The sequence below is a fragment of the Afipia broomeae ATCC 49717 genome (assembly GCF_000314675.2).
Classification (GTDB): Bacteria; Pseudomonadota; Alphaproteobacteria; order Rhizobiales; family Xanthobacteraceae; genus Afipia; species Afipia broomeae.
Window position 1 is genome coordinate 842,020 of sequence record NZ_KB375284.1, and the last position, 111,077, is coordinate 953,096.

General features: G+C 62.5%; 105 protein-coding genes (2 of these 105 only partly in view). 41 read left to right on the plus strand and 64 right to left on the minus strand.

The window, feature by feature from the left end:
- Window positions 1-7 carry the 5' end (the start) of a succinate dehydrogenase, cytochrome b556 subunit gene (sdhC, locus tag HMPREF9695_RS23695; RefSeq protein ID WP_024921145.1) on the minus strand. It extends 389 nt beyond the left edge of the window, so only the first 7 of its 396 coding nucleotides appear in the window; it begins with the start codon at window positions 5-7; its stop codon lies beyond the left edge, outside the window.
- A 276-nt stretch (window positions 8-283) separates the two neighbouring features.
- On the opposite strand from sdhC, the gene HMPREF9695_RS23700 reads away from it, so the two are divergent.
- A complete protein-coding gene (locus HMPREF9695_RS23700) occupies window positions 284-1,144 on the plus strand; it encodes a sulfite exporter TauE/SafE family protein (RefSeq protein WP_006023454.1) in 861 nt (286 codons plus the stop codon).
- Window positions 1,145-1,250: 106 nt separating this feature from the next.
- On the opposite strand, the gene HMPREF9695_RS25365 is transcribed toward HMPREF9695_RS23700, so the two are convergent.
- Both HMPREF9695_RS25365 and HMPREF9695_RS23710 read right to left on the minus strand, forming a co-directional pair.
- Entirely contained in the window at window positions 1,251-1,757 is a 507-nt protein-coding gene (locus HMPREF9695_RS25365) for a GNAT family N-acetyltransferase (RefSeq protein WP_006023455.1), read from the minus strand.
- The gene (locus HMPREF9695_RS23710; RefSeq protein ID WP_006023456.1) at window positions 1,754-3,280 is read right to left on the minus strand and encodes a malonate--CoA ligase; all 1,527 of its coding nucleotides are present in this window, start codon (window positions 3,278-3,280) and stop codon (window positions 1,754-1,756) included. Before HMPREF9695_RS23710 ends, HMPREF9695_RS25365 begins: the two co-directional genes overlap by 4 nt.
- Before the next feature lie 80 nt (window positions 3,281-3,360).
- On the opposite strand from HMPREF9695_RS23710, the gene HMPREF9695_RS23715 reads away from it, so the two are divergent.
- The 8 genes from HMPREF9695_RS23715 to HMPREF9695_RS23750 all read left to right on the plus strand — a co-directional run bounded on the left by HMPREF9695_RS23715 (window position 3,361) and on the right by HMPREF9695_RS23750 (window position 12,884).
- Window positions 3,361-4,116, plus strand: coding sequence for an SDR family oxidoreductase (locus HMPREF9695_RS23715; RefSeq protein ID WP_006023457.1), 756 nt, complete (start codon window positions 3,361-3,363; stop codon window positions 4,114-4,116).
- A gap of 341 nt (window positions 4,117-4,457) precedes the next feature.
- Window positions 4,458-5,042, plus strand: a complete 585-nt coding sequence (locus tag HMPREF9695_RS23720) for a fasciclin domain-containing protein (RefSeq protein ID WP_006023458.1) — start codon at window positions 4,458-4,460, stop codon at window positions 5,040-5,042.
- A 328-nt stretch (window positions 5,043-5,370) separates the two neighbouring features.
- A complete protein-coding gene (locus HMPREF9695_RS23725; RefSeq protein WP_006023459.1) occupies window positions 5,371-5,934 on the plus strand; it encodes a fasciclin domain-containing protein in 564 nt (187 codons plus the stop codon).
- Between the two features lie 153 nt (window positions 5,935-6,087).
- Complete coding sequence (locus HMPREF9695_RS23730; protein WP_006023460.1) at window positions 6,088-6,342, plus strand: hypothetical protein; 255 nt, start codon at window positions 6,088-6,090, stop codon at window positions 6,340-6,342.
- 138 nt (window positions 6,343-6,480) lie between these two features.
- The gene (locus HMPREF9695_RS23735) at window positions 6,481-7,116 is read left to right on the plus strand and encodes a cytochrome b/b6 domain-containing protein (protein ID WP_006023461.1); all 636 of its coding nucleotides are present in this window, start codon (window positions 6,481-6,483) and stop codon (window positions 7,114-7,116) included.
- A 61-nt stretch (window positions 7,117-7,177) separates the two neighbouring features.
- Complete coding sequence (locus HMPREF9695_RS23740) at window positions 7,178-7,963, plus strand: molybdopterin-dependent oxidoreductase (RefSeq protein WP_006023462.1); 786 nt, start codon at window positions 7,178-7,180, stop codon at window positions 7,961-7,963.
- A gap of 349 nt (window positions 7,964-8,312) precedes the next feature.
- On the plus strand, window positions 8,313-9,515 hold the full coding sequence (locus tag HMPREF9695_RS23745; RefSeq protein ID WP_006023463.1) for an efflux RND transporter periplasmic adaptor subunit: 1,203 nt from the start codon (window positions 8,313-8,315) through the stop codon (window positions 9,513-9,515).
- Between the two features lie 180 nt (window positions 9,516-9,695).
- On the plus strand, window positions 9,696-12,884 hold the full coding sequence (locus HMPREF9695_RS23750) for an efflux RND transporter permease subunit (RefSeq protein WP_006023464.1): 3,189 nt from the start codon (window positions 9,696-9,698) through the stop codon (window positions 12,882-12,884).
- Between the two features lie 117 nt (window positions 12,885-13,001).
- Here the strand turns inward: HMPREF9695_RS23750 and HMPREF9695_RS23755 are convergent, their stop codons facing one another.
- Window positions 13,002-14,183, minus strand: coding sequence for a YbfB/YjiJ family MFS transporter (locus HMPREF9695_RS23755; RefSeq protein WP_006023465.1), 1,182 nt, complete (start codon window positions 14,181-14,183; stop codon window positions 13,002-13,004).
- Window positions 14,184-14,333: 150 nt separating this feature from the next.
- Between HMPREF9695_RS23755 and leuB the strand changes: the two genes are divergently transcribed.
- A complete protein-coding gene (gene leuB / locus HMPREF9695_RS23760; protein ID WP_006023466.1) occupies window positions 14,334-15,446 on the plus strand; it encodes a 3-isopropylmalate dehydrogenase in 1,113 nt (370 codons plus the stop codon).
- Window positions 15,447-15,448: 2 nt separating this feature from the next.
- Here the strand turns inward: leuB and HMPREF9695_RS23765 are convergent, their stop codons facing one another.
- From HMPREF9695_RS23765 to HMPREF9695_RS23780, 4 genes are all read right to left on the minus strand, one after another.
- Window positions 15,449-17,416: a caspase family protein gene (locus HMPREF9695_RS23765; RefSeq protein WP_244434470.1), complete on the minus strand. Its 1,968-nt coding sequence runs from the start codon at window positions 17,414-17,416 to the stop codon at window positions 15,449-15,451.
- A 246-nt stretch (window positions 17,417-17,662) separates the two neighbouring features.
- The gene (locus HMPREF9695_RS23770; RefSeq protein ID WP_006023468.1) at window positions 17,663-18,040 is read right to left on the minus strand and encodes a hypothetical protein; all 378 of its coding nucleotides are present in this window, start codon (window positions 18,038-18,040) and stop codon (window positions 17,663-17,665) included.
- 136 nt (window positions 18,041-18,176) lie between these two features.
- Window positions 18,177-18,911 (minus strand): hypothetical protein, encoded by a 735-nt coding sequence (locus HMPREF9695_RS23775; RefSeq protein WP_006023469.1) that lies wholly within the window; start codon window positions 18,909-18,911, stop codon window positions 18,177-18,179.
- Window positions 18,912-18,950: 39 nt separating this feature from the next.
- Window positions 18,951-19,766 (minus strand): hypothetical protein, encoded by an 816-nt coding sequence (locus HMPREF9695_RS23780; protein WP_006023470.1) that lies wholly within the window; start codon window positions 19,764-19,766, stop codon window positions 18,951-18,953.
- Window positions 19,767-19,974: 208 nt separating this feature from the next.
- Between HMPREF9695_RS23780 and HMPREF9695_RS23785 the strand changes: the two genes are divergently transcribed.
- Together HMPREF9695_RS23785 and HMPREF9695_RS23790 are read left to right on the plus strand one after the other, a co-directional pair.
- A complete protein-coding gene (locus HMPREF9695_RS23785) occupies window positions 19,975-21,009 on the plus strand; it encodes an aspartate-semialdehyde dehydrogenase (protein WP_006023471.1) in 1,035 nt (344 codons plus the stop codon).
- Window positions 21,010-21,049: 40 nt separating this feature from the next.
- A complete protein-coding gene (locus HMPREF9695_RS23790) occupies window positions 21,050-21,634 on the plus strand; it encodes a TIGR00645 family protein (RefSeq protein WP_006023472.1) in 585 nt (194 codons plus the stop codon).
- Between the two features lie 17 nt (window positions 21,635-21,651).
- On the opposite strand, the gene HMPREF9695_RS23795 is transcribed toward HMPREF9695_RS23790, so the two are convergent.
- Window positions 21,652-22,305: a carbonic anhydrase gene (locus HMPREF9695_RS23795; RefSeq protein ID WP_006023473.1), complete on the minus strand. Its 654-nt coding sequence runs from the start codon at window positions 22,303-22,305 to the stop codon at window positions 21,652-21,654.
- A gap of 263 nt (window positions 22,306-22,568) precedes the next feature.
- Between HMPREF9695_RS23795 and HMPREF9695_RS23800 the strand changes: the two genes are divergently transcribed.
- On the plus strand, window positions 22,569-23,450 hold the full coding sequence (locus HMPREF9695_RS23800) for an HpcH/HpaI aldolase/citrate lyase family protein (protein WP_006023474.1): 882 nt from the start codon (window positions 22,569-22,571) through the stop codon (window positions 23,448-23,450).
- Window positions 23,451-23,577: 127 nt separating this feature from the next.
- On the opposite strand, the gene leuD is transcribed toward HMPREF9695_RS23800, so the two are convergent.
- Entirely contained in the window at window positions 23,578-24,183 is a 606-nt protein-coding gene (gene leuD / locus HMPREF9695_RS23805; protein WP_006023475.1) for a 3-isopropylmalate dehydratase small subunit, read from the minus strand.
- Between the two features lie 86 nt (window positions 24,184-24,269).
- Here leuD and HMPREF9695_RS23810 point away from each other — a divergent pair, with 86 nt between their 5' ends.
- Window positions 24,270-24,509 carry a hypothetical protein gene (locus tag HMPREF9695_RS23810; protein ID WP_006023476.1) on the plus strand — a complete coding sequence of 80 codons (240 nt, stop codon included), beginning with the start codon at window positions 24,270-24,272 and terminating at the stop codon, window positions 24,507-24,509.
- Here the strand turns inward: HMPREF9695_RS23810 and HMPREF9695_RS23815 are convergent.
- On the minus strand, window positions 24,502-24,900 hold the full coding sequence (locus HMPREF9695_RS23815) for a metallopeptidase family protein (protein ID WP_006023477.1): 399 nt from the start codon (window positions 24,898-24,900) through the stop codon (window positions 24,502-24,504). The genes HMPREF9695_RS23810 and HMPREF9695_RS23815 overlap by 8 nt on opposite strands.
- 176 nt (window positions 24,901-25,076) lie before the next feature.
- Between HMPREF9695_RS23815 and HMPREF9695_RS23820 the strand changes: the two genes are divergently transcribed.
- The 3 genes from HMPREF9695_RS23820 (at window position 25,077) to HMPREF9695_RS23830 (ending at window position 26,519) form a co-directional block, all read left to right on the plus strand.
- Window positions 25,077-25,382, plus strand: a complete 306-nt coding sequence (locus tag HMPREF9695_RS23820; RefSeq protein ID WP_006023478.1) for a hypothetical protein — start codon at window positions 25,077-25,079, stop codon at window positions 25,380-25,382.
- A 245-nt stretch (window positions 25,383-25,627) separates the two neighbouring features.
- Window positions 25,628-25,897 carry a hypothetical protein gene (locus HMPREF9695_RS23825; RefSeq protein WP_006023479.1) on the plus strand — a complete coding sequence of 90 codons (270 nt, stop codon included), beginning with the start codon at window positions 25,628-25,630 and terminating at the stop codon, window positions 25,895-25,897.
- Window positions 25,898-26,114: 217 nt separating this feature from the next.
- Window positions 26,115-26,519: a hypothetical protein gene (locus HMPREF9695_RS23830; protein WP_006023480.1), complete on the plus strand. Its 405-nt coding sequence runs from the start codon at window positions 26,115-26,117 to the stop codon at window positions 26,517-26,519.
- 79 nt (window positions 26,520-26,598) lie between these two features.
- Here the strand turns inward: HMPREF9695_RS23830 and leuC are convergent, their stop codons facing one another.
- Entirely contained in the window at window positions 26,599-28,011 is a 1,413-nt protein-coding gene (gene leuC / locus HMPREF9695_RS23835; protein ID WP_006023481.1) for a 3-isopropylmalate dehydratase large subunit, read from the minus strand.
- 127 nt (window positions 28,012-28,138) lie between these two features.
- Between leuC and HMPREF9695_RS23840 the strand changes: the two genes are divergently transcribed.
- Window positions 28,139-28,552 carry a VOC family protein gene (locus HMPREF9695_RS23840; RefSeq protein ID WP_006023482.1) on the plus strand — a complete coding sequence of 138 codons (414 nt, stop codon included), beginning with the start codon at window positions 28,139-28,141 and terminating at the stop codon, window positions 28,550-28,552.
- 79 nt (window positions 28,553-28,631) lie between these two features.
- Here the strand turns inward: HMPREF9695_RS23840 and rplS are convergent, their stop codons facing one another.
- From rplS to ffh, 5 genes are all read right to left on the minus strand, one after another.
- Entirely contained in the window at window positions 28,632-29,015 is a 384-nt protein-coding gene (rplS, locus tag HMPREF9695_RS23845; RefSeq protein ID WP_006023483.1) for a 50S ribosomal protein L19, read from the minus strand.
- A gap of 102 nt (window positions 29,016-29,117) precedes the next feature.
- A complete protein-coding gene (gene trmD, locus HMPREF9695_RS23850) occupies window positions 29,118-29,858 on the minus strand; it encodes a tRNA (guanosine(37)-N1)-methyltransferase TrmD (RefSeq protein ID WP_006023484.1) in 741 nt (246 codons plus the stop codon).
- A gap of 16 nt (window positions 29,859-29,874) precedes the next feature.
- Window positions 29,875-30,408, minus strand: coding sequence for a ribosome maturation factor RimM (gene rimM / locus HMPREF9695_RS23855; RefSeq protein WP_006023485.1), 534 nt, complete (start codon window positions 30,406-30,408; stop codon window positions 29,875-29,877).
- An 8-nt stretch (window positions 30,409-30,416) separates the two neighbouring features.
- Window positions 30,417-30,749 carry a 30S ribosomal protein S16 gene (gene rpsP / locus HMPREF9695_RS23860; protein ID WP_006023486.1) on the minus strand — a complete coding sequence of 111 codons (333 nt, stop codon included), beginning with the start codon at window positions 30,747-30,749 and terminating at the stop codon, window positions 30,417-30,419.
- Window positions 30,750-30,793: 44 nt separating this feature from the next.
- Window positions 30,794-32,323, minus strand: a complete 1,530-nt coding sequence (gene ffh, locus HMPREF9695_RS23865) for a signal recognition particle protein (RefSeq protein ID WP_006023487.1) — start codon at window positions 32,321-32,323, stop codon at window positions 30,794-30,796.
- A 269-nt stretch (window positions 32,324-32,592) separates the two neighbouring features.
- On the opposite strand from ffh, the gene HMPREF9695_RS23870 reads away from it, so the two are divergent.
- Window positions 32,593-33,651, plus strand: coding sequence for an MBL fold metallo-hydrolase (locus HMPREF9695_RS23870; protein WP_006023488.1), 1,059 nt, complete (start codon window positions 32,593-32,595; stop codon window positions 33,649-33,651).
- 6 nt (window positions 33,652-33,657) lie between these two features.
- Here HMPREF9695_RS23870 and HMPREF9695_RS23875 read toward each other — a convergent pair whose 3' ends face one another.
- Both HMPREF9695_RS23875 and HMPREF9695_RS26050 read right to left on the minus strand, forming a co-directional pair.
- Window positions 33,658-34,359 (minus strand): SIMPL domain-containing protein, encoded by a 702-nt coding sequence (locus tag HMPREF9695_RS23875; protein WP_006023489.1) that lies wholly within the window; start codon window positions 34,357-34,359, stop codon window positions 33,658-33,660.
- 35 nt (window positions 34,360-34,394) lie between these two features.
- Window positions 34,395-35,216 carry a GyrI-like domain-containing protein gene (locus HMPREF9695_RS26050; protein WP_006023490.1) on the minus strand — a complete coding sequence of 274 codons (822 nt, stop codon included), beginning with the start codon at window positions 35,214-35,216 and terminating at the stop codon, window positions 34,395-34,397.
- 164 nt (window positions 35,217-35,380) lie between these two features.
- Here HMPREF9695_RS26050 and dapF point away from each other — a divergent pair, with 164 nt between their 5' ends.
- The 11 genes from dapF (at window position 35,381) to HMPREF9695_RS23935 (ending at window position 45,590) form a co-directional block, all read left to right on the plus strand.
- Window positions 35,381-36,253, plus strand: a complete 873-nt coding sequence (dapF, locus tag HMPREF9695_RS23885) for a diaminopimelate epimerase (RefSeq protein ID WP_006023491.1) — start codon at window positions 35,381-35,383, stop codon at window positions 36,251-36,253.
- A gap of 2 nt (window positions 36,254-36,255) precedes the next feature.
- Window positions 36,256-37,506 (plus strand): tRNA (N(6)-L-threonylcarbamoyladenosine(37)-C(2))-methylthiotransferase MtaB, encoded by a 1,251-nt coding sequence (mtaB, locus tag HMPREF9695_RS23890; RefSeq protein WP_006023492.1) that lies wholly within the window; start codon window positions 36,256-36,258, stop codon window positions 37,504-37,506.
- Window positions 37,507-37,667: 161 nt separating this feature from the next.
- Window positions 37,668-38,645: a signal peptide peptidase SppA gene (gene sppA / locus HMPREF9695_RS23895; RefSeq protein ID WP_006023493.1), complete on the plus strand. Its 978-nt coding sequence runs from the start codon at window positions 37,668-37,670 to the stop codon at window positions 38,643-38,645.
- Between the two features lie 172 nt (window positions 38,646-38,817).
- A complete protein-coding gene (locus HMPREF9695_RS23900; RefSeq protein WP_006023494.1) occupies window positions 38,818-39,126 on the plus strand; it encodes an integration host factor subunit beta in 309 nt (102 codons plus the stop codon).
- 153 nt (window positions 39,127-39,279) lie between these two features.
- The gene (locus HMPREF9695_RS23905) at window positions 39,280-39,687 is read left to right on the plus strand and encodes a LapA family protein (RefSeq protein ID WP_006023495.1); all 408 of its coding nucleotides are present in this window, start codon (window positions 39,280-39,282) and stop codon (window positions 39,685-39,687) included.
- Between the two features lie 68 nt (window positions 39,688-39,755).
- Window positions 39,756-40,436: a phosphoribosylanthranilate isomerase gene (locus HMPREF9695_RS23910; protein WP_006023496.1), complete on the plus strand. Its 681-nt coding sequence runs from the start codon at window positions 39,756-39,758 to the stop codon at window positions 40,434-40,436.
- Window positions 40,433-41,650 carry a tryptophan synthase subunit beta gene (gene trpB / locus HMPREF9695_RS23915; RefSeq protein ID WP_006023497.1) on the plus strand — a complete coding sequence of 406 codons (1,218 nt, stop codon included), beginning with the start codon at window positions 40,433-40,435 and terminating at the stop codon, window positions 41,648-41,650. The genes HMPREF9695_RS23910 and trpB overlap by 4 nt, the downstream gene beginning before the upstream one ends.
- A complete protein-coding gene (trpA, locus tag HMPREF9695_RS23920; RefSeq protein WP_006023498.1) occupies window positions 41,647-42,483 on the plus strand; it encodes a tryptophan synthase subunit alpha in 837 nt (278 codons plus the stop codon). Before trpB ends, trpA begins: the two co-directional genes overlap by 4 nt.
- A gap of 91 nt (window positions 42,484-42,574) precedes the next feature.
- Window positions 42,575-43,492, plus strand: coding sequence for an acetyl-CoA carboxylase, carboxyltransferase subunit beta (gene accD / locus HMPREF9695_RS23925; RefSeq protein WP_006023499.1), 918 nt, complete (start codon window positions 42,575-42,577; stop codon window positions 43,490-43,492).
- Between the two features lie 98 nt (window positions 43,493-43,590).
- Window positions 43,591-44,835 (plus strand): bifunctional folylpolyglutamate synthase/dihydrofolate synthase, encoded by a 1,245-nt coding sequence (locus HMPREF9695_RS23930; RefSeq protein WP_245258817.1) that lies wholly within the window; start codon window positions 43,591-43,593, stop codon window positions 44,833-44,835.
- Between the two features lie 14 nt (window positions 44,836-44,849).
- A complete protein-coding gene (locus HMPREF9695_RS23935; RefSeq protein ID WP_006023501.1) occupies window positions 44,850-45,590 on the plus strand; it encodes a metallophosphoesterase family protein in 741 nt (246 codons plus the stop codon).
- Between the two features lie 63 nt (window positions 45,591-45,653).
- On the opposite strand, the gene trxA is transcribed toward HMPREF9695_RS23935, so the two are convergent.
- The 11 genes from trxA to ubiE form a co-directional block, all read right to left on the minus strand.
- Complete coding sequence (trxA, locus tag HMPREF9695_RS23940) at window positions 45,654-45,974, minus strand: thioredoxin (protein WP_006023502.1); 321 nt, start codon at window positions 45,972-45,974, stop codon at window positions 45,654-45,656.
- A gap of 203 nt (window positions 45,975-46,177) precedes the next feature.
- Window positions 46,178-49,693 (minus strand): double-strand break repair helicase AddA, encoded by a 3,516-nt coding sequence (addA, locus tag HMPREF9695_RS23945; RefSeq protein ID WP_006023503.1) that lies wholly within the window; start codon window positions 49,691-49,693, stop codon window positions 46,178-46,180.
- A complete protein-coding gene (gene addB / locus HMPREF9695_RS23950; protein WP_006023504.1) occupies window positions 49,690-52,830 on the minus strand; it encodes a double-strand break repair protein AddB in 3,141 nt (1,046 codons plus the stop codon). The genes addA and addB overlap by 4 nt, the downstream gene beginning before the upstream one ends.
- Window positions 52,831-52,900: 70 nt before the next feature.
- The gene (locus tag HMPREF9695_RS23955) at window positions 52,901-53,623 is read right to left on the minus strand and encodes a nucleotidyltransferase family protein (RefSeq protein ID WP_006023505.1); all 723 of its coding nucleotides are present in this window, start codon (window positions 53,621-53,623) and stop codon (window positions 52,901-52,903) included.
- Window positions 53,624-53,801: 178 nt separating this feature from the next.
- Window positions 53,802-54,125: a hypothetical protein gene (locus HMPREF9695_RS23960; protein WP_006023506.1), complete on the minus strand. Its 324-nt coding sequence runs from the start codon at window positions 54,123-54,125 to the stop codon at window positions 53,802-53,804.
- A 138-nt stretch (window positions 54,126-54,263) separates the two neighbouring features.
- On the minus strand, window positions 54,264-55,787 hold the full coding sequence (locus tag HMPREF9695_RS23965; protein ID WP_006023507.1) for a bifunctional tRNA (adenosine(37)-N6)-threonylcarbamoyltransferase complex ATPase subunit type 1 TsaE/phosphotransferase: 1,524 nt from the start codon (window positions 55,785-55,787) through the stop codon (window positions 54,264-54,266).
- Window positions 55,784-58,312, minus strand: a complete 2,529-nt coding sequence (locus tag HMPREF9695_RS23970; RefSeq protein ID WP_006023508.1) for a PAS domain-containing sensor histidine kinase — start codon at window positions 58,310-58,312, stop codon at window positions 55,784-55,786. The genes HMPREF9695_RS23965 and HMPREF9695_RS23970 overlap by 4 nt, the downstream gene beginning before the upstream one ends.
- A 153-nt stretch (window positions 58,313-58,465) precedes the next feature.
- Window positions 58,466-58,924, minus strand: coding sequence for a dUTP diphosphatase (gene dut, locus HMPREF9695_RS23975; protein ID WP_006023509.1), 459 nt, complete (start codon window positions 58,922-58,924; stop codon window positions 58,466-58,468).
- Entirely contained in the window at window positions 58,921-60,345 is a 1,425-nt protein-coding gene (coaBC, locus tag HMPREF9695_RS23980; RefSeq protein ID WP_006023510.1) for a bifunctional phosphopantothenoylcysteine decarboxylase/phosphopantothenate--cysteine ligase CoaBC, read from the minus strand. Before coaBC ends, dut begins: the two co-directional genes overlap by 4 nt.
- Window positions 60,346-60,420: 75 nt before the next feature.
- On the minus strand, window positions 60,421-61,992 hold the full coding sequence (gene ubiB, locus HMPREF9695_RS23985; protein WP_006023511.1) for a 2-polyprenylphenol 6-hydroxylase: 1,572 nt from the start codon (window positions 61,990-61,992) through the stop codon (window positions 60,421-60,423).
- Window positions 61,989-62,750 carry a bifunctional demethylmenaquinone methyltransferase/2-methoxy-6-polyprenyl-1,4-benzoquinol methylase UbiE gene (gene ubiE, locus HMPREF9695_RS23990; RefSeq protein WP_006023512.1) on the minus strand — a complete coding sequence of 254 codons (762 nt, stop codon included), beginning with the start codon at window positions 62,748-62,750 and terminating at the stop codon, window positions 61,989-61,991. The genes ubiB and ubiE overlap by 4 nt, the downstream gene beginning before the upstream one ends.
- 137 nt (window positions 62,751-62,887) lie before the next feature.
- On the opposite strand from ubiE, the gene HMPREF9695_RS23995 reads away from it, so the two are divergent.
- Window positions 62,888-63,268 (plus strand): glyoxalase superfamily protein, encoded by a 381-nt coding sequence (locus HMPREF9695_RS23995; protein ID WP_006023513.1) that lies wholly within the window; start codon window positions 62,888-62,890, stop codon window positions 63,266-63,268.
- A gap of 9 nt (window positions 63,269-63,277) precedes the next feature.
- Window positions 63,278-64,159, plus strand: coding sequence for a bifunctional DNA-formamidopyrimidine glycosylase/DNA-(apurinic or apyrimidinic site) lyase (gene mutM / locus HMPREF9695_RS24000; protein ID WP_006023514.1), 882 nt, complete (start codon window positions 63,278-63,280; stop codon window positions 64,157-64,159).
- A 163-nt stretch (window positions 64,160-64,322) separates the two neighbouring features.
- Here mutM and HMPREF9695_RS24005 read toward each other — a convergent pair whose 3' ends face one another.
- On the minus strand, window positions 64,323-65,708 hold the full coding sequence (locus HMPREF9695_RS24005) for a peptidoglycan-binding domain-containing protein (RefSeq protein ID WP_006023515.1): 1,386 nt from the start codon (window positions 65,706-65,708) through the stop codon (window positions 64,323-64,325).
- Window positions 65,709-65,887: 179 nt separating this feature from the next.
- Here HMPREF9695_RS24005 and HMPREF9695_RS24010 point away from each other — a divergent pair, with 179 nt between their 5' ends.
- Window positions 65,888-66,688: a HesA/MoeB/ThiF family protein gene (locus tag HMPREF9695_RS24010; RefSeq protein ID WP_006023516.1), complete on the plus strand. Its 801-nt coding sequence runs from the start codon at window positions 65,888-65,890 to the stop codon at window positions 66,686-66,688.
- A 132-nt stretch (window positions 66,689-66,820) separates the two neighbouring features.
- Here the strand turns inward: HMPREF9695_RS24010 and HMPREF9695_RS24015 are convergent, their stop codons facing one another.
- Window positions 66,821-67,825, minus strand: a complete 1,005-nt coding sequence (locus tag HMPREF9695_RS24015; protein ID WP_006023517.1) for a 2-hydroxyacid dehydrogenase — start codon at window positions 67,823-67,825, stop codon at window positions 66,821-66,823.
- 317 nt (window positions 67,826-68,142) lie between these two features.
- On the opposite strand from HMPREF9695_RS24015, the gene HMPREF9695_RS24020 reads away from it, so the two are divergent.
- The gene (locus HMPREF9695_RS24020) at window positions 68,143-68,676 is read left to right on the plus strand and encodes an SH3 domain-containing protein (RefSeq protein WP_006023518.1); all 534 of its coding nucleotides are present in this window, start codon (window positions 68,143-68,145) and stop codon (window positions 68,674-68,676) included.
- A gap of 63 nt (window positions 68,677-68,739) precedes the next feature.
- Here the strand turns inward: HMPREF9695_RS24020 and irrA are convergent, their stop codons facing one another.
- A complete protein-coding gene (gene irrA, locus HMPREF9695_RS24025; protein WP_006023519.1) occupies window positions 68,740-69,222 on the minus strand; it encodes an iron response transcriptional regulator IrrA in 483 nt (160 codons plus the stop codon).
- 232 nt (window positions 69,223-69,454) lie between these two features.
- On the opposite strand from irrA, the gene fabA reads away from it, so the two are divergent.
- From fabA to fabV, 3 genes are all read left to right on the plus strand, one after another.
- Complete coding sequence (fabA, locus tag HMPREF9695_RS24030; RefSeq protein ID WP_024921187.1) at window positions 69,455-69,985, plus strand: 3-hydroxyacyl-[acyl-carrier-protein] dehydratase FabA; 531 nt, start codon at window positions 69,455-69,457, stop codon at window positions 69,983-69,985.
- Window positions 69,986-70,096: 111 nt separating this feature from the next.
- Window positions 70,097-71,320, plus strand: coding sequence for a beta-ketoacyl-ACP synthase I (gene fabB, locus HMPREF9695_RS24035; RefSeq protein ID WP_006023521.1), 1,224 nt, complete (start codon window positions 70,097-70,099; stop codon window positions 71,318-71,320).
- Between the two features lie 72 nt (window positions 71,321-71,392).
- Window positions 71,393-72,565 carry an enoyl-ACP reductase FabV gene (gene fabV, locus HMPREF9695_RS24040; RefSeq protein WP_006023522.1) on the plus strand — a complete coding sequence of 391 codons (1,173 nt, stop codon included), beginning with the start codon at window positions 71,393-71,395 and terminating at the stop codon, window positions 72,563-72,565.
- Between the two features lie 18 nt (window positions 72,566-72,583).
- On the opposite strand, the gene HMPREF9695_RS24045 is transcribed toward fabV, so the two are convergent.
- The 11 genes from HMPREF9695_RS24045 to rimP all read right to left on the minus strand — a co-directional run bounded on the left by HMPREF9695_RS24045 (window position 72,584) and on the right by rimP (window position 87,011).
- On the minus strand, window positions 72,584-73,180 hold the full coding sequence (locus tag HMPREF9695_RS24045) for a glutathione S-transferase family protein (protein WP_006023523.1): 597 nt from the start codon (window positions 73,178-73,180) through the stop codon (window positions 72,584-72,586).
- A 129-nt stretch (window positions 73,181-73,309) separates the two neighbouring features.
- Window positions 73,310-75,520, minus strand: coding sequence for a catalase/peroxidase HPI (katG, locus tag HMPREF9695_RS24050; protein WP_006023524.1), 2,211 nt, complete (start codon window positions 75,518-75,520; stop codon window positions 73,310-73,312).
- A 324-nt stretch (window positions 75,521-75,844) separates the two neighbouring features.
- The gene (locus HMPREF9695_RS24055; RefSeq protein ID WP_006023525.1) at window positions 75,845-76,600 is read right to left on the minus strand and encodes a superoxide dismutase; all 756 of its coding nucleotides are present in this window, start codon (window positions 76,598-76,600) and stop codon (window positions 75,845-75,847) included.
- Window positions 76,601-76,760: 160 nt separating this feature from the next.
- Window positions 76,761-78,905, minus strand: coding sequence for a polyribonucleotide nucleotidyltransferase (pnp, locus tag HMPREF9695_RS24060; RefSeq protein ID WP_006023526.1), 2,145 nt, complete (start codon window positions 78,903-78,905; stop codon window positions 76,761-76,763).
- Between the two features lie 301 nt (window positions 78,906-79,206).
- Window positions 79,207-79,476, minus strand: coding sequence for a 30S ribosomal protein S15 (rpsO, locus tag HMPREF9695_RS24065; RefSeq protein WP_006023527.1), 270 nt, complete (start codon window positions 79,474-79,476; stop codon window positions 79,207-79,209).
- A gap of 2 nt (window positions 79,477-79,478) precedes the next feature.
- On the minus strand, window positions 79,479-80,588 hold the full coding sequence (truB, locus tag HMPREF9695_RS24070; RefSeq protein ID WP_006023528.1) for a tRNA pseudouridine(55) synthase TruB: 1,110 nt from the start codon (window positions 80,586-80,588) through the stop codon (window positions 79,479-79,481).
- The gene (gene rbfA, locus HMPREF9695_RS24075; RefSeq protein ID WP_006023529.1) at window positions 80,588-81,013 is read right to left on the minus strand and encodes a 30S ribosome-binding factor RbfA; all 426 of its coding nucleotides are present in this window, start codon (window positions 81,011-81,013) and stop codon (window positions 80,588-80,590) included. The genes truB and rbfA overlap by 1 nt, the downstream gene beginning before the upstream one ends.
- A gap of 197 nt (window positions 81,014-81,210) precedes the next feature.
- The gene (infB, locus tag HMPREF9695_RS24080; protein ID WP_006023530.1) at window positions 81,211-83,823 is read right to left on the minus strand and encodes a translation initiation factor IF-2; all 2,613 of its coding nucleotides are present in this window, start codon (window positions 83,821-83,823) and stop codon (window positions 81,211-81,213) included.
- A gap of 53 nt (window positions 83,824-83,876) precedes the next feature.
- Entirely contained in the window at window positions 83,877-84,560 is a 684-nt protein-coding gene (locus HMPREF9695_RS24085; protein WP_006023531.1) for an RNA-binding protein, read from the minus strand.
- Between the two features lie 60 nt (window positions 84,561-84,620).
- On the minus strand, window positions 84,621-86,231 hold the full coding sequence (gene nusA / locus HMPREF9695_RS24090; protein WP_006023532.1) for a transcription termination factor NusA: 1,611 nt from the start codon (window positions 86,229-86,231) through the stop codon (window positions 84,621-84,623).
- Between the two features lie 3 nt (window positions 86,232-86,234).
- Window positions 86,235-87,011: a ribosome maturation factor RimP gene (rimP, locus tag HMPREF9695_RS24095; protein WP_041713453.1), complete on the minus strand. Its 777-nt coding sequence runs from the start codon at window positions 87,009-87,011 to the stop codon at window positions 86,235-86,237.
- Between the two features lie 409 nt (window positions 87,012-87,420).
- On the opposite strand from rimP, the gene HMPREF9695_RS24100 reads away from it, so the two are divergent.
- The gene (locus HMPREF9695_RS24100; RefSeq protein WP_006023534.1) at window positions 87,421-88,509 is read left to right on the plus strand and encodes a DUF2336 domain-containing protein; all 1,089 of its coding nucleotides are present in this window, start codon (window positions 87,421-87,423) and stop codon (window positions 88,507-88,509) included.
- Here HMPREF9695_RS24100 and HMPREF9695_RS24105 read toward each other — a convergent pair.
- The 15 genes from HMPREF9695_RS24105 to murJ form a co-directional block, all read right to left on the minus strand.
- Window positions 88,506-89,234 (minus strand): tRNA (guanine(46)-N(7))-methyltransferase TrmB, encoded by a 729-nt coding sequence (locus tag HMPREF9695_RS24105; protein ID WP_051055062.1) that lies wholly within the window; start codon window positions 89,232-89,234, stop codon window positions 88,506-88,508. The two genes, HMPREF9695_RS24100 and HMPREF9695_RS24105, sit on opposite strands and share 4 nt — an antisense overlap.
- Before the next feature lie 114 nt (window positions 89,235-89,348).
- The gene (locus HMPREF9695_RS24110) at window positions 89,349-89,765 is read right to left on the minus strand and encodes a helix-turn-helix domain-containing protein (protein ID WP_006023536.1); all 417 of its coding nucleotides are present in this window, start codon (window positions 89,763-89,765) and stop codon (window positions 89,349-89,351) included.
- A gap of 232 nt (window positions 89,766-89,997) precedes the next feature.
- Entirely contained in the window at window positions 89,998-91,599 is a 1,602-nt protein-coding gene (gene lnt / locus HMPREF9695_RS24115) for an apolipoprotein N-acyltransferase (RefSeq protein WP_006023538.1), read from the minus strand.
- Window positions 91,596-92,729 (minus strand): hemolysin family protein, encoded by a 1,134-nt coding sequence (locus HMPREF9695_RS24120; RefSeq protein WP_006023539.1) that lies wholly within the window; start codon window positions 92,727-92,729, stop codon window positions 91,596-91,598. The genes lnt and HMPREF9695_RS24120 overlap by 4 nt, the downstream gene beginning before the upstream one ends.
- Window positions 92,730-93,233 carry an rRNA maturation RNase YbeY gene (gene ybeY / locus HMPREF9695_RS24125; protein ID WP_006023540.1) on the minus strand — a complete coding sequence of 168 codons (504 nt, stop codon included), beginning with the start codon at window positions 93,231-93,233 and terminating at the stop codon, window positions 92,730-92,732.
- Window positions 93,234-93,284: 51 nt separating this feature from the next.
- The gene (locus HMPREF9695_RS24130) at window positions 93,285-94,337 is read right to left on the minus strand and encodes a PhoH family protein (protein WP_006023541.1); all 1,053 of its coding nucleotides are present in this window, start codon (window positions 94,335-94,337) and stop codon (window positions 93,285-93,287) included.
- Window positions 94,338-94,341: 4 nt separating this feature from the next.
- Complete coding sequence (gene miaB, locus HMPREF9695_RS24135) at window positions 94,342-95,769, minus strand: tRNA (N6-isopentenyl adenosine(37)-C2)-methylthiotransferase MiaB (protein ID WP_006023542.1); 1,428 nt, start codon at window positions 95,767-95,769, stop codon at window positions 94,342-94,344.
- Window positions 95,770-96,027: 258 nt separating this feature from the next.
- On the minus strand, window positions 96,028-96,726 hold the full coding sequence (locus HMPREF9695_RS24140; RefSeq protein WP_006023543.1) for an HAD family hydrolase: 699 nt from the start codon (window positions 96,724-96,726) through the stop codon (window positions 96,028-96,030).
- A complete protein-coding gene (locus tag HMPREF9695_RS24145) occupies window positions 96,723-97,187 on the minus strand; it encodes a Fur family transcriptional regulator (protein ID WP_006023544.1) in 465 nt (154 codons plus the stop codon). Before HMPREF9695_RS24145 ends, HMPREF9695_RS24140 begins: the two co-directional genes overlap by 4 nt.
- A gap of 48 nt (window positions 97,188-97,235) precedes the next feature.
- A complete protein-coding gene (gene rimI, locus HMPREF9695_RS24150) occupies window positions 97,236-97,742 on the minus strand; it encodes a ribosomal protein S18-alanine N-acetyltransferase (RefSeq protein ID WP_006023545.1) in 507 nt (168 codons plus the stop codon).
- 2 nt (window positions 97,743-97,744) lie between these two features.
- Window positions 97,745-98,434 carry a tRNA (adenosine(37)-N6)-threonylcarbamoyltransferase complex dimerization subunit type 1 TsaB gene (gene tsaB / locus HMPREF9695_RS24155; RefSeq protein ID WP_006023546.1) on the minus strand — a complete coding sequence of 230 codons (690 nt, stop codon included), beginning with the start codon at window positions 98,432-98,434 and terminating at the stop codon, window positions 97,745-97,747.
- A 106-nt stretch (window positions 98,435-98,540) separates the two neighbouring features.
- On the minus strand, window positions 98,541-99,107 hold the full coding sequence (locus HMPREF9695_RS24160) for a NifU family protein (RefSeq protein WP_006023547.1): 567 nt from the start codon (window positions 99,105-99,107) through the stop codon (window positions 98,541-98,543).
- A gap of 225 nt (window positions 99,108-99,332) precedes the next feature.
- A complete protein-coding gene (locus tag HMPREF9695_RS24165; RefSeq protein ID WP_006023548.1) occupies window positions 99,333-99,827 on the minus strand; it encodes a universal stress protein in 495 nt (164 codons plus the stop codon).
- Between the two features lie 209 nt (window positions 99,828-100,036).
- Window positions 100,037-101,074 (minus strand): tryptophan--tRNA ligase, encoded by a 1,038-nt coding sequence (trpS, locus tag HMPREF9695_RS24170; RefSeq protein ID WP_006023549.1) that lies wholly within the window; start codon window positions 101,072-101,074, stop codon window positions 100,037-100,039.
- Between the two features lie 65 nt (window positions 101,075-101,139).
- The gene (gene murJ, locus HMPREF9695_RS24175; protein WP_006023550.1) at window positions 101,140-102,696 is read right to left on the minus strand and encodes a murein biosynthesis integral membrane protein MurJ; all 1,557 of its coding nucleotides are present in this window, start codon (window positions 102,694-102,696) and stop codon (window positions 101,140-101,142) included.
- 150 nt (window positions 102,697-102,846) lie between these two features.
- Here murJ and HMPREF9695_RS24180 point away from each other — a divergent pair, with 150 nt between their 5' ends.
- Both HMPREF9695_RS24180 and HMPREF9695_RS24185 read left to right on the plus strand, forming a co-directional pair.
- The gene (locus tag HMPREF9695_RS24180) at window positions 102,847-103,848 is read left to right on the plus strand and encodes an adenosine kinase (RefSeq protein WP_006023551.1); all 1,002 of its coding nucleotides are present in this window, start codon (window positions 102,847-102,849) and stop codon (window positions 103,846-103,848) included.
- 196 nt (window positions 103,849-104,044) lie between these two features.
- Window positions 104,045-104,374: a hypothetical protein gene (locus HMPREF9695_RS24185; RefSeq protein ID WP_006023552.1), complete on the plus strand. Its 330-nt coding sequence runs from the start codon at window positions 104,045-104,047 to the stop codon at window positions 104,372-104,374.
- 3 nt (window positions 104,375-104,377) lie between these two features.
- Here the strand turns inward: HMPREF9695_RS24185 and HMPREF9695_RS24190 are convergent, their stop codons facing one another.
- Together HMPREF9695_RS24190 and HMPREF9695_RS24195 are read right to left on the minus strand one after the other, a co-directional pair.
- On the minus strand, window positions 104,378-106,597 hold the full coding sequence (locus HMPREF9695_RS24190; RefSeq protein ID WP_006023553.1) for an SLC26A/SulP transporter family protein: 2,220 nt from the start codon (window positions 106,595-106,597) through the stop codon (window positions 104,378-104,380).
- Between the two features lie 188 nt (window positions 106,598-106,785).
- On the minus strand, window positions 106,786-107,577 hold the full coding sequence (locus HMPREF9695_RS24195) for an enoyl-CoA hydratase/isomerase (protein ID WP_006023554.1): 792 nt from the start codon (window positions 107,575-107,577) through the stop codon (window positions 106,786-106,788).
- 250 nt (window positions 107,578-107,827) lie between these two features.
- Here HMPREF9695_RS24195 and HMPREF9695_RS24200 point away from each other — a divergent pair, with 250 nt between their 5' ends.
- Window positions 107,828-108,607: an SDR family NAD(P)-dependent oxidoreductase gene (locus HMPREF9695_RS24200; RefSeq protein WP_006023555.1), complete on the plus strand. Its 780-nt coding sequence runs from the start codon at window positions 107,828-107,830 to the stop codon at window positions 108,605-108,607.
- Window positions 108,608-108,610: 3 nt separating this feature from the next.
- Here HMPREF9695_RS24200 and HMPREF9695_RS24205 read toward each other — a convergent pair whose 3' ends face one another.
- From HMPREF9695_RS24205 to HMPREF9695_RS24215, 3 genes are all read right to left on the minus strand, one after another.
- On the minus strand, window positions 108,611-109,528 hold the full coding sequence (locus tag HMPREF9695_RS24205) for a pirin family protein (RefSeq protein ID WP_006023556.1): 918 nt from the start codon (window positions 109,526-109,528) through the stop codon (window positions 108,611-108,613).
- A gap of 30 nt (window positions 109,529-109,558) precedes the next feature.
- On the minus strand, window positions 109,559-110,935 hold the full coding sequence (locus HMPREF9695_RS24210; protein ID WP_006023557.1) for a malonyl-CoA decarboxylase: 1,377 nt from the start codon (window positions 110,933-110,935) through the stop codon (window positions 109,559-109,561).
- 127 nt (window positions 110,936-111,062) lie between these two features.
- A protein-coding gene (locus HMPREF9695_RS24215; RefSeq protein WP_006023558.1) for an MmgE/PrpD family protein crosses the window boundary here: on the minus strand, window positions 111,063-111,077 show its 3' end. Its footprint extends 1,353 nt past the window's final position; the window shows 15 of its 1,368 coding nt (coding positions 1,354-1,368); its start codon lies off the right edge, out of view; its stop codon occupies window positions 111,063-111,065.

Sequence of the window (111,077 nt, forward strand, 5' to 3'; positions counted from 1 at the left end):
GTGCCATGCGCGACTTTAACGGTTTGCGGCACAAGGAAGTGCCGTCTTTTTATGCGGGGACCGGGTTCTTAGAGGGCTTCTATTTACGGAGAAGGTGGAACGAGCGCAACGCAGAATCGATCAAGCTATGAATCGCAAAACATTGTTTGGTATGAGCTTTAGCCCTTCTGGTATACCTGTTTTTCGTATACCAGAGGTATCGGCCGTCTTATCTGAAGCATGATTCACCTTCTGTCATGCAGCGGGTAAAGAGCCCTCACATCCCGTCACGCGAGATCGCTGCATGATCGCCGGCCTCAATACCTCCCAACTGCTTGAACTTGTTCTGTTGCTGGTGGTGACCGGTGCGCTTGCCGGGTTCCTCGCCGGAATCTTCGGCATCGGCGGCGGCGCGGTGCTGGTTCCGGTTCTGTACGAATGCTTCCGGATCGCGGGCGTGCCGCTGGATGCACGGATGCCGCTCTGCATCGGCACGTCACTCGCCATCATCATCCCGACGTCGATCCGCTCATGGCAGGCCCACCACAAGCGGGGCAGTGTCGACATGGACATCCTTGTGAAATGGGCGGTGCCGGTCCTGCTCGGCGTCATGCTGGGTAGCGTGATCGCGCGCTATGCGCCGGAGAAGCTGTTCAAGTATGTGTTCGTCGGCGTCGCCTGGTCCGCGGCGGCGCGGCTGCTGCTCGGCAAGGAGAACTGGCGGCTGGGGGAGGAAATGCCGAAAGGCATTTTCATGCGCGCCTACGGCTTCTTCATCGGCCTGCTCTCGACGCTGATGGGAATCGGCGGCGGATTGTTTTCGAACCTGCTGATGACGTTCTACGGCCGCCCGATCCATCAGGCGATCGGCACGTCGGCGGGCCTTGCGGTGCTGATCTCGATTCCCGGCGCGATCGGCTACATCTATGCAGGATGGCCCGCGGCAGCGCGCTTTCCCGAAGTGGCGGCGTTACAACTGCCGTTTGCGATCGGATACATCTCGCTGATCGGCGCATTGCTGGTGATGCCGACAAGCCTTCTGGTCGCGCCGCTCGGCGTGCGCGTGGCGCATTTCATGACCAAGCGAAAACTCGAAGTCGCGTTCGGGATCTATCTGCTGGTAGTCAGCTCGCGCTTCGTGATTAGCCTTGCGACGGGCTACTGACGGATCGTCGCCAGATCGATTCCATTTTCCGTTCGTCCCCGCGCAGGCGGGACCCAGGGCAAAGAACTGGATTCCCGCTTTCGCGGGAATGAGCGGAGAGGGAACGTTACGCGGGGCGCGCTAGCTCGCGCTTCATGTAGAACTTCCGGTCATCCTCATCGATGATGCGGAAGCCCAGACGTTCATAGAGTTTCAAGGCGCGATTGCTGCGCACCACGGCGAGTGTCATCGGCTGACGCGCGCGCGTCGCCTGATCGATCAGATCGGTAATCAGCCGGGTGCCGACGCCGCGTCCCCGGAACGGAGCGTCGACGAAAATCTGCTCCAGATGGAGCGTGGAGTCCTGCACCGCGATCTGAATCCAGCCGACGTCACACCCATCGAGCGTGACGACCTGCACCTGATCCGCCTCCCAGAGATGACGCAGGTTTTCCTCCTGCCGCGTCACGTCGAGCTTCAAATCCCGGATGATGTTGGCCATCGCGGAGAGATAAAGCTTGACGCAAAAGGCGAAGTCCTCGCTGCGGGCCGGACGAAGCACGATCGGCATGATGGCATCAGCCCTTATGATGTGGCGTGCGGCGGCCCGGACCATGTTCTGCAAACGTGTCATTTTTTGTAGATTTCTGAATAGGTGTCGCGCAGCACGTTCTTCTGCACCTTGCCCATGGTGTTGCGCGGCAGGTCTTCGACGAAGATCACGCGTTTGGGCATCTTGAACTTCGCCAGCCGTCCGTCGAGCGCGTGCAGCACCCTGGCTTCATCGAGTGGCGTTTTCTTGTCGCCGACCACGACCGCGGTGACGCCTTCGCCGAAATCGGCATGTGGCACGCCGATCACAGCCGACTCGGTGACGCCGGGAATGGCGTCGATCTCGTTCTCGACTTCCTTCGGATAGACATTGAAGCCGCCGGAGATCACCAGATCCTTGCCGCGTCCGATGATGTGGACGTAGCCGCGATCGTCGATCTTGCCGAGATCGCCGGTGATGAAGAAGCCGTCGGCGCGGAATTCCGCCTTGGTCTTGTCCGGCATCCGCCAGTAGCCCTTGAACACGTTCGGACCCTTGACCTCGATCATGCCGATTTCTTCGCGCGCGAGTTCTTGTCCGGTTTCCGGATTGGTCACGCGCACCGAGACACCCGGCAGCGGAAAGCCGACTGCACCCGGCACGCGCTCGCCGTCGTAGGGGTTCGATGTGTTCATGTTGGTTTCGGTCATGCCGTAGCGCTCGAGCACCGCATGGCCGGTGCGCGCCGACCATTCGCGATGGGTCTCCGCCAGCAGCGGCGCCGAGCCCGAAATGAACAGCCGCATGTGCGATGTGGAGTCTTTCGTCAGGTTCGGCGATTGCAGCAGCCGGGTGTAGAAGGTCGGCACGCCCATCAGCACGGTGGCGCGCCGCATGAGCTTAATAATCAGTTCGGGATCGAGCTTCGGCAGGAAGATCATCGATGCGCGCGCGAACAGCGTGACATTGCTCGCCACGAACAGGCCATGCGTATGATAGATCGGCAGCGCGTGGATCAGCACGTCGTCCTGCGTGAAGCGCCAGTAGTCGACAAGGCTGTGCGAGTTCGACGCCAGATTATCGTGGGTCAGCATCGCGCCCTTGGAGCGGCCGGTGGTGCCCGAGGTGTAGAGAATGGCGGCGAGGTCATCGCCGGCGCGCACGACGGTCGCGAAATCGGATGCGGCCTTTGCCGCGCCATCGCTCAGCGAGCCCTTGCCGTCGGCATCGAGCGTCTCAACTGTCGCGCCGGATTTGGCGGCAAGCTTGCCGATGCCGTCGGCCTTCGACGGATCGCAAACGATCAGCGACGGCTCGGCGTCGCCGATGAAATATTCAAGCTCGTTCAGCGTGTAGGCGGTGTTCAGCGGCAGGAACACCGCACCGGCGCGCACGGTGGCCAGATACAGCACCAGCGCCTCGACCGACTTTTCGGTTTGCGCTGCAACACGGTCGCCGGGCTTCACGCCGCGCGAGACGATGACGTTCGCGACGCGTCCCGCCTGCGCGATCAGATCGGCATAGCTGATACGCGTCCCGTCAGATGTTTCGATGGCAAGCCTGCTGGTGTCTGCTGGCCCGTCGAACAGGCGAGAAAACAGGTTGGCGTTCGCGGCGGCGTTCATGCAACATTTCCATCGAGAGATCGGATTTTCCGGTTTTGAGTACACCAAAACCACAACGCGCAGCAACGGAGACAACCGGCATGAGCAATAACAAGAAACGTGTGGCCTGGATCACGGGAGGCGGAAGCGGCATCGGTCTTGCCGGTGCACAGGAACTCGCCAAGGAAGGATGGACGGTCGTGATCTCGGGACGCCGCAAGGATGTGCTCGACGAGGCTGTCGCAAGCATCGCCAAATCCGGCGGCAAGATCGAGGCAATCGTGCTGGATGTCTCAAGCGCCGCGGATGCCGAGAAGGTGGCGAAAGAGATCGTCGCCAAACACGGGCGGATCGATCTTCTGGTCAACAGCGCCGGCGTCAACGTGCCGAAGCGGAGCTGGGACGACATCACCACCGAAGGCTGGGACAAGCTGGTCGATATCAACCTCAGCGGCGTGATGTACTGCATGCGTGCGGTGCTGCCGGCGATGCGCGCGCAGAAGGATGGCGTCATCATCAACGTCGCCTCATGGGCGGGCCGTCATGTGTCGAAGATGACCGGACCGGCCTACACCACCACCAAGCACGCGGTGCTGGCGCTGACCCATTCGTTCAACATGGACGAATTCAAGAACGGCCTGCGCGCGTGCTGCCTCTCACCCGGCGAGGTCGCAACGCCGATCCTGAAGCTGCGGCCGGTGCCGCCGTCGGCCGAGGACATGGCGAAGATGCTTCAGCCGGAAGATCTCGGCCGCACCATCGCGTTCGTCGCCAGCATGCCCGCGCACGTCTGCATCAACGAGATCCTGATCTCGCCGACGCACAACCGCAGCTTTGTGACACCGACGATGTTGTGATCGTCGTCGTCATTGCATCCTTCACCTCTCCCCGTTTACGGGGAGAGGTCGGATTGCGAAGCAATCCGGGTGAGGGGGACTGTAATTGTTCCAATCGAAATCTGCCCCTCACCCCAACCCTCTCCCCGCAAGCGGGGAGAGGGAGCGCATCGCTTTTGCCACCCCGCCCCACGTATCCCATCCGGAAAAGTTTCAAACTCCCGAAAATTTATTTCCTGAAACGCCTCGTCCCGGCTTCCGTAGCTCGGATAACGGCGGCGCGGTCGATCCTCCATAAGCCTGCGCTGCCGCCATGCCCGGCGGATGTCTGCCGGGATTTCCAATTCACCGGGAGTCCAAACATGTCCAAGCGTATTGCTCTGTTGTCCGCCGCCGCGATCGGCGCGCTGACTTTGACCGCCGTTGTGGCCGCGCCAGTCCAGGCGCAGGACAAGATGATGAAGAGCGAAATGTCCGGCGAGAAGACCGTGATGGTCGGCGGCGCGCCGATGTATCCATCGAAGAACATCGTCGAGAACGCCGTGAATTCGAAGGACCACACCACGCTCGTCGCCGCCGTGAAGGCCGCGGGTCTTGTCGATACGCTGTCGAGCAAAGGCCCGTTCACCGTATTCGCGCCGACCAACGCCGCGTTCGGCAAGCTGCCGGCCGGCACCGTCGACACGCTGGTGAAGCCTGAGAACAAGGCGACCCTGACCAAGATCCTTACCTACCATGTTGTGCCGGGCAAGCTGAACGCCGCCGATCTCAAGGACGGACAGAAGCTGAAGACCGTGGAAGGTGAAGAACTGACCGTGAAGGCTTCCGGCGGCAAGGTCTCGCTGACCGATGCCAAGGGCGGCACCTCGACCGTGACCATCGCCGACGTCAACCAGTCGAACGGGGTGATTCACGTTATCGACACCGTGCTGATGCCGAAGTCTTAATCGCAGTCGTCATCGAACTCATAACAGACGTTCTCACCGACGTCGCAGTCGATCGCATTTGTCTGTCCCAAGAAACGCGATCGGAAGCGCGACGGGCGAGCCGGAGAAATCCGGCTCGCTTTTTTTGCGCGCGTTGCTCTGCGGTGGTTTGCCGCGCGTCACATCGCAACTTCGTGAAGTCTGAGACGTGCACTGCTGAAACCAAACAACCCACGGCCCGTAAATCGCACACGACGGCGATACGATCTTTTCCTCTGAAGAGATGACGGTCCGTCGGAAATTTCACGCCCGGCCCAGTTGCCGGTTTCACCATCAACGGAGACGATTCATGTCCAACACCTTATCGCGTTCTGCACTGATGTCGGCGGCTGTGTTCAGCGCGCTGATGATGACGGCGACTTTTGTCGCGCCGGTTCAGGCCAAGGAAAAGACCGTTATGGTCGGCGGTGCTGCGATGTATCCGTCCAAGAACATCGTCCAGAATGCGGTGAACTCGAAGGATCACACCACGCTGGTTGCTGCGGTGAAGGCCGCGGGCCTCGTGGATACACTCTCCGGCCCCGGACCGTTCACGGTGTTCGCGCCGACCAACGCGGCGTTCGCCAAGCTGCCCAAGGGCACTGTTGAGACGCTGGTGAAGCCTGAGAACAAGGCGACGCTCACAAAGATCCTCACCTATCACGTCGTGCCGGGCAAGCTTGCGGCTGCCGATCTCACCGACGGAAAGAAGCTGACCACGGTGGAGGGCGAGCAACTGACGGTGCGCAATGTCGGTGGCAAGGTGTCCATCGTCGATGCCAAGGGCGGAACTTCGCGGGTGACCATTTCCAACGTCAACCAGTCGAACGGCGTGATCCACGTCGTGAATTCGGTGCTGATGCCGGCGTCGTAAGGCCAAAGGCCCGCTTCTGCGCCTCTCCCCCGTGCGGGGAGAGGCGGCGGCCCTGATTTGGCAGCCGAACCCGCGGCATAGCCCTTTCGGGCTATGGAACGGGTCCGATCGGCATCGCGTTGATCCTATGGTCACTTCGACGCGAAGCCGCAGATGGGCGAACAGCTGGAGGTTCTCGGTGAGATCCTCGCGCGATTGAACCGGGACAAGGAAAGATTCGAGAAGCTTCTTGAGAATCCGGTTGATGCTCACTCGGACGAGTGTGTCCGCCAGGCGCTGGCCGGCACCGAACTGCTGATCGCAGACGTGCAAGTGCAAATTTACAAGCTATCGGCCGGTGACCGCGAAGCTGTGCCCGGCAGCGAAACGGACAGCGAGCCGGACACCTGGTTCCGTATCATCGAATAGCCGGGCCGCGCGGGCCTGCCTCGCGGTTTTGTGAACGGCCATCGTGGTGTTCGTCGCTGCGAATTTTGCGATGCGGGGCGTAACACGGTCTAGAATGCCCCGTATGGTGTTTGTGACATCGTGAAACCGGAAACGCTCATGTCCAGCATCGCCACCACAGATCGTCCGGCCGAACAGGCCGTGAGGTCGAAAACCATTCAGCCCGCCTGGGTACGGATCGTCCACTGGATCAACGCGGTGGCGATGGTCCTGATGATCATGTCCGGCTGGCAGATCTACAATGCGTCGCCGCTGTTCGGCTTTCTGCGCTTCTCGCATTCGATCACGCTGGGCGGCTGGCTCGGCGGCGCGCTGCAATGGCATTTCGCCGCGATGTGGCTGTTGATGGTCAACGGCCTTGTCTATCTCACCCTCGGCCTTGTCACCGGACGCTTCCGCAGGAAGCTGCTGCCGATCACCGTCGATGGCGTTGTCGGCGACACCAGGGCTGCGCTGACCGGCAAGCTGTCCCACGCCGATCTCACCACCTATAATTACGTGCAGAAGCTGCTCTATGCCGGCATCATCGTGGTCGGCATTGTGATCGTGCTGTCCGGATTGGCGATCTGGAAGCCGGTACAACTGCAATGGCTCACCGCGTTGTTCGGCGGCTACGACGTGGCGCGTTATGTCCACTTCTTCTGCATGGCGGCGATTGTCGGATTCCTTGTGGTCCACGTCGCGCTGGCGCTTTTGGTGCCGAAGAGCCTGCGCGCGATGATTATCGGCAAGTAGGCATGATTCCGAAAAGTGGGCACCGGTTTTCGGATCAGGTCATGCTCCAAGGAGAACCATCATGGGCCGTATGCGCAAACTTCTGATTCCCGGCGTCGACAAGCAGTTGCTGGTCAGGGACGCGGCAAAGCTGATGCCCGATCTCACCCGCCGCCGCTTCATTTCGGGCGGCGCCAGCCTCGGCGCGCTGACACTGCTGACCGGCTGCGACGTCACCGACAGCTTCTCGGCTGAATCGATGCTGACGCAGATCTCGAAATTCAACGACGCGGTTCAGGCGAAGCTGTTCAATCCGAACACGCTGGCGCCGACATTTCCCGAGAGCGCGATCACGCGGCCGTTCCCGTTCAATGCCTATTACGCCCTCGCCGATGCGCCTGACGTTGACGGCAGCACCTGGAAGCTCGAGGTGCGCGGCCTTGTCGAGAACAAGAAGTCGTGGACGCTCGATGAGCTTTACCAACTGCCGCAGGAAAAGCAGATCACGCGGCACATCTGCGTGGAAGGCTGGAGCGCGATCGGAAGCTGGACCGGCACGCCGCTGCGTCACTTCCTGCAACTGGTCGGCGCGGACATGCGCGCGAAATATGTCTGGTTCAATTGCGCCGACATGGACGGCTACAATTCACCCCTCGACATGGCGACCGCGCTGCATCCGCAGACCCAGATGACGTTCAAGTTCGACAACGACATTTTGCCGCGCGCCTACGGCTATCCGATGAAGATCCGGGTGCCGACCAAGCTCGGGTTCAAGAACCCGAAGTATGTGATCTCCCTGGAAGTCACCAACGACTACAAGGGCGGTTACTGGGAAGACCAGGGCTACAACTCGTTCAGCGGCAGCTAGGGCGGGGCCAGTTTCCCGCCATGTATCAACCACCTATGCGAAAAACGCGGGCTTGAGTCGCCCTTGCCGCGAAAGCGGGCATTTGCCGCCCCTGCATCCTTTTGCCTCAAGGCAGTCAGGCGCTCACACGCCGCTGACGTAATCGTGAGCAGTCTTAACGGCTGTTAACATCTTTAAAAACAGTGGCTTATGAAGGCCGCGACATCGGGTCACCCCGTCGGGATGTTGCGATGCACACCGGCACAATTCATGCTGAGGACAATCAGCAAGGATCGTGCATCGGGTCGCTTTTCAGCGGTTGGTCCCGGTCGTTCTGGTTTCCGGTTATGCGAAATAAGAAGGATACGATATGCCCCCGCGTCCCAACGCGATGACTTCAATGGCCCTGCTTTTTGGGGCTGCGGTTCTGCTCTCCGGCTGCAACGATCAGAGCGTCGCCTCCGCGCAGCCTCCCGAGCCCCCCGAAGTTAGCGTTGTCACCGTCAAGGCATCGTCGCAGGCGATCATCCGCGAGCTTCCGGGCCGCATCGCGCCGCTGCGGGTCGCGGACGTGCGCCCCCGCGTGTCCGGCATCATCCTCTCCCGCACCTTCGAGCAGGGCCGCGAGGTCAAGGCCGGCGAGCCGCTCTACCAGATCGATCCGAAGCCGTTTGAAGTCGAATTGCAGGCGGCGGAAGCCGCGCTGGCCAAGGCCGAGGCGGCGCTGTTGCAGGCCAGCCAGCATGCCATCCGCATCGAAACCCTGACCAAGAGCAACGCCGCCTCGCAGGCCGCCAATGAAGTCGCGGTCGCCAATCTGGCGCAGGCCAAGGCGGATCTCGCCGCGCGCAACGCCGACCTGTCGCGCGCGCGTCTCAATCTCGACTACGCCACCATCAAGGCACCGATCAACGGCATCATCGGCGCGGCGCTGCTGAGCGAAGGCGTGCTCGTGGTGCAGAACGAGGCTCATGCGCTGGCGACGATTCAGCAGATCGATTCCGTCTACGCCGACTTCACCCAGTCGGTGAACGAGCTCAACAAGCTGCGCCGCGACTTCGACCGCGGCGATCTTGACGCCGTCTCGCCCGATGCCGCCAAGGTGCGCCTCGTGCTCGACGACGGCTCGATCTATCCGCTCGACGGCAAGCTGCTGTTCTCCGACGCCAAGGTCGATGCCGGCACCGGACAGGTGACCCTGCGCGGCGAATTCAAGAATCCGAAGCGCGAACTCCTGCCCGGCATGTTTGTCCGCGTTCAGATCGAGCAGGGCCGCGACCCCGATGCCATCGTGGTGCCGCCGCAGGCGGTCCAGCGCAATTCATCCGGCGCCAGCGAAGTGTTTCTGGTCAAGGACGACAGCCGCATTGTCGCCCAGCCGGTCCGTACCGGTGGCATTGTTGACGGCCAGTGGCTGATTACCGAAGGCCTCAAGCCGGGCCAGCGTGTCGTGGTCGAAGGCTTCCAGAAGTTCGCCGTCGGCGATGCCGTCAAGGCCAGCGACTGGCGCGTCTCCGGTGAAACCGGCCGCCAGCTCGATAAGTCGGCCAGCGCGTCTGACCAGGTGCGCTAGCAGCCTCGATCGTCATTGCGAGAGGCGCGAAGCAATCCAGACACACTGGACGGCTTCGTCGCGGCGCTCGCAATGACGAATCCTGTCCCTCTCCCGGTTGGATGAGGTGAAGTCAATTCACGTTGAATATTTTTGGCGGTCGTCGTTCCGCCTCCGAAACCAGACCGAGAGAACCGAACCATGCCCGCCTTCTTTATCGACCGCCCGATTTTCGCTTGGGTGGTGGCGCTGTTCATTTGTCTGATCGGACTGATCTCGATTCCGTTCTTGGCGATCGCGCAGTATCCGATCATCGCGCCGCCTTCGATTTCGATCTCGACCAGCTATCCCGGCTCGTCGCCCGAAGAACTCTACAACTCGACCACACGCCTGATCGAGGAAGAGCTGAACGGCGCCTCGGGCATTCTCAACTTCGAATCCACCAGTGACTCCCTCGGTCAGGTGGAAATCATCGCCAATTTCGTTCCGGGCACGGACTCCAACCTCGCCTCGGTGGAAGTGCAGAATCGCATCAAGCGCGTCGAAGCACGCCTGCCGCGCGCGGTGATCCAGCAGGGCATCCTTGTCGAGGAAGCCTCCAGCGCGGTGCTGCAGATCATCACCCTGAAATCCACCGACGGCAGCCTCGATGAAGTCGGCCTCGGCGACTTCATGATCCGCAACGTGCTCGGCGAAATCCGCCGCATTCCCGGCGTCGGCCGCGCCACGCTGTATTCGACCGAGCGCTCGCTCCGCATCTGGATCGATCCGGTCAAGCTGATCGGCTACAACCTCACCGCCGACGACGTGACCAAGGCTATCACCGCACAGAATGCGCAGGTGGCATCCGGCAGTGTCGGCGCGGAGCCGAGCCGAAAGGATCAGGCGATCTCCGCGCTCGTTCTGGTGAAGGGCCAGCTCACCTCCGCCGACGAGTTCGGCGCCATCGTGCTGAAGGCCAATCCGGACGGCTCGACCGTTCGCCTGCGCGACGTCGCGCGCATCGAGATCGGCGGCATGGGCTATCAGTTCACCACCCGGCAGGACGGCAAGGCCATTGCCGGCCTCTCGGTGCTGCTCGCGCCGACCGGCAACGCGCTCGCCACCGCCAGCGCGGTGCAGGCGAAGATGGATGAACTGTCGAAGTTCTTCCCGTCCAACATCACCTACGACATTCCCTACAACATCACGCCGGTGGTGAAGGCGTCGATCTCCAAGGTGGTGCAGACGCTGATCGAGGCGGTGATCCTCGTCTTCATCGTGATGTTCCTGTTTTTGCAGAACTTCCGCTACACGCTGATCCCGACCATCGTCGTCCCGATCGCGCTGCTCGGCACCTGTACCGCGCTCTACATGTTCGGATACTCGATCAACATGCTGACCATGTTCGGCATGGTGCTGGCGATCGGCATTCTGGTCGACGACGCCATCGTGGTGGTCGAGAACGTCGAGCGCATCATGTCCGAGGAAGGACTGTCGCCGAAGGAGGCGACGCGCAAGGCGATGTCGCAGATCACCAGCGCCATCATCGGCATCACGCTGGTGCTGGTCGCGGTGTTCGTGCCGATGGCGTTCTTCCCCGGCTCGGTCGGCATCATCTATCGCCAGTTCTCGGTGACCATCGTGGCCGCGATCTCGTTCTCTGCGCTGATGGCGCTGTCGCTGACGCCCGCCTTGTGTGCGACGCTGCTCAAGCCGGTGAAGGCAGGCCACGGCCATGCGAAGACCGGCGTGTTCGGCTGGTTCAACAAGCGGCTCGACGGCGCGCGGGACGGCTACGGCCGCGTGGTCGGCTGGTCGATCCAGCGCACCGGGCGGCTGCTGATTCTCTATGCGGTGCTGCTTGGCGGCCTCGTGTTCGGCTTCTCGCGTCTGCCCGGCGGCTTTTTGCCGGTGGACGATCAGGGCTTCATCACCGTGGACGTGCAGACGCCTTCGGATTCGTCATTCAATCGCACCCAGGCCGCTGTCGAGAAGGTCGAGCAGTATCTGGCGAAGCGCTCCGGCATCGAGGACGTGACCTTCCTCACCGGCTTCAGCTTCTTAGGCCAGGGCCAGAACACGGCGCAGGCGTTCGTCACGCTGAAGGACTGGTCGGAGCGCGGGCCGAATGATTCCGCGGCCGCCATCGTGGCCGACATCAACAATTCGATGAAATCGATCCGTGACGCCAAGGTCTCGGCGCTGCAGCCGCCGCCGATCGACAACCTCGGCAACTCGTCCGGCTTCTCGTTCCGTCTGCAGGATCGCGGGCAGAAGGGCTATGCCGCGCTGATGCAGGCGAAGGAGCAGTTGCTCGCCGCTGCGAAGCAGAGCCCGGTGCTGCAGAATGTCTATGCCGAAGGCCTGCCGGAAGCGCCGCAGGTCCAGCTTCTGATCGACCGCGAACAGGCGGCGGCGCAGGGCGTCACCTTCGCCGACATCAACAGCACGATCTCGACCAATCTCGGCTCGGCCTATGTCAACGACTTCCCGAACCGCGGGCGCATGCAGCGCGTCATCGTGCAGGCCGACAGCATCGGCCGCATGAATGCGCAGGACATTTTGAAATACAACGTCAAGAACAGCCGTGGCGATCTGGTGCCGCTGTCATCGTTCGCGACCATTAAATGGACGGTCGGCCCGACCCAGATCGTCGGCTTCAATTACTATCCGTCGGTGCGCATCTCCGGTGAGGCCAAGCCCGGCTACACCTCGGGCGATGCGATTGCGGAGATGGAGCGGCTCACCGCGAAGCTGCCGCGCGGCTTCGGCTTCGAGTGGACCGGTCAGTCGTTGCAGGAGAAGCTGTCGGGCTCGCAGGCGCCGTTCCTGCTCGCGCTCTCGGCGCTGATCGTGTTCCTGTGTCTGGCCGCGCTCTATGAGAGCTGGACCATTCCGCTGGCGGTGCTGATGACGGTGCCGCTCGGCATTCTCGGCGCGGTGGTGGCGGCGATGTCGCGCAGCCTGTCGAACGACGTCTATTTCACGGTGGCGCTGATCACGATCATCGGCCTCGCGGCAAAGGACGCGATTCTGATCATCGAGTTCGCCAAGGATCTGCGCGCGAAAGGAACGCCGCTGATGCAGGCGACCATGGAAGCGTGTCATCTGCGCTTCCGCCCCATTCTGATGACCGGTCTCGCGTTCGTCTGCGGCGTGCTGCCGATGGTGATCGCGTCCGGCGCCGGCGCCAAGAGCCAGCAGGCGCTCGGCACCACGGTGATGGGCGGCATGATTGCCGTGGTCGTCCTGGCGCTGCTGATGGTGCCGGTGTTCTTCGTCGCGGTGACGAAGTTCTTCTCGAAGAACGAACGTGACGGTGAAGTCACGCCTGAGAAGGGATCGAAGCTGGAGCGGCTGCTCGGGATGTTCCGGCGCAGTCGTTCGGCGCAGACCCCGGCTGGATGAGCGTTCGCAACTAACAGTGTCATTCCGGGTCGCGAGCAGCGCGAGCGAGCCCGGAATCCATCTTCGTTATATGTGGATTCCGGATCGGCTCGCTTTGCGAGCCGTCCGGAATGACGGTTACATCGCCTTCACCGGCCGCTGGAATGCGCAGAGGATCGCGCCGAGCGCCAGTGCGGCGGTGGAAACGCGCAGCGCGTAGGACAGGCCCATCACGTCGGTGATGGCGCCGGTGACGAACGGGCCGAGCGTCTGGCCGAGGCCGAAGGTGATGGTCATGATGCCGATCACTTTGGCCCATGCGTCGGGCGGATAGTTCAGCCGCGTGAACACGGTGGTGGCGGCCACCACGGGAAAGAACGACAGGCCGAACACGAAGGCCGACGCCATCAGCAGCGGCGGCGACGTGCCCAACTGCGCGATGAATGTCCCGAGACAGGTGACGGCGATCATGATCGCGATGGTCGTGCCGCTGTTGCCGCGCGCCATCACGCCGCGCCACAGCCACGATCCTGCGAACGACATCAATCCGATCAGGCACCAGAACGCACTCTGTGCCGCCGCTCCGCCGCCGCCGTCGCGGACATAGGCGATCATGAACGTCATGTAGGCGATATAGCCCGCGCCGAACAGAAAATAGCCGGCGAGATAAACCGCGATCGGGCGCAGTGACACCGGTGACGATGCGGCCGATGTTTCGCTGGCCGCGACGTCGATCGGATTGAGCATCAGCGGAATCATCATCAGGGCCGAGATGATGGTCAGCGCCGCCCACACGATCCACCACGAGCCGGGACCGAAGTACTGCAATAGAAACGGAGCGGCGAGGCCCGAGACGATGAGGCCGGTGCCGGGGCCGGTGTAGAACAGGTTCAGCAGCAGCGCGGATTTCATCGGCCGCGATTGCGCGATGGTCGCAGCCAGCGTGCCGCCGCCGACAAAGGTCGTTGCCGCGCCGAGGCCCGACAGCAGGCGTCCGAAGCCGAACACCAGCGCATTGCCCGACAGCGCACAGATTCCGAGTGAGACGACGCAGGCCAGCGCACCGATCCAGACCGAACGGAACACCCCGACGCGGCGGATGAAAGCGGCCGCGCCCAGCGCGCCGGCGAGATAGCCGATGGCATTGATCGTGTTCATGAAGCCGGCGGTCGAATACGACCAGCCGAGCGAGTCGCGCATGTCCGGCAGCACCAGCGTGTAGCCGAAGCGTCCTATCCCGAGCCCGATGGCCGGCGCCAGCGCGAGGATCAGGATCATGCGCATCGGGCGCGCGAAAGGTGCTGGGTCGGGCGATCTCATGGAAGCTCAGCTCCGGCGGGAGCCGTACATGTGGCAGTTTCCGACCGGCTTGGCCAATGAGATCAGGGCAATGGTGTCTTGCCAATTCTGCAATGGCGTTTTAGCAAGTCGGCGCAAGGCGCAGACATCAACATTCAAGGCAACTCGATCATGGCATCGCACAAACTCCTCCTTCTCCCCGGCGACGGGATCGGCACCGAAGTGATGGCGGAGGTGAAGCGCATCATCGACTGGCTGAACAAGCACGGGTCCTGCTCGTTCGAGACCGAAAGCGGTCTGGTCGGCGGATCGAGCTTTGATGCCGACAAGGTCGCGATCACCGATGCGACCATGGCGCGTGCGCAGGCCGCGGACGCCGTGATCTTCGGCGCGGTCGGCGGACCGAAGTGGGCGGACGTTCCTTATGAAGCGCGTCCGGAAGCCGGCCTGCTGCGTCTGCGCAAGGACATGGCGCTGTTCGCCAACCTGCGCCCGGCGATCTGCTATCCGGCGCTTGCCGAATCCTCCAGCCTCAAGAAGGAGGTTGTCGAAGGCCTCGACATCATGATCGTGCGCGAGCTGACCGGCGGCGTGTACTTCGGCGAGCCGAAGACCATCACCGATCTCGGCAACGGCCAGAAGCGCGCCGTCGATACCCAGGTCTACGACACGTATGAAATCGAGCGCATCGCGCGTGTCGCCTTCGACCTCGCGCGCAAGCGCCGCAACAAGATGACGTCGATGGAAAAGCACAACGTCATGAAGAGCGGCGTGCTCTGGAAGGAAGTCGTGACGCAGGTGCATGCGCGCGAATACAAGGACGTCGAGCTTGAGCATCAGTTGGCTGACGCCGGCGGCATGCAGCTCGTGCGCTGGCCGAAGCAGTTCGACGTGATCGTCACCGACAACCTGTTCGGCGACATGCTGTCCGATATCGCCGCGATGCTGACCGGCTCGCTCGGCATGCTGCCGTCGGCCTCACTCGGCGAAGTCGATCCGAAAACCAAAAAGCGCAAGGCGTTGTACGAGCCGGTGCATGGTTCGGCGCCGGACATCGCCGGCAAGGGCATGGCCAATCCGATTGCGATGATCGCGTCGTTCGTGATGGCGCTGCGCTACTCGTTCGATTTGCAGAACGAAGCCGACATGATCGACGCTGCGATTGCCGCGACGCTGGCCAAGGGTCTGCGCACCGCGGACCTCAAGTCGGACGGCGCGACGATCGTTTCCACCTCGCAGATGGGCGAGGCGATTGTGAAGGAACTGGACGCGCTGACGGCGTAAGGTCAGCTTCCCCCACGAGCGACGCACGTTTCGATGGCGGCAAAGTTGCCCCCGGATGAGCCGTTGTGCGCACCATTGTTTGAGCTTGCATACGTTGCCGCGCCATATTTGGCGCGGCAGCGTGCGTAGAGGGCCTCTTTCGAAGCTTCCGGCTTCGCTTCGCGCGGCGGACATGGATTTGATGTGCCCGACAGGGCGGTGAAGCTGGTCCCTGCGGCCATGCTGCAGGGCGGAGTTGAAGACTGTTTTGACTCGGGCTTCTTGCTGGACGCCGGTTGTTCCTCGCGCTTTGCCACCGGCTCCGGCTTCTTCTTCACTTCGATCTTCTCGCAAGTGTTGTCGTCGCCGACTTCATAGCCTACGCGGCAGGTGATCTTGGTGCACTTGTCGCCGTCAGCCTTGTAGCCCCATTCGCAGACCAGCGGACACACGCGGCCCTGCCTCGCCTTCACCGCGTCAAGTGCATCGGCGCTGGCGAGTTTGATATCGAATTTCGTCTTGGCGTTCTTGTTGAACAGGTCGAGTGATTTCTGGGCTGCTGCGGTCCAATTGCCGTCGGTGGCGCCGGCATAGCAGCCGGCGCGCTTCAGTTCGATCTGCAATTGCTTTGGAACGTCGGCGACAATCACCGGCGCATCCGGCTTCGGTGCGGATTGATCCGGCGTCAGCGCGGCGACAGGTCCGATCGGCTTGTCGTCGCTGGCTTTCTGTTCGGTGGTCTTCTGTTCAGCGGCTTTCTTTTCAGCGGCAAGGCGCGCAGCGTCGGCCACCCTGGCATCTTCGGCAGCTTTTTTATCGGCGGCGGCACGCGCCCGTTCCTCTGCCTTTGCAAGCGCCGCAGCCTTGGCCTTCTCCGCTTCGGCCAGTTTGGCTTCCTCCGCCTTCTTCGCGAGCTCAGCCGCGACGCGCTGCTGCTCGGCCTTGCGGGCAAGTTCTGCGGCCTTGTCCTGTTCGGCTTTCTTCGCGCCTTCTATCGCAAGGCGTGTTTGTTCTTCCTGCGCGGTCTTGGCCTTCTCGGTCGCGGCGAGGCGTGCTTCCTCGGCGGCGAGCTTGTTGCGCTGGGCCTGCGCCAGTTTGGCGTAGAAACTGTCCGGGTAGGTCGCAATGAAGTAGTCCCATGCCTCGCGCGTGCCGACCCGTTCTGCAAGCTCGTAATCGCGGCGCAGGGATGAATTCGGATCCGTCTGTTGCGCGACTGGAGCAGCGGCGACGGCAGGCACGAGCGGCACGTCATTGCCGCCGAGCGAGCCATAGACGAACGGCTCCTGCTTGTTGTTCGTCACTTTCAGCACATCGTCGCGCACGAAGCCGAATGCCTTGCGCAGGTCGAGCCCCGGTTTGACGAGATGTTTCACCAGGGCGGTCGCGAACGGACTGTTCTTGCCTTCGCCGTCGGAAGCGGTCGAACCGGCCTTCGCGGCGAACGCGATCAGTGTGTTCGGATTGGCCGGCTCCACTTTCGCAAGTCCGCGGTTGACCGCGCGCGAGCCGATGGTGCGCTTCATCGTCTTGTTGAACGGGTTGTCGCGGCAGGCATCGAGAATGACGAGGCGAAGGTGCTTTGCCGGATCGGCCGCGACGATGAAACGGTCGAGCGGAAACGCTTCGTCGAGAACATCCGTATCGATTTCGAGTTTCGCATCGACGGGGATCAGATAGTTCGTGCCCTCAAGCTCGATGCCATGGCCCGCATAGTAGATCACCGCCACATCCGCATCGCGGACCTTGTTGCCGAACTCGCGTAGCGTGCGCTTCATTTCGATGCCCGACAGATTCGATTTTGCATCGACGGTATCGAAACCGGCTTTCGTCAGGATGGCCGCGATGGCGGCGGCGTCGTTGGAGGGATTCGTGAGCGGCGCGACGTTTTGATAGTCGGAATTGCCGATCACCAGTGCGACGCGCTTCTCGGCAAGCGCCGGTGTCAGCGCGGCTGTCAGGAAAGTCCATACGAGAAGCAAGCGTCGCATGCGCAAGGCGGCCTCGAAAATCAAAGTCCGGCAAACGTTAAAATATGCAGGAACTCTAGACCGGGGGCGGGCGGACGCAAAGTGCAAAAGCGCATCCGGGGGGGGGCGGTTCTCCCGATTGGCCGCAAAGCGCCCTGCCACAGTCCCGCCCTTTGGGGCGAAGTTCGTCACCACTTTGCCGTATGCAAATCCGCATAAAAATGCCCGGCTCAGGCCGGGCATTTTGGTTGGGCAAGGTACCGGAAATCAGTAGAGCGGGAACGGGAACGGTGTGCCGGTGTCCCACTGGTCGCCGAGCGGGCGGCGGCTGGTGTAGAGCCGGTCGATCTGCTGGCCGTAGGAGTAGCCGGGCGGGAAGGCGTAGTCGGTGAACTTGCGCTCGCCGGGCACCACCTCGGTACCGGCATCCAGCCACGAGCGGCGAGTCACGTAAACGCGGGTCCGGCCGCGCTGATAGACGCGGTTCTCCGCCCTGCGGGGTGCGCCGTCATAGGTCGGGTCTTCCACCACGACGCGCTTCCGGGTCTGGGCATCGGCGGCACTAACGCCGAGTCCGGCGGTCGCGATCGCGGCCGTGGCCAGCAAAATCGCCAGTGTTTTGGCGCCCGGGTACTTCAAAGCCATTGAATCCTCGTCACATTCCCAATTGCGTCGCACCATACCCGTTTCCATTGCTCCCCCACAAGGACGAATGGGCCACACTTGCCGGAGGATCGTCACTCCCTTGAGAGATAGGGCGGAAAAGGCGCGATTCCAGCCTTCAGAGCCGGCGAGGCGGGCGCGCCGGGCGGGTGTCGGTGGTTTGCGAGACCGGCTCGGCACTGCAACGTGCCGAACGCTTCATTCCTTCCTCGAAGAAGGTTTGCGCGGCGGCGGTCGGAAGCACACCCTTCAATGTGATCTTGTCGATCATGCAGGCCAGGGTGTGGAAGTTCGGACGCGCGCCGCTGGCTTCGCAGTACCAGCCCTTGAGATACACGGCGGTGGTGTCGAAGCGGCTGAGATAGGACACGCAGAGCTTGATCTGGCCGTCCGAGTCGATCTGGAAATTCGCGGCGCGGACCGCGCCGAAGCGCGTCTGGAGATCGTAGTAGGTGCTGGAGCCGGTATAGGCCGTGCGCAGCAGCGGCCGCAGGCTCGACATTTCATAAGAATAGTCGCGGACCACCGGCGTATCCGGATTGGCCGGCATGTTCACAACCAGCGTGAAGTCGGTGTTGCGATCGTAAACCTGGCCGTATTGCAGGATTTCCTGCCAGCCCGCGTTGAATCGCGCCGAGTTGGCGGTCGGTGACAGCCTCGTGAGTTCGGGCGAATTGATCTGGAACGATGCCTTGGTGCTCACTCTGGATGGCTGATCGAAAAAGCTTGTGACGCGGATAACGACCATGCCGATAAGCGCCAGCACGATAGTCCCGACCGCGTAGAAGGAATAGCGCACCATCTTCCCGGCGTAGGTGCCGAAGGTCGAGATGTGGTTGTGATCGAAAGACATTTCAAAATTCCCGAGAGGCAATGTTTCCGATTGATCGTCTCAATCCTGTGTGAGCGGGCCGCGTAATTGCGGAGCCTCGCCGGAGACGATCCAGTTTGCGGAAGCAGTGGCCGTCATTGCGTTGCAGGTGTCGCGTTTCAGTTCTGCGCGCGCGAACAGTTCGGCCATCTTCGGATCGTTCCCCGCCGACAGCAGGGTCAGCCGGTTCAGCGTGCAGCCGAGAAATGCCCGCTGCGCGGCCAGCGAATCGGCCTGACACGACCATCCGCTCACCCTGACGCTCGGCCTGGAAAAGGTTTTCACAAAGCCCAGGCAGTTCTGTTTGGCAGGCAGGGCCGCCCCGCTCAATCGGAGCAGGGAGAGGCGGCCGAATTTGGTGTCCACGAAGCCGGCAGGTTCGACCTCGGCGGCCCGTCCTCCGGCCATCCGGACTGCGACATCGGCATCAGCCGCCGCAAACGCATCCAGTTCGCCGCCGGGGCGGTAAATCTCGATTTCTGCCGTGGGCGCTTCGCCGGCATGGGCGGCCCAGCGCAGGATGTCCTTGCGGCCGCCTTCGGGATGCCGCAAGATCTCATAAGCATCTGTTCTGTCAGACAAATCCAGCTTGCTGATGGCAAAGGCCGGATGCGGCCTGCTGGCCTGCGTCCAGCTTGGAAGCACGGGAAGGCCAGCCTCGGCCGCGCCCGGCTCGGTGGACACCAGATCCACGGCAAGGACCGCCAGCACCGCCAGGCCGCAGAGATAGGCCAGGATACGCACCGCGACCGCGCTGCATTCGTCCGCAAAGCTGCGCAGCGCCGGGTGAATTCCTGACATGTTCGGCAGGGGCTGGTCGAGCAGGATCGGGCTCATATCTGACTCGGCGGACGTTCTGTTCCGTTGTGATAACGGGAACGAGCTTCCGCCGTGGTCATGGTCGCGAAGACCCTCCTGCCACTTGACGTCACCTGCCCCCGCAGTTGCTTCTGCGTTGTATTTGGGCCGTTTTTCGCATAGAAGCGCTGCCTCTTCCCTTTCTACAGACAGCGAGGGCGAGGCATTTTTCTTCGGAGAGTCAACGATGGGTTACAAGGTTGCGCTAGTTGGAGCGACCGGCAATGTGGGCCGGGAGATGCTCAACATCTTGGACGAACGCAGTTTTCCCGCTGACGAGGTGGTCGCTTTGGCCTCCCGCCGCAGCATGGGCGTCGAAGTGTCCTATGGCGACCGCACCCTGAAATGCAAAGCGCTCGAACATTACGATTTTAGCGATGTCGATATCTGCCTGATGTCGGCCGGCGGCGCGGTGTCCAAGGAATGGTCGCCGAAGATCGCAGCCGCGGGCGCTGTCGTGATCGACAATTCGTCGACGTGGCGGATGGATCCGGACGTTCCGCTGATCGTGCCGGAAGTGAATGCCGATGCGGTCACCGACTTCCGCAAGAAGGGCATCATCGCCAATCCGAACTGTTCGACCGCGCAGCTCGTCGTCGCGCTGAAGCCGCTGCATGATGCGGCGAAGATCAGGCGCGTCGTGGTCTCGACCTATCAGTCGGTGTCGGGCGCGGGCAAGGATGCGATGGACGAACTGTTCTCGCAGACCAAGGCCGTCTACACCAACGACGAACTGGTCAATAACAAATTCCCGAAGCGGATCGCCTTCAACGTCATCCCCCAGATCGATGTGTTCATGGAGGATGGCTACACGAAGGAAGAGTGGAAGATGATGGCGGAGACCAAGAAGATTCTTGATCCCAAAATCAAGCTCACCGCCACCTGCGTGCGCGTGCCGGTGTTCGTGGGCCATTCGGAAGCTGTGAACATCGAGTTCGAGAATCCGATCTCCGCCGATGAAGCACGCAACATTCTGCGTACTGCGCCGGGCTGTCTCGTGATCGACAAGCGCGAGCCGGGCGGCTACGTCACGCCGTACGAATCCGCCGGCGAGGACGCCACCTACATCAGCCGCATCCGCGAGGACGCGACGGTGGAGAACGGCCTCGTGCTGTGGTGCGTCTCGGACAACCTGCGCAAGGGCGCCGCGCTGAACGCCGTTCAGATCGCGGAATGCCTGGTCAACCGCAAGCTGTTGCAGCCGAAAAAGAAGGCGGCCTGAGCCGCCTGATGTGAGCAGAAAAACGGGGCCGGGAATCAGGATGACAAGCGAGCCATCTGAGCACCGGCCCTCTACTGCGGAATACCGGCCAAATCCAAAGCTGAAGCGTGCGGAGCACGCATTCGAATCCCTGCTGTTCAACAGCCGCTGGCTGATGGCGCCGTTCTATCTCGGCCTCGTCATCAGTCTCCTCGTGCTGCTGTTTAAGTTCGTTGCGCTGCTGGTCGAGTTTATCGCTCACGCCACCCTGGCAAAGGAATCCGACATCATTCTCGGCGTGCTGTCGCTGATCGATGTGTCGCTGACCGGCAATCTGGTTCTGATCGTGGTGTTCTCTGGCTACGAGAATTTCGTCTCGCGGATCGATCCGCGCGGCCATCCCGACTGGCCGGAATGGATGACCAAGGTCGACTTCGCCGGGCTGAAGCAGAAGCTGCTGGCCTCGATCGTCGCGATCTCGGCGATTCAGGTGCTCAAGGCGTTCATGAATATCGATGTGGCATTCGACGCCCAGAAGCTCGCCTGGCTCGCCGGAATCCATCTCGTGTTTGTCGTCTCGACCCTGTTGATCGTGTGGTCGGACAGGCTCGGCGATCACGGGGCGTCGAACAAGGCCGGCCATTAAGCCGGCCTGTGCTCGGCTCAGGACACCAGCGCGCTGTGATAGACGCGGCTGAATTCGTTCGTGCTCTGGTCGACGATGGACAGCGAGCCTTCCGCGACGCCGAAATAGGCGCCGTGAAGCTGCAGCTCGCCGCTCTCGACGCGGTTCTTCACGAACGGAAATGTCATCAGGTTTTCCAGGCTGCGCAGAATCGCCGCCTTTTCAATCCTCGTGACGAATTGCTGCATCGTTTCGTGGTCGCGCTGCGAGACCGTCTCACCTGGCTTGACGAACATCGACATCCATTTGCCGATGAAGTCGCCGGGGGACAGCGGCGCGCTGTCATCGACAAAAGCGCGAATGCCGCCGCACTGCGCATGCCCCAGCACGACGATGTGCTTTATCTTCAGGACCTGATTGGCATATTCCAGCGCGGCCGAGACGCCGTGGGCGTTGCCGTCAGGCTGGAACACGGGCACGAGATTGGCGACGTTGCGAACGACGAACAGTTCGCCCGGTCCGGCATCGAAAATCACCTCCGGCGAAACGCGGGAATCGCAACAGCCGACCACCATCACCTCGGGGGATTGCCCCTTTTGCGACAATTCACGGTAGCGCGACTGTTCGGTGGGCAGGCGCTGGGTGACAAAAGTCTGGTATCCGGCGAGCAGGTGTTCGGGAAACGGTGACATGGGGAGCCTCGCAAAATCGTCTCAGGTTGGTTCGCTAGTCCGCAACGTTTTCTCGGTCCGCCCGGTCTGTGGACCTGCGAACCAAGCTGGCATCATCATTTTCCAGCGCCCTTTTTGAAATCCAGAGTTCGCCGTGGCGTGTGCCGCGAGACCAACTGCGGATTCAGGACACTGGTGGCTAACCTAGGAGAGCAATCCGAACAAGCCTTTCGGGCGCGGGACGGAAATGCTACTCAGGGTGCTTCCCCAATGGAAACCAGACCATGATCCACCCGCGCCGCAGTGTTCTGTTCATGCCCGGCTCGAATGCCCGGGCGCTCGACAAGGCGCGGAACCTTCCCTGCGATGGGGTCATCCTCGACCTTGAGGACTCGGTGGCGCCCGACGCCAAACCGATGGCGCGCGATCAGATCGCGCAAGCTGTCGCCGCGGGAGGCTTCGGCAAGCGTGAGATCATTATCCGCATCAACAATCTCGAGTCGCCATGGTGGGAAGACGATCTGACCATGGCTGCTCATGCCAAGCCTGACGGGATTCTGGTCCCGAAGATTTCCCGTCCGGCCGACATCAAGAGACTGGAGGAGCGCCTTCGCACGCTCAAGGCCGATCCCGGCATCGTGCTGTGGGCGATGATCGAGTCCCCGCTTGGCGTTCTGTCGGCGCAAGAGATTGCCGCAACCGCGCGTGACGGCGACAAGCGTCTTGCCGGATTTGTCATGGGACCGAACGACATCGCGCGCGAGACGCGGATGCGGATGCTGCCGGGCCGCGTCGCCATGCTGCCGCTGTTCGCGCATTGCATTCTCGCGGCGCGGGCCTATGGCCTTGAGATTCTCGACGGTCCCTACAACGACATCAGCGACGTGGCCGGTTTCGCGAAGGAGTGCGCGCAGGGCCGCGACATGGGCTTCGACGGAAAGACGCTGATCCATCCCGGCCAGATCGATGCCGCCAATGCCGCCTACACACCGCCGGCGGAAGAGATTGCCCGCGCGCGCAGGATCATGGGTGTGTTCGATCTGCCGGAGAACGCGAACAAGGGCGTGGTTCAGCTTGATGGCCAGATGGTCGAGCGTCTGCACGTCGAGATGGCCAAGCGCACCATTGCGATTGCGGATGCGATTGCCGCGCTGAAGGCGAGCTGAAGTCCGGAACATTGAGATCGTCATGCCCGGGTGTCCCGGGCATCCACGTCTTACCTGTCCGAGAAGCCCAAAACGTAGATGGCCGGGACAAGCCCGGCCATGACTTAGTCTATCAATTCGTTTTGAATTACAGCCACGGGCGCTCGGCCTTTTCCTTCGCCTCGAACATGTCGATCGACTTGCCCTTTTCCATGGTCAGGCCGATGTCGTCGAGCCCGTTCAGCATGCAGTGCTTGCGGAAGGGATCGATCTCGAACTTGATCGTGCCGCCGTCGGGGCCGCGGATTTCCTGCTTCTCAAGATCGACTGTCAGCGTGGCGTTGGAGCCGCGGTCGGCGTCGTCGAACAGCTTGTCGAGTTCTTCGTGCGACACGCGGATCGGCAGGATGCCGTTCTTGAAACAGTTGTTGTAGAAAATGTCGCCGAACGAGGTCGAGATGATGCAGCGGATGCCGAAATCGCCGAGCGCCCATGGCGCGTGCTCGCGGCTCGAGCCGCAACCGAAGTTGTCGCCGGCCACCAGGATCTTCGCCTTACGGTAGGACGGCTTGTTGAGCACGAAATCGGGATTCTCGCTGCCGTCGTCTTTGTAGCGCTGCTCAGAGAACAGTCCCTTGCCGAGGCCGGTGCGCTTGATGGTCTTGAGATACTGCTTCGGGATGATCATGTCGGTGTCGACGTTGATGATCTTCAGGGGCGCCGCGACGCCTTCGAGTGTCGTAAACTTGTCCATGATGTTCCCGTGAACCGGATGCAATTTGAGCTGTTCTAAATATACCATCATCGCCGTCAAGGCTATGCGCTGAGGGAGGACACATCATGAACGCCATGCGCTGCGGCCGCCTGCCGGAGCTGGTTTTTCTGGCGGGAATGATGGTTTTGCTGATGCCCCTGGGCGGCGCTCATGCTGAGATGTGGTGCATACGCGATTTCGGCAGCGACAGGCCCGTCTGCGTATTCGCCACGGCGCGGGATTGCACGTCGGCTGCGGTGATCCGGGGCGGCATCTGTGAACGCGAGCCGCTCGTGTCCCGAAAACCGGCGCCACGGATTAGGTGACGGCCGCCTCGATCGCTTCCATGTCGTCATCTGAGAGGCCGAAATGGTGGCCGATCTCATGCACCAGAACATGCGTCACAACATGACCCAGAGTTTCGTCGTGTTCGGCCCAGTAATCGAGGATGGGACGGCGGTAGAGCCAGATCATGTTCGGCATGGGTGTAATATCGCCGCTTGAGCGAAATGGCAGCCCGACCCCCTGGAAGAGACCGAGCAGATCGAATTCGCTCTCGGCCCCCATCTCCTTGAGAACGTCCTCTGTTGGGAAGTCATCGATCTGGATAATCAATCCCTCGCAGAGATCGCGAAAGTGTTTTGGCAGCCGCGCGAAGGCGTCATGCGCGATCGCTTCCATGTCTTCAAGGGTGGGGGATTTTGCAGTTGGCCACATCGCTCCTGTTTAAAGGGCTTGTCCACCGGGGCCAAGGGTTTCGAAGAGCGCTTCAAAGGGGGGTGGCATGACGCTGAACTCCCCCTCAATTTGCGTGTTCATGGTGTTGACGGGCGCGCCTCAATCGGAGACGTTGCCGCCCATCGATTGAACTTATGGATACGGGACGGCGCTTCATGACGCGGGCAGGGATTTCGGCCATTCTGATGGGCCTCTTTGCAGGCCTGATTGTATGGGCGTTGCCGGGTATGGCGCAGGCTCAATCTGCTTCGACGGCTGTCCATCATGGGCTGACCGCCGAGGAATTTTCCGCGCAGAGCCGTGAGGTCATTCGCCGCACGCCGCGCCGCATCCGGATTTATCGCGGCTCGAACTATCCCGGTCCGAACTCCAAGCGCGTCTGCAATGCGCACTACGAGCAGGAGTATCGCCCGAGCGGAACGGTGATCGTGCCGCGCATGAACTGCTATTGGAGCGGCTGACTTTCGGCGAGCGGTTCAGTTTTTTCTGAATGTGCCGATCGTCGTCGGCGAATACCGTCGCACAAAATCCGTCGATACCAGTTGTCATCGTCGCTTGCGGCGCGATGCCGCGCGAGCAAATCTGTTCATCAATGCGGCGCAGACATTCAGCACGCATTCACATCCTCCTTCTTAGCCTGATGCAAACGAACTTCGGACAGAAACACGCGCCGGAATTCGTTCCAGCTCATGAGGAGAGAATGTTCATGAAGATGAATGTCAGAACGATTTTTGGTCTCGCAGCCGTCGCCGGGCTGCTCGCGGTTGCGGTGCCCACGGGCGGCGCGCAGGCGCTGTCGCTGATGAATCCGGCTGCGAGTTCATCCGCCAGGCAGGCATCCGAGCCCATGACGACGCAAGTTCATTGGCGTCGGCATCATCACCACCGCTGGCATCGTCACCACGGTTGGCGCCGCCATCACGGCTGGCACCATCACCACGGCTGGCGGCATCATCGTCGCCATCACTGGTATTAAGTTAAAGCTTCGATCACCATGGGGTTTGACCGGAATTGATCAAATCCGCGCGTCATGATCTTGCTCCAAACTCGACGTCATCCTTATTTAGACAGGGCCACCGCTACGGCCCTGTCTGGTTCGCAGGGCTAACGCAGGCCATTGGCGGATGGATGAACGTAAATCGGTGATGCGCGTTATCTTTAACGTGTCGAGCAACGATTGGAGGAGAACTGCAATGAGAAAGCTTGTGGGAGCCGCGGCGGTTGCCGCTGCTCTTTCGATTGCCGGCTGGATGTCGCTTGCGCCTGCGAGCGCCGCATCACCGGCCACAACGGCATCGCGTGACGCGCGGCCGGCGGAAGCCCAGCCGACGGATGTCAGCGCGCGCCGCCGCTATTATCGGCGCTATGGCTATTACGGCCCGCGTTACTACAGACCGTACTATCGACCATATTACCGGCTCTACTACAGGCCGTATTACGGCTATGGTTACGGCTATCGTCCGTACTATCGCCCCTATTATTATCGGCCGGCCTATTACCGGCCTTATGGTTACGGCTATCCGTACGGCGGCTATGGATACGGCTATGGCGGTCCCCGTTTCTATGGACCGGGCCTCAGCATCGGCTTCGGCTGGTAAATCCGGTGCCAGCAAAACAAAACAGGCGCTCGAAAGAGCGCCTGTTTTTATTTGACCGGTCGATAGCGATGCGAACGGTTCAGGTCGAATGCCATTCGCGGATATCGACGAAGTGTCCGGCGATCGCAGCGGCCGCGGCCATCGCGGGCGACACCAGATGGGTGCGGCCCTTGAAGCCTTGGCGGCCTTCGAAGTTGCGGTTCGAGGTCGAGGCGCAGCGCTCTTCCGGTGCGAGCTTGTCGGGGTTCATCGCAAGGCACATCGAGCAGCCTGGCTCACGCCACTCAAAACCGGCCTTGATGAAGATCTTGTCGAGACCTTCGGCTTCGGCCTGCTCCTTCACAAGGCCCGAGCCCGGCACGATCATCGCATTGAGGTTGCCGTTGACGGTGTGACCGGCGACGACCTTCGCGGCGGCGCGCAGATCCTCGATGCGTCCGTTGGTGCATGAGCCGATGAAGATGCGGTCGAGCTTGATGTCGGTGATCTTGGTGCCGGGCTTCAGCCCCATGTAGTCGAGCGCGCGCTGCTTGGACAAACGCTTGGCTTCGTCCTCGATCTTGGCAGGATCCGGCACAAAGCCTGAAATCGACACGACGTCCTCAGGCGAGGTGCCCCAGGTCACGATCGGCGGCAGCTTGGCCGCGTCGAGACGAATCTCGTGATCGAAGTGTGCGCCCTCATCGGTGCGCAGCGTATCCCAGTAGCGAAGCCCGGCTTCCCATGCAGCGCCGGTCGGCGCCATCGGACGGCCCTTGAGGAATTCGTAAGCCTTTTCGTCGGGCGCGATGAGGCCGGCGCGCGCGCCGCCTTCGATCGACATGTTGCAGACCGTCATGCGGCCTTCCATCGAGAGCGAGCGGATCGCGTCGCCGGCGTATTCCAGCACGTAACCGGTGCCACCCGCGGTGCCGATCTCGCCGATGATGGCAAGGATGATGTCCTTTGCGGTCACGCCGTCCGGCAGCTTGCCGTCGACGGTGGCGCGCATGTTCTTCGCCTTCTTCTGGATCAGCGTCTGGGTGGCGAGCACATGCTCGACCTCGGACGTGCCGATACCATGCGCAAGTGCGCCGAACGCGCCATGCGTCGAGGTATGGCTGTCGCCGCAGACAATCGTCGTGCCGGGCAGCGTAAAGCCCTGCTCGGGGCCGATCACATGCACAATGCCCTGACGCTTGTCGTATTCGTTGAAGTATTCGACCCCGAACTCGCGTGCGTTCTCGGCGAGTGTCGCGATCTGCTCGGCGCTTTCCGGATCGGGATTGGGTTTCGAGCGATCGGTGGTCGGAACGTTGTGATCGACCACGGCCAGCGTCTTCTGCGGCGCGCGAACCTTGCGGCCGGTATTGCGCAATCCTTCAAACGCCTGCGGCGACGTGACCTCGTGGACAAGATGGCGGTCGATGTAGAGCAGACAGGTGCCGTCGGGCTGCTCATCAACCAGATGGTCATTCCAGATCTTGTCGTAGAGAGTGGTCGCTTTGGCCATTTTGGGTTGTCCGAATTGGTGTTTGCAGGCCTTTGGGGCCGCTTGTAATCGCCTCCGCCCTTTTTACTCGCTTAACAGGACAGGGGAAAGTATCCTGACCACATAATAGCCTATGCAGGATCGCACAATGACCGCACGCCCGCCGGTAGCACCCTATCTCACCGTCTCACCTGCCGCCGGAGCGATCGCTTTTTACACTGCGGCGTTCGATGCCAAGCAGAAAGCGCTGATGCCTGCGATGGACGGCCTGCGCATCCTGCACTGCGAACTCGAGATCAACGGCGGCGCGCTGTTTCTCTCCGACGCGTTTCCCGAATTCGGCACCGCGCGGATGCCGCTGCCCGGCGAGCCGGTGACGATGTCGGTCAGTCTCGAATTCGCGACCGCCGACGAAGTCGACGAAGTCTTCTCGCGCGCCACCAAGCTCGGTGCGAAAGGCGAGGTGACACCGACCTATTCGTTCTGGGGCACGCGAACCGCGATCCTGCGCGATCCGTTCGGCCATCGCTGGATCATGAACGGGCCGCTGACGCAGAAGTAGGCGCTGCCGGCTCCGTTACCGAAAATAAAAAAGCGCGGTGATGCACCGCGCTTTTTTTAAATCATCGAAAGTTGAGCGATTACTCGCCCGAAGCAGCCTGACGGTTGTCTTGCTTCTCGACAATGCGCGCCGACTTGCCGCGCAGACCGCGCAGGTAATACAGCTTGGCGCGACGCACCTTGCCGCGGCGCACGAGCTTGATCGAGTCGATCATCGGCGAGTAGATCGGGAACACGCGCTCCACGCCTTCGCCGTACGAAATCTTGCGGACGGTGAAGCTCTCGTGAATGCCGCCGCCGTTGCGGCCGATGCAGACGCCTTCATAGGCCTGCACGCGCGAACGCTCGCCTTCGACAACCTTGACGTTGACGATCACGGTGTCACCCGGTCCGAAATCCGGAATCGTCTTTCCGGCGGAAAGCTTTTCAAGCTGCTCCTTGTCGAGCTCCTGAATGATGTTCATCGCAAAACTCCATCGGCGGCGCGCCCGGAAGGGGCTGCGCGGAAATTCGTATCCAGCATCTGCACGGATTGGCCGGTGCTATACGCCAAAGCCGTCCGGTTGTCACCCTTTTGTCGTGTCTTTTCGTACGCCGGGTGCGATGTTTTGAGTGGCCGTTTGAACGGTCTTGGTCGCCCAGAGGTCCGGCCGCCGGGTTCGGGTCAGGGCCTCGGCCTGCGCCCGCCGCCAGGCCTCGACCTTGGCGTGATCGCCGGACACCAGCACGTCCGGGATGGTCCGGCCCTCAAATTCCTGCGGCCGGGTATACTGGGGGTATTCCAGTAGTCCGTCCGAGAAACTCTCGTCGGTTCCAGAGCTTAGCTTCCCCATCACCCCCGGCAGAAGGCGCACGCAGGCGTCTATGAGGGCCAGGGCAGCGATTTCTCCCCCGGAGAGGACATAGTCCCCCAGAGAGATTTCCTCGAGCCCACGGGCCTCGATGACCCGCTGATCAATCCCCTCGAAGCGCCCGCAGACGATCAGCGGGCCGGGCCCGGAAGCGAGTTCCATGACCTTTTTCTGGGTCAGGGGGGTACCGCGGGGGCTCATCAGCAGGCGCGGGCGTTCGGGGGCACTCCGGGCGGCATCGATCGCCGCTGCCAGCACATCGGCGCGCAGCACCATGCCGGGGCCGCCGCCGGCCGGGGTATCATCGACGCTGCGATGCTTGTCGGTGGCGGCGTCGCGAATGTCGCGGGCCTCCAGTGCCCACACGCCCGACGCAAGCGCCTTCCCCGCAAGGCTGATGCCGAGCGGGCCGGGAAACATCTCCGGAAACAGCGTGAGCACGGTGGCGCGCCACATGGTCGGGTATCCCGGTTCAGATGTCCGCGTCGGACGGAGAATCGCCTTCAATCTCTTGCGGCATCACGATCACCACATGGCCGCCGGCGAGATCCACCGTCGGGACCACCGCGTCGGTAAACGGCAGCAGCAATGTCGGCCCCTGCGGCGGCGCGATTTCGATGATGTCGCCGGCGCCGAAATTATGGATCGCGAGCACCTTGCCGATCGCGGTGCCTGCCGGATCGAGCGCGCGCAGTCCGATCAGGTCGGCGTGATAGTATTCGCCTTCGTCCGTCTCGGGCAGCTTGTCGCGGGAAATATAAAGCTCAAGGCCATTGATGCGCTCGGCATCTTCGCGGGTCGTGATGCCCTTGAGCACTGCAACCAGATGATCCTTGGCAATCCGGGCGCGCACCACTTCAAACTGACGCACGCCGTCTTTGGTCGAGAGCGGCCCGTAATCGATCACCGCCATCGGGTCTTCGGTGAACGGCCACAGCCGCACCTCGCCGCGCACACCGTGCGCGGCGCCGATTCTTGCAACGCAGATTTGCGCTGCTTTTGTCATGAGAACGCTTATGCCTTGGCGGCGGCTTCAGCGTTGGCCTTGCGCTCCTTGCGCGGCACGGCCTTCTCGGGGTTCTTGCGCGGCTCACGCTTCTTCACGCCAGCGGCGTCGAGGAAGCGCATCACGCGGTCCGACGGCTGCGCGCCCTTGGCGAGCCAGGCCTTGACCTTGTCCATGTCGAGCTTGAGGCGGGTCTCGTTGTCCTTCGGCAGCAGCGGGTTGAAGTGGCCGAGACGCTCGATGAAGCGGCCATCGCGCGGAAAGCGCGAGTCGGCGACGACGACGTGATAGACCGGACGCTTCTTGGTGCCTGCGCGTGCGAGGCGGATAACGACTGACATTTAGTTCTCCGTTGGTGTGTTTGAATGTCGTGAAAACTGTTCGGCTATTTCTTCTTGCCGATCCCCGGAAATCCGCCGAGGCCCGGCAGTGTTGGTTTTCCAAGACCCGGCAGGCCTGATCCTGGAAGATTTGGAAAATCTTTCGGCAGCGATGGCGCACCTTGCGGAATTCCGCCCGGCATCTTCGCAGCCAATTCCTTCATCGCGTCGGCTGACGGCATTCCGTTGCCGCCAAAGCCCATCGCCTGCGCCATGCCCGCGAGCGGGCCGCGCTTGCCCTGACCCATGGCCTTCATCATGTCGGCCATGTTCCGGTGCATCTTGAGCAGCTTGTTGACTTCCTCGACCTTGAGGCCAGCGCCGGCGGCAATGCGCTTCTTGCGGCTGGCCTTGAGGATGTCGGGATTTTTGCGCTCTTCGCGCGTCATGGAATCGATCACCGCCATCTGACGCTTCACGACCTTGTCGTCGAGGTTCGCGGCGGCGATCTGGTTCTTCATCTTGGCGATGCCGGGCATCATGCCCATCAGGCCGCCGAGGCCGCCCATGGTCTGCATCTGCTGCAATTGGTCGCGCAGGTCGGCAAGGTCGAACTTGCCCTTGCGCATCTTCTCGGCGACACGCGCGGCCTTCTCGGCGTCGATATGCGCCGCTGCTTTTTCAACGAGCGAGACGACGTCGCCCATGCCGAGAATGCGGCCCGCGATACGCGAGGGATAGAAGTCTTCCAGCGCGTCGGTCTTTTCGCCGGTGCCGATCAGCTTGATCGGCTTGCCGGTGACGGCGCGCATCGAAAGCGCAGCGCCGCCGCGGCCGTCGCCGTCGACGCGGGTCAGCGCAATGCCCGTGAGTCCGACACGCTGATCGAATGCGCGCGCCAGATTGACGGCGTCCTGACCGGTGAGAGAATCGGCGACGAGCAGGATTTCATGCGGTTTCGCGGCGGCTTTCACCTCCGCGGCTTCCGTCATCATCTCTTCGTCAAGGGTGGTGCGGCCCGCGGTGTCGAGCAGCACGATGTCGTAGCCGCCGAGCTTGCCGGCCTGCAACGCACGCTGCGCGATCTGCACCGGCTTCTGGCCTGCCACGATGGGCAGCGTCTCGATGGACAGATCGCGGCCGAGCACGGCGAGCTGTTCCTGCGCGGCGGGGCGATAGACGTCGAGCGACGCCATCAGAACTTTTTTCTTGTCGCGCTGGGTGAATCGGCGCGCCAGCTTCGCGGTGGTGGTGGTTTTGCCTGAGCCCTGGAGGCCGACCATCATGATTGCGACGGGCGCGGGCGCATTGAGGTCGATGAGCTGGTCTTCGGAGCCGAGGGTTGCGACCAGTTCGTCGTGAACGATCTTCACGACCATCTGGCCCGGCGTCACCGACTTGACGACGGTGGCGCCGATCGCCTGCTCGCGCACCCGCTCGGTAAAGGAGCGAACCACTTCGAGCGCGACGTCGGCCTCAAGCAGGGCGCGGCGGATTTCGCGCATGGCGGCATCGACATCGGCCTCCGAGAGCGCGCCGCGCCCCGTCAACCGGTCGAGTATGCCTCCAAGTCGTTCCGACAGATTGTCGAACATCGCGGCCTTACCTGTTGCTCCCGAAGGAGATGAAATTCCAAACACGACTGCGCCCGAGGGCGCACAGCGCTGTCGGGCGTTGGCCTCCGGCATCCGGTGCCGGGCGGCGGGTCGAAAAGAACGTCTTTCCGAGAAGTGCCGGGGTTAAACCGCCCAAAGGCCGAAAAGTCAAGAAAAGACCGAAAAATGCTGATTCTGGGGCGGGTTGCACTGTCCCTTCCGGGAACCTAATTGTTGCCCGGCAGGCCATTTCCGGCCTTTTGGACCCCATGAACGTCACCCGTCGCCGCCTTTTTGGCCTGCTTGCCGGTGCCGCGGTCGCGGTGGGCCTCCCGTCCGTATGGATTTCCCGCATGAAAACCTATGCCGGCCCGCCCTCCGATCATTTCGACGGAACCTATTTCTTCGACCCCGACGGCTCGCCGCCGAAGAAGCTCTGGGAGGTGCTGCGCTGGCAGATCACCAAGCAGGCGGCAAAATGGCCGGAACGCGCGCCGAGCCCGTATGCCGATACGCCGCCCCCGCAGGTCAACGGCAGCAAGGTGCGGTTCTCCTATGTCGGCCACGCAAGCTGGCTGATCCAGACCGCAGGCCTCAACATTCTGGTCGATCCGGTGTGGTCGGAGCGCGCATCGCCGGTGGCCTTCGCAGGTCCGAAACGCGTCAACGATCCCGGCATCGATTTCGACAAGCTGCCGCCGATCGATGTGGTGCTGGTGTCGCACGGACATTACGATCATCTCGATGCGCGAACCTTGTCACGGCTCGCCGCGAAATTCTCGCCGCGTGTGATCACGCCGCTCGGCAACGATGTGACGATGACGTCGAACGACAGGGCCATCCGCGCCGAAGCGTTCGACTGGAACGAGCGGGTTGAGATCGGCAACGGTGTCGCTGTCACCCTGGTGGCGACACGCCACTGGACCGCGCGCGGACTGTTCGATCGCAACAAGGCGCTGTGGGCGAGTTTCGTGCTGGAGACACCGGCCGGGAAACTCTACCTCGTCGGCGACTCCGGCTACGGCACCGGCACGCACTTTCGCCGCGTGCGCGAGGCGCACGGGCCGCTGCGCGCGGCGATCCTGCCGATCGGCGCCTACGAGCCGCGCTGGTTCATGCGCGATCAGCACATGAACCCCGAGGATGCCGTGAAGGCGCTCGCCGATTGCGGAGCCGAGATGGCGCTGGCGCATCATCACGGCACGTTTCAGCTCACGGACGAAGCCATCGACGCGCCGGTGAATGATCTTGCGACGGCGCTCGATGCCGCCGGCGTTGCGCGCGACAGGTTTGTCGCGCTCAAGCCCGGTCAGGTGTTCGAGATTTAGCCGGTTTTACTGGGCTTTCGGTTTGAGCTCGTAAGACACGCTCACCGAGACACGCAGCGTTTCCTGGCCCTGCGCCACTGGCGCGGACGCGGCCATATCTGCCGCCATCTTGCGATACGGCACAGGACCCGGCGCGGTTTCTTCCGAGATGCTGATCGGCGCGCCGAGCGAGATGTTGGCGGCCTTTGCATAGATTTCAGCCTTGCGCCGTGCGTCCGCGATGGCCTCGGAGCGCGCGTCGTCCAGCAGTTTCGACGCCTTCGACACCATGAAGCTGATGCCGCTGATCTCGTTGGCGCCGGAGCCTACCAGCACGTCGATAGTATCCGCGACCTTGGCGATGTCGCGAATGGTCACGGTGACGCGATTGCTGGCGCGATAACCGGTGATCTGGAATGGCGCGTTGGGATTGCGGCCCGGTGTGCTCTGCGGCGACAGCGACAGGCGCGAGGTTTGAATGTCCTTTTCGGCGATGCCAGCGTTTTTCAGCGCCTGCAGGACGCCGCCCATCGCCTTGTTGTTCGCCTCAGAAGCCTCGCGCGCGGTCTTGGCTTCGGTGGTCACGCCGCTGTCGATCTGCGCCAGATCCGGCGGCACGGAGATCGAGGCTTCGCCGGTGACGGAGACCGTCGGCGGCAGAGACTGTCCGAACGCGGACGATGCCATGGTGGCGATGGCGATCGCGGCGATAACGGTGCGGGCACGCATTTATGAAACTCCAGTTTTTTATTTGAGCGGTAGTTTTACTTGAGCGGGACGTAGACATTGATGACGAGGTTGTCTTCCGTCGTCGTCAATGGATCGGTGACGTACTCCTCGATGAACGTGTCCTTGGCCTCCAGTTTCTTTTCATCGAGGTGGTTGGTGATCGCCTCATAGGTATTGTCCATGTTGTCGTACGAACCGCGATGGACAAATTTCAGCGTCGGGCCTTCGGGCGACGTGCCGATGCTCATGCCCTTGGCGAGGTTCTTCGGATCCTGTTCGACCGGAATTTCGGCCTGATAGGTGAAGCCCGCATCGTCGGTCGAGGTGTAGACGATCAGGGACGATCCCCCGGGCTTGATGCCCTGCTTGTCCAAAAAGCCCGATAGCGTTTTCAGGGACCCGACCAGCGTCTCGAACGCATTGTCCCAGGTCGCGCTGCCTCGCAGGATCACGACTTTCTTCGCGGTTAAAGTCTGCTGCTCGCCGAAGGGATCGGCAGTTTTCACATTCGGCACGGCGGGAGCCGCGGGAGCCTCTGCCGCGGGAGGCGGAGACGTTGCCGGCGCTGCGGGTGTTTGCGCAGTCGTCGGCGGAGTGTCTGCGGCTGGCGCTGGCGGAGATGCCGGGGTTGCCGTTGAGGCGGGCGCCGCAGGCGCGGCCGGAGCTGTTGTCTCAGGCGCTGCGGGTGCAGCCGAAGTCGCCGGAGCCGGGGACGCCGGAGGGACCGCCGTGGCCGCGGTGTTGGACGGGGGTGACTGGACCGGACCCGTAACCGACCCCATCGGCAGCTTGAACCAGACTGCTGCCGCGACGACCAGCGCCATGGCGACCAAAACGGTTACGCGGGTATTCGTCATTCATGGTCTCCGAAGCGTCAGCGGGGTAAATGTTGTCCGGCGGCGAAGCGGACACAGGTTACCACGAACCGCTCGGAACTGGCATGCGTTCCAAACTGGGCAATCGCGAGGCAGCACCGATGCTCTGGTCAAGTCGCCTGTCATTCGCCATATAGCGGGGGATCATGAGCACGCTCGCCAACCATAGCTTTGCCAAGATGAACGGCATCGGCAACGAGATCGTCGTTGTCGATCTGCGCGATTCTGCCGCGACCATTACCCCCGATGAGGCGCGGGCCGTCGCGTCCCCCGCGGGCGTGCCCTACGACCAGTTGATGGTGCTGCATACGCCGCGCGTTCAGGGCACCAGCGCTTTCATCCGCATTTACAACAATGACGGCTCGGAAGCCGCGGCCTGCGGCAACGGCATGCGCTGCGTCGCGCGGCAGGTGTTCGAGGAAACCGGCAAGAACGCACTGACCTTTGAGACCCGCGCGGGCCTGTTGAATTGCTGGCAGGGTCCGTCGCCCGATCTTTATACCGTCGACATGGGTGTGCCGAAGTTCGGCTGGCAGGACATTCCGCTGGCCGAGGAATTCCGCGACACCCGCTACATCGAATTGCAGATCGGGCCGATCGACGCGCCGATCCTGCATTCGCCGTCGGTGGTCAGCATGGGCAATCCACACGCAATCTTCTGGGTCGAGGATATCCATGCTTACGACCTCGAACGGTTCGGACCGCTGCTCGAAAATCACCCGATCTTTCCGGATCGCGCCAACATCACCCTCGCGCACATTGTCGACCGCGATCATATCGTGATGCGGACATGGGAGCGCGGCGCGGGCCTGACCAAGGCCTGCGGCTCCGCGGCCTGTGCAACGGCGGTGGCTGCGGCACGGCTGAAGCGGACCGGGCGCACCGTTCACATGACGCTGCCCGGCGGCGAACTCACCATCGAATGGCGTGCGCAGGACGATCACGTCCTGATGACCGGCCCCGCGGCATTCGAGTTTGAAGGCCGCTTCGATCCGGCGCTGTTCGCCAACGTTGCTTAAAGATGGCCGTCGATGTCGTCACCTTCGGCTGCCGGCTGAACGCATTCGAGTCGGAGGTGATGCGCCGCGAGGCGGAGAGCGCGGGCCTTCAGGACACCGTCGTCGTCAACACCTGTGCGGTGACCAACGAGGCCGTCGCGCAGGCGCGCCAAACCATCCGCAAACTCCGGCGGGAGCGGCCCGATGCGCGGATCGTGGTCACCGGCTGCGCGGCGCAGACCCAGACCGCGATGTTTGCGGAGATGGACGAAGTCGACCGGGTGCTGGGCAACGACGACAAGATGCACGCAGCGGCATGGCGCGATACCCGCATGGCATTCGAGGGTGGCGGGAAGAAGATCGCCGTCTCGGACATCATGGCGGTCACCGAAATGGCCCCGCATCTGGTTGCCGGGTTTCAGGCGGGATTGCCGCGCGTGTTCGTGCAGGTACAGAACGGCTGCGATCATCGCTGCACCTTCTGCATCATCCCCTATGGCCGCGGCAATTCGCGGTCGGTTGCCATGGGCGTGGTGGTCGATCAGGTCCGCGCGTTGACGGAGGCCGGGCACGCCGAGGTCGTGCTGACCGGCGTCGATCTCACGAGCTATGGCGCGGATCTGCCGGGTGCTCCGAAACTCGGGACGCTGACGAAGCAGATCCTGAAGCATGTGCCGGACGTGAAGCGGCTGCGCATCTCGTCGATCGATTCCATCGAGGCGGATCGCGATTTGCTCGACGTTATCGCAACGGACGAGCGGCTGATGCCGCATCTGCATCTGTCATTGCAGGCCGGCGATGATCTCATTCTTAAGCGCATGAAAAGGCGGCACACGCGCGCCGATGCCGTTGCGTTCTGCGAGCAGGTGCGGCGATTGAGGCCGGACATCGCGTTCGGCGCGGATATCATCGCGGGCTTTCCGACTGAGACCGATGAGATGTTTGCGCGCTCGCAGGCCCTTGTCGACGAATGCGGGCTTACCTTCCTGCATGTGTTTCCGTATTCGCCGCGTCCCGGTACGCCGGCGGCGCGGATGCCGCAGGTCAATGGCCGTGTCATCAAGGATCGCGCCGCGCGTCTGCGGGCGAGCGGGGAGACTGCGCTGCGCCGCAGGCTTGCGTCGGAGGTGGGAGCCACCCGCCATGTGCTGATCGAGAGCGCGACTCAGGGGCGCACCGAGCATTTCGTGCCGGTCGCGATTGCAGACGGCGTGCAGGGTCATGTGCAGGCACTCAGGATCGCCGGTCACGACGGCGAGCGGCTGCTCACATAATGTGCGCGTGCGATCGCGCGCTTGTTGGCTTCAATTTACATCGCAATTGAGGTAATGAGGTAACCACGTCTCAAGGCTGCACTCGCAAAAGCGCGGGATAACTTTCCTGCTGGCCGCCTTCGTGGTCTTTGCAAAATACGGTTTGCCCGAGGAGAAATTCCATGTCGCTCGATTCCGATGTGATCGTTGATCGCCGCCGCATTCGCCGCAAGCTGACGTTCTGGCGTGTGGTGGCTGCGCTGGGCGTGATTGCCGCGGTGGTTGCAGTCGGTGTGCTGGCCTCGCCGGCGAGCCGTGCGATTACCGGATCGAGCGCGATCGCGCGCGTGAAGATCGACGGACTGATTCGCAGCGATCAGACCCGCGTCGAGGCGCTCGAGCGGCTGGAAAAATCATCGGCCGCCGCTGTCATTGTGCATATCAATTCGCCGGGCGGCACGACGGCGGGCTCCGAGCAGCTTTTCGATGCGCTGATGCGCCTGAAGGCGAAGAAGCCGATGGTTGTGGTGGTGGAGGGGCTTGCTGCATCGGGCGGATACATCGCCGCGCTGGCGTCGGACCAGATCATTGCTCAGCAGACGTCGCTGGTCGGCTCGATCGGCGTGCTGTTTCAGATTCCGAATGTGTCCGATCTTCTCAAGACCGTCGGCGTGAAGGTTGAAGAGGTGAAGTCGTCGCCGCTCAAGGCCGCGCCGAATGGTTATGAGCCGACCAGTCCGGAGGCGCGTGCTGCGCTCGATGCGCTGGTGAAGGATTCCTACGCCTGGTTCCGCGGACTGGTGAAGGATCGGCGCAATATGGATGACGCGACATTGCAGACCGTGGCCGATGGCCGTGTGTTCACGGGCCGTCAGGCGGTCGATCTGAAGCTGGTGGATCAGCTCGGCGATGAGAAAACCGCGGTGGCATGGCTCGTCGCACAAAAGAAGGTCGGCGCGGATGTTCCCGTGAAGGATTTCAAGCTCGCGCCGCGCTTTGGCGACATGACATTCCTGCGGGCAACTGCGGCTGTTGCGCTCGATGCGGTCGGGCTTGGAGCGATTTCGCGCCAGCTTGAGCAGTCCGGCGTGACCCAGGCGGTCGACCGCTTCGGTCTCGATGGCATGCTGGCGCTGTGGCAGCCGTCATCGTCGAATTGACTGTCATGAATCCGGTTTCAGCCGTTCTTCGCCGCATTGCGGTTGCCGCTGAAACAACGAAACTGGACGTTTGTCACGCGATTTAGCCTTGTCACACTTTGAATTAGCGACTTGACAGTTCAAGGCTTTTTCACGGAAATGTCTATCCGCACGTTACGGGCACAGCATCCTAATGATCAAATCAGAACTCGTTCAGCGCATCGCCGAGCATAACCCGCACCTCTATCAGCGGGATGTCGAGAACATCGTGAACGCAATTCTCGACGAAATCGTTGCAGCGCTCGCACGCGGTGACCGCGTCGAACTGCGCGGTTTTGGGGCTTTTTCGGTCAAGCATCGCCCTGCGCGCGCGGGCCGCAATCCGCGTACCGGCGCGCACGTTCCCGTCGAGCAGAAGAGCGTGCCGTTCTTCAAGACCGGCAAGGAAATGCGTGAGCGGCTGAACCGCGATAACGCAGGGGATCCGGCGGCGGCGACCTGAGCCGGCCGGTCCATACAATCGTTCTAAGGCGGTTGCTTCCGTTTCTTCGAACCGCCGGGATGTTCCGCGTCTGTATTTCCGTTCGCAATTGCGCAACCGACCGGCAGCGGGAATGATGCCGACTTGCGAACGGCCACTCTGGGAGAGCGCACCATGCTCCGCAAGATTTTCAACGCCCTGGTGATCCTGCCGCTTGCGATCCTGTTTGTCGTGTTCGCCGTCGCCAATCGCCACGTCGTCACCCTCTCATTCGACCCCTTCAATTCCAGCGATCCGGCGCTGGGCGTCTCGCTGCCGCTGTTCGTCGTCATCATCGCCGTTGCTATTTTTGGGGTGATCGCCGGAGGCATCGCGACCTGGTTCGGTCAGCATCGCTGGCGCCGGGCGGCCCGGCAGCATGAGGCGGATGCGCGCCATGCCCGCGCCGAACTGGCTGAAATGCGCGAGCGGCTGCTGGCCTCGTCGCGAAACGGCGAAAGCCAGGTTCCGGTCGGCGCCAGCCCCGGCCTGACCCCCTCTTACCTGGTCATCGGGCGAGACAAGCAGGGCGCGGCGTTGTAGAACCCGCCCGGCTGTTCCAAAGCCTGTTTTCCGGCCGCCGATCTGCGGCCCAACCACGTCATGAGACCATGTCATTCGCGGTAAAGATTTGCGGCCTGTCCACGCGCGAGACCCTTGAGGTCGCGCTGGACGCTGGCGCGGACATGGTAGGCTTCGTGTTCTTCGAGGCGTCGCCCCGTCACATCAGCCTCGGCACCGCACGCGAGCTCGGCCGGCTGGCGAAGGGCCGCGCCGTCAAGGCGGCGCTGACCGTGGATGCGGACGACGCGTCGCTGGAAAACTGCATCGAGGCATTGCAGCCGGGACTGCTGCAGCTTCACGGTTCCGAGAGCATCGCGCGGGTGCGGGACATCAAGCAGAAATTCGGACTGCCCGTGATGAAGGTGCTGCCGGTGGCGACGGCCGCCGATCTCGCGGAGCTTCCGGGCTATGCGGCGGTGGCCGACCGCATCCTGTTCGATGCGCGTGCGCCGAAGGATGCCACCCGCCCTGGCGGCCTTGGCGTGCCGTTCGACTGGCATCTGCTTGAAAACATCAAGCTGGCAATTCCGTTTATGGTCGGCGGCGGGCTCAATGCCGGCAATGTTGCCGAGGCTGTTCGTGTTACCCACGCGAATGGCGTCGATGTCTCGTCCGGCGTCGAAAGCGCGCCGGGCATCAAGGACCCCGATATGATCCGTGCCTTCATCCGCGCCGCGCGTGAGGCGGAGCGTGCGATGACATCTTCCAGGATTGCGAGCAGCGTATGACCGTTCAACTTCCCAATTCCTTCCGTTCCGGCCCCGACGACCGCGGGCATTTCGGCATTTTCGGCGGACGCTATGTCGCCGAGACGCTGATGCCGTTGATCCTCGATCTGGAAAAGGCGTATGCGGACGCCAAGGCCGACCCGTTGTTTCAGAAGGAAATGAACGGCTATCTGAAGGACTATGTGGGCCGTCCGTCGCCGCTGTATTTTGCGCAACGCCTGACCGAGCATCTCGGCGGCGCGAAGATCTACTTCAAGCGCGAAGAGCTGAATCACACCGGCTCGCACAAGGTCAACAACGTGCTCGGCCAGATCATGGTCGCGCGGCGCATGGGCAAGAAGCGCATCATCGCGGAAACCGGTGCGGGCCAGCACGGCGTCGCCACCGCGACGCTGTGCGCGCGCTTCGGACTTGAATGCATCGTTTATATGGGCGCGGTCGACGTCGAGCGGCAGCAGCCGAACGTGATCCGCATGGAAATGCTCGGCGCCAAGGTGGTGCCGGTGCAGTCCGGTTCGCGCACGCTGAAGGACGCGATGAACGATGCCTTGAGAGACTGGGTGACCAATGTCGCGGACACGTTCTATTGCATCGGCACGGTGGCGGGTCCGCATCCGTATCCGATGATGGTGCGTGACTTCCAGTCGATCATCGGCACCGAGACGCGGGCGCAGATGATGGAGGCCGAAGGCCGCCTGCCGGATTCGCTGGTCGCCTGCATCGGCGGTGGCTCCAATGCGATGGGGCTGTTTCATCCGTTCCTCGACGATCCCGGCATCGAGATTTTCGGCGTCGAAGCCGCGGGTCATGGTCTGACACAGCTTCATGCGGCATCGATCGCGGGCGGGCGTCCCGGTGTGCTGCACGGCAATCGCACCTACTTGCTGATGGACGACGACGGCCAGATCCAGGACGCGCATTCGATTTCGGCAGGTCTCGATTATCCCGGCATCGGCCCGGAGCATTCCTGGCTTCATGAGACCGGCCGCGTGACGTACCTGTCGGCGACCGACGATGAAGCGTTGGAGGCATTTCAGTTGCTGTCGCGGCTCGAGGGCATCATCCCGGCGCTGGAGCCGGCGCATGCCATTGCGAAAGTGATGGACCTCGCGCCGAAGCGGCCGAAGGATCATCTTATGGTGGTCAATATGTCGGGCCGCGGGGACAAGGACGTGCCGCAGGTCGGCGATATTCTGAAGGGCAAGAAGAAGTGACCACGCGCATCGACACACGTTTCGCCGAACTGAAGAAGGAAGGCCGCGCGGCCTTCGTCACCTTTGTGATGTGCGGCGACCCGGATCTGGCCACCTCGCTCGAGATCGTCAAGGCACTGCCGAAGGCCGGCGCCGACATCATCGAGATCGGCATGCCGTTCACCGATCCGATGGCCGATGGTCCCGCGATTCAGGCGGCGGGTCTGCGCGCGCTGAAGGCGGGCACCACGCTGAAGAAGACGCTCGGCGTTGTTCGCGATTTCCGTGCGGGCGACAACACCACACCGATCGTGCTGATGGGTTACTACAACCCGATCTACATCTACGGCGTCGACAAGTTTCTTGCGGATGCAAAGTCCGCCGGTGTCGATGGCTTGATCATCGTCGATCTTCCCCCGGAAGAAGATACCGAGCTTTGTATCCCCGCGATGAAGGCCGGGTTGAATTTTATTCGCCTTGCCACGCCGACCACCGACGACAAGCGGCTGCCGGCCGTGCTCGCGAACACCTCGGGCTTCGTTTATTACGTCTCGATCACCGGCATAACTGGCTCGGCGAGCGCGGACACCGCACAGGTCTCGGCCGCTGTGGCCCGCATCAAGCGTCATACCCAGTTGCCGGTGTGTGTCGGCTTTGGCATCCGCACAGCGGACGCCGCGCGCGGCATCGCGCAGGCGGCGAATGGTGCCGTGGTAGGCTCGGCATTGATCGACGCCCTGCGTGCGACGCTGGATTCGGAGGGCCGCGCCACGCCAAAGACAGTTCCGGCAGTGGCAGACCTTGCAGCGGCGCTGGCGCAGGGCGTGCGCGGCGCAAAACAGGCGGCGGAATAGCGCGCTTGCCAAGAGCTATATTTGGGCAAAGCCGGGTTGCTGGTTATGGCCCGGACGTCCATATATCCATTTCACCGAGACGGAGCCCGTCATGAACTGGTTGACCAATGTTGTCCGGCCGAAGATTCGCAGCATTCTCAAGCGCGAGACGCCGGAGAATCTCTGGATCAAGTGTCCGGATTCCGGACAGCTCGTGTTCTACAAGGATGTCGAGCAGAACCAGTTCGTGATTCCCGGCTCGAACTATCACATGCGCATGGGCGCGACCGCGCGGCTGAAATCGATCTTCGACAACGAGACCTGGTACGATGTCGCGCTTCCTGAAGTGACGCCCGATCCGTTGAAATTCCGCGACGAGCGCAAGTATGCCGATCGCATCAAGGATGCGCGCACCAAGACCGGCATGAACGACGCCGTGAAGGTCGGCTACGGCAAGCTTGAAGGCAACGCCGTCGTCGTTGCCGTGCAGGATTTCGATTTTATGGGCGGTTCACTCGGCATGGCGGCCGGTGAGGCCGTCGTGAAGGGCCTCGAACTCGCGGTCGAGAAGAAGTCGCCCTTCATCATCTTCGCAGCCTCAGGCGGCGCGCGAATGCAGGAAGGCATTCTCTCGTTGATGCAGATGCCGCGCACCACAGTCGCAATCCAGATGCTGCGTGAGATTGGTCAGCCCTATATCGTGGTCCTGACCAATCCGACCACCGGCGGCGTCACCGCGTCCTACGCGATGCTGGGCGACGTGCAGATTGCCGAGCCGGGTGCGCTTATCGGCTTTGCCGGCGCCCGCGTCATCGAGCAGACCATCCGCGAAAAGCTCCCCGAAGGCTTCCAGCGTGCCGAGTATCTGAAGGAACACGGCATGGTGGACATGGTGGTGCATCGCCATGAGCTGCGCGCGACACTGGCGCGGCTCTGCCGCCTGCTGACGAAGGCGCCGGCTGCCGAAGGGTTTGAAGCGCGCACCGCGCCGCTGCCTATCGATCTGCCTGCGTCTGCGTCGCCCGCGTGACATCACCTGCGGCCAGGGAACCATCGCGCTCCTACGACGACATTCTTGCGCGTCTGGTGTCGCTGCATCCCAAACGCATCGATCTTACGCTCGACCGGATGTGGCGCATCCTTGATCGCCTTGATCATCCCGAGCGGCGTATTCCGCCTGTCATTCATGTCGCCGGCACCAACGGCAAGGGATCGACGGTGGCGTTCCTGCGCGCCATCCTTGAAGCGGCGGGCCTGCGCGTTCACGTCTACACCTCTCCGCATCTGGTGCGTTTCAACGAGCGCTTTCGCCTCGGCAAGGTGGGCGGCGGGGTCCTTGTGACCGACGATCAGTTGCGCGACGCGCTGGATCACTGCGAGCGTGTCAATGGCGGCGAGCCGATCACCATTTTCGAGATCGAGACCGCCGCGGCATTCCATCTGTTCGCAGAACATCCCGCTGACGTTGTGCTGCTGGAGGTCGGTCTCGGCGGACGGCTTGACGCCACCAATGTGATCGATGCGCCGCTGGCCGGCGTCATCACCCCGATCGGCATGGACCATATCGAGTTTCTCGGCGATACGCTGATCAAGATCGCCACCGAGAAGGCGGGCATCATCAAGAAAAACGTTCCGGTGGTCTGCGCGGAGCAGACGGCGGAAGCAACCGCCGTGATCGAGCAGGCCGCGAAGCGCGCCCGTGCGCCGTTGCATGCGGCGACCCAGGACTGGCATGTCAACGTCGAGCACGGACGGCTGGTGTATTCCGACGAGCGCGGTCTGCTGGACCTGTCGGCCCCGCGGCTGTTCGGGCGGCATCAGTTCGATAATGCCGGTCTTGCGATTGCAACGCTGCGAGCCATCGAGTCCCTGAAACTTGAACCTTCGGCCTTTGAGCAAGGTATCGCTCGCGCCGAGTGGCCGGCGCGGATGCAGCGGCTGACTTCGGGCAGACTGGTCGATGCCGGGCCGAAGGACGCCGAGGTGTGGCTCGACGGCGGTCACAATCCCGATGGCGGGCGCGTGGCGGCTGCCGCGCTCGGCGATCTCGAGGAGCGGGTGTCGCGTCCCCTGGTGGTGATCGCGGGCATGATGGGCAACAAGGACGCCGGAGGCTTTCTCGCCAACTTCGCCGGGCAGACCCGTCATATCATCGCGGTCAGGATTCCCGATCAGGACAATGCCATGCCGCCGGATGTGCTGGCCCACAGCGCGCGGCAACTCGGCATGCGGGTCGAGACGGCGTCAAGCGTCGAGGCGGCGCTGCGCGCCATAGCCAAACTCGCCTATGACGTGCCGCCGCGCATCCTCATCACCGGCTCTCTGTATCTGGCTGGCCACGTGCTGGCGGAGAACGGGACGTTGCCGCAATAGCTGGAAACCTGAGAATGCGCTTCGCAGCCATTGCGGATGTTCACGGCAACTTTCTCGCGCTTGAGGCTGTGATTGCTGATATCCGCACGCAAGGGATCGACAGGATTATCAATCTTGGCGACATGGCGAGCGGGCCGCTCGATGGGCGGCGGACAATGGACATGCTGATGGCGCTCGATGCCGTCCATATCCTCGGCAATCATGATCGTTATCTGATCGATAGAACGCCGGAAGAGATGGGATCGTGGGATCGGCCTGTTCACGCGCAACTGGATGCGGGTCATCTCGCATGGCTGCGGAATATTCCGTCAACGCAGGTGGTCGAGGATGCGGTTTACCTTTGCCACGCGACACCGTCGAACGATGAAACCTACTGGCTCGAAACTGTCCGGCCCGACGGGACGGTCTGCATGTCGGCCATCGCGGATATAGAGCGAGCTGCCGCAGGGATCCCGCAGTCGCTGATCCTGTGCGGGCATACGCATGTCGCGCGGGCAGTGCGCCTTGGCGACGGACGTATGATCGTCAATCCCGGCAGTGTGGGATCGCCCGGCTATCGCGACATCGTGCCGTTTCGCCATATGATGGAGGCAGGGTCGCCCGATGCGCGCTATGCGATCCTCGAACAGCGCGGAGGCCGATGGCATGTGACATTCCGCCATGTGCCGTATGACCACGAGGCGATGGCGTCATTGGCGCGGCAGAACGGTCATCCCGACCTGGCGAACGCGCTGGCGACCGGCTGGATCAGATAGGATGGCGCATAAGAAAACGGCCTGCTTGCACAGGCCGTTTGTCAAACCTCAAAGAGAAAACGATCAGACTGCAGCGGTGATCCACTGCTGCAGCTTGGCCTTCGGCGCGGCGCCGACCTGACGCGACGCCATCTCGCCGCCCTTGAAGATCATCAGGGTCGGGATCGACATCACGCCGTACTTCGAAGCGGTCTTCGGGCTCTCGTCGACATTGAGCTTCACGATCTTGACCTTGTCGCCCATGGCGCCGGCGATCTCGTCGAGTGCGGGCGCGATCATGCGGCACGGGCCGCACCATTCCGCCCAGAAATCGACGACCACGGGGCCGTCCGCCTTGAGAACTTCCGCATCGAAATCGGTGTCCGAAACCTTACCCACACTCATGTGATCTGCCTCGTTGGATGAAAGGCGCGGGATCTGAGAATCGCGCCCTGAAAACGTAGGATCAACCTATGAATGCACCCTTGCGCGGTCAAGGCTGGTCACCGGGACGTGTTCCATCGGCTGCGAAGCGGGGGCTTCGGGAATCGGTCCCGATTCAAGGGGTTAGCTCCCGACCACGACGAAGGTTGGATGGCAGGTGACGCTCAGGAAACAAGCGATTGCAGCTCTGCGTCCAGCGCGGAGGCCGGAATCTCCATCAAGGCGGCCGTCTCTGTCCACAGCAATGCACAGCGAACCGGCCGGCCGGGGTAGAGCCGCTGCAAAACGTCGCGATAAAGCGCTAGCTGCCGGACATAGGCCTGCGGTGCCTCGGCGGCGGCCTGCGGCGGAGCATGGTTGGTCTTGTAGTCGACGATCAGCACTTCATCCGGCGTCACCACCAGACGGTCGATCTGCCCCGACACCAGCGCGGGCGGCCGTCCGCGCCTCGCCACGCGGCCCGCGATCGAGACTTCGGCGCGGCTGCCCTCGGCAAACAGCGGCGCGAATGCGGGCGTTGCGATCAGCGCCGTGACCTGCCGCGCCAGCGCGGTGCGCTCGTCATCCGTGAACCATTGCTGCGCATTGCGCTGGAGAAAATCGCGCGCCGCACCTTCGCGTCGCTCAGTGGCGACGTCCGGCAACGATTGCAGCAGCCGGTGGATCAGCGTTCCGCGCTTCAGCGCTCGCTCGCGCGCAAGGCGCGTTTCGTCGGTTACGGTTGCATGTCCTTCGGTATCGTTCTCTGCGGCATCGGATGGACGCAGCAGGATATCCGCAGGCGTTTCCCTCGGTGCATCGGTTCTCAGCCAGCCAGGGAAGTGTTCCAGCGCGAGCATTTCCTGGATCGGCGCTGCGGTGTCCGCAGGCGGCTGCACATCCTGTGGCCGCGAATAGCGCTTCACCGGTCCGAAGCCCGTTTCGATGGTTTCGCATTGCAGGCCGAGGTCAGGATGGGTCAGGCCTTTCTGAATCAGGTCGTACCAGGACAGTTGCCGCACCGCCCGCATGTTACCCGGCAGCACACCGCCGACGATCAGGCGATCCGCCGCTCGTGTCATGGCGACATACAGCAGCCGCCGGTATTCATCCTCGGTATCGTCCTTCATGGCGGCGCGCGCGGCCGCGACCGCGGGAAGATCGTTCGCCTTCTTGCCGGCCCAGAGCACGACCGCAGGCGCGTTCGGTGCGGCGTTGCCCTGCGGCATGCGAATGAGGTTCATGCGCTGGGTGTCCGCGGGCGAGGTGGTGGTATCGACAAGGAACACCACGGGGGCTTCCAATCCTTTCGCGCCGTGAACTGTCATCACGCGGATTTCGTCGCGCGCGATTTCCATGTCGCGTTTGACCTCGGTGTCGGCGGCGCGCAGCCATGCCATGAAGCCCTGCAACGAGGCGGGCGCTTTGCGCTCATAGGTCAGCGCGAGTTCGAGGAATTCGTCGAGCGCGTCGTCTGCTTCTGGCCCCATTCGCGCGAGAATGCGCGCGCGGCCGCGATCGCCGCCCAGCAGCCACGCATAGAAGGTGAACGGTGTCTCATGAGCGAAGCGCCGCTCGCAATCTTCCAGCCGCCTCATTGCAGCCGAGAATTTCTCGCTGGTCTTGGCATGCTCGGTCAGAGCATCGCGCAATGTGCCTTTGCGATGAGGTGCGACGATCTGAAGGTCGTCATCATCGAGACCAAACAACGGGCTCTTCAGTGCGGTCGCCAGCGCGAGGTCGTCGCGCGGAAGCAGCAGGGCATCCGCCAGATTCATCAGGTCGATGACCGCGATATGCTCGGTGAGTTTCAGCCTGTCGGCGCCGGCGACCGGGAGGCCCGCATGCTTGAGCGCCTGAATGATGGCGTCAAAGGCTCTGCCACGCCGCCGCACCAGCACCAGCATGTCGCCATAACGCAGCGGCCGGCGTTTGCCGCGCGGACCGGTCATGGTCCGGGCTGCGATCAGCGATTTGATTTCGGCCTGAATGCGCCGCGCCAGCCGCACCTCGGGACTTGTCTCGGAGATGTGGTCGAATGCGGCGCTCCAGCCTTCGATGTCGTCGCGCGTGTCGGGATATTCGATGTCCCACAGGTCGACCAGCGCGGGTGCGGCATCGCTGAGAGCGTCGTGAATGGGATGTGCGTTCTCGATTGCGTGAATACTCTTGTAAATTGCCGGGTCGCGAAACACGAAATCGACGGACTGGAGGATCGTCCAGCCCGACCGGAACGAATGCTTGAACGAGACCGGCTCGAAGGCGAGCCCGGCGCCCTTGAACCGCTTCTCGATATCGCGCTTGCGGCTGTCGAATTCGCGCGGCGCTGCGCCCTGGAACGAGAAGATCGACTGCTTCTCGTCGCCGACCGCGAAGATCGTGCGCTTGATGCCGTCGCGCGCGCCTGCGCCGGACGTGAATTCGGATGTGAGACGCTCGATGATGTCCCACTGCCGGGGGCTGGTGTCCTGCGCCTCGTCGATCAGCACATGGTCGATGCCGCGGTCGAGTTTGAAATGCACCCAGCCGGACGAGACGTTGGTCAGCATCTCGTAGGTCTTGTCGATCAGGTCGTTGTAGTCGAGCAGGCCGCGCTCGCGCTTTTCCCGCCGGTAGTTTGCAGCGACTGCGCTGGCGATGACAAGAAGAGCATAGGCGCGGTCACGCTGCATGACCGCGCGGCGCTTTTCATCCAGAGCGACGATTCTTGTCTGCTCCGTATCCAGCCGTGCGGCGAAGACTGATTGCAGCTTGGCGAGCGCTTTGGTCATCAGCGTCTTGCGTGGGCCGATGACACCCTTTGTCTCGGTGAGAAAAACATCGAGATAGGCTTCGACCTGCGCGCGATCGGTCAGGCCGTCGGCGATCCGGAAGCGCTCGGCCTGGGAAATATCGGCAGGACTGCCGCCATCGAACGCCGCGGCTATCGCAGGCCAGTCGCGGCGCGGCAGATTCGGTCCATCGACGATCTCGCGCTCGATGTCCTCAATTCGCTCATTGGCGCTGACCCCGAGCACGGCCGTGATCTGGGCCATTGCCGCGTCAAGGCTGCCAGTGCTGTCGGACCACGCCATGAAGTGGTCGCGGCTGAGACAGGCCTCGCGCACCACGTCCTTGAACGTGACATCAGCGGCTGCCGACATCGCAATGTTGAGGGCGCGTCCAGTCTCGCTGCCCGGCGCGCGGGCGGCTTCAAGCAGCACCGCAAGATTGGCGCGCTCCATCATGTCGTTCTGGTCGCGGTCGTCGAGCACCGAAAAGCGCGCGGGCACATTGGCCTCGAACGGAAACTGCTGAAGCAGCCGGGTGCAGAGCGCGTGAATGGTCTGAACCTTCAGGCCGCCGGGGGTCTCCAAGGCGCTGGCAAACAGCTTTCGTGCGCGCAGGCGGGCGCGGGCATTGAGCGGCGCGCCCACGGTGCGGATTGCTTCATCAAGCTGACGGTCCGGCAGCGTCACCCAGCGGCCCAGCGTCTCGAACACGCGCTGCGCCATATTGGCAGCGGCCGCCTTGGTGAAAGTGATGCAGAGAATTTTCTCCGGCGGTACGCCGTTGAGCAGCAGCCGGATGACGCGGTTGACCAGCACGTGGGTCTTGCCCGATCCGGCATTGGCCGCGACGAAGGCTGACGCTTCCGGATTGGAGGCACGCGCCTGCGCATCGCGCACGGCGTCGGGAATGTCGGGGCGAGGCGAACTCATTCGATGTCCTCTTGGCCATCGCCGATGGCCGACCATTCCTTGATGCGCGCCAGGTCGTCGTAGTTGCCGTAGCGGTTTTCCCACATCGGCAGCACGACCGAGCGATAGGGCGTATCCTTGTTCTCGAACGTGCGGATCAAACCTTCGAGCTTTTGCAGCGCTTGATCGGCCGCGTCATCGGGCGGCTGCGGCGGATCGCTCTTGTTGACCTTCAATTCCAGAACAGTCGCCTTGCCAGGCGGATTGTTGCCGCTGAGCCGGACATAGACCAGTTCGCTGACCGAGGAGCCCGCAGGAATGGTTTCAAATCCGCCCTTGCGCAGGATTGCGCCTTCCAGCGTCAATTGGGGCGACAGGCCGAGGCGCACCTGCTTGGCGCTGGGCGGCTGGCCGGTCTTGTAGTCGAGGATGGCGTAGGTGTGATCGGTGCGATGCTCGATGCGGTCGGCGCGGGCCGAGAGAACGAACGTGCGTCCGTTGCCAAGCTGAAGGGGAATCTCGCCGCGGATTTCAGCATCGACGCGGGAGACATCCAGCCGCCGCCGCGCTTCCCAGCCGGAAAACCAGTCGGCAATGCGCAGAAATCGCGGCCACCACAGCGCGCGCGCTTCCGGTCGCTCCATCAGGGGCGCGAAGTGCTTGTGGCCGATCTTCCGCAGGGCGTCGGCAATGTCGTCCGGCAATTCGGTTGCGAACCGACCCGTGAATTCGCCAAGCGCTTCGTGGATCGCGGAGCCGCGATCAGCCGCAGTCAGCGGCATGTCCACCGGGTCGAGAGGCGTCAGTCTGAGAATCCGCTTTGCGTAGATGGTGTAGGGATCGCGCAGCCAGTCCTCGATTTCGGTGACCGACATCCTGAGCGGACGCAGCGCGACATCCGGCTTTGGCTCCGGCCGCGGCGCTGGCATGACATGCTGGGGCCGGTCCAGCTCATTGGCGTAGCGGACATAGGTTGCGCCCTTGTCCGTGGCGTCCTTCCACGAATTCGCTCCGGCCACAGCTTCGAGCCGGTGCAGGAAGCGCGACGCCACCGCAGGCGCGCCGCCGACCTTTGCGGCCCGAGACAGGATGACGTCGCGGGTCCCGAGCAATTGCGCGAAGTCATGCGCCGACAGTCCGATGCGCCGCTCCGGCAGATCGAGACCGAGTTGATGCCGCATTGGGCGGCTCAGCCATGGATCGATGTGCGGTGCTGGCGGCCAAACGCCTTCGACAAGTCCGCCGAGAATGACACGGTCACATTCGGTGAGGCGGGCTTCGAGCGGGCCATAGATGCGAAGACGCGATGCCGCCAGTTGCGGCCGCCGCACGATGCGGTCTCCGAAAGCGGTCTGGAACACGTCGGGATAATCGCTGAGGTCCAGCACGAGTCCGCTTGGCGAAGGCTGCTCGCTGTTCGTTGGCGCGCTCACCTGAAACAGATCGTCAAACGCTTTCGACAGCGCGCTGCCGTCGGGGCCGTCGAACGCAACTGGGTTGCCTGTGTCGTCGACAGACAGGCGTTTGATGACGTCGTAGTGGCGAACGGCGTAGTCCATGAGATCGTGCGGCTTGCCGCGCTGGATGTCTTCGAGCGGCGACAGCGCGGTGGACAATTGTTCAATCAGTCTTCCGACCGCATCGAGATCGGCTGAGGACAGTGTTCGCCTTGGATCTGAATGATGCAGTTCGGCGATGTTGTTACGGAAGGTTGCAAAATCCAGCTTCAGTCCGGCGCTTCCCGGAGCAGGCCGCGTCCCGCGCAGCAGTGCCAGCTCCAGGTCACCGATCGTCTTTGCAAAGGCACCCTGCGCATGACCGAGCCGGAACAGCGGATGTTTCAGCAGCGCCAGCAATGCCGGAGGCGCCAGTTCCTCCGCGGCGGTTTGCGCGGCAAGCCGTGCGAAAATGCCGGCCGGCGTGTCCATCAGGGAATCGCCGCCGGAGTCGTCGTATTCGAGTTTCCAGCGGTCGAGCGACGCCATCACACGGCGCGCCAGCGCGCGGTCCGGCGTCACAAACGCTGCGGTGAGATTTTCTTCGCGCGCCTCGCGCATTGCCACCGCGATCGCCAGCGCTTCCATCTCGGGATTGGCGGCTTCGATCAGCGTCACGCCTTCCATGCCGGATGAGATTTGCTGCGCAATAGCTTTGTCGCCGAGCCGTGCGTGCCATTGCTCGCTCGATGTCGCAGGACGCATCGCTTCGGATGCGAGCACCTCGCGGCCATGGGGAGCAGATGCTGCGAGCGGCTCGACGTCGCGCCGCTTGATGCCGAACCGGGCAAGCAGGCCGTGCAGCGCGACCTGGGGATGACTCCAGGCTGCGGGTGTCGCGATGAGATCGCCGGCAGCGACGGTGCCGCCGATCGAGTCCCACGCAGCGTCATCGAGATCGGTGTCGAGGCCGGGCAATACCACCGCACCTTGCGGGAGCTGTGCAATGGCGTGCAGGAATTTAGCCGTTGCCGGCATCGAGCCTGTCGAGCCCGCGGCGATCACCGGCCCCTTTTGCTTTGCCCTGAGGCGTTTTGCTTCCGCTGCGATCAGCATGTCGCGGCGTGCGGCAGGCTCGATCCGGTCGATGGTTTTCAGATAATCCGGCCAGGTTTCCTTTGCGATCTTGAGAAACTTCAGCGTGTGCTGCCAGTAGATATCGAGGTCATCCGGCACAATGCCGTCGAGCGCATCCCAGCCGACGCCGCGCGTCACCATGTCGTCCATCAGCCGTGCCAGATCGCCGGCCAGCGCGAGTGTCGAAGCAGGACTGCCGACGACGAGTGACGACGGCTGAACCTTGGCCCATGCTGCCACCAGCTTCGCCAGGGTCAGTCTGCGTTCGAGATCGTCCAGTTTCGGCGGAAGCAAGGATGCATCCGGGCCGCCAAGTTGCCCATCGTCGGAAAACTCCAGTTCATCCTCGTCGACGCTGCCGAGCGCGACGATGCGCGGCAGCACCACGGCATCGGTTTGCAGCACATCGAGAAATACTTCGCGCGCCATGCGGCCTGCGCGGCGGGTCGGCAGATACAGCGTGACGTCGGCCAGTCGCTCGGGATTCGTGCGCGCGTCAAATCCCTCGACGAGCCGGCCGTCGACAAGCGCTGCGATAACCGTGTGGAGAAACGGCGCAGAGGAGGGAACATTGAAAACGCGCATGAACTACCCGATTCGCGATCGGCGGCATCATGGCACGCGGAAGGGGAACGAGGGGAGTCTTGACCCGGCTTCAGGCGACGCTGGCGAGCAGTGCTTCTTCGGCCGCCTGTACCGCATCGGGGGTGCCGACATGCATCCACAGGCCGTCAAGCCGCAGTCCGAACAGCCGTTCCTGTTCGTTGGCGGCGTCAAATATCCTGGTCAGAGAGAATTCGCCGGCGGGCGCATTCCTGAAGATCGCGGGCGACATGATCGCAGCGCCGGCATAGACGAACGGCACCACCTGGTGCTCCTTGCGCTTGCGCAGCGCGCCGTCGGTCAGCATGGCGTAATCGCCGCAGCCAGAGTAGCCGATGCTGTGCGAGGTCGGCGCCATCAGCAGCAGGATGTCCATCCGCGCCGGATCGAACGCCTCGGCGAGACGGGCCAGGTTTGACTGCACGCCATCGATCCACATCGTGTCCGAGTTCAGATGGTAGAACGGCGCGTCGCCCAGCAAGGGCAGCGCCTTCACAACGCCGCCGCCGGTGCCGAGCACCACGTCGCGCTCGTCGGAGATGATGACGCGCGGAGCCGTGCGGCCTTTGACATGCTGAACGATCTGATCGGGGAGATAGTGGACGTTGACCACGGCGGTGGTCACGCTGACTTCCGCAAGCCGGTCGAGCACATGATCGAGCAGCGGTTTTCCGGCGACCGATACCAGCGGTTTCGGCATGTTGTCCGTCAGCGGCCGCATCCGAACGCCGAGACCGGCGGCGAGAACCATGGCAGAGACGGGTTTGGCAGGCATCGGCGCGTTTATCTCAACTGGTTCGCGGCGGTCCCTTTCAGGACCGGTTGCGAGGTCGGGTGGATGCCGAGCATAGCATCCGAATCGGCGCCGCGCGCTGGCTGCTCAGGCTGTAGTCGCACTTTGTGACATCGGTGCGACTCACGGGGTGGCGGCAGTTCCGGCCCCCGGGGCGCAATCAGACTTCCACAATCTGCGAGCCGGCCGAGCGGCGTGCAGGCTTTTTCTTGGCATCCGGCTTCAGGAAGCCCGCGCCAATCTGCTCACCATTGACCCAGGCCAGTTCGCAGCGGCGGTATGCCAGGCCGGTCGAGGACAGCAGCAAAAAGAATTCCTTGAGGTTCAGGCCTTCGACTGAGCCTTCGACGGTCAGCTTGGCACCGGTCTCGGAAATATCCTCGACCAGACAGTTGCGCCGCCATGTTCCGTCAATGCCCATCAGGTGAGCTGCAAAACCGCGCTCGAAAACCACGCGGTCGCCCACGCGTCGTTCCGTTGCCATTAATTGTTACTCCGCTCGCTGCTTTCGATGTCGTGCGTTGCATCGCCGGGGCTGAGCGTCGCACAGTCGTCGGAACCCAAATTACGAGAGGGCTGGCTAACAACCGGTAAAGGCAATGGCCTCAAGTGGCGGCTTTGCCTAGGTCGCTGGGGGCGGGACATGGGCCATGCACCATTCCCGATAGGTCTCAAGCGAGGGATGGGCGAGGGCCCGGTTGAGATACGTCCAGATTCGCGGCTGATGTCGCAGATACTGCGGCTTGCCGTCGCGGCGGTTCAGCCGCGCGAAGGTCCCCAGCAGCCGTGTATTCCGCTGCGCCGACATGATGGCATATTGCTGCACAAAGGCGGCTGGATCGAAGGTCGTGTCCGCGGCCCGCCGCTCACCGGCATAGCGGGTCAGCATCGCGATCTCGATTTTCTCCGGGATGTCGATCCGCGCGTCCTGCAACAGCGACACGAGATCGTAGGCCGCCGGACCCATCACCGTATCCTGAAAGTCGAGGATACCGACGCGGCCGATATCCTTGCGGTGTTCAAGCCAGATCAGATTGGGCGAATGAAAATCGCGCAACATCCATGTTCGCGGCGCGTCGGCGAGCTTCGCCAGCAGGTCACGCCAGATCAGCAGGAAATCGGCCTGCACGTTGCTCGACAGCGTCACGCCCTTGTCGGGCAGATACCATTCCAGCATCAGGCCGACTTCGATCATCATCGCATCGTCATCGAATGGCGGGATGACATAATCAAGGTGCGGCGCGAGAGGCAGCACCTCCGGCAACGGTTCCCGATGAAACGCCGCCAGCATATCGACGGCGGTCTGGTAGCGGTCGGCGATCGGTTTCGGCGGATCGCCTTCAATGAAGGTGACGCGGCCGAAATCCTCGGTGATGAGAAAGCCTTCATCCAGATCGGCATGATGAATCGCGGGCGCCGAATAGCCGCGCTCGCGCAGTCCATTGGCGATGGCGACGAACGGCTTGACGTCTTCGGCGAGATGGACCGCTTCGCTGTAGGATTTTCCGTCATACAGCGACGGACCATCGGGACGGCGCGGCGAATTCATCAGAATGGCCGACTGGTCGTTCTTGATCAGCCGTGCATAGGAGCGCGTTGAGGCATCGCCCGGCATACGCTGCCGCCTGGCGTCGAGACTGCCTGAGAGTTCCAGAAAACGCCGCAGCGCCGCCAGACGTTCGACCTTCGCAGCCTGTTTGCCGAATCCCGTGATCTCGGCCGCGCGCGCGCTGGTGCCGAGTGATGGCCGGTGGCTGAACGCGATGTCGATCCGGTCAGGCGGCAGCATGTCTGGTGCGCGCTCTGGCCATTCGATCAAGGCCACAGTGCCTTCCGGCAGGGGCGACAATCCGATCTCTTCCAGCTCGTCGGGATCGTTGACGCGATAGAGGTCGGCATGCAGCAGCGGAAACGACGGGAGGTCGTAGGTCTGCGCCAGCGTGAAGGTCGGACTCGGGACCTCAAGCTCGTCGTCCTGTGCGAGATAACGGATCAGCGCGCGGGCGGCCGCGGTCTTTCCGGCGCCGAGGTCGCCGGACAATGTGATGACGTCGCCTGCGCTCATCAGCAGCGCGAGGTCCGCCATCAAATGGCCGGTTGCGGCCTCATTCGCCAGCGCGACATGGAATGTCGAGAAATCGGTCATTCAGCAGCATTGCGATAGGTCTGATCGACGGGAAATTCGCAGGTCACTGTCGTGCCTTTGCCGACGACCGAGTCGACATGGACCTTGCCGCCATGCAGTTCGACGAACGAGCGAACCAGCGACAGGCCGAGGCCCGCGCCGCGATGGCGCGAGCCATTGGCATGGCTTTCGAACCAGTCGAACACCTTGTCCCGGACGTCTTCCGGAATGCCGGGACCGGAGTCGGAGACCGAGAAAACCACGCTTGAATCGCTACGGCGGGCGCGCAGGGTCACGGTGCTGTTCTGCGGCGAGAAACCGACGGCGTTGGCCAGCAGGTTATACAGCACCTGGACGATGCGGCGCTCGTCGGCAACGAAGTCGCCGATCGCAGGATCAATCTCGACATCAAGACGGATCTGTTCACGGGCGAGCCGGTCCTGAATGCCTGCGGTGGCATCCGAGACAGTCTTCTGCACATCCACCGGCCCGAGATTAAGCGTCATCGCGCCGGCGTCGATGGTGGCGAGATCGAGAATGTTGTTGATGATGGCGAGCAGGGCGTTGGTCGAGGTCGTGATGTAGCTGAGGTATTCGCTCTGTTTCAGCGTCATCGGTCCGGTCGACGGATCGCTGAGGAAGTGCGCGAAGCCGATGATGGTCGTGAGCGGTGAACGCAGTTCGTAAGAGACATGATGAACGAAATCGACCTTCATCTGGTCGGCGGCTTCCAGCGCTTCGTTGCGCTCCCGCAGGGCGCGCTCGACATTCACCGTATCGGTGACGTCTTGGAAGGTCAGCATGGTCGCGCCGTCGGGCAGCGGCATGGTGGTGCAGTCGATCACGCTGCCGTCCTTTCGCTCGAGCTTGAGCGGGACGGAAATGCGTTCGTCGATGCCGGTGATGGCTGCGCGCAGGATCTGCCACGTCGCGTTGTCGTCGAACAGCGGCCGGCACAGTTTTTCGATGGTTTCGATATGCGGCTGCTGTGCCAGGGCTTCGGGGGACAGCTTCCACATCCGCGCGAACGGCGGATTGAACAGCTGCGCGCGGCCGTTGCTGCCGAACACCGCGACGGCCTCCGACAGGTTGTCCAGCGTTTCACGCTGGACGCGGATCAGGCCGTCGTTCTGCCGCGCCAGCTTGAGGCTTTCGGTGACGTCGTCGAACAGATAGGTGACGCCGCCCTCCGGATTCGGCGTGGTGACGACGCTGAGGGCGCGTCCGTCCGGCAGATACCAGGTGTCTTTCGCCGGCTCGATGGCGCGGTAGGCTTCGAACAGCTTGTTTTTCCAGGCGCGGAAGTCCGGTTGCTCGGGAATCTTGCGCGCGACGCGCAGCCGGTCGATGACGCTTGAATCATCGGGATTGTCGTCGAGGAACGCGCGATCGAAGTCCCAGAGCCGGCGATAGGAATCGTTATAGAACGTCAATCGCCGTGAGCCGTCGAACACCGCTACGCCGGACGAGAGCTGATCGAGCATGCGCCGGTGGGCTTCCGCCATCCGCTCCAGGGAAGCGCGCAGGCTCGCGGCTTCTGTCGCATCGACTGCGATTCCGGCGCTGCCGCCGCTTACATTCAGTGCGTGAATATCGAGGATGCGGCGCTGGCCGCCGGTCACCACCGGAACGCGCGCCTCGAAGACATTTCTCTCCGCCAGCGCGCGTGCCATGGTGGCGCGGTCGTCATGATCGAGCAGTTCGAGATTACGCTCGATGGCGTCGGTGACCGAACTCGCATCGGTCGCCTGCGCATAGGCGGCGTTGGCGAAATGGAGGGTGCCGTTGCTGCGGCGGGCCCAGACCGGCAGGGGAACCGACGCAGCGAATGCGCGAAGCGCGCCGGTCTCTTCCAGCAATTGATTGTGCCGGATGTTGATCTCGGCGAGTTCCATCCGCACGCCGGACAGTTCACGAATACGGACGATAGCCTGCCCGCCGATCGCCCGTCCCATCGTTTCGATGGTGCGCCCTGTTGCGGTCGTGAGGTTGAGCTGAAAGCCCTCACCTGCCTCACGCAACTTGTCGACGGCGTGATCCATCGCGAGCGCCTGCTCGGGGAGCAGCCAGCTTCCGAATGCAAGAATTCGCTGCGGATTGAAATGGTCCGTGCCGTGCGGCATCAGCAGCGCCACGTCGCCGCTGATGTCAGGACGATCCCCGCCCGCAGCCCAGGAGATTAGAACCTGTGGCTCGGCGAACAGCAGCGCGCGGAACCGATCGGCTTCGAGCTGGAGTGCCTGGTTGTCCGACAGCAGACGGGATTCGATCCGCGCGGCCCGAAGGCGAGTGCGCATCAAGAGAATCGCCGAGACCACCGAGAATCCGAGGACTGCTGCCGCGACGCTGAGCGCCGCAATTTCCTGCCGGTCGAGGTTCGCAAACAGCGACAGTGCGTTGTCGATGAACCCGTCGCGCGCAAACGCGGGCGCAGCCCCGAACAGGGCCGTCGCGCCAAGACACGCGCCAAGGCCAATTGCACCTCCGCGCACAATCGAAGTGCACGACAGCAAGGTCCGCCGCATCCCCTCGATCACGCCTGACATGATCTATCCCAACCGCCCGCACACGAATCGAACGACAATATCCTCAACAGGAGTCGCCGGGTAAGAGTCCAGACCGTGAACGTGAATCGCGCTGCAAAATAATGGCTAGTTCAGCGATTGTGCGGTGCGATTCGCCTCTAACGAGGGATCGATTTACCGTCCGGTGGAACCAAATCCGCCGCTGCCCCGATCGGTAGAGGTCAGCGCTGCGACGACCACCAGATTTGCCTGTGTCACCGCGGCGATGACAAGCTGTGCGATGCGTTCACCGCGGCGGATCGTGAATGGCTCGTCGCCATGATTGATCAAAAGCACCGAAACTTCGCCGCGATAGTCGGCATCGACGGTTCCCGGCGAATTGAGGACGGTCACGCCATGCTTGAAGGCGAGGCCGGAGCGGGGCCGCACCTGCGCCTCATGGCCCGGCGGAACCGCGATCATGAGTCCCGTCGGCACCAGAGCGCGCTGTCCCGGCTGCATCGTCAGCGGCGTGTCTTCAGGAACCGCCGCGAGCAGGTCGAGGCCGGCGGCATGCGCGCTCTGATAGGCCGGCAATGCGAGGCCCTCGGCATGAGGCAGGCGTTGAATCTCGACAGTGATGGCAGATGTCATGTGGATGATTGTCCAAGAGTGTCGGCGATTTTTGCCACGAGGGCGTCGGCGACTTCCTCTTTCGTCATCACCGGCCAGGAATCAACAGCAACATTCGCTTTGTCCAAGGTTAGAACGTGGACGGTGTTGCGATCGCCGCCCATGACCCCGGACGCAGGCGACACATCATTGGCGACGATCCAGTCACAACCCTTGCGCTTCAGCTTCGAGGTCGCGTTCTCGATCAGATTTTGTGTCTCGGCCGCGAAGCCGATCACCAATTGAGGCCGGTTTTGCTTGAGCTTCGAGATGGTCGCCAGGATGTCGGGATTTTCGACCAGTTGCAGCGGCGGCATGCCCGCCGAAGTCTTCTTGATTTTCTGCTCGCCTGCGTTGGCGACACGCCAGTCGGCCACGGCGGCGGCGAAAATCGCGATATCCGCCGGCAGCGCACGCTCCACTTCCGCCAGCATATCGCGCGCGGATTCCACGCGAATGACGCGGACGCCGGCAGGATCGTCGAGATCGACCGGACCTGACACGAGCGTGACCTTCGCGCCGGCTTCCGCGGCGGACGCAGCAATGGCAAAGCCCTGCTTGCCGGAGGACCGGTTGGCGATATAGCGAACCGGATCGATCGGCTCATGGGTCGGGCCCGCGGTGATGAGAATCTTCTTTCCGGCCAGCGGGCCGGTGGCTGGCGGGCGGAGAATGGCATCGGCCGCGGCGGCAATTTCCAGAGGCTCGGACATGCGCCCGACGCCGGCCTCGTTGGCCTCCGCCATTTCGCCGGAATTCGGGCCGATGAAGGCGACGCCGTCGCGCGCGAGCTGCGCGACATTGCGTTTGGTCGCGGCGTTGGCCCACATCAGCGGGTTCATCGCGGGTGCGACTAAAACCTGCCGGTTGGTCGCCAGCAGGATCGCAGTGGCGAGATCGTCGGCGTGGCCTTGCGCCATCTTGGCCATCAGGTCGGCGGTGGCGGGCGCAACAATGATCAGATCGGTATCGCGGGCGAGGCGAATATGCCCGGCGTCGAACTCGCTCTGGGCGTCGAACAGGTCTGTGTAGCAGCGCTCATCCGCCAGCGCCCCGGCGGTGAGCGGGGTCACGAACTGCTGCGCGGCACGTGTCATTACGCAGCGGACGTGGATTCCGCGCTCTTTCAGGCGGCGGATCAGGTCGAGCGCCTTGTAGGCGGCGATGCCGCCTCCGATGATGAGGGTGACCCGGGGACGGCCTTTGACCTCCGGTGCCCGGCTGCGATGGGTCTGGGGGGCGCTGCTGCGCGCAGGACTTACGGATGCTGCGATCGGGCTTTCCGCTGCCTCCCGCAGGATCATCCGCACCTCGTCCTCGACCGAGCGGCCGGCCCTGGCCGCGCGCAGCCGGAGGCGGGCTTTGAGGTCGTCATCGAGCTTGCGGACGGTCAAACTGGCCATAGCGCGGTCCCCTCAGGCTAAGGCGACCGTAGCAAATGATAGCATTGCAATCAAATCATGACTGCAATGCCATCATTATTGGCGAATGCTCCAGAGAATGCCGAGGAAAGTCAGGGCGATGACCCAGAGGGCAATCGTCTGCCAGCGGGTGCGTCTGGCTTCGGCCTTACCGATGGCTTCGACCGTTGCGGGAGCCAGCACGAGCCCGTCGCGGGTCACGGCATCGAACTGGTTGAGGACGGCGACCGACCGCGCGGCAATCGCCGGCAGTCCGGCCAGCACCTTGCCGAGGTCGCCGGCGCCGTTCACCGCGCCCTCGATCTTGCCGAGAGGTCCGAGATTGCGTGCGATCCATTCGCGGACCACCGGGTCGGCGGTGGTCCAGATGTCGAGCTTGGGATCGAATCCGCGCGCCACGCCCTCGACCACGACCATGGTTTTCTGAAGCATGATCAGTTCGGGGCGGGTGCGCATGTCGAACAGGCCGGTGACCTCGAGCAGCAGCGACAGCAGCTTCGCCATCGAGATTTCGTCGGCGGCGCGATTGTGGATCGGCTCGCCGATGGCGCGGATGGCCTGCGCGAAATTCTCCACGGAGTGATGCGCCGGCACATAACCCGCCTCGAAGTGAACCTCGGCGACGCGCCGATAGTCGCGCGTGATGAAGCCCAAAAGAATTTCTGCGAGAAAGCGCCGCTCCTTCAGGCCAAGCCGCCCCATGATACCGAAATCGACCGCAACCAGCCGTCCGGTGTCGTCGACGAACAGATTGCCGGGATGCATGTCGGCGTGGAAGAAGCCATCGCGCAGCGCATGCCGCAGGAAATTCTGGATGACCTTGCGGCCGAGATCCGGCAGATCGATCTGCGCGGCCTCGAGCCTGGCGCGATCGTTCAGCGCGATGCCGTCGATCCATTCCATCGTCAGCACATGATGGCTGGTGCGATCCCAGTCCACCGACGGCACGCGGAAGTCATGATCGTCGCGGGTGTTTTCCGCCATCTCGGAGAGCGCGGCTGCTTCCAGCCGCAGGTCCATTTCCATTGCAACCGACCGCGACAACGTATCGATGATCTCGATCGGGCGCAGTCGCCGGGCCTCGACGGAAATCGCCTCGATCTTGCGCGCTGCGAACATGAAGTCGCTGAGGTCGTGACGAAACCGGCCGCCGACGTTGGGCCGCAGCACCTTCACCGCGACCGTCTTGCGGACGCCGTCCTTCTCCACCTCGGCGCGATGCACCTGTGCGATGGACGCGGCGGCGACCGATTCGCCGAAGCTCGCAAACACTTGCGCCAGAGGCTTCCCGAAGGCATCGGCAACCACCGCTTCTGCCTGCGCCTGCGGAAACGGCGGCAGACGATCCTGCAGGTTCTCAAGATCGCGCGCCATGGTCACGCCGACCACGTCGGGACGGGTGGCGAGAAACTGGCCGAGCTTGACGTAAGTCGGGCCGAGCCGCGTCAGGGCGCGGGACAGCCGGCCGCTGGTGGCAGCGCCGCGCCGCTCGATCAGCCGCGCCATGCGGACCGCGAACTGCGCCTGCGGCGGCATCGTAGACGGATCGGCGAAGCCGAACACGCCTTCGCGCGCGAACACGTAGCCCGCCCGCACCAGCCTCAGGGTATGAGTGATGGCAGAAATCACAAACGCCAGCCTGAATGGAGGGCGACAATACCGCCGGACATGATGTCGTATTTGACGCGGGAGAAACCTGCGGCGCGGATCATGTCGGCGAAGGCGTTAGGTTTCGGAAACTGGCGGATCGATTCGACCAGATAGCGATAGGACTCGGCGTCCCCGGTGACCGCACGGCCGAGTTGCGGGATCACGTTGAACGAAAACAGATCGTAGATCCGGTCGAGGCCCGGCACATCGACGGATGAAAACTCAAGACACAGAAACCGCGAGCCGGGTTTCAGCACGCGATAGGCTTCGCTCAGCGCCAGGGGAATGCGCGGCACGTTACGGATGCCGAACGCGATGGTGTAGGCGTCGAAACTCTTGTCCGGGAAGGCGAGGGCTTCCGCATTGCCTTCGACAAACGAGACCTGATGATCGAGATGCTGGGCCGCCGCGCGTTCGCGGCCCACCGCAAGCATCTCGCCGTTGATGTCGCAGACGGTAGCCTGAAATCCATGACCCGCAGCTTTGGCTGCGCGGAAGGAAATATCACCGGTGCCGCCGGCGACATCGAGCAGCGCGAACGGCGCATCGGAGCGCGGGGGGTTGAGTGCGGTAATCATCGCCTCTTTCCAGAGCCGGTGCATGCCGCCGGACATCAGGTCGTTCATCAGGTCGTAGCGCTTGGCCACGCTGTGAAACACCTCGTTCACCAGCGTCTGCTTCTCGCCAAGCTCCACATCGCGGAAGCCGAAATGCGTCGTTCCGTCAGGCCGTTCCATACTCTTCCAATCCAGGCGGCTTTTTGCGGCGGGACCATAGCGTGTCGCGTCGCAGCGCGCTACATACCATGCGCATGCACGCGCGGACCGAAAGCCGCGGACTCAGGGTTAACACACAGGCCGCCCAGGAAGTGCCGATGCCGATCGAATTCAGCCGAGTTATTCCTATCCTGCGGATGTTCGATATCGCCAAGGCGCGCGAATTCTATTTCGACTATCTCGGCTTCAAGACCGATTTCGAGCACCGTTTCGAGCCGACGTTGCCGTTATTCATGGGGATCTCGCGCGGGGGGATCCAGCTTTATCTGAGTGAGCATCATGGCGATGGTTCGCCCGGCGTGCACATCACCATCGATACCGTGGGCGTTGCCGAATATCACGCCGAACTGGCCGCCAAAGGCTACAACTACATGCGCCCGGGCCTCGAGAAGCAGCCGTGGGGCGCCACCACCATGACCGTATACGATCCGTTCTCCAATCACATCACCTTCAGGGAAGCCGATAAGGCCTCGGCGTGAGCATGTCCGATGCCTGAATTACCCGAGGTCGAAACCGTTCGCCGCGGCTTGCAGCCGGTGATGGAGGGGCAGCGGATCGCGCGTGTCGAGACGCGCCGCGATGGCCTGCGCTTTCCATTCCAGAAGGATTTCGCCGCGCGCCTCGAAGGCAAGGTGGTCAGCGGCCTCGGCCGGCGTGCGAAATACCTGATGGCCGACATGGACAGCGGCGACGTGCTGCTGATGCATCTCGGCATGTCGGGGTCGTTTCGTGTGATGCTTCCGGAAGGCGAGAGCACGCCGGGCGATTTTCATTATCCGCGCAGCGAGAACCGTACTCACGATCATGTGGTGTTTCACATGGCGTCGGGTGCCGTGATCTCGTTCAACGATCCGCGCCGTTTCGGCTACATGAAAATCGTGCCCCGCACCGACATGGAAGCCGAGCCGCTGCTGCGCGGTCTCGGTCCCGAGCCGCTCGGCAACGAATTCGACGCCGCGATGCTGGCACACTCCTGCGCAGGCAAGAAAACGTCGCTGAAAGCAGCGCTGCTGGATCAGCGTGTGGTCGCCGGACTCGGCAACATCTATGTCTGCGAAGCGCTGTTTCGTTCGCACCTGTCGCCGAAGCGGCAGGCTTCTACCTTGGCGGATCGCAGGGGCGGCCCCACCGATCATGCCAGGCGTCTTGTGAATTCAATCCACACTGTGCTCAACGCGGCGATCAAGGCGGGCGGGTCGTCGCTCCGCGATCATCGCCAGACCGACGGCGAACTCGGCTATTTCCAGCATTCGTTTCTGGTCTACGACCGCGAGGGCGAGCCCTGCAAGACGCCCAGGTGCAAGGGCACGGTGAAGCGTTTCACGCAGAACGGACGCTCGACGTTCTGGTGTCCAACCTGTCAGAAGTGATGCCGCCGCGACCCTGAATTGAGTTCGGAATCGCCGCGCGGACGAAATGTCAAAACGGTGACGAACTTCGGCGCATAAGGCGAGACTGTGACGAAGCCGCGCATGGCCCGGTTTGAGCCGAGAAACCCAGTGATGCATAGCAATCGCAGGGTCGGTAACCGGATTACTTCCGCACACACACCAGCCGCAGCACCGAGGCCTTGGCATCGGATGCGCCTGATGCAATGGCGACGCCTTTCGCCTTCAGAAACTCGCGCACGGCCTCCGCCGAAACAAGCAGCGCCTGCGACGGCAGAGGCGTGCCCGTTGGTCCCGCCACGACCGCGGGCTTGAGCCGCGTCAGGCCCGCGAATTTGCCGTCGCTGTCGATGGCTGCGGCGCCGGAGAAGCCGACGGCGGGCTCGGGCGACAGCGTGATGTCGGTGCCGACGGGCGCGGCAACGGCGGCGACGCTGGTCACGGCATTGTGCCCGCCCTGGTTCTGCGGATCGGAAATGCCGGTGATGCTGACATTGGATTTCGTCGTGCCATTCCCGGCCATCGCCAGCGGCTTCAGTCCGCTCGCGCCGTAGATCCGCAGCAACGCCAGTTCGCGCGTCTCGTCGTCGGCGATGCGTGTCGCGTTGCCATAACCCGGCACGGCAATCGTCATGCAGCCGTCGGTCGCCTGGCGGTCCGCGACGATCGCGCCGTCGGCGCTGGCGATGATGCCGGTGGAATATTCGACCTTTTTGCGTGGCGGCGGACTGATCTGCGCGATGGCGTTGCCGGGGAACGGATTGTACGCGCTCGACATCGCCACCGTGACCGGGATCATCGTGCCTTCGGTAGCCTGATCGTAGAGGATGGTGAGAACGCGGACTTCATCGCCCCGCGTCTGGCCGCGGATGTAGAATTTCTTCAGGCCTTGTGTGCCCGAGAGCACGAAGAAATCCGGTTTCACCACGCTGTAGTCGGCCTTGCGTGCGTTCAGCTTTTTCTCGCTGGCGGCGACAGTCGCGGTGGTCGCGCCGGCTTCCCTGCGGCGTGCGTATTCGATCTGGATGGTGCCGGTGGCGGATGACCATTTGGTGCCGTTGACGTCGCTGACCATGAGCGGCACCAGCTTTGACGGCAGACCGATGCGCGCGCCGCTGGTCGCGTCGCTGACGATCTTCCAGCCGACATTGTCCTGCAATTTCCTTGCGGCCGCTGTGAGTGCGCTGCGCTCCTGCGCGTTCAGCACGCCGGTTTCCTTGGCGCCATGGTCCTTCTGGAAGGCCTTGATGGCGGCCACCATCCGGTCGCTCGCTTCGCCATTGATGGCGCCGTTGTAGAGGCTGACCCAGGCCAGATCCGACTGGATGGCAAGACGCTCGGCCTGCTCCATCGCCTTGGCAGTATCGACCGGGGTCTGTACCGCCGGGCGGACCGGCACGGTCGTCACCGGCTTGGGCTTGATCTGCGCCGGCGCCTGTTTGGCAGCGGGTTGCGGCTTGGCCGGCGTCTGTGCGGCGGCGGAGCCGGGCAGGGCCGCCAGTATCGCGGAAATGACGAGCGGCAATTTCATGATTGGTCTCGTAGCTGGTAATAAGCCCACTTGAGCATAGAGCATGATCCCGAAAAGTGGACACCGGTTTTCGGACAAGATCATGCTCCAGTATAATGATCTTTGTCCGCGACAGCGCCGCCGCGGTTCGATCTGTTCGGCAAAAATATCTGGAAGCAGCGGCTGACGTGGATACCGGGATGCTGACATCTGAAGAACTGGAGCGCTACGCGCGCCATATCGTGTTGCGCGAGGTCGGCGGCCCCGGCCAGGCCGCGCTGAAAGCGGCCAGGGTGCTGGTGATCGGCGCTGGCGGTCTCGGGGCTCCGGCGCTGATGTATCTTGCCGCGGCAGGGATCGGCACTCTTGGGGTGGTCGATGACGACGCGGTGTCGCTGTCCAATCTGCAGCGCCAGATCATTCATGCCACGCCGGATGTGGGACGTCCGAAGGTGGAGAGTGCGGCGGACAGGATTCGCGCGCTCAATCCGCATGTCACGCTGCGCACTCATGCGGTGCGGCTGAACGCGGCCAATGCGCTGGACCTGATCGGAAACTACGATGTGGTGGTCGATGGCTCCGACAATTTCGCCACGCGCTATCTGGTGTCGGACGCATGTTTCCTCGCGAAGAAAACGCTGATCGCCGGGGCGCTGGGCGTGTTCGATGCCTCACTGACGACGATCCGTGCCCACGGGGCGGACGCGAATGGCAACATGAATCCCACCTATCGCTGCCTGTTTCCGGAGGCGCCGCCGCCGGGAACCACCCCGACCTGCGAGGAAGCCGGTGTGCTGGGCGCACTCGCCGGCGTGCTCGGTTCGATGATGGCGCTTGAAGCGATCCGCGAAATCGTCGGTTTCGGTGAAAGCCTTGTCGGGCGGCTGGTGATGATCGATGCCCGCGCGATGCGGTTCGAGACGTTGCGCTACGCGCGCGATCCGTCAAATCCGCTGAACGGCGACAAGCCGACCATCGTCGACCTGTCAGCGCATAAATAGTCCCAGCATGTTATTCCGGGGCGCGAGCTTGCGAGCGAACCCGGAATCCAGAAGTTGTTTCCGATGAACTGTTCGAGATTCCGGATCAGCCCGCCATGCGGGCCGTCCGGAATGACATGTATGTAGCCATGCTTACGCCACACCCGGCAGCACGCGGTCCGGCGGCTTGTGGCCGTCGAGGAAGGTGCGGATGTTGATCATCACCTTTTCGCCCATCTCGACGCGGCCCTCGATGGTGGCCGATCCCATATGCGGCAGCAGCACGACCTTGCCTGCCTTGGCCAGCCGCACCAGTTTCGGATTCACCGCCGGCTCGTTCTCGAACACGTCGAGCGCGGCACCCGCGATCTCGCCGTCCTCGATCAGTTTGGTCAGCGTCGCTTCGTCGATCACTTCGCCGCGCGCGGTGTTGATGACGTAGGCGTCCTTGCGGATCAGCTTGAGCCGCCGCGCCGACAGGAGGTGGAACGTTGCCGGGGTGTGCGGGCAGTTCACCGAAATGAAGTCCATGCGCGCCAGCATCTGGTCGAGGCTGTCCCAATAGGTTGCGCCCAACTCTTCTTCGATCTGGGGCGCGACGGGACGGCGGTTGTGGTAGTGGATCTGCAGTCCGAAGGCATGGGCGCGGCGCGCCAGCGCCTGACCGATACGGCCCATACCAATGATGCCGAGGCGTTTGCCGCCGATCCGATGCCCGAGCATCCAGGTCGGCGACCAGCCCGGCCAGTCCTTGCCTTCGGTCAGGATTGATGCGCCCTCGATGAGGCGGCGCGGCACGGCGAGAAGCAGCGCCATGGTCATGTCGGCGGTGTCTTCGGTCAGAACCTTCGGCGTGTTGGTGACCATGATGCCGCGCGCAATCGCCGCAGCCACGTCGATGTTGTCGACGCCGTTGCCGAAGTTCGCAATCAGCTTGAGGCGGATGTCCGGCTGGCTCAGAAGCTCCGCGGTGATCTCGTCGGACACCGTCGGGACCAAGATATCGGCGGTGCGGATCGCTTCGGCGAGCTGGTCCGGTGTCATCGGGGTATCGTCGAGATTGAGCCGGGTGTCGAAAAGCTCGCGCATGCGCGTTTCGGTGCTGTCAGGCAGCTTTCGCGTGACCACCACCAGAGGCTTTTTCTTACCCGCAACCATTCTTCCAGAGGCCCTTCGATATTGAGCGGAGTCACCGTTTCCGGACAGTTTGGTCCGGCCGTTCAGTTCACATTAACCGGCCTGTTCGAAGGTAGAAATCCGTTGTCGGTCCGGTGAGCTTTTCGCAGCTTTTCAGACGCTTGGCCGTGGTCCCTCTCTAGCAGAAGGCCGCGCCAAGACAAGAACCCCAAGGGGCGTGGTTGGTCTCCAAAGCCCTCTCGAGGTTCCTGAGAGCGCGGTCAGCGGCGATCAGGAAATGCCGCGGGCATCACGGACGGCGGGAAGCGGCGCTGGGGGCCGCACGAAGGAACGTTGTTATGGGTTTTGTTCGGAATTTTGCGTCACTTGCGGGAATTTGTGCGCTCTGGGCCGCGTCATGTGCGCCCGGCTTTGCTGCCAAGGACAAGGATGCCGTGGCGACGGCGAGCGGCCTGCCGGTGCCGCGCTATGTCAGCCTGAAGTCGGATCACGTCAATGTCCGCGCCGGGCCGACCAAGGATCAGGATGTGACCTGGATCTACACCCGCTCCGGTCTGCCGGTGGAAATCACCGCCGAGTTCGAGAACTGGCGGCGTGTGCGCGATTCGGAAGGCGCGGAAGGCTGGGTCTATCATTCGCTGCTGTCGGGCAAGCGCACCGCGGTCGTCACCATGAAGAAGAAGGACGATCTCGCGCCGATCTATGACAGCGCCGATGCAAACAGCGCGGTCGCGGCCAGGCTGCAGGCCGGCGTGGTCGTGACCGTCAAGCGGTGCAACAACGGCTGGTGCCGCGTCACCGGCAGCGGTTACGACGGCTGGATCGAGCAGCAGCGGCTGTGGGGCGTCTATGCCGACGAGAAGGTCAACTGACCTTCAAAAGCAAATCGCCGGGCAGGGCCCGGCGATTGCATTTTCAAGACAATAACGATCGTCTCAGCGCTTCTTGCGCAGTCGAACGACCATGTCGATGCGGCTGATCTCATAGCCTTCCGGCACGTCGGGCATCTTCTGCAACACGAGATTCGGGTCGGGAATATCGACCAGCTCGTGGTTGCCTTCCATGTAGAAGTGATGATGCGCGCTGGTGTTGGTGTCGAAATAGGTCTTGGTGCCGTCGACGCTGACCTGACGCAGCAGGCCGGCCTCGGTGAGCTGGTTGAGCGTGTTGTAAACGGTGGCGAGCGACACCGGCACCTTGGCGTGGGTCGCTTCCTCGTAGAGCATTTCGGCGGTCAGGTGGCGTCCGCCCTTGCCGAACAGCAGCCAGCCCAGCGCCATGCGCTGACGGGTCGGACGCAGGCCGACCGATTGCAACATTTCGTTGACGTCATGCCACGGACATCCCGTGAGTGCCGGCGCATGCCCATGATGCCCGTGCGGCTCGCCGTGCTTGTTCTCGGTGGTTACGTCATCCATCAGGTCACTCGTACACATCGGGGCAGCCAGTAACCGCCCGCTGAGAAGGCTTGTTGCGAGGACTATAGGAAAGGATGCAGTTACATGCAAGTTTTTCGCAACTGGCGGTCGGCAATTCCGGGTAAAAATGGCCTCGAATCGGGCGGTTACGCCCACTTTGACCCCCGGTGTGCCTATGTTAGAGGTCCGGCAAGCCTGCCGCAGGACCGGCATGCCAAAACAAGGGATCCAGATGAAAGACCGCCAGAACAGCTATTCCTACGAAGAACTCCTGGCCTGTGGCCGGGGCGAGCTGTTCGGAGCGGGCAATGCCCAGCTTCCCTTACCACCGATGCTGATGTTCGACCGGATTACCGAGATCACTGAAGACGGCGGCGAGTATGGCAAGGGTCTGATCCGCGCCGAACTCGATGTGAAGCCGGACCTGTGGTTTTTCGGCTGCCATTTCAAAGGTGACCCGGTGATGCCCGGATGCCTTGGACTCGATGCGCTGTGGCAAATGGTTGGTTTTTTTCTCGGTTGGTCCGGCGGGCTGGGCCGCGGCCGTGCGCTGGGATTGAGCGAACTCAAGTTCGCCGGTCAGGTTCTGCCGCACGTCACCAAGGTCGTGTACACTATCGACGTCAAGCGCGTGATGCGCTCAAAGCTCTGGCTCGGCATTGCCGATGGCACCCTTTCGGCCGATGGCGAACTTTTCTATCGCGCGAAGGATTTGAAAGTGGGCTTGCTCCCGCGAGATGCCGCATTGCAGCCGGGAACGTGATGCAGGATTGATAAACTCCCGAAGATGGGTTTCTAAGTTGCCGGCCCCGTGGGCGGGCGCGGGCAGTCGAAGGCGCAGAGGTCAAAGCGCAGCAACTAAAGGCGAGGTATCATGAGGCGGGTTGTGGTCACGGGGATGGGCATTGTCTCTTCCATCGGAAACAACACTCAGGAAGTGCTTGCGAGTCTGTATGAAGCCAAGCCGGGCATCACTCATTCGGAAGATTATGCCAAGCTTGGTTTCCGGTCGCAGGTTTTCGGCAGGCCGTCTCTGAATCCTGCGGATGTGGTCGATCGTCGTGCAATGCGTTTTCTCGGCGAGGGCGCTGCGTGGAATCACGTTGCGATGGAGCAGGCGATCCGCGATGCGGGCCTCGAAGAGTCCGATATCGTCAATCCGCGCACCGGCATCATCATGGGTTCGGGCGGCCCGTCCGCGCGCGCCATCGTCGACGCCGCCGACATCACCCGCACCAAGGGACCGAAACGCGTCGGCCCGTTCGCCGTCCCCAAGGCCATGTCGTCGACAGCGTCCGCGACACTGGCGACCTGGTTCAAGATCAAGGGCGTCAACTATTCGATCTCGTCGGCCTGCGCCACGTCCAACCATTGCATCGGCAATGCCTACGAGACCATTCAGGTCGGCAAGCAGGACATCATCTTCGCGGGCGGCTGCGAGGATCTCGACTGGACCATGTCCGTGCTGTTCGACGCGATGGGTGCGATGTCGTCGAAATACAACGATGCGCCGGCGACCGCGTCGCGCGCCTACGACATCAGCCGCGATGGCTTCGTCATCGCCGGCGGTGCGGGCGTTGTCGTTCTCGAGGAGCTTGAACACGCCAAGGCGCGCGGGGCGCGTATTTACGGCGAGGTCGTCGGCTACGGTGCGACGTCCGACGGTTACGACATGGTTGCGCCATCAGGCGAGGGCGCCGAACGCTGCATGAAAATGGCGATGTCGACCGTGAACGTCCCGATCGACTACATCAACCCGCACGCGACATCGACGCCTGCGGGCGATCCGCCCGAGATGAATGCCATCCGCAATGTGTTCGGCGCGGGCGACAAGTGCCCCCCGATCGCGGCGACCAAATCGCTGACCGGTCATTCGCTCGGCGCAACCGGCGTGCAGGAAGCGATCTACTCGCTGCTGATGATGAACAATGGCTTCATCTGCGAAAGCGCGAATATCACCGAACTCGATCCTGTGTTTGCCGACATGCCGATCGTGCGCAAGCGCATCGACGGCGCCAAGATCGGCGCAGTGCTGTCGAATTCATTTGGTTTTGGCGGCACCAATGCAACATTGGTGTTCAAGCGTCTGGATGCGTGATTTCGTTTCTGCCTTTCTGCGCTTGAAGGAAAGGCCGGCAGAACAATTGCAACGATTTGGAATGGGGTGGGCATGATTATCGAACCGCGCGTGCGAGGCTTCATCTGCACGACGGCACATCCCGAAGGTTGCGCCAAAAACGTTCACGAGCAAATCGAATACGTTCTCAAGCAGGGCACGCTTGCTCAAAGTCCCAAGCGTGTCGCCGTGCTGGGCTGCTCGACGGGATACGGTCTTGCGAGCCGCATTGTCGCGACCTTCGCCGGAGGCGCGGACACCATCGGCGTGTCGCTGGAGCGCGAGCCTACGGCGACCAGGACGGGCAGCGCGGGGTGGTACAACAATCGCGCGTTTGAGATCGAAGCCAGGAAAATCGGCCGGGCTCCTGTCACGCTGGAAGGCGATGCCTTCTCCAACGAATTGAAGGATGCCTTCATCGAGCGTGTGCGCGAAAAATTCGGACAGCTCGACCTTCTGGTCTACAGCATGGCCGCCCCGGTGCGGACGGACCCCGACACGGGTGTCACGTATCGTTCGGCGATCAAGCCGCTCGGCGCCCCTGTCGAGATCAAGACCCTCAACACGGAAAGCGGCGAGGTCTACGAGACCGTCATTGCGCCCGCGACGGAGGATGAAGCGACGGCGACGGTCGCGGTGATGGGCGGCGATGACTGGAAGCGCTGGATCGACCGGCTCGCGGATGCAGGCGTTCTGGCGCCAGGCTTCCGCACGCTCAATTACACCTATATCGGCAGCGAACTGACCTGGCCGATTTACTGGAAGGGCACGCTCGGCCGCGCCAAGGTCGATCTCGACCGCAAGGCGGACGAGATCCGCAGCCGGCTCGGCCGCGACTCGGCGCGCGTTGTCGCGCTGAAGGCCGTGGTCACGCAGGCGAGCTCGGCGATTCCCGTGGTGCCTCTTTATGGCACGGTGCTGTTCAAGGTCATGAAGCAGCTTGGGCTTCATGAAGGATGTATCGAACAGATCGATCGTCTGTTCCGGACCCGCCTCGGTCCCGATGCCGACGTGGACGATGCGCTGCGTCTTCGGCTCGACGATTGGGAACTCTCGGACGGCGTTCAGAAAGAGGTGCTGCGCCGCTGGCCTTTGCTGACCACCGAAACGCTCGGCGAACTGGCTGACCTGCCGGAATACAAGAGTCAGTTCCTGCGCCTGTTCGGGTTCGGTCTCGACGGCGTCGACTATGCGAAGGACGTCGATCCGCGCGTCGTGCCTGGTTAGCGTTCCGAATCCGAAATCTTACCCAGCGGCAATTTTCTCCGCGCGCTGAAACGCGGGCCGTGCCGCGCAGGCATCGATGTAACGATCGAATGACGGACGCGGTGGCACCATCTTGAACAGCCTGACCGCGAAATTCAGTCCTGAGCCGATCATGATGTCGGCGGCGGAGAATGTCTCGCCGAGCAGATAGGGGCCTTTTTCAAGCGCGGCGTCGAGGACATCGAACACCTGTGTCGCGCTGCCCCAGGCCGCGGTTGAACTGGGCACATCGAGCTTGGTGAAGATCTGGATCAGCGCCGGCTCGATGCAGCCCGGCGAGAAGAACAGCCATTGCAGATATTTCCCGCGGCGCGGATCGCCGATGGGAGGCGCCAGTTTCGCTTCAGGGTAACAATCCGCGACGTAGGCGCAGATCGCGGAAGCCTCCGCAATGGAGACATCGCCATCCTTCAACGCGGGCACCTTGCCCATCGGATTGACGGCGAGAAATTCGGGTGTCTTCTGCGCGCCGGTGGAAATGTCCGTCAGCACCCGCTCGTAGGGCTGACCGGTCTCTTCCATCAGCCAGAGGCCGGAGAACGAGCGCGAGCGCGGCGACCAGTAAAGCTTCATCATTTCGAGCCTCCCTGATTTTTTCTACGTTATAGCCAATTCATAGCAGGATTGTCTCCCGGCGAAGACGCAATGAAAAAGCCCCCGCGATGCGATCGCGGGGGCTTTGTCCGTTCTGTCGTCAGGCGCGGCTTACTCCGCAGCTTGCAGCGTCTTGGGCTGGTCCGCGAGATCGAAGCGATCGGCGTTCATCACCTTGGTCCATGCCTTGACGAAGTCCTTGATGAACTTCTCCTTTGCATCCGCGCTGGCGTAGACCTCGGCCAGCGCGCGCAGCACCGAGTTCGAACCGAACACGAGATCGACGCGTGTGCCGGTCCACCTGACCTCGCCGCTCTTGCGGTCGCGTCCTTCGAACAGGCTCTGATCGTCCGAGATCGACTTCCACTGCGTGCGCATATCGAGCAGGTTGACAAAGAAGTCGTTGGTCAGCGTGCCTGGCTTGTCGGTGAGGACGCCGTGCTTGACGCCGCCCGTGTTGATGTTGATGGCGCGCAGGCCACCGATCAGCACGGTCATTTCCGGCGCGGTCAGTGTCAGCAACTGCGCCTTGTCGATCAGGGCGACTTCACCAAGTGCAGCTCCCGCCTTGTGATAGTTGCGGAAGCCGTCGGCAAGCGGCTCCATGACGGAGAACGCGTGGATATCCGTCTGCTCCTGCGAGGCGTCGGTGCGCCCTGGCGTGAACGGCACCGTGACGTTGTGACCGGCTGCCTTTGCTGCCTGTTCGACACCGGCATTGCCGGCGAGGACGATCAGGTCGGCGAGAGAGACCTGCTTGCCGCCGAAGTTCGCGCCGTTGAACTCCTTATGGATTGCTTCAAGAGCCGCGATCACCTTGGCGAGTTGCGCCGGGTCGTTGACTTCCCAGTCTTTCTGCGGCGCAAGGCGAACGCGCGCACCGTTGGCGCCGCCGCGCTTGTCGCCGCCGCGGAAGGTCGAGGCTGAAGCCCAGGCTGCAGCGACCAGTTCGGATGCGGACAGACCCGTGGCCAGAATCTTGGCCTTGAGTGCAGCTGCATCGGCATCGGTGATCAGCGGATGATTCACGGCAGGCACCGGGTCCTGCCAGATCAGCACTTCCTTCGGCACTTCCGGTCCGAGGTAGCGCGAGAGCGGGCCGAGGTCGCGGTGGGTCAGCTTGAACCATGCGCGTGCGAAGGCTTCTGCGAAGGCCTGCGGGTTTTCGAGGAAGCGGCGCGAGATCTTTTCGTAGATCGGATCGACGCGCAGCGACAGGTCGGTGGTCAGCATGGTCGGCTTGCGCTTCTTCGTCGGATCGTGCGCATCGGGGATGACGGCCTCGGCGTCCTTGGCTTCCCACTGGATCGCACCGCCGGGGCTGCGGGTCTGCACCCACTCATAATTGAACAGGTTTTCGAAGAAGAAGTTGCTCCACTGGGCCGGCGTCTGGGTCCAGGTCACTTCGATGCCGCTGCCGACGGCGTCCGCGCCGTAGCCGCTGCCGAAGTTGCTGGTCCAGCCGAGGCCCTGCTCTTCGAGGCCCGCGGCTTCGGGGTTCGGTCCCTTGTGCGACTCGGGGGCTGCGCCGTGCGTCTTGCCGAAGGTGTGGCCGCCGGCGATCAGCGCAACGGTTTCCTCGTCGTTCATGGCCATGCGGGCAAAGGTCTCGCGGATGAACGCAGCGGCCGAAAGCGGATCGCCGTTGGCGCCGGGGCCTTCCGGGTTCACATAGATCAGACCCATCTCGGTTGCGCCGAGCGGCGCCGGAAACTTGTCGAGAGTCCGGTGCTTCAGCCACTCGGTCTCCGCGCCCCAGTTCACGTCGAGATCCGGCTCCCAGACATCCTCGCGGCCGGCAGCAAAACCGAAGGTGCGGAAGCCCATGGTTTCCAGCGCCACGTTGCCGGTGAGGATCAAGAGGTCCGCCCATGAAATCTTCTGGCCGTACTTCTGCTTGATCGGCCACAGCAGGCGGCGGGACTTGTCGATGTTGACGTTATCGGGCCAGGAGTTCAGCGGAGCGAAGCGCTGCTGGCCACGGCCACCGCCGCCACGGCCATCGGCCAGCCGGTAGGTGCCGGCTGCGTGCCACGACATGCGGACGAACTGCGGGCCATAGTGGCCGAAGTCGGCGGGCCACCAGCTCTGCGAGTCGGTCATGAGCTTGCGCAGGTCGTTCTTCAGCGCTTCGTAGTCGAGCTTGCCGAACTCTTCGCGATAGCTGAACGTCTTTTCCAGCGGATCGGACTTTGACGAATGCTGGTTCAGCAAGTCGACGCGCAACTGGTTGGGCCACCAGGCACTGCTCTGGGTGCCACCGCCTGCGCCATGGTTGACCGGGCACTTGCCCAAGCCCTTTTCGTCGGTCTTTGCGTCCATGTTCTTCTCCGATCGTCTGTGATTTTTGGTTCGCCGGTTTGATCCGATGTGCCGCCCAGGACCGGATTGCTCTCAGGCCTCTGAAATGCGCTCGCTGTTGCTGGGGCGTTTCGCTGTGGGCGACGGTACAATCGTGAACCGTTCCGGCCGAACTTTGGAAGAATTCCAGCATCAGGTCCAGTCGCTTTTTCTTTGCGGTCAGATAAGTAATTCTGATCAAGCGGCCTCGCCGGAACCTACTGTTTTCAGATGATAGGGTCATGAATTGAAAAAGGGGCGGCTGAAAAGCCGCCCCTTTGTTTGAAATTGACGTGCTTTGAGAAGTTACACCCCGAGAGTGCCGGCCTTCGCTGCGGCGTAACGCTCTGAAATCTTTTTCCAGTTCACCGTGTTCCACCATGCCTTGAGATAGTCGGCGCGGCGGTTCTGGTAATTGAGATAGTAGGCGTGCTCCCAGACGTCGTTGCCCATCAGGACGCGCTTGCCGTCCATCATCGGATTATCCTGGTTGGGACGGGTCTCGATGGCGAGCTTGCCGTCTTTGGTGACCGTCACAAACACCCAGCCGGAGCCGAACTGGCGTCCGCCGGCGGCATTGAATTCGGTCTGGAATTTCTCCATGCCGCCGAGATCCCTGTCGATCGCTGCCAGCACTTCGCCTTCAGGCTTGCCGCCGTCAGGCCCCATGATCTGCCAGAACATGGTGTGATTGGCGTGGCCGCCGAGGTTGTTGCGCACGGCAAATTTGATGCTGTCATCAAGCGCATTGATGTTGCCGAGGATATTTTCGACCGCGGTTGTGCCGAGCTGCGGATTTGTTTTCGCCAGGTTGTTCAGGTTGGTGATGAAAGCCTGATGGTGTCTGTCATGGTGAATTTCCATGGTCTTGGCGTCGATGTGGGGCTCGAGGGCATTCGGAGCGTAGGTAAGGGGCGGCAGGACAAACGGGCCAGCGGCGGGTGCGGCCGCAGGGGCTGCGGGAGCCGGTGCAGCCTGCGCAAACACGATGCGCGGTGCAGCGACAGAGGCCGTAAGCCCGGCGGCGGCGGTCATAAGATGGCGTCGGGATATCGATGACATGGTGGTCTCCCTGATTTGGCAGCGTGGTGCGATCCGGTGCGAATGCAGCCGAGCCATCACAGGGCTACGCTGCGGACACAAAACGAGTTTCGCATGAGGCAAACAAAAAGGGGCGGCAAAATGCCGCCCCTTCGGGTCGTCACACGGGTTTGTGAGACAATTACTCGGCGGCGGAAACGCCCTCGGCCTTCTGCTTGGCTTCGAGGTCCTCGCCGGTTTCCTGATCGACCACCTTCATCGACAGGCGAACCTTGCCGCGATCGTCGAGTCCGAGCAGCTTGACCTTGACCTTGTCGCCTTCCTTGACGACGTCGGAGGTCTTCTGCACGCGGTTGGCGGCGAGCTGGCTGATGTGAACCAGACCGTCCTTCGGTCCGAAGAAGTTCACGAACGCGCCGAACTCCATCACCTTGACCACGGTGCCGTCGTAGATCTGGCCGACTTCCGGATCGGACGCGATCGACTTGATCCACTTGATCGCCGCGCGGATCGATTCGCCGTTGGCGGACGCCACCTTCACGGTGCCGTCGTCCTCGATGTTGACCTTGGCGCCGGTCTTCTCGACGATCTCGCGGATCACCTTGCCGCCGGTGCCGATCACTTCACGGATCTTGTCGGTCGGGATCTGGAGCACTTCGATGCGCGGCGCATGCTCGCCGAGCTCGGCGCGGGCATTGGTCAATGCCTTCGCCATTTCGCCGAGGATGTGGATACGGCCGTCCTTCGCCTGGGCGAGGGCCTGCTTCATGATCGCTTCGGTGATGCCGGCGATCTTGATGTCCATCTGCAGCGACGTGATGCCGTTTTCGGTGCCTGCGACCTTGAAGTCCATGTCGCCGAGATGGTCCTCGTCGCCGAGAATGTCGGACAGCACGGCAAAACGGTCGCCCTCGAGAATGAGGCCCATCGCGATACCCGCGGTCGGCCGCTTCAGGGGAACGCCCGCGTCCATCAGCGCCAGCGAAGCGCCGCAGACCGACGCCATCGATGACGAACCGTTCGACTCGGTGATCTCCGAGACGACGCGCAGCGTGTACGGGAATTCGTGATGTGCCGGCAGGACCGGATGGATCGCGCGCCAGGCGAGCTTGCCGTGGCCGATTTCGCGACGCTTGGTGCCGCCGAGACGGCCGGTTTCACCCACCGAGTAGGGAGGGAAGTTGTAATGGAGCAGGAAGCGCTCCTTGTACGTTCCCGACAGCGAGTCGATGTACTGTTCGTCTTCGCCGGTGCCGAGCGTGGTGACAACCATTGCCTGGGTCTCACCGCGGGTGAACAGCGCCGAGCCGTGGGCGCGGGGGAGCACGCCGACTTCGGCGACGATCGGACGAACCGTCTTCACATCGCGGCCGTCGATGCGCTTGCCGGTGTCGAGGATGTTGTTGCGAACGACGTCCGCTTCCAGCTCCTTGAACACGCCGGCGACGCGCAGCTTGTCGTACTTCGGCTCCTGGCCTTCCGGGAAGAAGTGGTCCATGACCTTCTTCTTCACTTCGCCGACGGCCGCGTAACGATCCTGCTTGACCGGGATGGCATAGGCCTTGCGCAGTTCGGCCTCGCCGACGGTGCGCATTTCCTTGTCGATGGCGCTGTTGTCCACGGAAGAAACCTCGCGCGGCTCCTTCGCGGCCTTCTCGGCCAGTTCGATGATCGCCTTGATCACCGGCTGGAAATGCCGATGACCGAACATCACGGCGCCGAGCATGATCTCTTCGTTCAGTTCCTTGGCTTCCGATTCCACCATCAGAACGGCGTCGGCAGTGCCGGCGACGACGAGATCGAGATTGGTGTCGGCCATCTCGTCGAGCGTCGGGTTGAGAACGTATTCGTCGTTGATGAAGCCGACGCGGGCTGCGCCGATCGGGCCCTGGAACGGTGCGCCGGAGAGGGTCAGCGCAGCGGAGGAAGCCACCAGCGCGAGAATATCCGGATCGTTTTCCATGTCGTGCGACAGAACCGTCACGATGACCTGGGTTTCGTTGCGCCAGCCGTCAACGAACAGCGGACGGATCGGGCGGTCGATCAGGCGGGAAACCAGCGTTTCCTTTTCGGTGGGCCGGCCTTCGCGCTTGAAGTAGCCGCCGGGAATGCGGCCGGCTGCGTAGGTCTTTTCCTGATAGTCCACGGTGAGCGGCAGGAAGTCGACGCCTTCACGCGGCGTCTTGGCGGCGACGACGGTGGCAAGCACGATGGTCTCGCCATAGGTGGCGACAACGGCGCCGTCGGCCTGACGCGCGATCTTGCCGGTTTCGAGTTTGAGTGGACGTCCACCCCAGTCGATCTCGACTGAATGAGCATTAAACATTGTCTTCGTCTTTCATGGGTTCACGAAAGAACGGACGCCTGAAACACAAAAACCATGCGCAAGATTGCGGGACGCTGACCGCGCGTGAATGCGGCGTCAGCGTCCGGCGATCCTGCCATGGTCTTCAGGTTTGGAATGGCGTCCATCCTTTCGATGGTACGGGCATGTTACCCGTTATCGCCCAGCCGCCGGATTGCTGCTGGACACGCCGCGTGGACATTTCAGAGGACCACGCGTTGGAAATACATGACGTATTCACACGCCATGCAAAAACGCGCGCAAACCTGCGCGCGTGTATTTCTTAGCGGCGAATGTTGTGCTTTTCGAGCAGCGCCTTGTAACGGGCCTCGTCCTTCTTCTTGACGTAGTCCAGAAGGGAGCGGCGCGTGGAGACGAGTTTCAAAAGGCCGCGGCGCGAATGATTGTCCTTCACGTGGCTCTTGAAGTGCTCGGTGAGGTTGGCGATGCGTTCCGACAGGATCGCGACCTGAACCTCAGGCGAACCGGTGTCACCGGTCTTGGTTGCATTCTTCTTGATGACTTCCGCTTTGCGTTCTGCGGCAATCGACATCGTCAAACACCTTCTTTGCGGCCGGGATGAGCTGTCAGCCCGGTCAGGTTGAACACACGCTTGGGGATGAGTTCGCCATTGCCAATCTCGGCGAGGGCCAGAAGCCTTCCTCCGACGGTGGCATAGACTGTGCCGTTTGAAATTGGCGCATCCCGTCCGCGCAACAAAACCGCTTGGCCCCGGTGGAGCCTTGCGGCATCCGCCCGTGTGACGGCCAGTGCCGGGATGTCGTCCAGCGCGGTCTCAACGGGCAAAAGCGCGTCGGCGAGGCTGCCCTCGCCAGACGCGGCTCTATCGCACAAAGCCTCCAGATCTGCCAGCGGAATCATGTCCGCTTCGGTAAAAGGCCCGCAAATCGTGCGCCGGAGCGCGCAAATATGACCAAAACAGCCCAAAAGACGGCCCATATCCCGGGCCAGTGCCCGGACGTAGGTGCCCTTGCCGCATTCGGCCTCGAACACCGAGCGGTCGCCATCTAGTTGTTCTACAAGGGTTAATTCGTGAATCTCGACCGGCCGGGGCTGCAGCGGGACCACCTCGCCGTCGCGGGCCATGTCATAGGCCCGTTCGCCCTGAATCTTGATCGCCGAATACTGCGGCGGGATCTGTTCGATGGTTCCGGTGAACTGCGGCAGCAACGCCCGGATCGCCTCGACGGAAGGCCGGGCAGGGCTGGTCTGGGTGGCCCGGCCTTCGGTGTCGTCGGTGTCGCGCTCCTCGCCCCACTGCACCGTGAAGCGATAGCGCTTGCGGCCATCCATCACGAACGGAACGGTCTTGGTGGCTTCGCCGAGTGCAATCGGCAATCCGCCGGAGGCGAGCGGATCGAGGGTGCCGGCATGGCCCGCGCGCTTGGCATTGAACAGGCGCTTGAGCACGGCGACGGCGTGGGTCGACGTCATGCCGATCGGCTTGTCGAGAATCACCCAGCCGTGGACGTCGCGGCGGTCGCGCTTCTGCTGGTTGCCCTGCTGACGTTGCTTGCCGCCTTGCTGGCGCGGATCGTTGTGCCGCGCGCCGCTCGCCGCAGCACCGGAAAATTTATTTTCGGAAGGCGCGTTCGAATCGGCTGTTTGCTGTTCGATCACGCGGTCTGGGGTCGTCACATTCATCAGTCTTGGTCCGAATCTGTCTTGAGGTCTTTTTGAACCGCGGGTGTTCTCAGTAATTTCTCGATCCGTTCTGCTTCGTCGAATCGTTCGTCAACGCGAAAGCGAAGATCAGGAGCGAATTTTAGGTTAACGCGATGCGCGACTTCGCCGCGGAGAAACTTCTTGTTGCGATCAAGCGCTGCGATCACGTCCTCGATGCCGCGGCCGCCGAGCGGCATTACATAGATGGTCGCGAGCTTGAGGTCCGGCGACATCCGCACCTCGGGCACGGTGATGATGTGACCTTCAAGCGCCGGATCGTGCACGCCGCCCTGAGCGAGAATGTCCGCAAGCGCGTGGCGGATGATTTCGCCGACGCGCAATTGCCGCTGCGAGGCGCCGGTCGTGCCGCCGCGAGGGTCGCTGTCCTTTTTGCGAGGTGCCATTGTCGTCCTTGTTCAAATCAAAAATCGCCATGGCCGGGCAGAACTGGTCTGCATCCCGGCCATTGCGGTTGTAGCGTTGCTGAATCTTTCAAGACGCGGTGCCCGGCACCTTCGGCGCGAAGACATGCTTCGCGCTTTGGGCCGGGCAGAACGTCAGATTTCGCAATATCCCTTCAACGCGCCCGTAAGACTTGGACTTACAGGGAGCGCTGAATGGTCTCCACGCGATAACACTCGATAACGTCGCCGACGCGCATGTCCTGGTAGTTCTCGAAGGCCATGCCGCATTCCTGACCGGACTGCACTTCCTTCACTTCGTCCTTGAAGCGCTTCAGTGTCGACAGCTTGCCTTCGTGCACGACGACGTTGTCGCGGATCAGGCGCACATTGGCGCCGCGTTCCACGCTGCCGTCGGTGACGCGGCAACCTGCGATCTTGCCGACCTTCGAAATGTTGAACACTTCGAGGATCTGCGCGTTGCCGAGCATGGTTTCGCGCAGCGTCGGCGCGAGCAGGCCGGACATCGCCTTTTTCACGTCATCCACGAGATCGTAGATGATGTTGTAGTAGCGGATTTCGATGCCGTCGCGCTTGGCCAGCGCCGCCGCTTCCTTGTTGGCGCGGACGCTGAAGCCGATGATGGCGGCATTGAAGCCTTCCGCCAGGGTCACGTCGGACTCCGAAATGCCGCCGACGCCCGCATGCAGGATGCGCGCAGCGACTTCATCAGTGCCGAGCTTCTCGAGCGAGCCCAGAATGGCTTCCAGCGAGCCCTGCACGTCGGCCTTGATGACCAGCGGGAAGTCCTTGCGGCCCGTGGTCTTGAGCTGCGACATCATCTGCTCGAGCGAACCGCGCATGCCGGCGTTGCTGGCTGCGGATTTCTCGCGCTTCTGGTGAGCACGATAGTCGGTGACCTGACGGGCGCGGGCTTCGTTCTCGACGACAGCGAGGCGGTCGCCGGCTTCCGGCGGACCGTTGAAGCCGAGCACTTCGACCGGAACCGACGGACCAGCTTCCTGAATGGTCTGGCCCTGGTCGTTGATCAGCGCGCGGACACGGCCCATTTCCGCGCCGGCCACGATGATGTCGCCGACCCGCAGCGTGCCGCGCTGAACCAGCACGGTTGCAACCGGACCGCGGCCACGATCGAGCTTGGCTTCGATCACGGTGCCTTCAGCCGGACGATCCGGGTTGGTCTTCAGGTCGAGCAGTTCGGCCTGCAGCGCGATCATTTCCAGCAGCTTGTCGAGATTGGTCTTGTTCTTGGCCGACACTTCGACGTCGACGACTTCGCCGCCGAAGGACTCGACCTGAACCTCGTACTGCAGCAGCTCGGTGCGCACGCGCTCCGGCTTCGCATCCGGCTTGTCGATCTTGTTGATCGCAACGATCATCGGAACCTTCGCCGCCTTGGCGTGGTTGATCGCTTCAATCGTCTGCGGCATCACGCCATCATCCGCCGCAACGACGAGAATGACAATATCCGTGACCTTGGCGCCGCGGGCGCGCATCGCGGTGAACGCGGCGTGGCCCGGCGTGTCGATGAAAGTGATCTTCTTGCCGCTTTCGGGCGAAGTGACCTGATATGCGCCGATATGCTGGGTGATGCCGCCGGCTTCGCCGCTGACCACGTTGGCGTGGCGCAGCGCGTCGAGCAGCGAGGTCTTGCCGTGGTCGACGTGGCCCATGACGGTCACGACCGGCGGACGCGGGGTAGTGTCCGAGGCGTGATCTTCTGCGACGTCGAAAAGGCCTTCTTCCACGTCCGACGCGGCGACGCGCTTGACGGTGTGGCCCATTTCCTCGGCGATCAGCTGCGCGGTGTCGGCGTCGATCACGTCGGTGATCTTGTGCATCGCGCCCTGCTTCATCAGCAGGCGGATGATATCGACGGCGCGCTCGGCCATGCGGTTGGCGAGTTCCTGAATCGTGATGGCTTCGGGAATCGTGACTTCGCGGATCAGCTTTTCCTTCGGCTCGTTGGACGCGTGGCCCTTGAGGCGCTGGGTGCGGCGGCGGAACGAGGCGATCGAACGCTCGCGCACATCGTCGGCGTTCAGCGCGGTCGAAAGGGTGAGACGTCCGCGCTGTTTCGCGGGTCCGGGTTTGGCAGCCGGCTTCGGCGCAATGACGGGACGTGCCGGACCGCCGCCTGGACGGCGCACCATGCGCGGAGCTTCATCGTCGTCGGAGCCATCGGCGGCAACAGCGGCCGGACGGGCCGGAGGCGTTGCAGCCGTCGTGCGCGCGGTGGTGGCGGGCGCCGCGGCCTTGGCGGCAGCTTCGTTGCGCTTGTTGGCTTCGCGTTCGGCGCGGGCCTTGGCTTCTTCCTCGGCGCGATGGCGTTCTTCCTCGGCCTTCTTGCGGGCTTCGGCGGCTTCGCGCTCCTGCTGTTCCTTGAATTCCTTGGTGTTACGGCGTGCAGCTTCGGCTTCCGCCGCGCGGCGCTCTTCTTCTTCGCGCAAGCGTGCATCGGCGAGCGCGCTGGCGCGGGCGCTCTGTTCGTCTTCGGTCAGGGTCTGCAACACGACACCCGACTTGCGCGCGGGTGGACGCGCGGGCTCAGGCGCACGCGGCGTTACCTTCGGAGGCGCTGCGACAGGCGCCGGCGCGGCGGGTGCCGCTTCGGGCGCGGGCGCGGGATCGCCGGCCAGACGGCGCTTGGTTTTCTTTTCGACCACCACCTGTTTGGTGCGGCCGTGACTGAAACTCTGGCGCACGACGCCGGTCTCTGTGCGCGGTTTCAGCGACAGAGTTTTCGCACCGACGCTCAGCGGCTTATCGCCAGGATTTTTCGTATCAGCCATTCAACAGTCCTAATCTCGTTCGTTGCTCGCATGCCGCATCTGACGGCAATGCCCTAATTGTTCTTGTCGATCCCGCCATCGTGACCGCCATCCGTCCCCCGAAACCGGGTGAGCGTCTGGCAACGTGCGAGGAAGGTCTTGCTTGCCGGGCCCGCGAGCAGGGCAGCATGTACCACATTTGCCCGCCCGAGTGCCAAATCCAATTCATCGGTGGTCAGGACGCTGATAACGGGGAAATCGGCTGATTCCCCGCCGTTTTCCCGCATTACGGCGGCCAGTTTGGCATTCAGCTTGCGGATTCCGTCCGGAGCGCCGTCCGTGGCGTGGATCAGGGCCACCGCCTGCCGCCCCTCGATGGCGCCTTCAACCTTGGAAAATCCTGACGTGACCTGGCCCGCTTTCGCGGCCATGGCGAGGGCTTCGGACACTCCCCGGACCATCATGCGCTCGACATCGTCGGCCAGGGTTTTCGACACCTGGACGTCACGTTTGAAGCTGCGCGCGAAGACGTTGCGCCTGGCGGCTTCCGCCACGGTGGCGCGGGACAGCGACACCCATAGCCCGCGCCCCGGCAGCTTGCGCTTCAGGTCGGGAACGGTTTCACCGGTCGGGGAGAGGACGAAGCGGATCAGATCATCGATCGGCGCAACCTGCCGCGTGACCGCGCACATCCGCTCGGTCCCGGCTTTTGTCCGGGGTCCGTTGTCGAGATCTGCGTGATCAGCGATGGCAAGCATGCGCGGGTCATTTCCTTAGCTCTTGAAAAGCATGATGTTGTCCGAAAACCGCATCACACTTTATGCCTGAGCCGAATTGTCTTCGGAGGCGGCTGCCTCTTCGGACGGCTTGGCGAGATCTGCTTCGGTGATCCAGCCGGCGACGACGCGGGCCTGCATGATGAGGGCTTCCGCGTCTTCGCGCGACGTTTCGTTGGCGTCGAGAATGCCGGCGTGCTTGGTGGTCTCGCCATCCTTGCGTTCAACCCAGCCGACCAGATCGTCGGTGGCGCAGCCGGCCAGATCCTCGACGGTCTTGATGTCGTTCTCGCCGAATTTCACAAGCATCTTGGCGGTTACGCCCGGCACAGTCGTCAAAGCGTCTTCCACGCCCAGTTCCTTTCGCTTCGCTTCGAGTTCTGCCTCGAGCTGTTCAAGATATTCGCGGGCACGGCTTTGCAGCTCGTTGGCGGTTTCCTCGTCGAAGCCCTCGATGCTGGTGAGTTCCCGTGGGTCCACCAGCGCCAGATCCTCGACCGAACCGAAGCCCTCGGATGCCAGCAACTGGCCGACGACTTCGTCGACATTGAGGGCTTCCATGAAGACGCGGGTGGAATTCTCGAAGTCGGCCTGACGGCGCTCCGATTCTTCCTGTTCGGTCAGAATGTCGATGTCCCAGCCGGTGAGCTGCGACGCAAGACGCACGTTCTGCCCGCGGCGGCCGATCGCAAGTGATAGTTGGGTATCGGGCACCACGACTTCAATGCGCTCACGATCTTCGTCGATCACGACCTTCGCGACTTCGGCGGGCGCCAGCGCGTTGACCACGAAGGTCGCGATATCGGGCGACCACGGAATGATGTCGATCTTCTCGCCCTGCAGTTCGTTCACCACGGCCTGCACGCGCGAGCCGCGCATACCGACGCAGGCGCCGACCGGATCGACCGACGAATCGCGTGAAATTACGCCAATCTTCGCACGCGAACCCGGATCGCGGGCCACCGCCTTGATCTCGACGATGCCGTCATAGATTTCAGGAACTTCCTGCGCGAACAGCTTCGCCATGAACTGCGGATGGGTGCGCGACAGGAAAATCTGGGGTCCGCGGGTTTCGCGGCGGACATCGAAGATATAGGAGCGGACGCGGTCGCCGTTGCGGAACACTTCGCGCGGCAGCATTTCGTCGCGGCGCACGATGGCTTCGCCGCGGCCGAGATCGACGATGACGCTGCCGTATTCGACGCGCTTGACGACGCCGTTGACGATCTCGCCGATGCGATCCTTGAATTCCTGATACTGCCGGTCACGCTCGGCTTCGCGCACCTTCTGCACGATCACCTGCTTGGCGGACTGGGCGGCGATGCGGCCGTATTCCAGCGGCGGCAGCGTGTCGGCAATGGTGTCGCCGATCTGCGCGCCGGGGTTAGCCTTCTGCGCGTCCTTCAGCGAGATCTGGTTCGACGAATTCTCGACCTGTTCGACCACCAGCATGTGGCGCGACAGCCGAAGTTCGCCCTTCTTGGCGTCGATCTCGGCGTGCACATCGGTCTCGGAGCCGTAGCGGGCGCGGGCCGCCTTGGCGATGGCGTCTTCCATCGCCGCGATCACGATCGAGCGGTCGATCGACTTTTCGCGTGCGACGGCGTCGGCGATCTGCAGCAATTCGAGTTTGTTGGCGCTGACAGCGGCCATGGCTCAGTCTCCTTCGTGGTGATCCGATTTGCCTGCTCGCTTTTTCGCTTCAGCGGCGAGGCGGTGTTCCTTGGTGTTCTTTGGCGCGGCTTTTTTCGGCTTTGGTTTCGGCTTGTAACTTTTCGAAATTGGCAGTTCGGCGCGGGCCTTCTTCGCGTGTTCGGGCGGAGGCGGCGCGAGGCCGAGGTCTTCCTTGATCTCGCGTGCAGCCGATTTGCCCCGGCGCATGGATTCCGCAATCAATTCATCGGTCAGAACAAGATTCGCGCTGGCGATGTCTTCCATCGTAAGCAACACACTTGCTTCCTGATCGGCGCGAGCGTCGTCGCGAATAATCCTGATGCCGTCGCCCTCGACGCCGCCAAGCTTGCCGCGGAAACGTTTGCGGCCCTCGTGAGGCACAGCCATCTCGATTTTCACCAGATGCCCGGCATAACGCTCAAAATCGGTGCGGCGGACCAGCGGCCGGTCGATGCCGGGGGATGAGATTTCCAGCCGATATGCGCGCTGGATCGGATCGGCGATGTCCATCACCGGCGACAGCGCTTTCGAAATCGCTTCGCAATCCTCGATCAGCATGGTGCCGTCGGGCTTCTCCGCCATGATCTGCACAGTGCAGCCCGCTTCGGCCGTGACCTTGATCCGCACCAGCCGATAGCCCATGCCCTGCAAGACAGGCGTCGCAACCGCGGCCACGCGCGCGCCGACGCCCGGCTCGACCACAAGGCGCGGTTCGGCGAGCAGTTCGGCATCAACGGCAACGTCGGTGGGGTCGCTCATGTCCAGGATCAGAGTGCTCTTATGGTTATCGGCCGGCTGCTGCATGCGGCACGGGCCATCAGGTAATAAAAAAGAGCGGGTCCCGGGGGGCCCACTCTCCTACGTGTGCGTATGAGAATTTATCAGTTGCGGCGGATATAGACGTTTTTGGCCTGTGCGGCAAGGGCTTCCCGCGGGCCGGAAACGATTGCGGAACCCGTTTTGTTGCTGGCAAAGCTCCGATTTATCGAAAGGATGTATAAGCTTACAGCCAAACGGCGGAAGTCCGGACGCCAGCGCGAACTCATTTCAAGCAGCTGTCCTCAAAGCGATCTTTCCGGCTAACCGTTCATTCATCTGGCCTACCTACAGTCGCCAACGCTTCCAGGCGCACGGTAGACCGCCGCGCCAGTAGCGACCAGAGACCCGCATGGCTGCTGCCTTTTCGCTTATTCCCGAACTCGATGAGATCGTCAAAAACGGCTCCGCTGAAAAGCGGGCGGCGGCGATTGCGCGGATTTCCGACCTTTTCCTGCAAGGTGCCGCGCATTTCGAGACCCGGCATGTCGCGCTGTTCGACGACATTCTGGTTGGTCTGGTGCCGGCCACCGAAATCGAAACGCGTGTGGAACTGGCGGAGCGGCTGTCGAAGCTGGATAACGCCCCGCCGACGCTGGTGAAGCAACTGGCCCACGAAAATGAAATCAAGATTGCCGGTCCGATCCTGAGCCGATCGCCGCTGCTCGACGATCCGACACTCGTCGAAATCGCCCGCGCCAAGGGCCAGGAACATCTGGCCGCGATTTCAGGGCGCCCGACATTGTCTCCCACCGTGACCGATGTGATCGTCCGCCGCGGTGACCGCGAAGTGGTGCGCAGCGTCGCGGCCAACAATGGTGCGCAGTTTTCCGAGTCCGGCTATTCGGGACTGGTCAAGCGCGCGACCGACGATGGCATGCTGGCGCTGACTGTCGGCCAGCGCGAGGACCTTCCGGCCGCGTCGCTGAAACAGTTGCTGGCGAAATCGGTCGATCTCGTCCGCCGCCGCATGTTTGATACGGCGAAGCCGAAACAGAAGGCGGCGATCAATCAGGCAATGATCGAGATTTCCGGTGTGCCGAAAGCGCCGCAGACCCGCGATTTCCAGCCGGCCCAGCGCGCCATTCTGGCGCTGCATCAGGCGGGAGAACTCAACGAGGCGGCGCTGCTCGGCTTCGCCAAGCTGCATAAATACGAGGAATCGATTGCGGGACTGGCGGCGCTGACGGGAATGCGGCTGTCGGTGGTCCATCAGCTGATGCTCGGTGATCGCTACGATCCCATTCTGCTTCTGGGAAAATCGATCGGGCTGGAATGGGCCACCGTGCGGGCGCTGGTGGTGTTGCGGCTTGGTCCGGGACGAACGCCCTCCGGTCCAGATATTGAGGAAGCCCGGATCAACTACGAGCGTTTGTCGCTCGCGACGGCGCAGCGCGTTCTGACCTTCTGGCGGCTGCGCGACAAGGGTTTGCCGGCCTAAGAGCTCACGTGCCGAAAGATGAGATAGGCGGCCTTGCGGCCTTCGCGGTCGGCCTTTCGTCCATAGCGCGTCATCGTGTAGTGCGGCCACGGCCTCTGCCAGTCGCTGGCGCGCTCTGCTGTCCAGATGAAGTCCGCAGAGCGCTGCATGTGCATCAGGGTCCATGCACAGTAGTCATCGATGTCGCACACGAAGCGGAACTCGCCGTCTGATTTCAGGATGCGCGACATCTCGGCGATGGTTGCGTCCTGCACGAAGCGGCGCTTCCAGTGCCGCCGCTTCGGCCACGGATCGGGGTGAATGAGATCGATCCGCGCAAAGCTCGATGGCTGCGCCCATGCCAGCAGCTCGGCGGCGTCGCCTGCAAACAGGCGGATGTTGGCGATGTTGTGCGCTTCGATCTGCGCCAGGATTTTCGCCATGCCGTTGACGTACGGCTCGCAGCCGATGAAGCCGGTCCGCGGAAACGCGAGCGCTTCCGCGATCAGGTGTTCGCCGCCGCCGAATCCGATCTCGAGACGCATTTCGTCGACAGGTGCCTGGAACAGCGCGCCCGGATCGGAGGCGTCCGCGTGAGCAGGATCGAGTGCGAGATGCGGCAGCAGATTTTCGATCAGATCGGCCTGGTGATTGCGGAGCTTGTGGCCCTTGCGCCGCCCGAAAAACGATCCGTGCCCGTGTTCGATATTGTGCCCGCGTGAGGAGGTCGTATCGTTCGCTGACATCGCATTCACCGGCTTGGGCAATCTATCGTTCATCGCGGGTGCGATCTGGTTGAAATCCGGTCATGGACACGCCCGGCAACGTTGCCGATCCACGGCGCTGCGGGGTCCGCAGGTTTATGTGGGGTCGGGCTGTTCGCGCGCCGCCATCTGCTCGACGAGTTCCACGATGCTGCGGCGGAGTTTGGCATCCGTGATGCGCGTGAACGCGCGCGTCAGCGCGAGTCCTTCGGAGGTGGCGAGAAAATCCGAAACGTAGGCGGGGGATTGCGCTTCGCTCAATCCTGCCAGCGCGTTCGGTCCGGCCGGGCCGCCTTCGAACAAAAACGAGACCGGCACCTGAAGAATGTCGGAGATCTGTTGCAGCCGGCTTGCACCGATGCGGTTGGTGCCCTTTTCGTATTTCTGCACCTGCTGAAATGTCAGGCCGAGCGCTTCGCCGAGCTTTTCCTGGCTCATGCCAAGCATGATCCGGCGCATGCGCACGCGGCTGCCAACATATTTGTCAACAGGATTGGGCGCCTTGGTGGTCATCTAAGAGCTCCGCGTCATCGGCAGGGTTTGGAAAACGATGGTGAACCTGTCGGCGATGACCAGACCGGAATACGCTTCTTGCGCCAGCATCGTCAAATCCTTGTCGCCCCCGTGATGAAGAATTTAGGTTAAACCCTGTGACCGCATTGAGGCCGATTGAACCCATCGAACAAGGTTTGACAGTCTGGACACATGTCCAGAAATGCCGTGCATCAGAACATATACGGTGACGTCAGGGCTTTTGTTTCGCGCGGCGGCGAATAACGATCACAGTCGACAATGCGACCGCCAGTGCCACCGGAATATCGCGAACACGGGAGAACAGCGTCGGGGACGCTGGTTTGGGCAACGCTGAATCGAGCACGCCCTCGGCGCCAAGTCCCAATTGCGTAACGATCCTGCCGAACGGATCGATCACGGCGGAGATGCCTGTGTTCGCAGAGCGTACGATGGGGAGGCCTTCTTCAATCGCTCGCAACCGGGCCTGTTGCAGATGTTGATAGGGGCCGGTCGAGATGCCGAACCATCCGTCGTTGGTCAGGTTGACGATCCAGTTGGGACGATCGTCGCCGGGAACAATGTCGCCCGGGAAGATCGCTTCATAGCAGATCAGGGGCAGCATGCGCGGTGCGTTCGGTACCGTCATGGTCCGCCGCCGGTCGCCCGGAATGAAACCGCCGCGTACCTTGGTGATCTGCACGAAGCCGAGTTTTTCCATCGCGGACTGAAACGGCAGGTATTCACCGAATGGAACCAGATGCAGCTTGTCGTATATCGACAGGATGGTTCCATCGTGATCGATGACATAAATCGAATTGTAGGCGCGGGTGATCTGCGTTCCGGCAGGCTGATCTGGCGGGCGGATCGCACCCGTCACCAGCACCGTCCCAGGCGGCAACAGGTTCGCGATCTGCGCCATGGCGTCGGCCTCGCGCGCCAGGAAGAACGGAAACGCGGATTCCGGCCAGATCAGGATGGTGGAGTCACGCACGCCGCTCGATTGCGGACCCGTCGCGCGATCCGACAGCGACAGATACTTCTCCATCACCATCTGTTTGGCGGCGTAGTTGAATTTCACATCCTGCTGCAGGTTCGGCTGCATCAGCCGCAGCTTCACCTTGTCGACGAATTGCGTCGGCTGGTTTGCGAGCCTGATTGCGCCGTAGCCACCCATCGCGACAAGCAGGACGAGTGAGACAACGAGCGGAATCCACGGGCGGCGCGTCACGTGCGGATCGTCGATCAGCGCTGCGGGAGACGCAAACACCGCGACCGCGATAAACGTCAAACCCCACAGCCCGACCAGCGACGCGCTTTGCGCGAATGCCAGCGGCTCGGTCAATGCGTAGCCGAATGCGTTCCAGGGAAAGCCTGTCAGGATATGTCCGCGCAGCCATTCGCTGACCGTGAGCGCGCAGGCGAGACTGAGAATGCGAAACGCATTCGGTGCCCAGATCAGCCGGGCAAGCGCAAAGCCGAAGGCCATGAACAACGCCAGTCCTGCCGGCAGGCCCATCACCGCGAACGGAAGCAGCCACGCGAAAGTCTGGGCGTCGACGAGGAAGGCGTAACCGACCCAATAAAGTCCCGCCACGAAATAGCCGAAGCCGAACCACCAGCCGCTCATCGCCGCAGCGGGAATGCCGCCGAGGCGTCCGGCGCCCGCGCCATCGATCAGCCAGACCGCGACCGGAATTGTCAGAAACAAAATCGGCCACGCGTTGAACGGCGCCATCGCCAGCGCCGACAGGGCGCCAGCGGCGAGCGCGATCATCGCGCGCGTCCATCCCCATGACAGGATGATCCCGGAGATGAGCGCGCGGAAGGACTTCATCGATTGCCGGCGCCGTCGCTGGATGAAGCCGGATTGGTGTTGTCGTTGGCCTGGGCCTGCGCGGCATCGTTCGCGGCTTCCCTGCGGCGCAACTCGCGATGACGCAGATTGGAGCGGTCTTTCTGCGTTCCAATGCGCACGCGTTTGACGCGGCGAGGATCGGCGTCGAGCACTTCGATCTCGAACTCGCCCGGTCCGGAAATGATTTCACCGCGCACCGGCAGGCGGCCGACCTGCGTCACGAGATAGCCGCCGAGCGTATCGACATCCTCGCCAGCTTCGCCGGTGTCGAACTCCTCTCCGACCACGGATTGCACGTCTTCCAGGCTGGCGCGCGCGTCGGCGATGAACGATCCATCGGATTGCCGGACCACGGACGGTGTCTCGTCGCTGTCGTGCTCGTCGTCAATCTCGCCGACCACCTGCTCGACGATGTCCTCGATCGACACCAGACCGTCGGTGCCGCCGTACTCGTCGACCACCAGCGCCAGATGGATGCGCGTCGCCTGCATCTGCGCCAGCAGATCGATGGCGGGCATCGATGGCGGAACATAGATCAGTTTGCGCATGATGTTGGCGTCGGACAGCTTCATGCGCAGGTCGACCGAACGCAGATCAAGCCCCGCCGGAAACGGCTTCTTGCGCTTGGCGTTGACCTCGTCCGCAACCTTCGCCTTCGCTGTGATGAAGGCGAGCAGGTCGCGGATATGAACGAAGCCTTCGGGATCGTCGAGGGTGTCGTTGTAGACCACCAGACGCGAATGAGCCGCGCTTTCGAACAGACTCATCAACTCGCCCAGCGAAATATCCCGCTTGACCGCGACGATGTCGCCGCGCGGCACCATGACGTCGGCGATGCGCCGCTCGTGCAGGCCCAGGATATTGCGCAGCATTGTGCGCTCGATCGTGGTGAAGCTGGTTTCATCCGGTGCCGTGGCATCAAGCACCACCTGGAGATCGGCGCGGGCCGATCCCGCTTTCCATCCGAACAGCGTGCGCAGCGCACGCATGAGCCAGAGTTCCGACGACGGGCGCAGCACCTCGCCCTGCTGCACGGACACCGGCAGATTGCCCGATCGCGGCGTATCAGAGCGATCCCTGTCGGATTTGTCGGCAAGAGAATTGGACACCTAGTTCACCTGATCGTCGTGCGCGTAGGGATCGGGGATCCCGAGCTGCGCCAGGATATCACGCTCGAGATCTTCCATGATCTCGGCATCTTTATCGTTTTCGTGATCGTAGCCCACCAGATGCAGAAATCCGTGCACCGCCAGATGGCTGAGATGGTGATCGAACGGCTTGTGTTCGGCTTCGGCCTCAAAGCGCGTGGTCTCGTAGGCGATGGCGATGTCGCCAAGCATGCGCGGCGCGTCGTCGTCAGCGCGCTCCGATTGTAGTGCAGGAAACGACAGCACGTTGGTCGGCTTGTCGATGCCGCGCCAGTTCTTGTTGAGCGTGCGGATGCCGGCATCGTCGGTCAGCATAATCGCAAGTTCGGCGTCGGCGGTATCGGCATCGACCATGGACGCCGCCGTTTCGATGGCGCGATGGATCGTCGTCTCCACACCGCGTTCGCCGTTCCAGCAGTCGGCGGTAACGAGGACTTCGGTCGCGGGTCTATCGGCGGACGTCATGTCAAAATCTTGGTTGCAATTGGCGCTTGGCCGTTCGGTTTCATTGGTGCGTCAAGGTTTGCCCGTGGGCTGCTTCGGCACGCCTTCATATGCGGCAACGATTCGCGCCACCAGTTCGTGGCGGATGACGTCCTGCGCCTGGAATCTCACCTGGGCGATGCCTTCGACGCCATCGAGCAGCTTGGCGGCCTCCGCCAGCCCCGACGGCTGGCCATTGGGCAGATCGACCTGGCTCGGATCGCCGGTAATGATCATGCGGCTGTTCTCGCCAAGACGCGTCAGGAACATCTTCATCTGCATCGACGTAGTGTTCTGCGCCTCGTCCAGAATGATGGCCGCATTGGTCAGGGTGCGGCCGCGCATGAAGGCCAGCGGCGCGATTTCGATTTCGCCGCTTTGCAGGCCGCGCTCGACGATGCGCGAATCCATCAGATCGTACAGCGCATCGTAAATCGGCCGCAGATATGGATCGACCTTTTCGCGCATGTCGCCGGGCAGGAATCCAAGCCGTTCTCCGGCTTCGACGGCGGGGCGCGACAGGATGATGCGGTCGACCTCCTTGCGTTCGAACAACTGACAGGCCTGCGCCACTGCGAGCCATGTCTTGCCGGTGCCGGCGGGGCCGATGCCGAACACCAGTTCGTGCCGCTTCAATGCGCGGATGTAGGAATCCTGAGCGGCGGTGCGCGCCCGAACCGGACGCTTGCGCAGATTGATCTCCTCGAATTGCGACTTCGCGGTCTTCGGATCGAATTCGAACAGTGAGCCTTGCGCGATCACGGCGCGGATCGCGCCTTCGACATCGCCTTGCGCGATGTCCTGGCTGCGCACAGCCTGTTCGTAAAGCATTTCGAGCACCCGCCGCGCGGCGTCACAACCGTCGCGCGATCCGGCGACGGTGATGTGGTTGCCGCGCGAGTCGGCGACGACGCCGAGGCGGCGTTCGATCAGAGCAAGGTTTTGTCCGTAGGGACCGACCAGGGCGGAGGCGGCGCCGTTATCGTCGAAGGCGACGACGATCTGGGCTTCGTGCGGTGTTGGAACGTCTCGGTCGTTTTTGCGGCCAGGGGCGAGTGTCGGCGAATCCGATGCGCTTTTTGGCAAGGGTTCAGGCTCCGGTGGTCATGGCTGACAAGGAAGTGTTGGCGGGCTGAGAAATTTTAGGTGACGAGACGGGAGACACGTCCGCCCCGGCGAGTGCGCCGATCAGGCTGTAGCGTTCGAGGCTCTCGACGGCGACGGGCAGCACCTGGCCGATGATGTCGGGCGACGCCATGACATGAGCAGGTTGCAGGTAAGCGGTGCGGCCGACGATCTGACCGGGATTGCGCGCGGCGCGCTCAAACAGCACATCGACCGTCTTGCCGATCACTGCCGCGTTGAAGGCAGCCTGCTGGCTGTCGATCAACTCCTGGAGCCGCGCCAATCGCTCGTCCATCACAGTGGTCGTGACCGTCTCCTGCATGTCCGCGGCCGGTGTACCGGGCCGGGGCGAATACTTGAACGAATAGGCGCCAGCGTAGCTGATTTGGCGGACCAGCGCGAGTGTTGCCGAAAAGTCTTCCTCGGTTTCACCGGGAAAACCGACAATAAAATCCGATGAAAATGCAATGTCTTCACGCACCTTGCGGAACCGCTCCACGGTGCGGGCATAATCGGCAGCGGTGTGTTTGCGGTTCATCGCTTCCAGGATGCGGTCGGAGCCGGATTGCACCGGCAGATGCACGAACGGCATCACCGCGGGAATGTCCCGGTGAGCCTCGATCAGCGCCTCGTCGACATCGCGGGGATGGCTGGTCGAATAGCGCAGGCGCACGATGCCCGGAATGTCCGCAAGACGATGCAGAAGCTGGCCGAGCGACCATGGCTTGCCGTTCTCGCCTTCGCCATGAAACGCGTTGACGTTCTGGCCGATCAGCGTGATCTCGCGCACGCCGTTATCGGCGAGGCGCTTGACGTCGTCGACGATGCGCGCGACCGGACGCGACACTTCCATGCCGCGCGTATAAGGCACCACGCAGAAGGTGCAGAACTTGTCGCAGCCTTCCTGCACCGTGACGAAAGACGAGATGCCGCGCGCGCGGATCATCGCCGGTTTTGGATCGGGCAGCGAGGCGAACTTGTCCTCGACCGGAAATTCAGTCTCGACGGCGCGGCCATCGGTCTTTGCCTTTGCCAGCAGCTGCGGCAGATGATGATAGCTCTGCGGGCCGACCACGACATCGACCACCGGTGCGCGGCGGATGATCTCGCTGCCTTCGGCCTGCGCGACGCAGCCCGCTACTGCGATCTTCATCTCGCGGCCGTTGCGCGCGGCCTCGTCCTTTGCGGTGCGCAGGCGCCCAAGTTCCGAATAAACTTTCTCGGACGCTTTCTCTCGGATGTGACAGGTGTTGAGGATCACAAGATCGGCGTCGTCGGCATTTGCCGTCTCGACGAATCCTTCGGGCGCGAGCGTGTCCACCATGCGCTGTGCATCGTAGACATTCATCTGACAGCCGTATGACTTGATGTGCAGCTTGCGCGGCGCGGTCATCGAAACCTTGGGTCTGGCGGCGCTCCGGGCCGCTCCAGAGAGCGTTTTCCGGCCGGTTAGCCGAAGAAACGCTCCTAATTATAACTTAGCGCGTATTCCGTTCGCAGAACCGGTACCCCCTTCTGCGGAATACGCGCTCGCTTCAAATATAGATAAAGGGCGGCGAAATCCAGCGACCGGGTGGTAGTTCAGAACGCGCCAAATAGAGTCTATCTATTTGTTCTGGTGGGGTTTTCAGGGGCGAACCTAATCGCGCGCCTAAATGGCGCTTATTTCAGCGTGGTCGAGGCTCGGTTCGATCAGACCGGGCAATGCGCGCATATCTCCGATGACAATGTTCGCGCCGGCCGCCCGCAGCCGGTCGGCATCGCCGGGCCGGCAGTGGCTGCCGCCGGTAAATCCGATCACGGTCATTCCCGCGGCATGCGCGGCGGTGACGCCGGGCACGCTGTCCTCGATCACGACACATCGCCTTGGCGGCGTATCCATCTGCGCGGCGGCAAACAGGAACAGGTCCGGCGCAGGCTTGCCGCGCTCGACCTGCATCGCAGAAAACAGATGCGGATCGAAGCGGCCGATGAGGCCTGTGGTGCCGAGGCTGCTGCGAATGCGTGTCGGTGTACCGGAGGACGCCACGCAGATGCGCCGGGACAATCGGTCCAGCGCCTCAAAGATGTGCCGAACGGGCTGCAACTGTTCTCCGAACACCCGGTCGATCGTGGCGCGCAGTTGCGCGGTATACGAGTCGGGAAAGGCGCGGCCGAGTTCGCTTTCGACTTCAAGCCTTGCCTCACGCGCCGAACGCCCGAGGAAACGCTCGTGCACCTGTTCGGCGGAAATCGCGTAGCCGTATTCCGTCAGCACCTCGGCATGAACGACGCACGCCAGCGCTTCGCTGTCGACGAGCACGCCGTCGCAATCGAAAATGACGAGGTCGTAAGGGGACGGAGTGCTCAAGACTTGTCGTCGTCCCGAGTCTTTTCGTCCAACGGCACGCAATAAAGCTCCAGCCGGTGATCGACCAGCTTGTAGCCGAGCTTGCGCGCGATTTCGGTCTGAAGCTTTTCGATTTCCTCGGAGGTGAATTCAATCACCTTGCCGTCGCGCAGGTTGATGAGATGGTCGTGATGACTCTCCGGCACCTGCTCGTAGCGGGCGCGGCCTTCGCGGAAATCGTGACGCTCGATGATGCCGGCGTCTTCGAACAGCTTGACGGTGCGATAGACCGTCGAAATCGAGATCTTGTCGTCGACTGCAACGCAGCGCCGGTAAAGTTCCTCGACGTCGGGATGATCCATGGCCTCAGCGAGCACGCGCGCAATGACGCGGCGCTGCTCGGTCATGCGCATGCCGGCTGCGGCGCAACGCTTTTCGATATCCGTGTGCTTGCCTGTGGGCACGGGCTTCAAGGACGACATCTTGCGAGGTTCCGGTGGATAGAGCGGTGTTTTGCCACCAGCCGCAGCTTACGACAAGTCTCGCTGCATCACCACGGCGTTCAATTGTTCGCCGCTGGCGTCCTTGTAGTACCGTTCGCGGCGCCCGACGACGCGGAAACCGGCGCGTTCATACAAGGCGCGGGCAGGACGGTTGTTTTCCTCGACTTCGAGAAACACGGTTTTCAGGCCATGCCCCGCAAGATGTCCGAGATGGGTGCGCAGCAGGTCGCGCGAGAATCCGCGCCCGCGGTGCTTTTGTGCGACCGCAACGGAGAGTATCTCCGCTTCGTCGGCAGCGGTCCGCGACACGATGAATCCGATGGTCGATCCGCCGAGCCGCAGCCGGTGAGCGAGGGCATTGCGCTCGATCAGGATCTGTTCGAATTCGTCCGTGCCCCAGCCGCGATGAAACGAGGCGCGATGCAGTTGTGAGAGACGCGGCGCATCGCGGAGATTTGCGGGCTCGACCGTGGCGTCGGCGCGTCCGAACAGTTTCGGAAACACACGGGACAGAAATGCGGGAACGCGCGGCATGGCTACGTCCGTGTACCCGGCAGCGCGTAACCAGCCTTCGGCTTGGCGTCGGGCGCACGCAAATAAAACGGCTTCGCCGGCGCCGCGCCTGGGTCGGTCCCTGCGCCGATCCATGCGACCCAGGTAATATCGGGACCGGGTTTCGGGTCGACCAGCACAGGTGCCGGAACATTTCGCGGCCAGCGATCCGCCAGCAACTGCGCCGCGTTGCCGACCATGCGCAACGCGCCAAAGCGTGAGGCCGCGAAGGTTTCCTCGATCGGCATCACAGCCGGGCGCATCAAGGCCGACCCGTTGCCGGCGACGACCTGACAGTAAACATGGTCATGCCGGGCATCGATCGCGGCGATGATCGGATGCTCCTGCTTCTCCGCGACCAGAGGCGCGACATAGGCCGCCAGCGTGGTGAGGCCGATCACCGGTTTGTCGGCGGCAAGGCCGATGCCACGCGCCGCCGAGATGCCGACGCGCAAACCGGTAAAGCTGCCGGGGCCGGTGGTGACGGCGATGCGGTCGAGTTCGAGATAGCTCAGGCCTGACGCGGTCATGACACGTGCGATCAGCGGCATCAGCGCCTCGGCATGGCCGCGCTTCATCTCCAGCGTTTCCTGCGCGATGACCGCTTTCGTCGCGGCATCGAGCACGGCAGCAGCGCAGTAGTCCAGCGCGGTATCGATGGCGAGAACGATCATTCAGGGACCGGTAAGATGGCAAAGCTGGCGGCAACGTGCCGCTGAAAAAGCAAAGGGGCAAGCGGTTCGGCGCTTGCCCCAAGGCCTTTTTGGAAAATTCGGTAATTTACATCGGCCGGACTTCGACCACGTCCGGGATGAAGTGCTTCAGCAGGTTCTGGATGCCGTGCTTCAGCGTCGCCGTCGAGGACGGGCAGCCCGCGCAGGAGCCCTTCATGTCGAGATAGACAATGCCGTCCTTGAAGCCGCGGAAGGTGATGTCGCCGCCGTCGCTGGCGACCGCCGGGCGAATCCGGGTTTCGAGCAGATCCTTGATGACCGCGACGGTCTCGGTGTCGGCCTCGCTGAAGAATTCCTCGGCGTGGGGCGCATCTCCGTCGGCAACCTGGCCGTCAGCAAGCAGCGGCGCACCGGACATATAATGTTCCATGATGACGCCGAGGATCGCCGGCTTGAGGTGCTGCCAGTCACTGTCGTCCTTGGTGACGGTCACAAAATCCGAGCCGTAGAACACCCCGGTCACGCCCGGCACACCGAACAGGCGTTCGGCCAGCGGGGAGCGGGTGGCGGAGTCACGGTCGGTGAACTCCATGGTGCCGCTGTCGAGCACGGGGCGGCCGGGAATGAACTTCAGGGTCGCGGGATTTGGGGTCGCTTCGGTCTGGATAAACATCTGGTTCTCCGGCGCATCGCCGGTTCAAGGCCGGCGCGAACGGGGTTAAGTGAGCGGTTCCTATAGCACAGATGGCGCCTGAAACAGCCCGATCAAGGTGCATGGCGGCTGTTCCGGGGTGGGGAAACTCCCCGGTGTCATCACCGGGCTTGTCCGGGTGATCCCGATGAACTGGGCACTATGTCTCATTATCGGGATGGCCGGGACGAGCCCGGCCATGACAATTCAGGACAGCGCGTCGATATCGAGGTCGCTGAGATTGCCCGGCACGACGGTAATCGGGATCGGAAATGTGCCGGCGGTTTTCGCCAGCATGGTGATGATCGGACCGGGGCCTTCCGCACCGGCGCTGGCCGCAAGCACCAGCATGGCAATGTCGACATCGTTATCGATGACGTCGATGATCTGCTCGCCGGGATCGCCCTCGCGGATGACACGCTCCGGCGTGATGGCTGCGATGCCGTTGGCGCGGCCCGAGGCGCGGTCGAGCGCCGCGTTCGCGATCTCCTCGGCTTCCGCGCGCATGATGTCGGCGACACCGAGCCATTGCTGGTTGCGGTCTTCCGTCTCGATGACGCGCAGCATCACGACGCCGCCGCCGACACGCAGCGCCCAGCGGCTTGCGTAGTACACCGCGCGGTCGCCTTCCGCGGTGTCGTCAACGACGACGAGGCATTTCGGCTTGTGGCCCTGTTCGTAGCTTCGTCGCTGGTTGCTCATGCATGTCCCTCGCGCGTATTCCGCAAAAGTGGGCACCGGTTTGCGAGAAGAATACGCGCAGCTTAATGACCGGCATCATGCTGCCATGCGCGAGGGCGCGCCGACAAGGTGAGAAGAGGCTTGACGGAACTCGATTTGGTTTGTCCGGAGGCGCACGAGGCCATGCCCGGATTCATTCAGGCATGGCCTTCGCAGGATGGAAGACAGTTTTATGTCTTGCGGATGAAGCCGACGATGTCCTTCACCGCATCCATGGTTTCGGCGGCGATGACGCGCGCGCGATCCGCCCCGTCGGCCAGAACCGAATCCACATAAGCGGCGTCCTGCGTCAGCTTCTTCATTTCCGCACCGATCGGCCCGAGCTTCGCGACCGCGAGATCCACCAGCGTGCTCTTGAAGCCCGAGAACTGTCCGCCGCCGAATTCGCGCAGCACGTCCGGCCGCGATTGTCCCGACAGCGCCGCGTAGATCCCGACCAGGTTGTCGGCTTCGGGACGGCTCTTCAGGCCTTCCTCCTCGCCCGGCAACGGCTCCGGGTCGGTCTTCGCCTTGCGGATTTTCTGCGCGATCGCGTCGGCGTCATCGGTGAGATTGATGCGTGAATAGTCCGACGGATCCGACTTCGACATTTTCTTGGTGCCGTCGCGCAGCGACATCACGCGCGTCGCAGGTCCGGTGATCAGCGGCTCCGGCTGCGGGAAGAACTTCTCGCCGAAATTGTGCGCGCCGATCGACTCGGAAAAGTCATTGTTGAACTTCTGCGCGATGTCACGCGCCAGCTCTAGATGCTGCTTCTGATCCTCGCCGACCGGAACATGCGTCGCGCGATAGACCAGAATGTCGGCCGCCATCAGATTCGGATAGGCGTATAGCCCGACCGATGCATTCTCGCGATCCTTACCGGCCTTCTCCTTGAACTGGGTCATGCGGTTCAGCCACCCGAGCCGCGCCACGCAGTTGAACACCCAGGCGAGCTCGGCATGTTCGGAGACCTGGCTCTGGTTAAAGACAATGTGCTTCTTCGGATCGATGCCCGCGGCGATGAACGCCGCCGTGACCTCGCGAATGTTACGGGTCAGCTCGGCAGGGTCCTGCCAGACGGTAATGGCATGCAGGTCCACAACGCAGTAGATGCAGTTGTGGGTGTTCTGGAGCTTCACGAAGTTGACGATGGCGCCGAGATAGTTGCCGAGGTGCAGATTGCCCGTCGGCTGGACGCCCGAAAAAACCAGTTCTTTTGCAGCCATCTTACTGTTCCTGTGCCGCCGTCCGGCAGCCGATCCGTGTACGCGCGTCTTTAGCCATGCAGGCGCTACTCGCGCAAGCCGCCATCGCGCAAATTGCTGATTGCCTCACCCCAGCTCACGACGCCGAACAGGTCCAGCAGCAGGCCGTAAAACGAAACGCCCGCCGCGACCAGTCCGCCGAGAATGGTGATCTGGGCCGCGAAGCCAGCCGTTGCCGTCACCGGCGCCACAAAGGACTCGGCGAGAAACAGCATCGCGCCCATCACCGCGGCGCAGATCGCGATCCGCGGCAGCCGGCGCTGCGAAATGGCGTCGAGGGAAAATCCGAATGTCGTCGCGCCTCGCCAGCCCAGCACGCCGGCGCAGAACCATGCGCCGAGCGAGATGCTGGCCGCGACGCCGCTGGCACCATAGGCATGCCCGAAGAACAGCCCGCAGATCACGGCGACCGCGATACCAGACAGCGTTGCCGCGAGCGGCGTTTTGGTGTCCTCGCGGGCGAAGAAAGCCGGAGCCAGCACTTTCACCAGAACATGCGCGGGCAGGCCGAGCGCAAGGATCGCCAGCGCCCGTGCGGTGGCGATGGTATCCGCCGCGGTGAATGCGCCGTGCTCGAACAGCACGCGGATGATCGGCTGGCTCAGGACGATCAGGCCGATGGTCGCCGGCATGACCAGCGCGGTCGCAAGTTCGAGTCCGCGTGACTCGGCTTGCATCAGCGCGTCCTTGTCGTTGGCGCGGATCGCGCGGGTCATCTCCGGCACCAGCACAGTGCCCATCGCCACGCCGACCATGCCGAGCGGCAGTTCGATCAGGCGGTTGGCGAAATAAAGCCACGACACCGCGGCCGGCGAATTCGAAGCGATGATCGCGCCGCCGACAATCAGGAATTGCGGCCCGGCATTGGCCACCATGCCGGGAATGCCCTTGCGCAGAAACCCCCGGATTTGCGGGTCGAATGAAATGCGTATCGGCGTGGCGATGCCGTCGCGCCACGGTCTGCGCTGAACGAGGATCAGCATTTGCAGACATCCGGCGACGCCGACTGCGCCCGCGATCACGGTCGCCGAGAACAGCGGATCGTGCCGCCAGACCAGCAGCACGACCAACACAACGATCATGGTGATGTTGAACAGCACCGGCGAGAATGCGGTCAGCATGAAGCGATGCTCGGCGTTCAGCACGCCCATCATCACGATAGATGGGCCGACGAACGCGAAGTACGGCATCATCAATCGGGCGTCTTTGATGGCCAACTCCAAAGTCTCGCGGCCGACGAAGCCGGGGGCAAGCACCGCGATGACGAGCGGCATCAGCACCGTCAGGACGAGCGCGATACCGATCAGGATGAGGCTGACGCTGCCGAGTACGCGTCCCGCGAAGGCGGCGGCGGCAACAGTACCCTCGGTTTCCCGCACGCGCAGATAATGAGGGATCAGCGCTGCGTTCAGCGCGCCTTCGGCGAAGGAACGGCGCGTCACATTGATGAACTGGAACGCCACCAGGAACGCGTCCGCGACCGATCCGGCGCCGAGCAGCGCCGCGATCAGGGCGTCGCGCATGAATCCCAGCGTTCGCGACGCCAGCGTGCCGGTCGAGATGGTCAGGATATGACGGATCATCGAGCTATTCTGCGGATCACATGCTTGCTGGCGGGCGCGTTGTCGTGATAGGTCGCCGGTTGCTCCAAAGACCTTGGAACCGGCCCTCCAATCCCTCCCTGAAATACCAGCTTTTGCCGGTTTTGCTCCCTTCCAGCAGGAATATCATTAATGACCGCAGCGACATACGACGTTCTCGGGATCGGGAATGCCATCTTCGATATCCTGGTGCGAACCGACGATGCCTTTCTCGCTCAGCACGGCATGGCCAAGGGATCGATGGCGCTGATCGACGAGGCGCGCGCCGCTGCGGTTTATCAGGCCATGGGCCCAGCCACCGAAATGTCCGGCGGTTCAGCGGCGAATACGATTTTCGGCGTGGCGGGCTTCGGCGCAAAGGCGGCTTATGTCGGCAAGGTCAAGGACGACCAGATCGGCCGCATGTACACCCATGACATCCGCGCCGCGAATGTGGCGTTCACGACCGCGGCCGCGACCGACGGCCCCGCGACCGGATGCTCCTACATCCTGGTGACGCCGGACGGCGAGCGAACCATGAACACGTATCTCGGCGCGGCGCAGGATCTCTCCCCCGCCGACATCGACCCTGCCCAGATTGCGGCGTCCTCGATCGTCTATCTGGAAGGTTATCTGTGGGATCCGGCCAATGCGAAGGAGGCGTTTCTGAAAGCCTCGAAGATCGCGCATGACAACAAGCGCAGTGTCGCGCTCACTCTGTCGGACGCTTTTTGTGTCGGCCGCTACCGCGATGAGTTCCTCGATCTCATCCGCACCGGGACGGTCGATCTGGTGTTCGCGAATGAGACGGAACTGGCTTCGCTCTATCAGACCGAGGATTTCGACAAGGCGCTGGGTCAGTTGCGCAATGACGCCCAGCTCGCCGTGGTCACCCGCAGCGAAAAGGGCTGCGTGGTTGCTGCGAAGGACAAGGTGACGGCGGTTCCGGCATATCCGGTGAAGCAGGTGGTGGATACGACGGGCGCGGGCGATCTGTTCGCCGCGGGCTTCCTGTTCGGTTTGGTGCGCGGTCTTGGCCATGAACAGTGCGGCCGGCTTGGCGCGCTCGCCGCCGCCGAGGTGATCCAGCACATCGGCGCGCGTCCGCAAACGTCGCTGAAGGCGCTGGCGCAGGCGGCCGGACTGCCGGTCTAGCGGCAACTGTTCACGATCGAGTGACTACCGGTTAACCGCGTTTCTCCCTTGAAGGGCTTGAGGCCGCATCCATATGACAAAAGACGATTTTCGGCGGGAACGATTGCCTGTTGCGTTCGTTGGAACTTTTCCCGCTGTGCGGGCAGGGACGTTTGTTTTTTAAAGAGATACGCGCAGGTCGCGGCGGAAGGTCACCATGATTTCAACCTGGAGCGAGTGGAAACGTTACCCGAAGGCTGCGCGCGGCGAAAAACTCGAAGCGCCGATCGGGCCGGGAATTTTTGAAGTCAGGCACGCCTCATCCGGAGCGCTGTTCGCCTTCGACTCTGCCGACAACCTCGCTCTCGCGCTGTCGTCGATTACATCGGGGCCGAAATCATTCGCATCCTGGTTCGGCAAGCGCGATTCCGCAACGTCGCTCGATCTCGAATACCGCACTTACGCGACATCGACGCGTGAAGATGCAAAGGTCGCCGCGGAACGAATGATTGGCCGCCGCGAGGCCTTCATGAGTCACGTCGCCTGACGCCTAGCGGCGCAGCACGCCGATCATGCGGCTGGCGAAAGTGAGCCGCTCAGCCAACACCGACATGAAATAGGTCAGGAGCTTCTGGCCGAGGGCCGGATTGCTGGCAGTAATCGCGTTGAACGCATCGGCGCGCAGCACGTAAAGCACGCTGTCGGTTTCCGCCCGGATCGTTGCGCTGCGCGGCTGGCGTGCGACAAGCCCCATTTCCCCAACCGTTGTATGGCGGCCGAGGCTTCGGACGCGCGTGCTGTGGCCCCCGCCCGCGTCAACGATGACGCCGATCCTGCCGTTGAGGATAAAGAGCATCGAGTCGGCCGGTTCACCCGCGCGCGCGATGGTCTCGAAAGCGCGGACTTCGAGGCGTTCGCAGCGGCGCGCCAGTTCAGCGGCATCATGATCATTGCCGAGAATTCCCGCGAACCAGCCTTGCAGATCGCCTTCTTCCTGCTCCAGCCCGCTGTGCCGGGCGATGATTTCGTTCTCGCACCACTCCAGCGCATGATCGAGATCCGGCATGACCAGAATGTCGCCGGCCAGAAACTCTCCCGACCGCAGCATTTTTTCCGCTGCGCGCGGCAGGTTGACGAGAACGAGCTTCACGTCGTTCTCGATCGCCGAACGCCTGATCTGGGCGAAGCTGTAGGCGGCCGATGAATCGATCCCGGTGACCAGCTTGAAATCGAACACCAGATAGCGGCACTCGGGATGATGTTCGAGCAGCATCTTGACATGCTGATAAAGGCGATTGGCCGAACCGAAGAACAGATAGCTCTGCAGATTGAGCCCGTGGATTTCCTTGCCATGGGCGGCCAGCAGCGCGAGATCGTTCTGCGAGCGATCGAGCGAACTGCGGTACTCCGCGCCGTTGAAGCCGAATTTGATCGAACTGATGCGGGATGCGCTCAGTGCAAATGTCGCGCAGCCGATGATGGTTCCGATCAGGACGCCGGCGATAAAACCCCACTTCACGATGATGAAGATGATCGCCAGCAGCGACAGGTATTCGATGGTGGACAGCCGCCGACGCGATTCGATGATCCAGCGGTTGAGCTGGTCCACGCCGAGATAGATCAGCAGGCCGCCGAGAATGAATTTCGGCATGAAGCTGAGCAGCGCCGGATCGGCGACCAGCATCAGCACCGAAATCACAGCGACCATCAGCCCGGACAGGCGGCTGGTGGCTCCGCCGTTGAAATTGAGCAGCGACCGGCTGAGCGAGATGCACCCCGCATAGCCGCCGAACAGTCCCGACAGGATGTTGGCAGCTCCCGCGACATTCAGTTCGCGTTCGAGGTTTGCTTCGCGGCTGGTCGCGACTTCAAGACCTGTGGTGTTGAACAGCGTGCTGATCGCAGTGACGAAAATCACCGCAATGAGATTGCCGATCAGCCCGGGCACGGCCTGCCATGGGTAGTTTTCAATATCACCCAGATGCCACGGAAGGGAAAACGTCGCGCGCGGCAGCGATTGAAATGTCCAGCCGAGGGCCTGCGCCTGCTCCAGCGAGACGCCTGCGAAGTTGAACACGATATGGGTCACGACCACGCCGGCGATCAGCAGCGCCGGCAGCGCCAGCGGATTGCGCGAGCGGTGCCACGTCAGATAGATCGTGAACGCCAGCGCGATGCCTGCGAGAAGTTCGTACATCGTCATCGGGTCAGCGAACGATGCCAGGTTGTCGAACCGCAAGGACATGTTCGTGATGACGCGAACGCCGCCGAGGGCGATCAGGAGCGCTGTCGCGCCAAGGAAACCGCCGATCACGGGATAAGGCACGTACCGGATCGCGCGGCCGATCCGGGTCAGCCCCAGACTGCACAACGCCAGGCCGGTGATGATGGTTGCGGCGGACAGCGTGAGAAGCACGGGGCCGAGCAAGTGCGCGGACGGATCGGTTGCCGTGATGTGTTCGACCACCGAGGTTGCCAGAATGGCGGTCACCGCCGCTGTGGACGTTTCGGGGCCCCCAACTGCGATGGGAAAGGTGCTGCCCAGCGCGACCACGATGGCGATGATGGCCGTGGCGATGAAGGTCGCCGCGATCCCGTAGGGCAGATATTCGGACAGCGGACCGGAGAAAATCAGAACCGAATAGGACAGTCCGAAGGACACCGTGAGGACCGCAGGCGCCGCGCTGGCGAAGATATCATTCAGCCATGCACGAAGTTTCACATGAGGGCTTGGAACTCGGCTTACGGAGGGAAAGGCCACGCGTGACATCCATGGGTGGAGGCGAGCCAGTCCTAGACGACGACAACGCTGACGTAAAAGAGATTTTTATGACAATCGCATTTGCAGCTGGTCCTTGCGCAAAATGAGATATTCCGGGTGTTCCGGCGGCAGCAAAAAGGCTGCGCTGTTTTTCAGCGCAGCCTGGTTGCCTCGAACATCTTCTCTGCGCTGACAGATCAGCGGCCCTTGAACTTGGCCGGGCGCTTTTCCAGGAACGCGCCGACGCCTTCCTTGAAATCTTCGCTGCGTCCGGCAACGCGCTGGAACTGCTGTTCGAGGTCGAGCTGTTCCTCGAACGAATTGTTCTCGCTTTCCCAGTAAAGCCGGCGGATCAGCGACAGCGCCACGGTCGGGCCGTTGGCCAGATCATGGGCAAGCTTCCTGGTCTCCTCGGCGAGAGCCGCATCATCGACGACGCGGTTGACCAGTCCCCATTCCAGCGCCTTCTCGGCGGGAAGCCGCTCGCCCAGCAAGGACAGCTCGACCGAGCGCGCCTTGCCGATGAGCCGAGGCAGGATCCAGGTCGATCCGCAATCCGGCACCAGGCCGATGCGGCGAAACGCCTGCAGGAAATACGACGACCGCGCGCAAACAATGACGTCACCCATCAGAGCGAAGCTCATGCCTGCGCCGGCAGCCGGGCCGTTCACGGATGAGATGATCGGACAATGCAGGTTGCGCAGACGGCGCAGGAACGGATGAAACGCTGTCTCAAGCGTCGTGCCTGCGCTCGGCCGCTTGCCGCTCTGATCGTTGCGGCCCTGAAGGTTGGCCCCGGTGCAGAATGCCTTGCCAGCGCCGGTGAGAACGAGGCAACGAATGTCGTCGCGCTTCTCGTCGATCGCATCCATCGCCTCGGTGAGACCGGCGAGCATGTCCGGCGACACCGCGTTCATGACCTCAGGATGATCGAGTACAAGTGTGGCGACAGGTCCGTCGAATTCCAGTCTGCAATGTTTGAACTGCATGCGTTCCTCGCTTGATGATTTTGATTGAGCGTGACGTCCGCAAGCGTTGCCGCGTCCGTTTCGCAGCGACTATTTCGGAAACCGAATTGGCTGTAAACGGCACAGCATGGCAACAATGTCTGGTCTGCCATGCGCTGCGAATTTTAGTTTCGCATGGCGAAAGAGCCGTTCCGTCGTCGCGGCGGTTTGATTTTGCGCGGCCGATTGGCCAATGTCGCCGCCAAACGAGATCAACGGAGATGAAGCGATTATGGGCATTTTCGATCTGAGCGGCCGCGTGGCGGTGGTGACGGGCGGCAATGGCGGCATCGGTCTTGGCATCGCGCAGGCGCTGGCGGCGGAAGGATGCGCCGTGTCGATCTGGGGACGCAACGCCGAGAAGAATGCGCGGGCGGTGGCCTCGATCACCGGCAAGGGCGGCAAGGCCGAGGCGCGCATCTGCGATGTCACCGATGCGACATCGGTGAAAGCTGCGATGCAGGCGACGCTGGATGCATTCGGCCGCGTCGACGGTTGCTTTGCCAATGCCGGGATCGGCGGCGGCGGACGTCAGGCCTTCATCGACCGCACCGAAGCGGACTGGCGCAAGATGTTCGCCACAAATCTCGATGGCGTGTTTCATGTCTTCCAGGCGGCTGCGCGGCACATGACGGAACGCGCGGCAAAAGGCGATGCCTTCGGCCGGCTGGTAGCGACATCAAGCATGGCGTCACTGTTCGGCACGGCGCGTAACGAGCATTACGCCGCGACGAAGGCTGCGATCAATGCGCTGATCCGCGCGCTCGCGGTCGAGCAGGCGCGCTATGGCATCACGGCCAACGCGATCCTGCCGGGCTGGATCAAGAGCGAGATGACGCAGGGCCTGATGGCCAACGACAAGTTCGTCGCGAATGTGATGCCGCGCATTCCCATGCGCCGGTTCGGCGAACCGTCGGACTTCGGCGGCATCGCCGTTTACCTGATGAGCAAGGCGTCATCGTATCACACCGCGGATAGCATCCTGATCGATGGCGGCTACACGGTGTTCTGAGGATCACTCCGGCAGCGGAATGAATTCGTGCTCGTTGGGCACATGGGCGAAGCGGCCGGCTTTCCAGTCGGCCTTCGCTTCCTCGATGCGCTCCTTGCTCGACGACACGAAGTTCCACCAGACGTGGCGCGGGCCTTCCAGCGCCGTGCCGCCGAGAAACATCATCCGCGTCGGGCGCACGGCCTTCACGGTGATCCGGTCACCGGGGCGGAAGATCAACAGCTTCGGTCCCTCATATTTTTCATTGGCGATCTCGATCTCGCCGTCGACGATATAGATCGCGCGTTCCTCGTGATCCGCATCGAGCGGCACGCGCATGCCCTCGTCCAGCGCCACCTCGGTGTAGAACCACTCCGAAACCATCTCGACCGGCGATTTTGCGCCGAACGATGAACCGGCGATGATGCGCGCCTTGAATCCGGTGTCCTGAACCGTCGGCAGGACGTCGGCGCCAAAATGCTGGAACGACGGCGCGATCTCTTCCTTGCCCGCAGGCAGCGCGATCCAGCTTTGCAGGCCGAGCATCTGCTGGCCGCTGGCGCGCTGCACGTCCGGCGTGCGCTCGGAATGCGCGATTCCGCGCCCGGCGGTCATCAGGTTCATCGCGCCGGGCTGGATTTCCTGGATATTTCCTTCGCTGTCGCGATGCATGATGCTGCCGTCGAACAGATAGGTGACGGTGGCGAGCCCGATATGCGGATGCGGGCGCACGTCCATGCCCTTGCCGGCCACGAACTGCACCGGTCCAAAGTGATCGAAGAAGATGAAGGGGCCGACCATCTGCCGCTTGCCGTGCGGCAGCGCGCGGCGGACAGCGAAGCCGTCGCCGAGATCGCGTGTGCGCGGCACGATAATGAGGTCGAGCGCGTCGCAGGTCTGCGGGTCGCCGAGGATCGGATCGTTCGATGGCATCCAGCTCATAGCGCGTCTCCTTGCATCAATGGAGTTTTATTACGCGCTTGCGGATGTCTCCGCGAGCGCGCGTGCTGGCAGCATCTTACGAACGGTGGACGACGATGCAACCTGGCCTTTTTCGGCAAAGGCTTCGTGGTTCGCTTCGATCTGATCGAGCGCGTAAAGATAATTGACCATCAGCCCGTACGATTGCTGCATGCCCTTTTCGGAGCGGTCGCCGAGGAAGTTCAGCCGCTCCAGCCGTGCGCCGTTACCGAGATGGAAGCGCGCTACGGGATCGAGCGGATGCCCGCGCGAACCCTTGGCTTCGATGAAGTAGTAAGCCGCCAGCGGCAGCAGCTCGGCCTTGACCTGTTCGGCGATGTCGGGATCGTCGGCCCAGTTCGGCGTATCCAGTGCGTTGAGGATGGCGCGTGACGCCCCATCGAGCAGCGGCGAAGTCTCGGACGCGCGTTCGCGCTTCAGCCAGGCAGCGAATCCCGGAACCGGCGAAAGTGTCACGAAGGTATGCACATTCGGCAGTTCGCGTTTGATCTCCTCGACCACCTGCTTGATCAGGAAGTTGCCGAAGGAAATACCGCCGAGCCCGCGTTGCGTGTTCGAGATCGAATAGAATACCGCTGTGGTCGCATCGGTCGCCGGGATTGGCGCGCGGGTGAGATCGAGCAGCGGCGCGATCGCCGCCGGGCTCTCGCGAGTCAGCGCCACCTCGACAAAGATCAGCGGCTCATCCACGAGCTGCGGATGGAAGAAGCCGTAGCAACGGCGATCCGACGGCGCGAGACGGCTGCGCAAATCGTCCCAGTTGGAGATGGCGTGGACCTGCTCGTAGCGGATGATCTTTTCCAGAATGTTCGCAGGCGTGGTCCAGTCGATCCGTTGCAGCACGAGAAAGCCCCTGTTGAACCACGACGCGAACAGATGAACGAAATCGCTGTCGACGTGTTTGAGCGCGGGATGATCCTTGATATGCGTCAGCAGCGCTTCGCGCATGCGCACCAGCGATGCGGTGCCGCCCGGCGCCAGATTGAGACGCCGGATCAATTCCTGGCGGCGCGGCTCGGCGGCTTTGAGAAGTTTGCTAATAGCATCGGGCGTCGTGCCCTTGTCGCGCACCACGGCGAGTGCCGCATTCAGTTCGTTCATGTCCGGCCCGAACAGATCGGCAAGTGCATTGAGGAAGGCGAGCTGATCGGCTTCACTCGCAGCCGAGTAACCCGCAAGCAGCGTGTTGGCGAGCGCGACGCCGGTGGCTTCGCCGCGCCGCGACAGCAAGGTTTCGCCAAGCCCGATCAACTCGGCCTGCGACATCGCCCGCGCGCCATTGGAGAGGCCCAGAAGGCTCCGGCCCCGCTCCGTCAGCGTGGAGAGCAGATTGCTCAAGGAGGCCCGGTCCAGTCCCAGCGTCGCCATTCGTCAGCTTGCTCCTGCGCAGTCAGGCATCATCCGCCGATGATAGACAGCGAATGCGACCGATTCCAGACGGTCCGGCCCAGACTTTCGTTTGGGAATGCCTGATCCGCAGGTTGCCTGATGCGACTCAAAGCCGCGCGAG

What these genes read in the sequence shown, in the direction of transcription:
- HMPREF9695_RS23700 (WP_006023454.1), top strand. Translation starts at nt 284, where the DNA reads ATGATCGCCGGCCTCAATACCTCCCAACTGCTTGAACTTGTTCTGTTG.
- HMPREF9695_RS25365 (WP_006023455.1), bottom strand. Translation starts at nt 1,757, where the DNA reads ATGACACGTTTGCAGAACATGGTCCGGGCCGCCGCACGCCACATCATA.
- HMPREF9695_RS23710 (WP_006023456.1), bottom strand. Translation starts at nt 3,280, where the DNA reads ATGAACGCCGCCGCGAACGCCAACCTGTTTTCTCGCCTGTTCGACGGG.
- HMPREF9695_RS23715 (WP_006023457.1), top strand. Translation starts at nt 3,361, where the DNA reads ATGAGCAATAACAAGAAACGTGTGGCCTGGATCACGGGAGGCGGAAGC.
- HMPREF9695_RS23720 (WP_006023458.1), top strand. Translation starts at nt 4,458, where the DNA reads ATGTCCAAGCGTATTGCTCTGTTGTCCGCCGCCGCGATCGGCGCGCTG.
- HMPREF9695_RS23725 (WP_006023459.1), top strand. Translation starts at nt 5,371, where the DNA reads ATGTCCAACACCTTATCGCGTTCTGCACTGATGTCGGCGGCTGTGTTC.
- HMPREF9695_RS23730 (WP_006023460.1), top strand. Translation starts at nt 6,088, where the DNA reads ATGGGCGAACAGCTGGAGGTTCTCGGTGAGATCCTCGCGCGATTGAAC.
- HMPREF9695_RS23735 (WP_006023461.1), top strand. Translation starts at nt 6,481, where the DNA reads ATGTCCAGCATCGCCACCACAGATCGTCCGGCCGAACAGGCCGTGAGG.
- HMPREF9695_RS23740 (WP_006023462.1), top strand. Translation starts at nt 7,178, where the DNA reads ATGGGCCGTATGCGCAAACTTCTGATTCCCGGCGTCGACAAGCAGTTG.
- HMPREF9695_RS23745 (WP_006023463.1), top strand. Translation starts at nt 8,313, where the DNA reads ATGCCCCCGCGTCCCAACGCGATGACTTCAATGGCCCTGCTTTTTGGG.
- HMPREF9695_RS23750 (WP_006023464.1), top strand. Translation starts at nt 9,696, where the DNA reads ATGCCCGCCTTCTTTATCGACCGCCCGATTTTCGCTTGGGTGGTGGCG.
- HMPREF9695_RS23755 (WP_006023465.1), bottom strand. Translation starts at nt 14,183, where the DNA reads ATGAGATCGCCCGACCCAGCACCTTTCGCGCGCCCGATGCGCATGATC.
- leuB (WP_006023466.1), top strand. Translation starts at nt 14,334, where the DNA reads ATGGCATCGCACAAACTCCTCCTTCTCCCCGGCGACGGGATCGGCACC.
- HMPREF9695_RS23765 (WP_244434470.1), bottom strand. Translation starts at nt 17,416, where the DNA reads ATGCGACGCTTGCTTCTCGTATGGACTTTCCTGACAGCCGCGCTGACA.
- HMPREF9695_RS23770 (WP_006023468.1), bottom strand. Translation starts at nt 18,040, where the DNA reads ATGGCTTTGAAGTACCCGGGCGCCAAAACACTGGCGATTTTGCTGGCC.
- HMPREF9695_RS23775 (WP_006023469.1), bottom strand. Translation starts at nt 18,911, where the DNA reads ATGTCTTTCGATCACAACCACATCTCGACCTTCGGCACCTACGCCGGG.
- HMPREF9695_RS23780 (WP_006023470.1), bottom strand. Translation starts at nt 19,766, where the DNA reads ATGAGCCCGATCCTGCTCGACCAGCCCCTGCCGAACATGTCAGGAATT.
- HMPREF9695_RS23785 (WP_006023471.1), top strand. Translation starts at nt 19,975, where the DNA reads ATGGGTTACAAGGTTGCGCTAGTTGGAGCGACCGGCAATGTGGGCCGG.
- HMPREF9695_RS23790 (WP_006023472.1), top strand. Translation starts at nt 21,050, where the DNA reads ATGACAAGCGAGCCATCTGAGCACCGGCCCTCTACTGCGGAATACCGG.
- HMPREF9695_RS23795 (WP_006023473.1), bottom strand. Translation starts at nt 22,305, where the DNA reads ATGTCACCGTTTCCCGAACACCTGCTCGCCGGATACCAGACTTTTGTC.
- HMPREF9695_RS23800 (WP_006023474.1), top strand. Translation starts at nt 22,569, where the DNA reads ATGATCCACCCGCGCCGCAGTGTTCTGTTCATGCCCGGCTCGAATGCC.
- leuD (WP_006023475.1), bottom strand. Translation starts at nt 24,183, where the DNA reads ATGGACAAGTTTACGACACTCGAAGGCGTCGCGGCGCCCCTGAAGATC.
- HMPREF9695_RS23810 (WP_006023476.1), top strand. Translation starts at nt 24,270, where the DNA reads ATGAACGCCATGCGCTGCGGCCGCCTGCCGGAGCTGGTTTTTCTGGCG.
- HMPREF9695_RS23815 (WP_006023477.1), bottom strand. Translation starts at nt 24,900, where the DNA reads ATGTGGCCAACTGCAAAATCCCCCACCCTTGAAGACATGGAAGCGATC.
- HMPREF9695_RS23820 (WP_006023478.1), top strand. Translation starts at nt 25,077, where the DNA reads ATGACGCGGGCAGGGATTTCGGCCATTCTGATGGGCCTCTTTGCAGGC.
- HMPREF9695_RS23825 (WP_006023479.1), top strand. Translation starts at nt 25,628, where the DNA reads ATGAAGATGAATGTCAGAACGATTTTTGGTCTCGCAGCCGTCGCCGGG.
- HMPREF9695_RS23830 (WP_006023480.1), top strand. Translation starts at nt 26,115, where the DNA reads ATGAGAAAGCTTGTGGGAGCCGCGGCGGTTGCCGCTGCTCTTTCGATT.
- leuC (WP_006023481.1), bottom strand. Translation starts at nt 28,011, where the DNA reads ATGGCCAAAGCGACCACTCTCTACGACAAGATCTGGAATGACCATCTG.
- HMPREF9695_RS23840 (WP_006023482.1), top strand. Translation starts at nt 28,139, where the DNA reads ATGACCGCACGCCCGCCGGTAGCACCCTATCTCACCGTCTCACCTGCC.
- rplS (WP_006023483.1), bottom strand. Translation starts at nt 29,015, where the DNA reads ATGAACATCATTCAGGAGCTCGACAAGGAGCAGCTTGAAAAGCTTTCC.
- trmD (WP_006023484.1), bottom strand. Translation starts at nt 29,858, where the DNA reads ATGTGGCGCGCCACCGTGCTCACGCTGTTTCCGGAGATGTTTCCCGGC.
- rimM (WP_006023485.1), bottom strand. Translation starts at nt 30,408, where the DNA reads ATGACAAAAGCAGCGCAAATCTGCGTTGCAAGAATCGGCGCCGCGCAC.
- rpsP (WP_006023486.1), bottom strand. Translation starts at nt 30,749, where the DNA reads ATGTCAGTCGTTATCCGCCTCGCACGCGCAGGCACCAAGAAGCGTCCG.
- ffh (WP_006023487.1), bottom strand. Translation starts at nt 32,323, where the DNA reads ATGTTCGACAATCTGTCGGAACGACTTGGAGGCATACTCGACCGGTTG.
- HMPREF9695_RS23870 (WP_006023488.1), top strand. Translation starts at nt 32,593, where the DNA reads ATGAACGTCACCCGTCGCCGCCTTTTTGGCCTGCTTGCCGGTGCCGCG.
- HMPREF9695_RS23875 (WP_006023489.1), bottom strand. Translation starts at nt 34,359, where the DNA reads ATGCGTGCCCGCACCGTTATCGCCGCGATCGCCATCGCCACCATGGCA.
- HMPREF9695_RS26050 (WP_006023490.1), bottom strand. Translation starts at nt 35,216, where the DNA reads ATGACGAATACCCGCGTAACCGTTTTGGTCGCCATGGCGCTGGTCGTC.
- dapF (WP_006023491.1), top strand. Translation starts at nt 35,381, where the DNA reads ATGAGCACGCTCGCCAACCATAGCTTTGCCAAGATGAACGGCATCGGC.
- mtaB (WP_006023492.1), top strand. Translation starts at nt 36,256, where the DNA reads ATGGCCGTCGATGTCGTCACCTTCGGCTGCCGGCTGAACGCATTCGAG.
- sppA (WP_006023493.1), top strand. Translation starts at nt 37,668, where the DNA reads ATGTCGCTCGATTCCGATGTGATCGTTGATCGCCGCCGCATTCGCCGC.
- HMPREF9695_RS23900 (WP_006023494.1), top strand. Translation starts at nt 38,818, where the DNA reads ATGATCAAATCAGAACTCGTTCAGCGCATCGCCGAGCATAACCCGCAC.
- HMPREF9695_RS23905 (WP_006023495.1), top strand. Translation starts at nt 39,280, where the DNA reads ATGCTCCGCAAGATTTTCAACGCCCTGGTGATCCTGCCGCTTGCGATC.
- HMPREF9695_RS23910 (WP_006023496.1), top strand. Translation starts at nt 39,756, where the DNA reads ATGTCATTCGCGGTAAAGATTTGCGGCCTGTCCACGCGCGAGACCCTT.
- trpB (WP_006023497.1), top strand. Translation starts at nt 40,433, where the DNA reads ATGACCGTTCAACTTCCCAATTCCTTCCGTTCCGGCCCCGACGACCGC.
- accD (WP_006023499.1), top strand. Translation starts at nt 42,575, where the DNA reads ATGAACTGGTTGACCAATGTTGTCCGGCCGAAGATTCGCAGCATTCTC.
- HMPREF9695_RS23930 (WP_245258817.1), top strand. Translation starts at nt 43,591, where the DNA reads ATGTGGCGCATCCTTGATCGCCTTGATCATCCCGAGCGGCGTATTCCG.
- HMPREF9695_RS23935 (WP_006023501.1), top strand. Translation starts at nt 44,850, where the DNA reads ATGCGCTTCGCAGCCATTGCGGATGTTCACGGCAACTTTCTCGCGCTT.
- trxA (WP_006023502.1), bottom strand. Translation starts at nt 45,974, where the DNA reads ATGAGTGTGGGTAAGGTTTCGGACACCGATTTCGATGCGGAAGTTCTC.
- addA (WP_006023503.1), bottom strand. Translation starts at nt 49,693, where the DNA reads ATGAGTTCGCCTCGCCCCGACATTCCCGACGCCGTGCGCGATGCGCAG.
- addB (WP_006023504.1), bottom strand. Translation starts at nt 52,830, where the DNA reads ATGCGCGTTTTCAATGTTCCCTCCTCTGCGCCGTTTCTCCACACGGTT.
- HMPREF9695_RS23955 (WP_006023505.1), bottom strand. Translation starts at nt 53,623, where the DNA reads ATGCCTGCCAAACCCGTCTCTGCCATGGTTCTCGCCGCCGGTCTCGGC.
- HMPREF9695_RS23960 (WP_006023506.1), bottom strand. Translation starts at nt 54,125, where the DNA reads ATGGCAACGGAACGACGCGTGGGCGACCGCGTGGTTTTCGAGCGCGGT.
- HMPREF9695_RS23965 (WP_006023507.1), bottom strand. Translation starts at nt 55,787, where the DNA reads ATGACCGATTTCTCGACATTCCATGTCGCGCTGGCGAATGAGGCCGCA.
- HMPREF9695_RS23970 (WP_006023508.1), bottom strand. Translation starts at nt 58,312, where the DNA reads ATGTCAGGCGTGATCGAGGGGATGCGGCGGACCTTGCTGTCGTGCACT.
- dut (WP_006023509.1), bottom strand. Translation starts at nt 58,924, where the DNA reads ATGACATCTGCCATCACTGTCGAGATTCAACGCCTGCCTCATGCCGAG.
- coaBC (WP_006023510.1), bottom strand. Translation starts at nt 60,345, where the DNA reads ATGGCCAGTTTGACCGTCCGCAAGCTCGATGACGACCTCAAAGCCCGC.
- ubiE (WP_006023512.1), bottom strand. Translation starts at nt 62,750, where the DNA reads ATGGAACGGCCTGACGGAACGACGCATTTCGGCTTCCGCGATGTGGAG.
- HMPREF9695_RS23995 (WP_006023513.1), top strand. Translation starts at nt 62,888, where the DNA reads ATGCCGATCGAATTCAGCCGAGTTATTCCTATCCTGCGGATGTTCGAT.
- mutM (WP_006023514.1), top strand. Translation starts at nt 63,278, where the DNA reads ATGCCTGAATTACCCGAGGTCGAAACCGTTCGCCGCGGCTTGCAGCCG.
- HMPREF9695_RS24005 (WP_006023515.1), bottom strand. Translation starts at nt 65,708, where the DNA reads ATGAAATTGCCGCTCGTCATTTCCGCGATACTGGCGGCCCTGCCCGGC.
- HMPREF9695_RS24010 (WP_006023516.1), top strand. Translation starts at nt 65,888, where the DNA reads ATGCTGACATCTGAAGAACTGGAGCGCTACGCGCGCCATATCGTGTTG.
- HMPREF9695_RS24015 (WP_006023517.1), bottom strand. Translation starts at nt 67,825, where the DNA reads ATGGTTGCGGGTAAGAAAAAGCCTCTGGTGGTGGTCACGCGAAAGCTG.
- HMPREF9695_RS24020 (WP_006023518.1), top strand. Translation starts at nt 68,143, where the DNA reads ATGGGTTTTGTTCGGAATTTTGCGTCACTTGCGGGAATTTGTGCGCTC.
- irrA (WP_006023519.1), bottom strand. Translation starts at nt 69,222, where the DNA reads ATGGATGACGTAACCACCGAGAACAAGCACGGCGAGCCGCACGGGCAT.
- fabA (WP_024921187.1), top strand. Translation starts at nt 69,455, where the DNA reads ATGAAAGACCGCCAGAACAGCTATTCCTACGAAGAACTCCTGGCCTGT.
- fabB (WP_006023521.1), top strand. Translation starts at nt 70,097, where the DNA reads ATGAGGCGGGTTGTGGTCACGGGGATGGGCATTGTCTCTTCCATCGGA.
- fabV (WP_006023522.1), top strand. Translation starts at nt 71,393, where the DNA reads ATGATTATCGAACCGCGCGTGCGAGGCTTCATCTGCACGACGGCACAT.
- HMPREF9695_RS24045 (WP_006023523.1), bottom strand. Translation starts at nt 73,180, where the DNA reads ATGATGAAGCTTTACTGGTCGCCGCGCTCGCGCTCGTTCTCCGGCCTC.
- katG (WP_006023524.1), bottom strand. Translation starts at nt 75,520, where the DNA reads ATGGACGCAAAGACCGACGAAAAGGGCTTGGGCAAGTGCCCGGTCAAC.
- HMPREF9695_RS24055 (WP_006023525.1), bottom strand. Translation starts at nt 76,600, where the DNA reads ATGTCATCGATATCCCGACGCCATCTTATGACCGCCGCCGCCGGGCTT.
- pnp (WP_006023526.1), bottom strand. Translation starts at nt 78,905, where the DNA reads ATGTTTAATGCTCATTCAGTCGAGATCGACTGGGGTGGACGTCCACTC.
- rpsO (WP_006023527.1), bottom strand. Translation starts at nt 79,476, where the DNA reads ATGTCGATTGCCGCAGAACGCAAAGCGGAAGTCATCAAGAAGAATGCA.
- truB (WP_006023528.1), bottom strand. Translation starts at nt 80,588, where the DNA reads ATGAATGTGACGACCCCAGACCGCGTGATCGAACAGCAAACAGCCGAT.
- rbfA (WP_006023529.1), bottom strand. Translation starts at nt 81,013, where the DNA reads ATGGCACCTCGCAAAAAGGACAGCGACCCTCGCGGCGGCACGACCGGC.
- infB (WP_006023530.1), bottom strand. Translation starts at nt 83,823, where the DNA reads ATGGCTGATACGAAAAATCCTGGCGATAAGCCGCTGAGCGTCGGTGCG.
- HMPREF9695_RS24085 (WP_006023531.1), bottom strand. Translation starts at nt 84,560, where the DNA reads ATGCTTGCCATCGCTGATCACGCAGATCTCGACAACGGACCCCGGACA.
- nusA (WP_006023532.1), bottom strand. Translation starts at nt 86,231, where the DNA reads ATGGCCGCTGTCAGCGCCAACAAACTCGAATTGCTGCAGATCGCCGAC.
- rimP (WP_041713453.1), bottom strand. Translation starts at nt 87,011, where the DNA reads ATGAGCGACCCCACCGACGTTGCCGTTGATGCCGAACTGCTCGCCGAA.
- HMPREF9695_RS24100 (WP_006023534.1), top strand. Translation starts at nt 87,421, where the DNA reads ATGGCTGCTGCCTTTTCGCTTATTCCCGAACTCGATGAGATCGTCAAA.
- HMPREF9695_RS24105 (WP_051055062.1), bottom strand. Translation starts at nt 89,234, where the DNA reads ATGTCAGCGAACGATACGACCTCCTCACGCGGGCACAATATCGAACAC.
- HMPREF9695_RS24110 (WP_006023536.1), bottom strand. Translation starts at nt 89,765, where the DNA reads ATGACCACCAAGGCGCCCAATCCTGTTGACAAATATGTTGGCAGCCGC.
- lnt (WP_006023538.1), bottom strand. Translation starts at nt 91,599, where the DNA reads ATGAAGTCCTTCCGCGCGCTCATCTCCGGGATCATCCTGTCATGGGGA.
- ybeY (WP_006023540.1), bottom strand. Translation starts at nt 93,233, where the DNA reads ATGACGTCCGCCGATAGACCCGCGACCGAAGTCCTCGTTACCGCCGAC.
- miaB (WP_006023542.1), bottom strand. Translation starts at nt 95,769, where the DNA reads ATGACCGCGCCGCGCAAGCTGCACATCAAGTCATACGGCTGTCAGATG.
- HMPREF9695_RS24145 (WP_006023544.1), bottom strand. Translation starts at nt 97,187, where the DNA reads ATGTCGTCCTTGAAGCCCGTGCCCACAGGCAAGCACACGGATATCGAA.
- rimI (WP_006023545.1), bottom strand. Translation starts at nt 97,742, where the DNA reads ATGCCGCGCGTTCCCGCATTTCTGTCCCGTGTGTTTCCGAAACTGTTC.
- tsaB (WP_006023546.1), bottom strand. Translation starts at nt 98,434, where the DNA reads ATGATCGTTCTCGCCATCGATACCGCGCTGGACTACTGCGCTGCTGCC.
- HMPREF9695_RS24160 (WP_006023547.1), bottom strand. Translation starts at nt 99,107, where the DNA reads ATGTTTATCCAGACCGAAGCGACCCCAAATCCCGCGACCCTGAAGTTC.
- HMPREF9695_RS24165 (WP_006023548.1), bottom strand. Translation starts at nt 99,827, where the DNA reads ATGAGCAACCAGCGACGAAGCTACGAACAGGGCCACAAGCCGAAATGC.
- trpS (WP_006023549.1), bottom strand. Translation starts at nt 101,074, where the DNA reads ATGGCTGCAAAAGAACTGGTTTTTTCGGGCGTCCAGCCGACGGGCAAT.
- murJ (WP_006023550.1), bottom strand. Translation starts at nt 102,696, where the DNA reads ATGATCCGTCATATCCTGACCATCTCGACCGGCACGCTGGCGTCGCGA.
- HMPREF9695_RS24180 (WP_006023551.1), top strand. Translation starts at nt 102,847, where the DNA reads ATGACCGCAGCGACATACGACGTTCTCGGGATCGGGAATGCCATCTTC.
- HMPREF9695_RS24185 (WP_006023552.1), top strand. Translation starts at nt 104,045, where the DNA reads ATGATTTCAACCTGGAGCGAGTGGAAACGTTACCCGAAGGCTGCGCGC.
- HMPREF9695_RS24190 (WP_006023553.1), bottom strand. Translation starts at nt 106,597, where the DNA reads ATGTCACGCGTGGCCTTTCCCTCCGTAAGCCGAGTTCCAAGCCCTCAT.
- HMPREF9695_RS24195 (WP_006023554.1), bottom strand. Translation starts at nt 107,577, where the DNA reads ATGCAGTTCAAACATTGCAGACTGGAATTCGACGGACCTGTCGCCACA.
- HMPREF9695_RS24200 (WP_006023555.1), top strand. Translation starts at nt 107,828, where the DNA reads ATGGGCATTTTCGATCTGAGCGGCCGCGTGGCGGTGGTGACGGGCGGC.
- HMPREF9695_RS24205 (WP_006023556.1), bottom strand. Translation starts at nt 109,528, where the DNA reads ATGAGCTGGATGCCATCGAACGATCCGATCCTCGGCGACCCGCAGACC.
- HMPREF9695_RS24210 (WP_006023557.1), bottom strand. Translation starts at nt 110,935, where the DNA reads ATGGCGACGCTGGGACTGGACCGGGCCTCCTTGAGCAATCTGCTCTCC.